Here is an 86,948-nt window from a genome sequence, read left to right on the forward strand (position 1 = left end):
TGTCTTATTCCAATCATGGGCATCATGTGCTTTCTTCATTTGAGCTAAATCTTTAGGCAGAGAATCATTCATCAAAAAAGACAGCATTTCTGCTAAAGAATCTTCACTGCCAGTGGTTTTAATTCCCTCTTCGATATCTAAAGAGGGAAATTCAGTCAGATTAAAAAGACAAGCTTCGTTATCGGGCATATCAGATAAGTAATGCTCTTTATCGCTATCTTTTTTAGGCTGATGATGACCAGGAATAAACCCATCTAGGATGTCGGCACAATTTTGTGCGGTGAGAGGTTTCGTAATGACTGCATTCATGCCAGCATCGATACATCGCTTTTTATTTTCATCACCTGCATGAGCGGTAAGGGCAATAATGGGCGTATGGGTTTTTCGAGTTAACTCTTGAATACGAATTTGGTGTGTGACTTCATAGCCATCGATATCGGGCAATCCGATGTCCATAAAAATGAGATCGTAATGGTTGATTCGCCATAGGTCGACTGCCTTTCTCCCTGTTTCTGCAATATGGGCTTCACAATTTAATTGTTTAAGCAGTGCTTTAGCTACGGTTTGAGCAATGGCGTTATCTTCGACAACAAGAACAAGAAGTTGGCCTTCTTTTGCTTTTTCTTGGACAGGTTTTATATGTTGAGCATAGGTTGTTTCATAAGGCGCTTCAATTTCGGCTTCCATGGCTTCATCAAGTCCTAAATCATTATCAAGAAGAGGCTCTTTAAGAGGAATGATACAAGTAAAGCGCGAACCCTTTCTGGGCTCACTTTCTACATAAATTTCACCACCTAGCTCGTCGATAAACTGCTTAACCACAAAAAGCCCTAAGCCTGCGCCTTTATAAATGCCTTTGTAAGAGGGGGTTAGGCGTTTAAATTGCACATAGATTTCTTGTTGCTTTTCTTTAGGAATGCCAATGCCTGAGTCTTCTACGGTGAGTTGAATAATCACCTCTCGCTGATTGCGTTTTCCAAGCGAAGCGGTAAGTTTAACAAAGCCAAGATCGGTGAAATTAAGCGCATTAGCGACTAATTCTAAGATAATTCGGTGAATCCGAACTTTATCACCAATCACATGCTTTGGTAGGTTGGGATCAAAATCAAGCGAAAGGTCTAATTTTTTCTGAGCGGCTTTTGAACAATTTAGATTAATGATCTGCTCAAGTGCTTTTTGTAAATTAAACTTTCGTTTAAGGTTTGGAATTTCGCCAGAGCTTACACGAATTGCCTCTAACACTTCATCCATCAAGTCAAGAAGAGCGTGGCTTGAAGCGACGAGATTATCAGCGTATTCCTTGATTTGAGGTTTTTCTGCTTCCATTTTAAGAATATCAGCAAACCCTACAATCCCTGTCAGCGGTGTTCTAATGTCGTGGCGCATGTTTTCAAGAAATTCGGTTTTAGCCTGACTTGCTACTTCGGCCTTTTCTTTGGCGTCTGATAAAATGAGTTCATTTTCTTTGATATGAGTAATATCAATATAGATCCCTAAAATACCACTGATTGCGCCTGTTTCATCAAATAAGGGCACTTTACTGATGGAGAGAATTTTTTCTTTTTCATTGGGTATGAGAAGCCTGACTTCTTTGCCTAAAATGGATTCTCCGGTGCGTAAGATGTGTTTATCTTCTTCTTGATATTCCTGAGCAAACGCTTGAGTACCAGGAATGTCATCGTCTGTTTTTCCTATCAGTTGATTAATGTCATCAAAGCCTAAACTCTTTGCAAAGTTCGCATTTGAGCCTCGATAAGTTAAATTTTTATCTTTCCAGAATACATAATTGGGCACTCTTAAGATGATTTGTTGTAAAAGATTTAACGTTGCATTCATATTGCAGTCAGATAGGGTTTTATTAATTTAAATTGTAGAGTAACTTTGCAGATTGAACCAATTTGAGGTATCATCCTCGGTTATGGAAAAAAGAGTCCAACAAAAAAACGGAGGTCTGATATATGCCTTTATTGCCAAATGTTCCCTGTCTTTTTGAATATCAAGTTAATCAATATCCAAATCGATTCGCCTTAAATTTTAATGAAAAACGACTCACTTACAGTGAATTAAATGCCAAAGCGAATCAATTGGCACATTATTTAATTGAAAAAGGGGGTTTAACTTCATTTATTCCCTTGTTTTTAGAAAAATCAATAGAGTCTATGGTATCGCTATTAGCCATTTTAAAAACAGGGCTTGCCTATATTCCGATCTCAACCGACGCCACGGATTCGATGATTGAAGCTATCCTTTTAGATTCTCAGGCGACAAAGGTCATTACTCAATCGAAATTTGGTTCTCGTTTTGCAAAGCAGGGAATTGAAGTCATCAATTTAGATGACATTGAGCAGGAGGTAGGCCAATTTCCGAAAACCAATTTAGTGAAAAAGCCTCTTTCATCGGATTCTGCGTATGTCATTTATACCTCTGGGACAACTGGTCTACCTAAGGGGGTTGAAGTCACTCATGATAATTTAGTGTGGACTTATTATTCTTGGGAAAAGGCTTATGACTTAACGGCGAGTGATGTTCATCTTCAAATGGCTCATCCTTGTTTTGATGTATTTGCGGGTGATTATTTAAGGGCCTTGGGCTCAGGGGCTGAGCTTGTGTTGTGCTCCAAAGAAATTCTTTTGCATCCTCAAGCATTAATCGAATTAATTAAAAAGACTAAAGTAAGCTGTGCTGAATTTATTCCGGCCGTGTTAAGAAATTTGATGTCGTATATGAAATTACATCAAATACCGTTTAATCAGTTTCGTTTACTCGTTTGTGGCTCTGATTTATGGACGATGAGAGAGTTTAGAGCGGCAAAAAATCTATTTGGTTCTTCAGTGCGTCTAGTCAATTCTTATGGGTTAACAGAAGCTACTATTGATAGTACTTTTTTTGAAGACAGTAAAGGGAGCTTTGCTGATACTGACTTAGTGCCTATTGGTAAACCGTTTTCTCATGTGAATGTTTATCTATTGGATGAACAATTAAACCAATTATCAACTAACGAAATCGGTGAAATTTATATAGGCGGTAAAGGCGTTGCTAAAGGCTATCTCGGTCGAGAAGACTTAACTAAGGAGCGGTTTATTACTCGTCCTCAAACAAAAGAAAGGCTTTATCGAACGGGTGATTTTGGAAAATTATTAGAAGATGGCACCATTGAATTTTTAGGGCGGAATCAATCGCATACTAAAATTTATGGGAATCGTGTAGAGTTACCCGCCTTAGAGGCGGTACTGAATCAGCAACCAAAGATTGAATTTGGTATTGCTTATGCGTCAATGCAAAATCATCACCATGAACTTGGCTGCTTTATTTTAGCGAGTGATGAGAGCTTAACGTATGAAGAAGTGATGTCTCCAATTAAAGAGCATTTGCCAAATTACTATTTGCCAAAACGCATCTACCTCATTAAAGAACTAGTCCTTACACAAAATGGAAAGGTTGATAGAGCGTTTGCTTCACAGCAGATTATTGGTGAGCTTAAACCAGTTATACTTGCACCTCGTAATGCGCTGGAAGAACAAATTCTACTTGTTTGGAAAAAACAATTATCCATCAAGGAGATTGGTGTTGACCAAAATTATTATGAATTGGGCGGCTCTTCTTTAGTTCTTGCGACGTTGATGAGTGAGCTAAATCAGGTATTTAAAGTTAATTTAAATTTTTGCAGTGCGGCTTTGACTATTCAAGGGCTTGCTAAGCAAATCAATAGGTTGTGCGACTTATCTTTTAAAGACGAAGTTGGTTATGTCATGGAATAGGGTGAATGATGATAAAAATTGCCATTATAGGTGGTGGGCCTGCTAGCGTTTCATTGTGTATCGAACTAAAAAATCAATTAGCCGATTTGAATATAGGGATTGAAATTTTAGTGTTTGAAAAAAATTCTCACATTGGCCATGGTCTTCCTTATGGAGGGCAAGAAGAAAGCTATCTGTTAAATTTGCCTAAGGAGATAATGGAGCCAGTTTCTGGTGAATCCAATCAGTTTGTTCAATGGCTCATTGAGCATGATTTGAATGATGAAAGCCAGTTTCCTTCTCGTTATTTGTTTGGTCAGTATTTAGAGTACCGCGCAATTCGCGCGCAAATTGAAGCAGAATCCCAAGGGCTAACTATACAATATTTAATTAATCATGAAGTATTGGATGTGAAAGCAACCGATGAGGGTACGTTTCAAGTGATTTCATCACGAGAGGATTATGACGTGCACTATGTCGTATTAAGCCCAGGTCATATGCCTTCGACAGCCTTTGCTGAACTTAATGGACAAAAGGGCTATGTGCATAATCCGATAGAAAGTCAGTATTTTAAAGTGATAGACCAAGATGAGCCGGTGACCATTATCGGTTCTCGTCTCACAGCGATTGATGTGGCGCTTAAATTAAAACGTATGAATCATCGAGGAAAGTTAACGATGATGTCTCGTAGTGGTTTATTGCCGACGGTGCTCGGTAAAACTATTCCGCCCTACTCATTAAAATACATGACGTTAGAGGGGCTGACTAAGAAAGCAAATGGGAGCAGTTTAAATCTTAAAGACTTAAACCAATTATTTTGGCAGGAATTAGAAGAGCTAGGTGATATAGGGCATCTTAAAGCGTTTCCAAAATCAGCTCATGATATTTCTGCTCTTGATTGGATAACTCATGAAATTAATGAGGCAGAGGAGGGTGCTCGTCCTTGGCAGCAATTTTTATTTGCTCTTTATCCTTTAACGCCTCATCTTTGGACTTTACTTAATTGTCGTGATCAGACTTTATTTATGGCGGAGTTTTATAGTCTTTTTATTACTTATCTTGCGGCATTTCCGCTAGAAAATGCTTACAAAATAAAGGAATTACTTCGGCAACAACAACTCACGGTCTTGGGTGGTCTTAAAGAGATTTCCCTTGAGAACAGTCAATTTTTAGCCCATTGCCAAAATGGACAAACGATTAAATCCAATTGGCTTATTAATGCAACCGGGCCCAGTTATGAGGCATCAACCTTGCCGTTGCTTCAAAAAATGCTTGAAAGTGGCCTTATCGCTCAACATCCTTTAGGCGGTATACAAATTGAAAAAGAAACACTTAAAGTAGTGAATAATCAAAGGCAAACGATGAATCATCTCTATGTTGTCGGCGAACTAACGAAAGGTTCTTTTTTTCTTACGACTGATTTAGGCTGTGTTACCGCGCAAACTAGGAAAATTGCATCGCGACTAGCTGATGAACTGAAAGTGTCGATGCCCCAAACGCTTACGGAAAATTAATTGTAATAAGGGTTGTGGTTGTAGTTCTTTCAATAGAACAAAAAGCATCCCTGAAACAGGCTTACTTGAATCTAAATGGCATAAACCTGACTATTTAGAGTGTGAATGGCATGGTTCAGCAATGCACTATAATAAGACGATTATTTTTAATGGCTATGCTTCTACCAGGTGTCGCTTTTGTTTACGCAAATCCCCCTGCTAACTTTACTCAAGCGAAGAAAAAAGCAGAAATCATTTTTAGAACCAATCGCTCAACGCTTTATTGCGATTGCACCTATAACGAGAAAAACCAAATAGATTTATTAAGTTTTCAGATGCAGGAGGCGGCAGTAAAAAGTAGGCGTGCAAGTCGCGTCGAATACGACACATGATGCCGGTCTAGCGGTCTACCGCTAGACCGGTTTGGTCAATCAAGTTCGTTCTAATTATCGCTATGGACAGGTGCCCGATAAAACTCTTTTTTATGGTTGTTTAATTTATTTTGATACGCGCTAATTTGTTTATGGCTGCCCACTACCAAATCGTTTAAGTGCATCGAAAAGTCGATTATTCAAAGCCTAGAATCAACAATTTCCACCTACCACGTGGGAAGAAATAGAGTGGGAAGGGCGGTAGCAAGCCTTGAGGGCTTATCCTAATCCTTATATCGAAGCGCAAGGCAGATTAGACTTTCGGTTTAATAGAGTCTTTTTCTTTATATTTGGCACTATTGACTGCATGAGTGACAGGGTAGGCCATTAAATCGATGGGCTTATCTTGCGCTAATAGTTCTTTAAGGTGGGCTACAGTTAATGTTCTTCTCTTAGTCATTCTTGGGTCTGACGGTGTGAGAGCATCCAGGGCATGCGCTCGGTTTTTCTAAAATGGATTCAGCCTTGGCATTAATGAGTAGGGTGGTTTTTTACCGGTTAAGGCATGAGAATACCAAGGTCTAATGCCCCAGCGCATTAGAACCCCTGTTATTTGGGCTTCATTCCTGACTAAACAAAGTGCCGGCTCTGTCGGTGCGACGTTGTAACTGATAGGCAGATTTTCACAAGTGGCAACTGAAAATTACTTTAAAATGGTTTCAACATCGGTATTAAGGGCAAAACGTTGTTATGAGCATTAAACGCACCAACGGACTTACACTTCCATTAGGTGATAAAAGTTTGTTTTCTTCATCAGTAAGAGGAAGTAACTGTTATTTGCTAGAATGCCAGTAATCAAAAAGCAAACCCTTTTCACCAAAGACAGGGTCTTTTTTAGGTAAGCCAATCTGTTTAACCGTTTCTATTGCTTTTAAATATTCCTCTACCCTTCCCAATTTCATGTCGACGCTGATATTAAAAGGGTAAGCCCCAATACAGCGAAAGTTATCGCTTAGATTTAAGCTTTTGTGGGCAACGCCCGCAGGAATGATGACGACATCGCCTGCGCTAATAGTATGAGTAGAACCTTGCTCACCACCGAATTGAACTTGACCATCCCCTGAAATAATGACTAATACTTCATGCGTCGAACTGTGATAATGATGAAAATCATAAATGCTATCAATCCAAGACTGATCCCAGTTATTGCGCTCCAATCGAGTTTGAATCTCTTTCGGTGTTTCATTCCCAGCCGAAAAGACTTGTTTGTAAATTAACAACGGATAATTGGGATTTCCTGGAAAATAAGCTTCTGGCGAAATCATTTCTTGTATAATGTCTTCAGGCGTTAAATGGCCCATACTGTTCTCATTGATTTTAATTTCATTGCTTTATTTCACATTATTATACTCGAGGTTTGAAGTCCACATCTGATGGGGCCGCTACCCTGATTCATTCTACTTAATATATTCTCAAATATATTATAATTAGTTAGATAGTCGAAAAAACGAGGAATTTATGAAAAGACCACCATCTGGATTTAAAGGTCCATTACAAACAGGGCGAGCACTTACTCCCAAGGATATGGAGGAGTTAGCAAACGTAAATGCAAAACTTATTACCCAGCTAATTCATAGTCATGAAGAATCAGATCCAAAGTTATCTGTCTTAGACAATATTGAGAGTTTACTCACGGGATCTATTAGATTAACAGATGCTGCGCAACGAAAACTGATTTCAGAATTTATATCGAAAAGTGAATTTGTTAAAGAGACGGATGCAAAAGTACAAGCAGTTTTAAAAAGAATTAATAATTTGTTAACTACTACGCCGCTGCCCCCACTACCTAAACCCACTATGCCGCTTAGCGAAATTGAGCAAGAAAAATTAAGAAGATATATTCTAGATAATCCTGGTGATTTTCAAGGAAATAACTCTGAGGGCAAACTATATTGGGTTCCTAGCGATGGAACTGGGGGATTGAGCTTCGAAGCGATTGATCAAGATACTATTAAAGTTTTTGTTCATCCCTATAGGAAGCTTACCTACAAACCAATTGGTGAGTTTTCTTTAGATGTGAAAACTGCGAAGGAATATATTAACAATCCCAAGAAGAAAGTTAGCGAAGAAAAAGCAGTCCCGGAAGAAATTGAGAAGTTTGATGAAAGGGCAAAAACACCACCGAGACAAAGATTAAATCTTTTTTTTGAATCAGTAACTCCGCCACTCATGGTTTCAGAAGAAGAAAGAAGCCTAGCAGCAAAATGTATAGTACGAAATTGGCGTGATTACATAGACAAGGGAGTGAAGAGTGATGGAACATCTAAAGTGTCTATTAAATCGCAACCCCAGAACAATGAATTTTCTCTTATTGTAAGCTATCCAGGTTGGGTTGGTTTGAAAACTCAAGTTTTTAGTATTTCTCCAGCTGATATTAAAAATTTAGCTGCTGAAGAATTACAATACCAACAATCCAAAAAACCCAAGTAATTTTAACCATGGACATTGAAGATTTTCGCAACTTTTAAAGATGTGCACCCAAATGGTTTATCGACAAAGCCTTAGGAGCAATCGATTTTGCCGGTGGTACCGTTGTGCATATTAACGCTGGCTTTGCAGCACTAACCGCTGCAATAGTCTTAGCCCCTCCCTTGCCGGCTCATAAAGATTCTTCCGATTTTCTAAGCGCTGAGGTACTGCAACTAGTCGCCGTCATTGTGACAAGCACAATTGGCACAGCAGTTATTTTGTATTTCTTGAAAAGATTTATGGAAATACGACCTAAGCCTGAAGAAGAGCAATTGGGCATGGACCTAATTGAGCATGCGGAGTCTGCTTATTAATAATATAATTCGGAGTAGCGACCCATTCCTGTCAAAATTTACGTTTCCCTATATTCCATATGTAGAATTGGATAGGGCTTTCCCTGTCCATCAAGTTCTGAACGATTAACAACGTTAAAACCAATTTTTTTATAAAATTCCCTTGCTCGATGATTTTGCTCATTGACATCGACCTTGGTTGCTCCCAGATGTTCAATAGCATATTGGCACAATGCTGAACCAATTCCCTGTCCTTGTACATCTGGTGATATAAAAAGCATTTCTATTTTGTACTCTGCAACACCAATAAACCCAATAATTTTACCCTCTATATTTTTGCTGCATTTAAGAAGAACAGCATTAAAATAATTATTTAGAATTAATGGTTTTAGTTCATCGATTTCTTTATCGGGTAAGAAGTCATGTGTTGCTCGTACAGATTTTTCCCATATCTCTATTAACTGTAAGTAGTCTGGTTTTTCAACATTACAAATAGGTGATTTCATAATTTTTAAGTCCAATTAACATGTACAGTTGCCCACCCTGTTCTTTGTCTTCCATAGCAAATTGATAAATTCGTCGTGACTGATTGAAAACAACTACCAATGGTGCATAACCACTAATTTGCTCAGGGCTCCAATCTTCTAGCAACTTCTCTCTGACAAACTCAGCAAGGCATAATATGGTAGCTTAACCGCTAATAATCACAACTTATTACAACGCAAACGAAACTAAGCTGTCACAAAATGGGCCCCACTTAAACACACAGTTCCATTCCTACCTTAGCCCAGAGTTGTGAAAATTAAAAACCATTAGTAAAAGATGAGGGTGAATTTTCTTGTGCAATTAATTCCTGCAGGTTAATACGATCCAACTCTAGTTCTTCAAATTCCTTTTTAGCGATTGTCTGTAATTCTTTAAAAATGTTTATAGTTTGAGATTTTTTATCGTAGAAAGTAGATGGAGCAAACATCGGTGCAGTGTGAAAATTGTAGCTGTCGCGATCTACCTTTTTAAGGCGTTGTAAAGCATCATTATAAATCTCATTAATATTAGACTCATCAACCATTAAATCCCTTTGATTGCGACCCATTAATATTTCTGCAGGAATGTTATTGTTGGTTAGGATTGCAAGAGAGACACTTAACTTATTGATATAATCTTGTTTTGACGAAATTTTATCCCTTAATACATCTAAGTCAGAGTACATTTGGTGAAGTTTAGATGGTCTAGGTTGTGAATGAAACATAGTTATTTTTCCTTAATTTAAACAATTAATATTTTAATCAGTATATTTTTGTATTTTTTTACAAAAGTTAAAAAAATATTATAATTTATTTTTATTAATAAATTATTATTTATTCTAATTTACGGCTAGCTTTCATGAATATGTCGGCTCGCAATCATGACTTTTTCCTGGCGCAAGCGCGGCCTTGACGTAGGAGAGGCTTAAAAATAAATCATTTTGATAGTTAATACTCCCTTAACTTGTTTATTGTAAAATTAACTTTCACATAGATGAAATATCCCAGTTGTTGTATGCTAAATATTTTTATAATTTGTTCTGATCCTACAGTAGATAATCGCCAAAACACTGAAGTTTGGCGCAATAATTTGCATGTCCTGGATGTAAATCTAATCAACATCAATCGAAAGAAACAACAAATTCCTTCCATACCTTTCAATGATAACAATGATAATTCTAGTGAATCAGTGTTACTTATAACCGGCGAACATGGTGATATAGGTTCTGAAATTTATAATGAGGTTTTTCTATCTACATGGGTCGATTGGGTTGAAAAACAAAATGGTAGTCAATTTGATTTAATTATTGTTGATTTGTGCGATTCATCTTATCTAATTTCCGCTGCGAATTTTAAAAAATTAGTAAAACCAGAGGGTGTAATTATAAGCTGCGTTTCAACTTGTCATGGGATGCGCGATAGTTTGCTACAAGTCAATTTTTCAAGTATTCCTAGCATGCTAAATGCTCTAAAAGAAAACATTGAGAATACAACGGGAATTCTTGGTGGAAGCAATATTTCTTTGACTAAGAAAAAGAATGTTTCTTTCCCCTATGGATTTTTTTACTCTGAAAGTACTCGATTAATATGCGATGCAAAAATCCCCAATAGTCTAGGTCGAGATAATGAAACTGTTAGAAGAAAAGTCGTCTTAGATAATCTTGGTGACGTTGAAGTTAAACAACAAATTGATTTACCTTCTTATTTTAATAGTGAAGAAATCAATAGTGTTTTGAAGCAAGATAAAATTAACTGGTTAAAAGTAGGGTTATTTGCAACAACAGCCTCATTAGGATTAGGGTTGGGGTGTGCAATACTGTATTCAAATTCCAATGGAAACTCTATCTTAAAGTAAAATAATCTTCTCATGTTTTATTTACTCAATCTAGAAACAGCACTACTACCCCAAGCGGGCTGGGCCAAGGAAGCTGGTGCTCATTTTTCCTTAGGTTAAACCTATTTATTTAAATGAAAACACAATATTTAATCAACAATATTATCGGTCATAGAAATTCAACAGGCTGAGCTGAGGTTATTCATGGGGAAAAATTCGCAACGAGGACAGCAGCTAAAAATCATATTTTCGCATACATCGAAATCTATTATAATCGAAAACGACTTCACTCTAAGTTGGCCTTTCAAACTCTAACAGCATTTGAAGTCAAATGGGTCGCTTAGCAACGTGTTCGTTTTTCACCGGCATGATCAAGCATTGGTGTTCAGAAAATTGCCCTAGTTTAGCAGTAACGTTAAGTTGACGATGCCATTTAAGTATTTTGTTGCTATTCTTGCTCTGTTTAGTTAACTTGTTGAATAAAAATAGAGTTTCATGCTTGTAGAAAGGAGTCGTTGATGGGTGGTAAAAAATATCTGGTGTATGGGTTGATCTTGCTTCTATTCGGCCCAGTTTATAGTAGTCAGCTATCTAGCCAAGAAATTAATCATTCTGTACACAGTTCCTCTGGGAAAAACATCTTTTTTCCCTTTATCAAAACGTTAAAGCAGGGACATCTGGTATTCCAGGCGGGTGGCTATTGGAGTTATCAAGGCAAAGATCAACACATTGATATTGCTGGTTTAATTGGTGACCGCTTTACGATTACTAACCACAAAGACTCTAATGCTCTTGTGGGATTGGGTTATTTTATTTCAGATAAAAACTCGATGAACATAAGTTATGGACTTAATGGATTTTACCTGCCCTCAACCTCCGTTTCAGGCGAGGTGATTCAAGAGGATTTATTCACTAATTTATCCTACCGTTATAAGGTGACTCATTTTCCAGTTTATGCTGTTGCCAAATCAACGATTCCTTTGTATTCCAATAAATCATCTTTAGTTCTTAATGTCGGTATTGGCCCTAACTTCATGTACCTGAGTGATTTTAAGGAGCGTTCCATTGACGATGGAGTAACTCTTTCAGATCATGCTTTTTTAAGTCACACAAGGACAACCTTTAGTGCTACAGCAGGAATTGGGTTTAGGTTGAACCAAATTTTTGGGAATATTCCCTTGGAATGCGGTTATCGTTTCTTCTACTTAGGCCAAGGCCGTTTTAGGCCGCGTACCGATCAGTTATTAACTAGTCTTAGTACGGGAAGTACGTATGCGAACGCCGTTTTATGTTCGATCAGTGTATAAAAAATAATAAAGGAATAGTAACAATGCTAAAGACCTTATGGACTCTTATTTTATTGGTTGTTTTAAATAATACAATACATGCTGGTACGGGAAATCTTTTTGTCGTTACAAGCAGTGGTTCGGCGCCAGCAGCAAATATTATCCTCTGTTTGAATGGCCAAGGACCACTCAGCTGCCAAAATTATCAGGTCACCGGACCCTGCTTATCTATTCGTACGACTATTCCGTTTCATATTTATCCGGCAGCAGGAATTAAGGTCAATACACCGGGTATCACACTTACGGGTTGTACGCCTATTTATAATGGCTATTGTTTGTTTTCAGTGAACTCACAAACACCGACCACAGTATGTTTAAATCAGAATGAACCGACACCCACACCTTCAGCTTATACTGTGGGCGGTACAGTAACAGGTTATACGAATAATGGTTTGGTACTACAAAATAATGGAAGCGATAACTTAACTCTTAGTACCAATGGAACATTTACTTTTCCTGTACCACTAGAGACTGGGTCAACTTATAACATCACTGTAGCGGTTCAACCGCCGGGACAAATCTGTAGCGTTCTTAATGGTACAGGGACTATCGGTACGCAAAGTGTCACGAATGTATCGGTGACCTGTTCTGCGATTACCTATAACATAACAGCAAGCAGTGGGGTGAATGGTAGTATTTCACCCAACGGAACGATTGCTGTAAATGCAGGGGGAAGCCAAACATTTACAGCAACCGCTGATTCAGGTTATGAAGTAAATCAATGGTTGCTTGACGGGACTGTAGTCCAGACTGGTGGAAACACTTATCAACTAACTAACACCACAACTAGCCATACAATAGAAGTAACATTTAACAGTATTACTCCTACAACCTATACGGTAGGCGGCACAGTAACGGGTTATACGAGTAGTGGGTTGGTGTTACAAAATAATGGCATGGATAACTTAGTTCCTAGCGGGAACGGGCCGTTTACCTTTTCTACACCTCTAGTTACTGGAGCGACTTATAGCGTCACTGTATTCACCCAGCCTGCGGGACAAATCTGTAGTGTTCTCAATGGTACGGGAACTATCGGTACGTCAAATGTCACCAATGTGTCGGTGACCTGTTCTGCGATTACCTATACGATAACAGCAAGCAGTGGAGCTAATGGTAGCATTTCCCCCAGTGGCGCGGTTATTGTTAATCAGGGAGGCAATCAAACGTTTACAGCAACACCTAATTCTGGTTACGAAGTGAATCAGTGGTTACTTGATGGAGCTCTAGCACAAACAGGTGGAACGACTTATCAGCTGCTCAACGTCACGGCTAACCATACCGTAGATGTATCGTTTAGCATCATTCCTACTCCAACCTATACAGTAGGCGGTACAATAACGGGTTATACGAGTAGTGGGTTGGTGTTACAGAATAATGGCACCGATGACTTAGTTCCTACTGGGGACGGGCCGTTTACCTTTCCTACGCCCTTAGTTACTGGAGCAACTTATAGCGTCACAGTATCCAGCCAGCCTGCGGGAGAAATCTGTAGTGTTCTCAATGATTCAGGGACTATCGGTACGTCAAATGTCACCAATGTGTCGGTGACCTGTTCTGCGATTACCTATACGATAACAGCAACCAGTGGAGCTAATGGTAGCATTTCCCCTAGCGGCGCGGTTATTGTCAATCAGGGAGGCAATCAAACATTTACAGCAACAGCTAACTCTGGTTTTGCAGTGAATCAGTGGTTACTTGATGGAGCTCTAGCACAAACAGGAGGAACGACCTATCAGTTGCTCAACGTCACGGCTAACCATACCGTAGATGTAAGCTTTAGCAGTACTGCAACCACATTAACTGCAACGCCTACATTGGCTCTAAGCGTCACCGGATTAACCACAACCACGGGTAATAACTCAGGTACTGCTAGGCGTATCATTATCACCAACACAGGTTCTAACATAGCCAATAATGTCACCTATTCTCTATCTCCGGCACTTCCCAGTGGCAGTAGTATTTCTCCTGCAAGCTGCGGAAACATTGCGATAGGTGGGACTTGTACACTCACAGTTACTCCAGGTGCCACACCCAGTGCACCCGCAAACAATAGCAACCCAACCCCTGTTACGGTCACTATTTCAGGAACTAATACGAATGTCCCAACGTCTTCAGTTTCGATTCTAACCTATGGCAGTTTTTATCAAGCGGGTTGGCTTTTTTCGATTATTGAGAGGGCCAATACGTTTGCAACCATTGGTGGAACGGTTGCAGGGCAATCCGATGTCGCTGGTCAGTCTACTACGCAATACTCGCCTGGCGGTGCCAATACGACCTCATCCATGTACAGTGGTACGAATGGCTCTACTAATACCTCAGCGATGCGAACGCAATATGGCACCGGCACAAATTATTCCGCTGGGCGCTGTATTTCACCCAATTATACTGCAGGAGGGTTCACAGACTGGTATCTACCTTCTATATGTCAGATGGGATATGCTGTATCTGATACCAATTTTAATTGTACCAACAGTGGCTCAGCAAATTACATTCCTAATATCCAAGTGAATTTGCTGCAACGATATCCTACCCAGCTTTTTAATTTTGTAAATAATGGCTACTATTGGAGCTCAACCGCGAGCCAGGGCAGTGCGCCAGGTAACGCTTGGACTCAGGAGTACATTCTCGGCGGGGCACCGGCTCTATCAAGCAACGATCCAGTAAACTTTATACATGGGATTCGTTGCGCTCGAAATCTTACTTAGTCATTAACCTAATAGTTTAAGTTTTCCTTCAATTTTCAAAGCAAAATTGAAGGGAAACTTAAGGTTGGCGGATGTTACTGAAAAGATAAAACTTTATAAGTCAGTTATAAAAAGCGAGTGTTACACTAACTGCATTTTGTCAAAAAGTATGCTACATTGTTGCCCTTTTTGCCAAGGGGTTGAATACAATGATCGATAAATTAATAAAAGAGCTAAATAACAGTTTCGTTGGTATTCCGTATTTACTAGATGATGGAAGAATTGAGGAAGCTGAAAAAGAGTTAGCTGAAGCGGCAAAAAATCTACAGGAGTTTATGGGTTACACTGTTTTCCTAACAAACTATGAAAAACTAGCTCAGAGCTTTCTGGAAAGGTTTGTGGAAATATCTATGACATTAGCGTTTTTATCCACCTACAGGTGGATTGATGCTTATAATAATGCTGTTGTGAACAACGATCCAGTCCAAGAAGCTGATCTGTTGCAGAAAATAGACCATAAAGTCACGTTTATGCGTGAAGCTTATTTAGAAGCTTTAAACGATGGACGAGGTCAAACTGCTCCATTTATCGATTTTGGCACAGATTTCCCCCGTCTTCTTATGTACTTACAGCAATCTGCAGAAAAGGCTAATTTACATAAGATGTGTAACAATTTTAAAAATGCAATGAATTTTCAAGATCAACTATTTAGTTTTTTCCCCAGCAGTAGGAACTCTTCTCTCGCGTATCCACAACAAATGTTAGGTACAGACTTAGAAAAAGAATCTGAAGCATGCCAATTTTAGCAGCTCATACATACTTACTGCTCTCTTAAAAGGTGTTGAAGTCCAATGGGAACGAAACCGTATTTTTTTTCGGTCGGACTTCAACCTCTGAGGAAAAGTTCTATAATTGAGCTAATTGGACAATATAAAAAAATGCCAATATTCCAATCTCTGTGTGTATTATTTAGGAGAATGTAGTGGAAGTTAAAAGTGAAAAGCTAGGCTCAGATCTGTCAAACATTAAGGCGGCATGTATAAAGTTTAAATCGTATAATGAACTAAATTCTACTCACAGTCTGATCAATTCTATAGATGTTACAAAGTATAAAGTTTATACAATTTGACTCTAGTCGCCGCATGAATAGAGGGAAAATATTAAAGTAAGGATGCTATTATGACTAAAATACCAAAGCCACCATTTCCTCACCAGCCTATCACACCTCCTGGGATCGAAGCCAAAATGAATCCTAAACCTCACTATAAAGCCGAGGCTTATAAGCCTGCCGGAAAATTGAAAAATAAAGTGGCGTTGATAAGTGGAGGTGACTCAGGAATAGGTCGGTCAGTCGCTTTATTATACGCCCGCGAAGGTGCGGATGTTGCCTTAGTTTTTTTACCAGAGGAAAAACAGGATGCAGAAAAAATTAAAAACGAAATTGAAGCCCTAGGAAGAAAAGTTTTACTTATTCCAGGTGATTTGAAGCAACCGGAATTTTGCGAAGAAGTAGTAGCAAAAACCATGGAGCATTTTAAAAAAATAGATATTCTTGTTAATAATGCTGCTTTTCAAAAACATCAACCAAATCTTGATGCATTAAGTATTGAACAATGGGACCATACCTTTACCAGTAATATTTATAATTATTATTACCTCACTAAATTTTCAGTGCCGCATATGAAACCCGGAAGTGTCATTATTAATACGGGTTCAATCACTGGGTTAGAGGGAAGTAAAGAGTTATTGGATTATGCTTCCACAAAAGGAGCCATTCATGCCTTTACTAAATCGCTAGCTAAAAATTTGCTAGATAAAGGTATTCGAGTAAATTGCGTTGCACCTGGACCGGTTTGGACTCCTTTAAATCCCGCAGAAAGGAAAGATAAAGCCATAAAAGATTTTGGTTCAGATACTGCAATAGGTAGACCTGCCCAACCTGAAGAGCTGGCTCCCGCTTATGTATTTCTTGCATCTAATGCGGATTCAGGATACATCAGCGGGTTAATTCTCCCTGTGTTAGGAGGAAATACCATTGCAGGCTAGATATAAGCAATGATGAGGTTGGTAACGATACGTTTTTTTATCCGTTTTAATCCTCTTTATGTTCACGCAATCGGAAAAACTTCATCCTTAATTGTTAAGTGAACTGCGAATAATATAATTTTTACGAGACGAATTATATTGGGTTAGCCACTTCCAAAAATAGTTACTTTTATTTAAAGCCAGGAGTATCTCTCATCGAGAAACCAACGGTTAAATTTTCACAATCTTCACCCAATTTTTTTAAAAGTCTTTCTGGAGAAAGAACCATACGATTTTTAAAGAAAAAACCTTCACCATCAAATTTGAATTTTCTCCGCCAAGGGTCACAAATTATTGCCTCTTTATTCCATTTTTGGGGGGCATTTATTGGTGTGTCAGTATCCCTTCCAAGAACAACAAAATTATGAGTAGGTATCGATACTAGTTCTAGATGCGTTATTCCCTGTTCGCGCAGATAGAGGAAAGCTAAGGCTGCCATTTCTTGGCAGTTTCCAGCTCCAGCTTCCCTAGCGATAAGGGCTAGGAGCTGAACAATTTTAAACTTTGCTTCCTCACTATTTTTCTCTTCAATTGCAGCTAATCTTTGATCTCTATTAGTTTGATTTAAGCGACGAATTGCTTCTTCGCGACCATCAAAAAATTTGCTGTTATCTCTATTTGTAGATCCCCAAGGACATTGCTCGTGGACATGGTCACAGGCCGAGAGGGCTATTTTAGTATATTTCTCTTTCATATTATCATAATTAATAACAAGCTGAACGATATTATACCTCAAAAATGGAAAGAGGGGGGAAGTTGATTTTATTAAAATTAAGTGGTGATTATTCTATTTTTCGGTTATCAAAATTTATCACCATCGAAAGTATCCGTCTCATTTGATCTCAATAACTTACGGATCTATGATCTAATATTCAATTTGATCTAATAGTTCAATCTGTTCATTTAGATTTGTAATTTGGGTTTGCCAATAGACAGGCGTATTAAACCATGGAAAACTCAAAGGGAATGCAGGATCAATCCAGCGTTTTGCGAGCCACCCAGGATAATGCAGCATGCGTAGGGTACGTAATACCTCGATTAAATGACGTTCGCGAGGGTTAAAATCATGAAATTCACAATAACCCTGTAAAATCTTCGTCAGTTGCCTATCCATTTGTTTTGGGTCTCCAGAAAGTAACATCCAAATATCTTGTATCGCTGGGCCCGTGAGGCAATCGTCAAAGTCCACAATATGAGGTCCTGATTCGCTCCATAATACATTTCCTGCATGGCAATCACCATGCAAACGTATTTGATCAATCTGACCTATGAATTTAAATATCTGATTGATTTTTTGTAAGGCTGTTTCGACTGTATTGCAAAAATTAGGTTTTAAATAATCAGGAATAAAGTTGTTTTCAATGAGATATTCGTAGGGATTATGGCCGTAACTTTGGATAGTTAATTGGATGCGATGCTGAAATTTTTTGGGCGCACTAACTCTATGTAAGCGTCCTATAAAGCGGCCCATCCATTCTAGTTGTTCGCTATTATCCAATTCTAGTGCGCGACCGCCGCGTCTAGGAAAGAGTGCGAATCTGAAATCACTATGATGGTGTAAAGTTTTATTGTTTATAATTAGGGGGGCAATAACGGGAATTTCATGTTCCACTAACTCAAGTGTGAACTGATGTTCCTCTAAAATAGCGGCTGTACTCCAGCGATGAGGTCTATAAAATTTAACGATGAGGGGTTCAGCATCTTCGATTCCTATTTGATAAACACGGTTTTCGTAGCTATTGAGTGCGAGTAGGCTGCCTGTGCAAACAAAACCTATACTTTCAATTGCGTCCAAAATAACATTAGGATCAAGTCGCTCATAAGGGGTTTGATTCTCGTGATTCAAATGTGAATCCTGATGGTAGGTATGTAAATGCATTATACAGGTTTTTGCGGTAAGCGTAGGTTAAATATAATGAGTCTGACTTCAATTGAACCTCTCTAGTATCATACCTCAAATAATTCTAGCACTTTAGAGTAAGTTCAAGGCATACTAAAAGTGAAGTGGATTTCTTATCTAATAAAAAAGGAAAAAACATGAAAAAAACATTCTCTTTAGTAGTGGGTGCAGGTTTAATTTTAGCGGCCTCAGCAAGCTTTGCAGCGACCAAAACCAATTTAACTAATAATTGGATTTGTACCACCAATGCTAGCAGCGCTGCGACAGATGTCGACAAAGCCGCTGATGATAAGATGGCCAAAACAGCAGCCTCAGCAGCAAAAGCCTATGCTTATGCAGCGCAAAATTGTCGAGATTGCACCAAGATTACCTGTGAAGCCCAAGCTAATCAATAATTAGAAAGGAGTTTACCTTCCAGAAAGGTAAGCTCCTTTTTATTGTCTTATTCTGCCCTAATCTCTGTTAGCCTTAACACCTTTAATAGATTTGTATTGTTAATTCAATAGAGGTTAAAAAGGCTTAAAGTAGGGAATAAAACTAACTCGAAATCTTTTTTACCATTGACTCATTCTCTTTATTAAATTCTTTTATAAAGTCTATAAACAGCTGTAATTTTTTGGGCAAATTTTTCTATTTGGACCAATAGGTAAAACTAAGATTTAAAATTGATCTATTGCAGGAGGAAATAAATAATTAACCCACCTTGTACAATTTCTTTCTCAATGATAAAATTTGCCCTCATTGACTAAAATATATTCATTTCGGAGTCTGTTTATGGCCTTATCTTTTTTCCGCGCGCTAAACCCCGTATCAGATAAATCTGGTATCCAATATTCTCTAGCACATGGTAATGACTGCCAAGGAAAGGAAATGCTGGATGCAAGTGTCTGGGAGAGTATCCGCAATGCTTTTATGAAGGATTTGGGGTATATAGAGGCTTTGCAAGCCACCTTTGATATTTTGGTGGGTGAGCATTATGATTTGACTTTAAAAGGAAAGGATAATCAAAAAGGTGGCGCAAAAGGTATCTTGGATTTCTTTATTCTTCCCTTGGTTGCGAGAAAATTGATAGCTGATACCCTTTTAAAGGAACGAGATAACTCTGATTTTGTCAACGCTTTAGCCTGGCTAATCGCTATTCCAATAGAGATGGTAAGATTTGGTGCAGGCATAGTGTTAACTTTGCTGTTAGCCCCAGTTGTTGCAATAGTCCATAGCCTGAGGGCTTGTGGAGATGCTTTAATCGAAGCAGGAACTTACAAAGGTTTAGGTGGGTCAGGGTTTAGATACGATGAACTAGAAGGGGCAGAAATAGTGAGATTAAGCTCTTTTTAGCAACTAACTCAATTTTAGTTGACCGTATTATTAGGCAATAGGATTACCCCGCTGTAATCCCACAATAAATCTTACAGGCAATCCGTTAACGGTAAAAATGGTAAAAATGCTCAAAACTACAATCCCTGGGCATTTTTATCTATTTGATAATTTTCATTGGTACTAAGGAGAGACCCCCTGTTGAAGTTCGTTTTATTCAAGCGTGAATGGTTTTTTTTCTGAAAATGATTGGATTAGTTGTTCAAAATCCTCTTGGTCTTCAAATTCAGATTCTAAATCGTCTTTGAATTCTTCTTCAGCAGCTAGGCTTTTCATTCTGGTGCAATCCAAAGCCTCTATTAAACGTTCTGTATTGTCTGGATCAAGAAGTTGATATTCATCAATTTCTGCTATTCGATCTAATAATTTACACTCAAGCAACAAATTACCAATATAAAGTCGCTCATCCAGATTGGATCCATGAATTAATAGTGGTAATACATCAAGTTTCTGGGCGTTGGCGAGTTTTATTATGATTGAAGCCAAATTAGTTGCTTGTTCTGGATATTTAATAATTGCATCTCGTACATCTTTTTCCAGCCACCTGGCGAGCAATCCTTGCTGCTCAAGAGCATTAAGCTGCTTAAAATTATCTTCGATCAAACTTAAATTAGTAAGTATTAATTGTCTAAAATAATCCTGTTCCTCCAAATTTCCAATTTGCCATTTAATAATCGACTTACAAATTCTGGTTGAATGTTCGGGATGAGTTAACACGGCTTTCAGGAAATCATCCTGAAATAAATTGTTAATTTTTAGAGTCATTAATGTGTTTAGTAGTTGCAGAGCTAATTCTGAATGCTCGATTAAAACTTTATTAATCACATCGTTGGATAGAACAGCTTCTCTTTGTAAAAATAGTGTTCTTGATACTAACTCTCGTGAATGAGCAGGATTTTTTATAATGGCTTCACGTAAAAAAGGGACATATAACAATTTATAGTCTTTAAGAAGATAAATACCTTGTAACAATGAACTAAGATATTCAGAACTTTCATTACTGAAATATTCCCCATTAATTTGTGCTAAAGAAATAATTAAATCACTTTTATTATTTTCAAATGCAAAATCGACTAGTTTATTTCCTTTTTCAACATCTAGATTAGCTAATCTTAGAAATGAAGTGAGCTTTGTATTAGGTATAACCTTCAATAAATCAAGAGCATATTCCCAATTATTTTCAAAGGCTTGCCTGAACTCAAGAACCTGAGTTGGAACAATTTCATCTTCCTTTTCAACAACATCCGAGGGAGAGGTTACATTAATACCTTTTAATACCTCAGAAAACTCTGGCTTATCATACATAAGATCACGTGCTGTTTTCTTAATCCCACCTGGATAAATTGCTAATAAATCAGGATTTGCGCCCGCCTCCAATAAAAGGATAGCAGCGGGCACATTACCTCTTGAAACCGCAATATGTAAAGCTGTCTCATGTTTATATGAGTATGGAGTTGTTTTCCTAATTCTCATATTTACATCAGCACCATACTCTATTAATGATTTAAGCCAAGTAGTATCGGGGGATTGCGCTGCTAAAAACAGTTCATGCATCACCCTTCCTTTACCTTGCTTATGAATAAATAAACTTGGGTTGTATAGTTTACGGGATTGGTATTTATGTGTATTACTATAATATTTGATAAGGCCTAACTCTTTCACTTTGATAGAATTGCTTTCTAAGTTTGGAACAACCCAGAGCTCCATTCCACCCTGACGAAAAATTTTCCAAATGGGCATTATTGCTGCTGCTAAATCATAATATATTGCGTCTTCACCATACTCTCTGTGATAGTCTTCAGACTGAAGCCATTTTTTATAAAATTTATCGAGGAGCGCTTTGGATTGGATATTTCCTTTTGCTGGCGAATAAAGCATCCAAAATTCAAGGTCACCTGGATGGACAGGATTATCTGTAAAAGCTGGAGCATGAAAAGTTGAATAACTAGGAAGTTTCACCTTATCTAGCTCTGGCATAATATTGGAATCAAGGGTATAACCCCCTGAGGTATAGAGTAAAAACAAACTAAAAGCTACTTTAACGGTCACTCTGTCACGTATGGAATCTCTTGTTTTATCCAAACAGGTCGACAGTATGTCAATAAGATAATCTGTCTCAGATTGAAACTCAGGAGCCTCAGAGCAATTTTTAATATGAGATTCAATAGCAGCAACTTGTATCGGGTAATCCTTAAATTTATCTTTGTAATGTTCAACATGATCGTATAGACACCAAAAGAAGATGGGATTATTTTTGTTCGCTTTTGCCATTTCTATTGGCCCAGCAATATCATGGCCTGGCACACCCACTCCAGGTATATTAGGCGGCCCAACCCAAATGTAATGCAGTGTAGGACTCTCGTCGTATTTTGATTGCATTATTTTATCCTTTATAAAAAAGGCTATTTTTTTATTTGAGGATCTTTAATGATTATAGCAATTTGTTTGTAGGCCGGAGGGCCGGCTTTGCGAAATCTGAATTTTTTGAGACAATGAATTCGAAGCAAGCCCTATTTATTACGTTATATTTTGTAGTTGAGCGATATTTCAAGAACGTTAGCATGAAATCTCATTCTACCAACCGCATCTGAGGTATTTAATGGACGATCTAAACGTGTGTTGTTAAAGGCGTAAGAATACGCAACTTGTAAAGCGGCAGCGTCTGTGAATTTATAGGTTGTTCCTACAATGAGTGCTACTGCGTCATCGACGGGGAATGCCACTGTTCTACCTTTTAATTTGGGCGCCCCCTCATCATAGATGACAGAACCTAGAAGACCCCATTTCGAATTGACTTGATAATTAGCACCTGCTTGAAATGCCCAGGTATTATGATAGTGGACAGGAATCGGGATAGTTCCTCCACTCGCGACATTTTGCAAATAAACCGATTTTAAGATACCCCATTGGATATAAAATAATTTTAAACCTAAGGTCCATTTATCATTTAGCAGCCTAGTATATTCTGCTTTAGTCGTACCAGGTAGATAGAAGCGTGAAAAGCGAAAATTATCATTAATGATGCCCACTTGAGCAGTACTTATACCGAGATAATTAGTCACTAACCCGGAAAAATAAGCAAGCTTAAAGGAGTTTTTATCATCAAATTTATAAGAAAACCCAAGATCCCAACCATAATTCCAACTTTTAGATTGAGTGGTCACATTGCCAAAGTTTGATACAACAAAATCAAGATCTTCCTGATACACATAATTGGCAACAAAGCCTCCACCTACTGCTAATTTATCTGACAGTTTATAAGTAATATGAGGGTTAATATCCACATCTCGAGTGATAAATTTAGTCACGTCATATCTTATTATGGAATTTTGGGGGTATTGAAAGTTTGTATAATAGGGATTACTTATATTTAAGCCGACAGCCACTTTATCATTGAGTCGTACAGCACCGTAAAAAAAAGGTAACGCATCTGTTTCGGAAGATGATGCGCTCCCAATACCACCTTTAGCTATTCCAGTAAATTTAGCATAGGTATTAATGATAGGAGCACCAAATAAAACCTCGCTGTGTTTAACGGTGTTAGCATCCGTTGGATTGCGATAATTAAAACCAAAGAAATATTGAATAACATTTGCATAACTTAAAGTGGCAAATGTAAATAAAGTAGAAAAAACAACCAATCTTTTTGCTTTTTGCACCCTGAAGCTCCCTCTCAGTGTTTTCTAATCCAAAATGAATCTGATTTTTGATAGATGCAACACAGTATCCTATATTAATCAAATCATGTCTGTCATATGCAGTGATTTGTAGCCAACAAATCTACAAAATCTATGCTTTACTATATAACATTGGATTTAAAAAGGAAAAGGAAAAGGAATGACAATCAAGCATCAAAAGAATTTTATTAAAAGAATTTGCCTTGTTTTGCAAGGCGGAGGAAGTTTAGGTGTTTTCCAAGCAGGTGTTTTTGAAGGGTTAGTAGAATATGGCTTTACACCGAATTGGATTGGAGGTACTTCCATTGGTAGTATTAATGCCGCAATTATTGCAGGCAATAAGCCCCAAGAAAGGCTGCCAAAACTCAAGCAATTTTGGCAAACAATTGCGCAAAAAGATCTTTTTAATATTGAATCAAGTATGCCAGATCCTCTGAGAAAAATTTATAGTCATTGGTATATAAATACAGCACTTTTTTTTGGGATACCCCAGTTTTTTACTCCAGTAGTACCCATGTTTTTCACTCCTTTCATGGCAGAACAGATTGACAGTTTTTATGATTTAACTCCTTTAAGTAATTTGCTGCAGGAACTAATTGATTTTGATTATCTCAATAAAGGGAAAATCCGTGTAAGTCTTGGTGCTACAAACGTAATTACTGGCGAAATAGATTATTTTGACAGTCGATGTGGAAAAATTAGATTAGAGCATGTAATAGCAAGCAGCGCTTTGCCTCCGGCTTTTCCTCCAATAAAAGTGAATGATAGCTATTATTGGGACGGGGGGATTTACTCAAATACGCCCTTAGATGTTGTGCTAGACGATTCCCCCCGAGTAAATACACTCTGTTTTATGGTTGATTTATGGGAGAGAAAGGGATATTTACCAAAGTCGCTGGATGAGGTTGTCTTGCGGCAAGAAGATATTAAATTTGCAAGCCGCTCAGAAGAGCGCAGGAGAAATTATCTTGAAAAACATAATTTACGAAGAATAATTTCGACTTTTTATAAACAATTACCTAAGCATCTACAAGATTTGCCATCCTATAAAGCGATGGCTCTACTGGGTTGCACGACGCATATGGATATTGTGCAGTTAACTTATCGCCCCAAAAAATGGGAAGTGTCAAAGAAAGTTGTAGATTTTTCTGAATCCACAATGCGCGAACGCTGGATTCAAGGTTACCAAGAAGCAGTGAGAGCATGTAAACAAGCTGAGTGGTCAAAAGCCAAGCATCAAGATACTGGCGTTAATCTCTTTATCCTACCTCCCATAACCGACGGACAGGACTCGGGATTGTAGTCTTAACACTGAGCGACCCGCTAAAGGTCAATCGATGATGGTCATTACCAGAGTTAGTAAATTTTTAGTTATTTATTTCTTTTTATCATTCCGCTGATGTGTATTTTTGCTAGATTTATCATCTGGATGCACGAGATTATGTTCGTCACGACGACGTGCATCTTGTGATTCATCCTTGAATTTTTCACTTTTCTTATCATGCGACATGAGAATCTCCTTAATTATCTAAATGCAATCCCTAGCTTAAGATTAGGTTGGGTTTATTTAAAAGGCAAATTTGAGAGAAGTAAGCCCTGTATTGTAATTAAGTAAACACACAATTATAATCATTTAAATTGAGTAATTACTTAAATATAAAATTGGTGGTAAGCATATGAATTATCAAGTAATTATTGTGGGTGGAGGTCCAGTTGGAGTGGCATTGGCAATTGAGTTGGGCATGCTAGGAATAAATGTTGCCGTACTAGAAAAATATGATGAACCCTTATTACTGCCTAGGGCGCAGCTATTAAATCCACGATCGATGGAATTTTTTCAACGCTGGGGCATTAGTCAACAGTTACTAAATAAGCGTTTGCTCCCTCCTGATCATGCCTTAAAAGTTATTTGGTGTTCCGGCTTGGCTGGAAAGATGTATACCCTTGTTGATATTGCGCAAAATTTAGATGCAGATGTGACGCCTGAAAATTATCAAAGCCTAGCCCTTTGGAGAACAGAAGAAGTTTTGCGAGAACGGGTATCGCATTTTAAAAACGTACAGTTAATTAAACAGACTGAAGTCATTGATATTGTTCAAGATGAAAGTAAAGTCACAGTGACTGTAAAAGATAAAGGCGATAATCAATATAATTTAACCGCAAAGTATCTTGTTGGTTGTGATGGTGCCCGCAGTATCACACGAACTAAAATGGGCTTGAAAACACAGAGTTATTTACCAGAGCAACGTGCACTTAGTATTTTATTCCATTCGCAGGACATCAAAGAAAAAATCAGCTTGCCGAGGGCCGCTGTGTATTTTAATTTAGCGACAGAAAAAACAGCTGGCCTAGGTTGCGTGGAGTATGAAAATGGCTTGTGGTATAGCCATGTGTTGCGTCCTAGCAATCAAAATTTAAATGATATCGACGTATCAGCTATCTTGGATCAAATTGCCGGATTTGAATTTAAGAAAGAAATTAAGCAAGCCAATTTTTGGATGATGCGAGCTGAGATTGTGGAAAATTTTCGTCAGGGAAGAATTTTTTTAGCAGGAGATGCTGCGCATACTTTGCCGCCAACGGGGGGGCATGGATTAAATACAGGGTTAGCGGATGCTGTTAATCTTGGTTGGAAACTGGCTGCAGTATTGCGCCATCAAGCCGGAGAAACTATGCTGGCAAGCTATAATATAGAACGAAGATCTATTGCTATTCGCAACATTAAAGCAGCAATAAAAAATGCAGAAGATGCTATTCGCGTGCGTAAAATTTATCCGCCAGAGACACAGGCAGAAGAGTTTGCAAAAGAAAATACTCGTATTGCTAGGCAGCATGCTGTTTCACCAGGTATTGCTCTAGGCTATGCCTATCCCAACTCGCCCCTCATTGTGCAAACAACAGAGCATGATTACCCAGATGATCCCTTTGTTTATTACCCTCAGGCATTGCCTGGATATTTTGCGCCACATTGCCGCGTGGGACAAAATAGAAATCTTTACGATTATTTTTCCTCGGAATACACCTTGTTAATTACTGAGCAAACGAATGAGCACAAGGAGCAGCAACTCATAAAGCAATTTGCACAAAAAAATGTGGCTCTCAAACTACTCACACTCAACGATGATAGGATTAAAAAGCGTTACCCCAAAGTATATTATTTATTGCGTCCAGACTGGCATATAGCCTGGCATGGAGATAATATGCCTCAAGAGGTAGAGAACTTTGTGAATCAAATGATTGGTTTTTAGAGAAGGTGTAATGAGCAAAGAAAAAGTGCAACGAAAGGTCGCTGACAAAACTCGTATTAAGATTTTGAAAGCAGCGAGCAAACTTTTTGCGGAAAAGGGATTTTCCGGCACTAGCACGCAATCCATAGCTAAGGCGGCTAAAGTAAATGAAACATTAATTTTTCATCATTTTGGAACTAAGAGTCAGTTATGGAAAATGGTAAAAGCTCATGTAGTGGAAAGTATTTCTTTGTCGCCTCTAGACTCCGAACCTAAATCCCTGCGCGTATTTTTGGAAATGATATTCAAACAATATCTAGATGCCTTCGCGCAGCAGCCAGATCTAGGACGTTTATTGCAATGGCAATACATGGAAGCTGAGCAAAGCAAACTGATAGCCGGCAATCCATTAGCACCGACAAATTGGTTAGGGCCCATCCAATATTTGCAGCAAATAAATCAAATAAAGGCAGATATGGATGCGTCTTTTATTATAATTTGGTTAACGGCCAGCCTGAATATCATTATTTTTGATCATAGGCATATCTTTCAAAATAAGGCTACACGCGATACTTTTATAGAGAATTTGCTCGCTGGTTTTGAGCGTGCTCTTGGTAATGCTAAGAAGGAATGTGAGCAAACTAAGACGCAAACACCCCAACAGTAAGTTGAAGAGCTGACCATAATTATTAAAGGACGCATCGATGACACACAGACGACTATCAATATTTTTAGGACTTATATCGCTAGCAATTAGTTTGGCTACCTGGTCATTGGATTTAAGTCATTTAGTCATCAATTGTATCTATTGTCGTAATGAACGAACAATTATTGGATTGCTCGGTATTTTATTATTACTGCCTATCTATCCTTATATAACCTCTTATCTTAGTCTTGCTTTCGGATTTTATGGTGCCAGTGTCTGCGCTCAACATATTATGTTAATCATGAAAAATAGTCATTTTACATCTCCTCAATTGCCCTTAGCTATAGCGGCTTTGCTAATTATCATTGGGCAGCTATTCTTTATTTTTAATTACTTATATGGTCGCTCAATATTGAAAGCTATTAACTCAAACCTCTGAGGGAGAGTAATGAAAGGCTACCGACTTAAGGATGAGTTGAGTAACTAGCCTGAAGAGTAGTTTTCTAAGCTGAAACTTCTTGCAGGGGCTAGGGAGTGAATAGACAACTCGATTCATCCTCTCCCGCCCCTGCAAAGAATCTAAATAATTAGATGAATCCTATTTAACGTATTCTTGCTGCATTTAAGTACGACTCTGGTATTTCTGTATCGGAAACAGCTGGTTTGTCAACAGACCAGAAGCGCAAAGTTTGATCGGGACTCGCTGTTGCGAAATTCTTTTTGTTATGCGGATTTTGAGCTGAGAGTAAAACTCTGTCAGTATGCACATTACTGCTGCTGCAGTCCATGGATAATTGTTCACTCGCTCTATTTATAGACCAACAGGAAACTCGATGCTCATTTCCTTCTGTAATAAGGACACTATCTGAGTCAAGCCAATGAATATTACAGATCTGAGTCTTTGGTATAGCCTTAGCAATAATAGCTCCGGTTTTAAAATCCCAGATTTTTAAGGTCATATCGTCTGCACCGCCGCCACTAGCCAGTATATTTCTTTGATAGGGAGAAAACTCTAAAGCTTTTGATGGCGATTTATGATCCGTAAATGTAAAGGTAGGATGGCGTAGATAGGAGGGATCAAAGATTTCTATAGTTGTTCCGTTACTAATTGCGAGGGTACCAGTGACTTTGTCAAAAGCCAATCCGGTTAAGCTTGCATCAAAGAACTGAATGTTGTGTGTTCTTTGTGGAGTCCGTAAATCAAAATGAGTCAGACAACGACCATATTGACTAGCTGCGTAAAAACCATGAGACCCATCTGATATTATTTTTGTATAGGCCTTAGTCTTGTGAGTTAAACGGACTTGAGTATAAACTTCAGAATTTATATATTGTATTCCACCCTTTGAATCTGCTATTACCAAAACCCCAAAATCATAAGCTAAAGCAGTGATGCTGTATCGAGTTGCAATCTCTCTTTCTTGTTGCGTTTTTATATCATAGACCAACACTGATTCCTCTAGCCCAATGCAAACTTGGGTTTTGCTAGTCCAACAAAGTGAGTTAAGATAATAATTTCCTGAGATACCTTCTTCGACATATAAGCCTTCTTCTAAATCTAGAGTATGTAAGGCTTTTTTGATGACTGGTTGGGTCTTATAAGTATCAGGAAGAGTTAAACCTCGTAAAGGACTATTACGCATTTGCTGATGGCTCACATTCCATAACGAGGCACATAAAGCGTCTGAGATCTTATTTTTAGGTTGATCAAAAACCTTTCTGACTTTGGCATACTGTAGATCCGATGTCCTGGAGTCCTGTGAGCGAGAGGGTATATCTCTGTCGCCTTTTACTCTTCGATTTTTAGGTTGCTTAGGAAAAAACTCATATCTTCTATCGTACATAACAACTACTTCCAAAATTATTTGCCGGCATTATACACAAAGATAGCAATATATGATTGTCATTTGTTCATAAAGATGTTTTATTAATTAAATAACGAATAAAAATTTATCAGTTAGTCTGTTTTTTGTCTTTGTGCGTTAAATGAACTTATCAATGAGAGATTAAATACCTCCCATTTAAATCTTAACTATTTTAGTTTAACCTTAGGCCGATCTTTCTTAAAAGTTGTAAGTAGTTATGGAACAAGTCGACGTCATTATTATTGGAGCCGGGGCTGCCGGTTTGATGTGTGCCATTGAAGCAGGCAAACGCCGTCGTAAAGTTCTGATTCTAGATCATGCCAACAAAGTGGGTAAAAAAATTCTTATGTCCGGAGGAGGGCGATGTAATTTTACAAATTATTACATCGAACCCCCTAAGTATTTTTCTCATAATCCTCATTTTTTTAAATCTGCGTTGAGTCGATACACTCAATGGGATTTTATTGAACTGGTAAAAAAACATACTATTCCTTTTCACGAGAAGACCTTAGGACAATTATTTTGTGATAATAAATCAAAAGATATAGTCGATATGCTGTTAGTTGAGTGTGATAAAGCAGGTGTGTTAATTCACTTAAGTACCATGATAGAAAAGATCCAACGACTGGATACAAATCTTTTTAAAATTCATTCCAGTCGAGGTAGCTTTCTCTGCAATTCATTAATCATCGCCACTGGCGGCTTATCTATTCCTACCATGGGCGCGAGTCCCTTTGCTTATAAAATTGCTGAGCAATTTGCTATAAAAGTCTGGCCAACCAGAGCCGGGCTTGTTCCTTTGACCTTAGATGTCATTGACAAAGAAAAATGTTCGACTCTCTCCGGAGTTAGCATTGATAGCCACGTTCAAAACGAACGAAATGAATTTAGAGAGAATATTTTATTTACTCATCGAGGATTAAGCGGCCCAGCTATTTTACAATTATCTTCTTATTGGAACCCTGGAGAGCCCATTTGTATTAACTTTTTACCCGAACAAGATCTTCTTGAGCTTCTAAAAAAAGCTCGTCTTGAAATGCCTCAAAAACAATTAAACTCTATTTTATCGATGGTTTTACCCAAGCGGGTAGTCGAGGTGTTTATTCCCCCAGGTTTTGCAGAAACAAAGCTTTCAGAATTATCCAATCGAGACTTAGCCGCAATCGCAGAGCAAATGCATGCTTGGGTTGTAAAGCCTAATGGCACTGAAGGTTATAGAACTGCAGAAGTCACGATAGGAGGGGTAGATTGCAATGCAATTTCTTCGAAAACCATGGAGGCTAACGACATTCCTGGATTGTATTTTATTGGCGAGGCGTTAGATGTAACAGGCTGGTTGGGCGGGTATAATTTTCAATGGGCTTGGTCTTCCGGTTGGGCAGCTGGTCAGGTTGTATAAAATAATAGGGATAATTTATCCTTCCAGTTTCTGGCAAAAAGACAGTACTCTAGGCAATGAATTTGTTGGGCCAAGCCCAACCTAAAGTTTAAAATTCTGGACTTGACTCTTATGTTAAAAAAAACCATTCAAGATCAACAACTCATCGAGCTGTTGAAAATTCATTATGGAATCGATATCCATAAAGCGCAACTCTTCCAGGGTGGCGCTGATATGAATGCATTTGGATATAAAGCAGATTCAGAATTCAATTCTTATTTCGTCAAACTAAAATATGGCTATTTTGATGAAATCAATTTATCGATTATCCGTCTCTTGCATGATTCCGGAATAAAAGAAATTATTTTTCCTATCCCCACACTGGAAGCAAAATTATTTCAGCAATTGGAGCATTTTAAAGTAATTGTGTATCCATTCATTCATGCGGCAAATGGTTTCACGCAAAATTTAACAGAAAAACAGTGGAAACAGTTGGGGAAAGTATTAAGACAAATTCATACCACAGCGGTTCCCAACTCAATTCAACAACAATTAAGAAAAGAAACCTATTCAACAAAATGGCGTGAAATCCTGAGGTCCTTTTTTAGTAAAATTGAACCGACTAATTCAGATGATAAAATCACAACTGATTTTAAAAATTTTTTTAATCAAAACATCGATTTGATTCGTCAATTAGTTGATTCTTCAGATCGATTATCTAAAAAAATTCAACCTGATCGAGATCACTATGTACTCTGTCATTCTGATATTCATGCGGGCAATGTGTTGCTCGTTAATGAGAAATCGATTTACATTATTGATTGGGATGAGCCGATGTTAGCACCAAAAGAGCGTGATTTGATGTTCATTGGTGCGGGTGTAGGTAATGTATGGAATAAGCCCCATGAAATCCGTCATTTTTATGAAGGGTATGGTGATGCAAAGGTCGATAAAACCTTATTGTCTTATTACCGACATGAACGAATCATCGAAGATATGGCTCTGTACGGACAAGATTTGCTATCGCGCGATCAAAACGAGCTGTCTAGACTTGAAAGTTTTAACTATTTTAAATCGATGTTTGAACCTAACGAAGTGATTGCAGTCGCTTTTGCTTCAAATGATTAAATTGTAGCAACTGTTTTTTCACGGCAGTTGCTAGATTGTGGTGAAATTCGACCATACCACTATAAAAAGCTAAAGAGTTTCAACGTACACTTTCATAGCCGTCTTTTACACCTGACTTAGATAAAACAAGTTGCCAGACTTGGGCTGTTCTTGAACGGAACATACCAGCGCACATCAATAAATAATATCGCCACATCCGGTAAAATCGGAGGTCAAACTGAGATTTTATCGCATCCCAATGCCGTTCGAAGTTTTGATTCCAAGCTAATAGTGTATTGTCGTAATAGGCGCCAAAATTATGCCAATCTTCAACTAGAAAAGTGGTTTCCAAAGCATGTGATAATTGGATCATTGAGGGTAAGCTACCATTAGGAAAAATATATTTATTGATCCATTGATCCGTGGTGGTTACGTTTTCATTATTTCCGATAGTGTGCAATAGAAACAGACCTTCATCATTGAGCTGCTCTTTCATCAATTGAAGGAAAGAGACGTAATTTTTTTGGCCAAAATGCTCGAAAGCGCCAATACTCACCAGTTTAGTAAACTGTTTTTTATCAGGATTATAAATATGACTATGTCGGTAATCTGAGGTATAAAACTGAATAGGAAGATGACGATAACGCTGTTTCGCATAAGAGATTTGGTTGGAAGCAATACTAATACCAACGACTTGGCAACCATAATTCTCGGCAGCATAAGCAGCAAATCCTCCCCAGCCACAACCAATGTCGAGCAGAGTATCTTTTTCAGTCAGATATATTTTTTTACAAATTAAGTCATATTTTGCTTGTTGAGCTGAATCCAGATCGTGAGCATCGCGCCAATAACCACAGCTATAGGCCATGCTTTTGCCTAACATTAATTCAAATAAATGATGATCGAGATTGTAATGTCGTTGTGCAACTTGTTTGGAACGTTGGATAGTTTGGCGATTGATAAGTTTTGTTGAAAGGCTATAAATGAAGTGAACCAAATTAGTCCTCACTTCTTTATGCATTTCTGCTTTGCACAGCTGGTAGGAGAGGGCATCTAAGCCTTCACAGTCCCACCAACCTTCCATGTAAGTTTCTCCTAATCCCAAAGAACCGTCGGTAATGATGCGTTTTAATGCTCGTTCATCGAGAAGTTTAATATCATGAGGTTTGTTGCCGTTGATGGTGATATCTGCTTTTTCCAACGCTTTTTGCACATATTTTTGTACGGTTAAATTTCTCATTAATCCTGACTCCCATAATCCCTTATCTTAGCCCGGCGGTTCTTTAATGAAAGCACCGCTTGTTCTTCTGTGACTTAACCTGTTCCAGAATCTCATTAATTTAGAAGTTAGTAAATAAGCGAGTACTTCAGCATTGGCAAATAAGAAATTATTTAAGAAAACGATTTGAGATATAGTATTTTTTGATTAAGATGACCTAATCATTGAGCAAGAATAATTGAGTTAGAATTAAGAATTATGAAACAGAAAATTGAATCCGTTTTACTTCAAGCGCTAGAAAAACTCTCGATACAAGATCAATTGACGTTCCCCGATATGTTCAATGTGAACATTGAACGTCCGAGAGATCCTAATCATGGTGATTTTTCCACTAATTTGGCGATGATCTTGGCAAAATTAGTAGGTATGCCGCCACGAGTATTAGCAGAACGTTTAATTGCTTCTATTTCGTCTCATGAGGACCTAGAGCGCATTGAAATAGCCGGACCTGGTTTTATCAATTTTACTTTGAGTCAACAAGGACTACAGAATCAACTGAAACTGATTTGGGAATCTGCTGTTTGCGGAGTGGTGTCTGTTGAAGAACCGCATACCGTTGTTGTTGATTATTCTTCTCCTAATTTAGCTAAAGAGATGCATGTAGGCCATCTGCGTTCAACCATCATTGGGGATGCGATAGTCAGAGTCTTAGAGCTAAAAGGACACAAAGTCATTCGCCAAAATCATGTGGGTGATTGGGGTACCCAGTTTGGTATGTTGCTCGCGCATTTGGAAGATGAAGAATCTAGTCATCAAGGCGAGGTGCGGCTCAATGACTTGGAAAGTTTTTATAAAGCTGCGAAAAGTCGATTTGATAATGAACCTAATTTTGCAAGAAGAGCGAGACTTCAAGTTGTCCTGTTGCAATCAGGCGATTCACATTGTTTGGAGTTATGGGCAAAATTTATCAAATTATCCTTGGCGCATTGCGAAGAAATTTATCAGCGGCTAGGTGTTTCTTTGCAGACTAAAGATGTTCAAGCGGAAAGTGCCTACAATGATCTGTTACCAATGATAGTAAACTCATTGCGTGAACAGGGATTATTAGTCGAGCATGACGGCGCTCAATGCGTATTTCTTGATGAGTTTAAAGGAAAAAATAATGAACTTTTGCCTGTCATTGTGCAAAAGAAAGATGGCGGTTTCTTATATTCTTCTACTGATCTCGCAGCCATTTATTACCGAAAGAGCAAGTTAAATGCGGATCGGGCTTTATATGTGGTCGATGCACGACAAGCCTTACATTTTCAGCAAATTTTTGCTTTAGCTTATAAAGCGGGTTTTGCGAATCCTTCTATGCAATTAGAGCATGTGAGCTTTGGAATGGTTTTAGATAAATCGGGTAAACCATTTAAAAGTCGTGAAGGTAGTGTGACCAAATTAGTGGATTTACTCGATGAGGCTGAACGACGCGCAAAACAATTAATTGAGACGAAACAAACCAATACCTATCCCCCTGAAGAGGTGGAAGAAATGGCCAGGGTATTGGGGATCTCCTCAATCAAATATGCGGATCTATCAAAAAACCGCACCAGCGATTACATGTTTGACTGGGATGCTATGTTGAGCTTTGAGGGTAATACCGCGCCTTATCTTTTATATGCCTATACCCGCATCAACAGTTTATTCCAAAAAGCTGACGTCGACTTAGATTCATTTGCAGAGCCTCTCGTTTTGCAGAATGCAAACGATGTTTCATTAGCTAAACAGATTATCTTATTCCCCGAAATCATTGATACGGTAGCACTTAAAGCCTCTCCTCATTTGCTATGTACCTACCTTTATGAGTTAGCTGGATCATTTTCGTCGTTTTATGAGGCATGCCCTATTTTGAATCAGGAAGATCAGTTACTAAAGTTCAGTCGGCTTAAACTGGCTAAATTAACTTCACGAATTTTGAAGTTAGGGTTGTCTTTGCTAGGTTTAAAAACATTAAAACGTATGTAATTTGATAGTAGCAACTGCCTTTCCAGACAGTTGCTAACTTAGTTAGAGTTAATTCCTGAGCAGTCAAATCTCGGTGATTCGCTTTAAAGCGTCTCAATAGTCTTTTTATTCTGCAACAGCTTTTCCTTCGTGAGCTTTGCTTGACTAAGCTTTTCCTGTTCTTTGGTGATAATTTCCGCTGGTGCTTTATCGGTAAATTTAGGATTGTTAAGTTTACCTTCGGCAAGAGCAATGTCTTTATCAAGTTTAGCGATTTCTTTATTAAGGCGAGATACCTCGGCCTCTTTATCGATTAAACCTGCCATAGGAATAAGCAATTCCAGTTCGCCTACCACAGCAGAAGCCGATACAGGCTTAGGCTCTTGCTCACTCATGCAATGGATATGAGTTAATTTACTCAAAGCGATTAAGATATTTTGATATTTATCAATCCGCTCTTTTATCGGTGGGGTGATATTTCTCAACAGCAAAGGAATTAATTTAGCAGGTGAGATAGTCATTTCACTACGAATAGTACGAATCGATTGAATCACTGTTTTTAACCAAGTTAATTCCTCTTCAACCTCAGGGTTGATGAATTCTTCATTCACTTGCGGATAGGCACTCAGCATGATGCTTTCGCCGTTTTGACTGGTTAATTTGTTGGTACGCTGCCAGATTTCTTCCGTGATAAAAGGCATGATTGGATGCAAAAGTTTGAGAATTTGATCCAATACATGAATTAAGGTGCGACGCGTTCCTCTTTTCATCGCGCCCAAAGCCTGAGTGTCATAAAGAACTGGTTTTGATAACTCAAGATACCAATCACAGTATTCATGCCAGACGAATTCGTAAAGCGTATTCGCTAATAAATCGAAACGATAGGTTTCAAAATAATGATGGCATTGAGCGATAGTATGTTGTAAGCGTGAAAAGATCCATTGATCGGCTGGGCTGTATTGAAACGCGCCGTCGCCGAAATCAATCTGTTCCTCATCGGTGTTCAGCAAGACATAACGCGATGCATTCCATAATTTATTACAGAAATTGCGATAGCCTTCTACACGAGCGATATCAAAACGAACATTGCGGCCTGTGGATGCTAAAGAACAGAAGGTAAATCGTAGCGCATCAGTACCAAAAGCGGGAATACCGTCTGGGAATTCCTTGCGAGTTGCTTTGGTTATTCGATCGCGAACCGAAGGAAGCATGAGATTAGCTGTGCGTTTTTCGACTAAATGCTCAATATCAATTCCATCAATAATGTCTATCGGATCAAGGACATTTCCTTTCGATTTTGACATCTTTTGACCTTCACTGTCGCGGATAAGACCGGTGATCATTACCTCTTTGAAGGGGATTTTACCGGTAAATTTGAGGCCCATCATAATCATACGTGCCACCCAGAAGAATATGATGTCAAAACCAGTGACTAAGACTGAAGTAGGGTAAAATTGCTCTAGTTCAGGGGTTCGCTCCGGCCAACCCAAGGTAGAAAAAGGCCAAAGCGCTGAAGAAAACCAAGTGTCGAGTACGTCTTCATCTTGTTTTAAAGTGACTGAATCATCCAGTTTATTTTTAAAGCGAATATCATTTTCGCTGTATCCGACATAGACATGGCCATGATTATCATACCAAGCTGGTATACGATGTCCCCACCATAATTGTCTACTAATGCACCAATCTTCAATATTCTCCATCCACTGAAAATAAGTCTTAGACCAATTCTCGGGGATAAAACGAATCTCACCTTTTTGCACCGCTTCAATAGCAGGTTCAGCAAGAGGTTTTGTTTTGACATACCATTGATCAGTGAGTAAAGGCTCAATAATGACGTTGGATTTTTCACCACGAGGCACTTTCAATTTATGCGGTAGTATTTTGACTAATAAACCGGCTTTTTCTAAATCTTGTACGATTTGTTCTCGCGCAACAAAACGATCCATTCCTTGATAATCCACTGGAGCATTTTTATTAATAGTCCCTTTTTTCGTCAAGATATTAATCAATGGTAAGTCATGACGTTTGCCAACTTCATGATCATTAAAATCATGGGCAGGAGTGATTTTTACGCAACCACTGCCAAATTCTTGGTCAACATAGTCATCCGCAATAATTGGAATGGTTCTATTGCATAATGGAAGTTGGATATATTGTCCAATCAGATGTTGATAGCGCGGATCATCGGGATGAACGGCAACGGCTGTATCACCGAGTAGGGTTTCGGGGCGAGTAGTGGCGATTGTGATTGACTCTTCAGAATCAACGATAGGGTAGCGAATATGCCATAAAAAACCATCTTCTTCTTCGGAAATAACTTCAAGATCGGAGACCGCGGTGCCTAATTTGGGATCCCAATTCACTAGACGCGTGCCACGATAGATTAACCCTTCTTCATAGAGCTGCACGAACACTTTTTGGACCGCGGCTGATAAACCCTCGTCCATGGTAAATCGTTCTCTTGACCAATCCACCGAAGAACCGATGCGGCGCATTTGACTGGTAATGGTATTCCCTGATTCTTCCTTCCATTGCCATACGCGCTCAAGAAATTCTTCACGTGTCATGTTTTTACGAGATAAGCCCTCGTTATCTAATTGACGTTCAACCACAAGCTGGGTTGAAATGCCCGCATGATCGGTTCCAGGTTGCCAAAGGGTTCTGAATCCCTGCATGCGATGATAGCGTGTCAAGGCATCCATAAGTGTATGTTGGAATCCATGACCCATATGCAAACTACCGGTAACATTGGGTGGGGGCAGCATAATACAATAGCTTTTGCCTTCGCCTCGTGGAGCAAAATAATGGTGGCTTTCCCATTTTTCATAACATGCTTGCTCAATATCATGTGGGGAATAAGTCTTATCCATGGGTATAACCTGTGCTAAGGAAAGTCGCGAATTTTAACATAACCTGGTTGTGGGACAAAACATTCAAAATTCCAAGCCATGTTCTGTTTCTAGTTTTTTAACGAAAGACTCGTCTTTGCTGGGCTGGTCTTTGTTTTGCTCATCGTTATCATGATCATGACGATGGTCAGCGGCAAGATAAGTGTACATTGTCGGTACTACGAAAAGAGTAAAGACAGTACCTATTAATAGTCCAGCAGAAATAACCAAACCTATATCGAAGCGACTTACAGCACCTGCGCCGCTAGCGATTAATAGCGGTAATACCCCAAAAACCATCGCTGCAGTGGTCATTAAAATAGGACGTAGGCGAATGGCCGCTGCCTCTTCTACAGCTGCCCGGCGGTCAAGTTTTTTCTCTCGTTGCAATTGGTTGGCAAAGTCCACAATTAAAATACCGTGTTTACTAATTAAGCCGATCAAGGTAATAAGACCGACTTGGGTATAAATATTAATTGAGGCGGCGCCTAAGTTAAGCGGGATAAGCGCACCGCAAATTGACATGGGCACACTAATGAGGACGATCAACGGATCTCTAAAACTTTCATATTGAGCCGCAAGAACTAAGAAAATAACTATGATTGCTAAAAAGAATGCAAAAATAAGGGCATTACCTTCCTGAATAAATTGCCTTGATTGGCCGCCATAATCGGAGCTAAATCCTTTCGGTAGTAGCTTATCTGCTTGCTCTTGTAAGTAGGCCAACCCTTGTCCTAATGTCGTGCCTGGCATCATGACCGCTTGGATGGTCGCTGAATTAAGTTGTTGGAAATGAGACACTGCGTTGGGTTGAATTTTTTCCTTGGGAGTGACTACCGTTGAGATAGGCACCATACTTCCTGAGGCAGTTCGCAAAAAGATTTGCCCCAATTGCTCTGGAGTCAAGCGATAGGGTCTATCCAATTGTGGAATGACCTGATAACTACGCCCTTGTAAGTTGAAGTAGTTGATGTAATTTCCAGATAAAGCACTGGTTAAACTACTACCTAAGGCTTGCATATCCAAACCGAGGTCCGAAGCTTTAGAACGATTAATTTGAAACTCGATTTCGGGCTGATTGAACTTCAAACTGTTATCCATATAAACAAAAAGACCACTTTTTCGCGCTTTATCAATTAATTGATTTGAAAGATCAAATAAGGTTTGAAAGTCATTCGTGGTTTTGATAACAAACTGAACGGGTGTACCACTGCCTCCACCAGGGAGAGGGGGGGGAATCACGGCAAAGGTTTTAAGACCTGCAACTTCATCCAATTTTTGTTGTAGAGGTCCTTTTAATGCGAATTGAGTGCGCTCACGTTTATTCCAGGGTTTTAATACCATACCCGAAATAGGTGAACTCATATTCACGGTAAAGTAATGCTCAGTTTCAGGAAAACTTTTATAAATATCATCAAAGGGTTTGGTGTAGGCTTCGAGATAATTAATTGTGGCATATTGGGGTGCTTGACCGACGACAAAGAAAAATCCTTGATCTTCTTCTGGCGCTGTTTCTTCCGGTGTATGAGAGTATAAATAAGGTAACATCAACAACACTGCGGCAGCGAGCACCAGTATGATTTCACGAGTATTTAACAGACTATGTAAGGCTCGTTGATACTTTATTTTAAGTTTATTGAATTTCTGATCAAGAAACTGGACTAACCCTCCACTGGAAATATCGGCAGAGAGAATTTTCGAACACATCATGGGCGTGAGGGTCAGGGCAATGATGCCGGAGATAATGACTGCACAAGCCAGAGTAAAAGCAAATTCTTTGAATAAAGCACCCGTCAACCCCCCCATAAATCCAATCGGTGCATACACGGCAGCCAAAGTAATTGTCATAGCAATAACAGGGATGGCAATTTCCCGCGCCCCAATGAGCGCTGCTTGTAAGGGCGTAGATCCCTCTTCGATATGCCTATGAACATTCTCAACCACGACAATCGCGTCATCGACAACTAAGCCAATGGCCAAGACAAAGGCGAGGAGGGTTAGCAAATTAATCGAATAACCTAAGAAGAGCATGAGCGAACATACCCCAATTAACGATAAAGGAATGGTTACAACTGGAATAATGACCGAACGGAATGATCCCAAAAATAAGAAGATCACCAAAATAACAATGACTGCAGATTCCACGATGGTGTGGATGACTTCATCAATAGAAGCACGAATAAAATCCGTCGCATCATAAACGATTGTTCCAGTTAATGAAGGCGGAAATTCGTGCTCAATACTCGGCATTACTTTTCGGACGTTGGTAATTACGGTTAAGGGGTTAGCAGTTGGAGTGGGGCTAATAGCAATGAATACCGCCTTTTTGCCATTAAAACGCACAGAATTATTGTAGTCTTGTGAACCTAATTCGACTCGAGCAATATCATGTAAGCGAATGATCGAATTGTTATTGGCTCGCACAATTAACTGACTAAATTCCTCGACATTGTTTAAATCCGTTTTGGCGGTCATGTTGAGAGCAACATATTCACCTTTGGTACTTCCTGCAGCCGTGAGAAAATTGTTGTGGGCTAACACATTGGATACATCGGAGGGGGCAATATTCATTGCGGCCATTTTAATCGGATCGAGAAATATGCGCATGGAGTAGGTCGCGCCGCCGAGAATTTCAGCCTTTGCAACTCCGTCCACGGTTTCAATTTGGGGTTGTACAACACGCGTTGCATAATCCGTAATTTGTTGAGGCGTCATTTCTTGGCTATCAAGACTGATATACATGAGAGGTGTTGACGTATCTGAACTTTTAACAATGACAGGTTGTTGAGATTCTTGGGGTAATTTATTAATGGTTTGCTGAACTTTAGACATCACATCAGTGAAAGCAACTTGCGGATCAAAGTTTAATTTAATCGTCAGAGTAATTGTACTCAGGCCTTGAACACTAGAAGAAGTCATATAATCCACACCTTCAGCACTGGCTACAGCTGCTTCGAGAGGAGTGGTGATGAAACCTGCGATTAGATTAGCGTCGGCGCCAGGGTAACTGGTGGTGATGGTGATTACAGTATTGTCCATGCGAGGGTATTGGCGTATTTGCATGGTTAAAATTGAATTTAAACCGAATAAAAAGATTAGCAAACTGACCACGGTTGCAAGAACAGGACGTTTGATAAATAAATCTGTAAATTTCATGATTATCCTGGTAAAAAAATTAGTAGGTTGGGCCTTGGCCCAACCTTCCATCGAATGCGAACAACAGCTTACTGACTCAAGGTTGCAGGTTTAACCATCTCGTCAAGCTTAACGCTATTATTAATGACGACCCGCGTTCCGTTTTGCAATTTTAATTCACCTGAGCTCACCACTTGCTGACCGTTGCTGATACCTTTTTTAATAATCGTATAGTTGCCTTCCTGTTCACCGGTGTTCACGAAGACACGTTTCACTTTTAAAATATCTTTCTCATCTTTATCCTTACCGCTTTTTTCAATGACAAAAACAGAATTACCATAAAGGCTGTAGGATATCGCTGTGGAGGGTAAAACGACGACATCAGGGATCTGAGGTTGCTCCACCGCGATGGAGGCAAACATGCCTGGAATGACGGCAAATCGAGTTATGTGATTGGCAGAATTTAATTGGCTATCGCAGCTGATGATCTTCTTTTCCCCATCAGGCTGCTTTCTTACCTTGATTAAATTGGATTCGCGCATTGAATTAATGCTGTCAAAAGGGCAATTCGGTAGAGTGGCTTGGACAAGAATATTATGTGTATTGGTATCGACTTTAGCGTTAATTGCTGTGATTTTGCCTTCAAATAAAGTATTGGGAAACTCTTCTACACTAAATTGAATACCTTGATTGATATGAATACGCTTCAATAATTGCTCTGGTAAATGGAATTCAAGGTAGAGCGGATCGAGGGATTGTAGCGTTACAATAGCTGTTTGTCCGGGGGTAACATATTGTCCAAGATTGACTTGGCGAATCCCCAATAGGCCAGAAAAGGGCGCAACGATGTGTTTTTTCTTAATTTCTGCTTCGGTACGCTCAACATTTGCTTGTGATTGCTGAAGACTAGCGGTCGCTTCATCCACAACCGAGCTTGACGTAGCTCCTCGTTTAAACAAATCGGCTTGGCGTTTGTAATTGAGTTGTCTAAGTGACAGTTCGGCTTGGTTAAATTTTAAGGTAGCTTGGTCCACACGATCGTCGATATCAATTAAAGGACTGCCTTCCGCAAGATATTGACCGGATTCAAAATGAATTTTAACGATTTTGCCTGAGGTTTCAGAATTAACATCAACTCCATTGATTGCGACAAAATTACCGACAGCGGATAAATGAGGTTGCCAATTCCTTTGTACTGCCGTAACTGAAGAGACACTTACTGGCGGCGGCTCATAGCTTGCAAAAAAGCGTTTAATCATAAAACTTTTAAAAAGGTTAAAGCCAATAATTCCCCCGAATACGATACCCAAGGCGCTTATCATGATAGTCATGCGTTTTGTCATTTGTTTCCTCAGAAGGGGGGGATAAATTGCGTGACTAAATATACCATATCTTATTGACAGAAGAAGCTATTTATTCGGCACGTCAATGATTATAAAAAAAACCTGTTGACTAAATTAAAGTCTTTGTTAACATTTGGTCTCCACTAAATAGGGGACAATAATAATGAAGTTCAAGTCGTTGATTTTAGCTAGCTGCTTAGGTTTATTCTCTTCAGCTTATGCTGATCATAGCCACAGTTACCCGCAAACTAATAACACTCCATCGGCAAAGTCCGATTTAACAAAAGGGGCTACCTATCCAGGATATTGTGCAATAGAGATTGTAAATAATAGTTTTGATGGTGTATGGGTTTACGGTACTTTTGAAGATGGCACTTCCCTGAAGTCATTCTACATCCCGCGTTATGATACTCCTCATGTGATCCATTTAGACCACTATGATTATCGTTATGGTTATACCTTTTGCCATCACGGTATGGATATTTATATCGAAGACTATAGAGGCCGTGGTATTTATAATGAATACACTACTGATGGAACCACTATCGAAATCCGTCCTTCTTTCAATAATCAGCTAAAGGCTGAAGTTAAAAAGAAATAAGGGATATCTAGGTGATAACCTTGGTTGCAAAGGCACGTTAAACGTGCCTTTCTTTTAGGTTTCGACGATAAGAGGTTTTTATGAAGCGTTTATTTGTACTGTCATTGGTATTATTGCAGCCATTGAGCTCTTGGGCGATTACTAATCATAATTATTCAGTCGCGCAAGTTGTTAGCAACTCGGCTTCTTCTGCTCATCAACATGATCATGGCAAAGAAATTTCTCGGGCTCCCAATAGCCATCATCATGAGCGACAAGCTGTTATGGTACCTGGAGCACCACGCCATCATGGGCACAATTATGTAGCTCCGCACAGCCCTCGTATGCCTGCCTACGTTAAGAAAATTACCCCACGTAAGCATCATCATCGTGCAGAACTTCATACGCATGGTCATGACTAGTTCGTGACACTGTGGTAATCTTAGGTATTTCTTTGCGAAAAAGAAATATCTCAGTCACTGAGCAAGCTAGTGTATTGATGTTATACCTAGCTCTCAATCAGCTGAGCATTCTATAATTGTATAGTTATTTATAGGTTGAGGACTGGTTGCTATGTTTGATCGAAATGACACGATTGCGGGTTTTGATGAAGAACTGTCTCAAGCAATCGAAGCTGAGCGTGTACGCCAAGAAGACCATATTGAGTTAATTGCTTCAGAAAATTATGCGAGTCCACGCGTTTTAGAAGCGCAGGGTTCAGTTCTTACCAATAAATACGCGGAAGGTTATCCAGGTAAACGTTATTACGGCGGTTGTGAGTACGTTGATATTGCGGAGTCACTCGCTATCGAACGCGCAAAAAAATTATTTGCAGCCGACTATGTCAATGTTCAACCCCATTCAGGTTCGCAAGCGAATGCAGCCGTGATGATGGCTCTTCTCGTACCAGGCGATGTGGTTTTAGGTATGGCCTTACCGCATGGTGGTCATCTTACCCACGGATCTAAAGTGAATTTTTCTGGAAAATTATACCGCTCAGTAGAATATGGCGTGGATGTCAATACCGGTTTAATTGATTACGATGTGCTAGAACAACTGGCTGTTACCCACAAGCCTAAAATGATTATTGCTGGCTTTTCCGCTTATTCGCAGGTTCTTGATTGGCCGAGATTCAGGGCAATTGCTGATAAAGTAGGCGCGTATTTAATGGCGGATATTGCCCATGTGGCAGGTTTAGTGGCTGTTGATCTTTATCCCACACCGATTCCTTATGCGGATGTGGTCACAACGACAACCCATAAAACCTTACGTGGCCCAAGAGGCGGTATGATTATGGCTCGCGCCAATGAAGAGATTGAGAAAAAATTAAACTCTTCCGTGTTTCCTGGTATGCAGGGTGGACCTCTGATGCACGTGATTGCAGCGAAAGCAGTGGCTTTTGCTGAAGCCTTACAGCCTGATTTTAAATTTTATCAGCAGCAAGTTTTAAAAAATGCTAAAACCATGGCTGAGGTTTTAATAAGCCGCGGATATCCGATTGTGTCTGGAGGTACAGTAAATCATCTTCTTCTCGTCGATTTAATTGAGAAAAATATTACTGGGAAAGAAGCGGATGCAGCCTTGGGTCGAGCGAATATCACAGTAAATAAAAATACGGTACCTAATGATCCGCGTTCGCCCTTTGTAACGAGCGGATTACGTTTAGGAACTCCAGCCGTGACAACACGTGGATTTAAAGAAAAAGAGATTAGCGAATTAACGGGATGGATTGCGGATGTTCTTGATGATGTGAATAATGAAGCAACCATTAAGCGGGTTAAATCGCAGGTATTGCAATTATGTCGTGAATTTCCGGTTTATCTCTAATCATGCATTGTCCATTTTGTCATGCCGAAGACACAAAAGTTGTCGATTCGCGTTTAGTTGCAGAGGGTGCGCAAGTGCGCAGGAGGCGTCAATGTCTTTTGTGTCATGAGCGTTTTACTACTTTTGAGTCGGCTGAATTAATCATGCCGTCCATCATTAAACGTGATGGACGGCGTGAGCCTTTTAATATTGATAATTTACGTGCTGGAATGCTACGGGCCCTTGAGAAAAGACCCGTGAGCGTTGATGCCCTTGAAGAAGCAATGGTCACGATAATGCAAGAAATTCGACGCAGTGGTGAGCGAGAAATTGACTCTCGACAGGTTGGCGAGTTAGTGATGAAACAGTTGTTTCGCCTTGATCATGTTGCCTATGTGCGATTTGCATCAGTATATAAGCGTTTTAAAGACGTTAGTGATTTCAGACAGACTATCGATCAAATGAAAGACGATAGAACTTCAGAAATTCCTGATGAAAAATAGACCGTTAAATTAGCCTAAAAATAGTATTTTGAAGTATCTTGAGTATATCAATCGCTTCCGACGTTTTGCTCTAAACTTTAGCTAACTATTTTCATTAAAATAATGACAGAACTTCATGAGGTAATTGTGGAAAAACAATCAATTAAGGGGAAAAGGCGTGCTCGCAAGCTTGCTCTGCAAGCGCTTTATCAATGGCTGATGTCAGGGCACGAATTATATGAAATTGAAACACAGTTTCGCGTTGCAAACGATATGAGCAAAGTCGATTCAGAATATTTCTGTCGTTTACTTCATGGTGTACCAGAACAGGTGAATAGCTTGGAGGAAAGTCTAGTTCCTTTGCTCGACCGACCCATTCAAAGCTTAACTCCCATTGAGCTGACTGTATTACGTCTGAGCGCGTTTGAACTATGTTATTGTCCGGAAATTCCTTATCGTGTGGTACTGGATGAAGCGGTTTCTTTAACGAAAGAATTTGGTTCACAAGACGGTCATCGTTATGTTAACGGTGTGTTGAACAATCTGGCTAAAAAAGCCAGAGCAGTCGAAATTAGCCTGAATAATGAATGAGTTTTCATTAATTGATGTTTACTTCAAAAGATCTGCGCTTAACCGTGATGATGTGATCTATGGGATTGGCGATGACGCAGCCTGCTTAGCTCTCCCTGAGGGAATGGAACTACTGATTAGTACTGATACGCTGGTGGCAGAAGTTCATTTTCTTAGCAGTTGGGATGCTTACGATATTGCTTATAAAGCAGTGATGGTCAATGTGAGTGATATTGCCGCGATGGCAGCAAAACCTTGTTGGATAAGTTTGGCGCTCACTTTACCTGAGTTGAATCAATCGTGGTTAGCGCGTTTTTCCCAAGGTTTACATGACGCTTTGGGCCAGTTTGATATCGCTTTAATTGGCGGTGATACAACGCAGGGACCTTTAAGCATGACGCTCACGGTTCATGGTTTAGCTCCTGCAGGAAAAGCGGTACGCCGCAAAGGTGCCAAGCCAGGTGATAAAATTTATGTCAGTGGCGAGTTGGGAGCTGCTGCTTTAGCCGTGAATTTTCTCCAAAAAAATGAGCTTGAAGAAGGGGACAAAAAAGAGTTAATGCAAAAATTACAACGTCCTTGTCCTCGCGTTGACTTAGCAGAAATTTTACAAGAATCTGCCTCAGCCGCTATTGATATCTCAGATGGATTAAGCGCAGATCTAAACCATATTTGTGAAGCCAGCGGCGTGGGCGCCCATCTTTATTTTTCGACAATTCCTATTCATCCTTTGGTTAAAAAATATCAACAAGAGCAGGCGGTTTATTTTGCACTAATGGGTGGGGATGATTATGAGTTATGCTTTACTGTCCCTGCTGCAAAAGAAGCGAAATTTTTGGCGGTGCTTAACGAGGCGGGCTTAAATTGTTATTCGATTGGTGTTATTGAAGAAAAACCGGGATTACGGGTAGAAATGAAGGATGGGAAGGTGAAAAACTTTGTACCAAAAGGGTATAGCCATTTTTAGGTGAATAACTACCTGCTCGGACTTGGAGTGTTAAATTGTTATCCTGTGACAGAGTCATTCCATCGGATGACAATTGTGGAAATGACAATTCGTCGTAGGGATGATAATTCCTCATTTTAGCCTAAGGGCTATGAGGCCTTAGCCTAGCCTAGCTTATATAAGGAATATTTAATGAACTCTATCAATTTATCGAAAAAAGTTTGGCAAGATCCAATTTATTTTGTTGGCTTTGGTTTTGGCAGTGGCTTAATCCCGATTGCTCCCGGAACTTGGGGGAGTTTGGCGGCTCTGCCTTTGTATTTATTACTTGCGGGACTACCCTTAGGAATTTATTTATTCTTTGTCATTGGCGCTTTTTTTCTCGGCATTTGGGTCTGCAATAAGATCACGCGTGATTTGGGTGAAGAGGATTACTGCGGTATAGTCTGGGATGAGGTCGTTGGCTATTTGTTGACTATGACAATGGCACCGGTGGGATTGATTTGGATGATCATTGGTTTTCTCCTATTTCGTCTTTTTGATATTTGGAAGCCACAACCCATCCGTTATATTGATGAGCGAATAAAAGGAGGATTGGGGATCATGTTGGACGATGTTTTTGCTGCAGTACCCGCTTGGTTAATTATGCAATTACTTGTTTGGGGTTTTGTAAAATGAATGAAAACCACAAAGAGCTGCTCAGTATCAGTTTAACTGTCGCTATCGTTGCTCTGGCTGTATTTATCGTTCACCGATTTATTCCATCAATGATTTGGGCGGCTATTATCGTGATAGCAACCTACCCACTTTATAAGTATTGGCGGCAATTATTTGGTCATCGAGACAATCTTGCGGCCTTATTATTTACTACCGTTTTAGGACTAATTATCTTATTGCCTTTAAGCTGGTTAATTTCTATTTTGGTAACAGAAATACAGTTATTTATCAATTACTTACAGACGATTAACAAAGTCGGTGGGCCTGCACCTGAAGTGATTCAAAAATTTCCTATGTTTGGCAACGAGTTAATCAATTATTGGAATACACATATTAGCCACCCTGGTAATATTCGCAATCTACTCACGGATTTACATCTCTCACTAACGCCGGCTAGTTACTATATTAAGCAAGTGGGAATTAACTTAGCTCATCGTGGGTTTCAGCTTGGATTTACCTTATTAACCTTATTTTTCTTTTACCGTGATGGCGATAAATTATTTCAGCAAATCAATAAAATTGGTGAATATTGTTTAGGCGATCGTTGGTTTCGTTATGCCGACCGACTGCCTTCCGCCTTAAGAGGGACAGTGAATGGGACTATCGTTGTCGGTTTAGGCGTTGGTATTTTGATGGGGCTGTGCTATTTGTTAGTGGGTTTTCCAGCACCTACATTGGTGGGTTTTATCACTGCATTTGCGGCGATGATTCCTTTTGTTGTACCCATTATCTTTGTGATAGTTGCTTTAATTTTGCTCGCTAGCGGCTCTATGGTAGGTGCAATTATTGTCATTATTTGGGGAACCATAGTGATGTTTATTGCCGATCATTTTATTAAACCAGTATTAATAGGCGGGGCGATTAAGCTACCATTTCTCGCAGTGCTGTTTGGTATCTTAGGTGGTGTGGAAACGCTTGGTTTGCTTGGATTATTTGTAGGTCCTATTATAATGGTTTTGTTCATTACCCTTTGGCAAGAGTCTCAGGGAATTGGTCATGCCAGGATAATAAGCTGAAAAAATAAACAGTATATTGAAAAAATATGCAAATTATGGCATGATCATGCTTACAACTAGGCCTTGTATTTTTTTTATTTGACCCAATTTATCTGGATGTAACGAATTTTAATTACCCGTAGTCATGAAGTAGGGGGTGTGTATGAATAAAAGTTGGCCCACAAGGGATAAGGATATGAGCACTGCTCAACGTATCATGGAGGAATATGCAACGGAGCAAGAGACTGATTCCTTGGGATTGTTTGAATTAGTGGTCAATCAAGAAGAAAAACGGATGGATTATCGTCTTTCATCTTGGGTAGTCATGCTGGCCGATCATTTTAAAGCTCTCTATGGCGCCACCCGAGGGGATTTCATTACCCGTCAAGTGATTAGCTACTGCATCACCAAAGGCGAAATCCTACATTAAATGAATGTCTGAATAACCCGGTTATTAGCCGGGTCAGCGTTATTTGAACCGGGGATAGCAAAATAACTCTAATCCTTCTAAAATAGATAGATTCGCTTATCCTAAGGACAGGAAATGTTGGAATGGTCTTTTGTTGTTTTAATAACAGCCACTATTGTTGCAGCATATGGTTATACAAGGACTGCATCCACCTCAACTTACATCGCAAAACTAATCTTTTTTGTTTTTTTATTTCTTTTTTTGTTTTTAATTATTTTGAGTTTATTCAGCACAGCGCCACCGCCTCATGAGCAATCTAAGTTGCCACTGTAGAATTCAGAGCTGTCTACCTTTGGCCCATTCTTGAACTATAACTGCTATCCTTATCCTCATCCACTTCGGTGCCCAAATTATGTTTATTTGAAGAATCAAGTTGGGTGTGTAATGTACCATTTTTCGCCTTGTTTATTATTCCACCAATTGTATGTTTATTGATTAAATCAAGATTCTCTTTTAAAAAGTTGTTAAAGGTTTCAAGTTGCTTCACATTTAACTTCATCAACGGTTGACGATTACCGGCTATTGGAATGCTATTGACAGCCATTGTGTCAAAAATAGTTTGTAGTAGGTCAGCCTTATCTTTCAACTGCTCCGCATTATCAACAATATAATCAAAGGTGCGAGAATCGAGCTGATCATGCTCTGCTAAGGTTCCGAGCAGCTTTTCTATTGCAGCTAATTGAGGGTCTTTTAATTTCATCAGACGATTCATTTTATTTTGGCTAAGTGGGATCTCGCTTTTTATCAGCGCTTTCAAGCAATTAGTTAGAGGCACCGGGGCCGTTTTAAGCTTATTAATGTTATTAAGTATTTCTTTAAAATCATCGTTGCTGAGGGAGAGGTCATCCTCTTTTAAATTTTTTAAAATATCGGTGAGAGCTTTTAATTGCGGTACGGCGAGATTCATGACAGGTTGTCGATTACCGGGAAGCTTCATCTGAAGATCACGCATTGCGTCAAACACATTTATTATTGCGTCGACTTTGTCTTTATTGAATTTGCTGGCATTGTCAATAATATAATCAACGGTGCGATTATCTAACTTGTCATCCTTGTTGAACGCTTTAAAAAGCCGTTCAATATCTTCTAAGTTACCTGCTTTTACAAGGCTCTTTAATCTATCTTCGCCAATAGTTTTCCCTAGGCTAACGCCATTTTGAGTGAGGGTCTGGATAATTGAATTTAGAGCGTTGCTATTCACTGGGTTAAATTGAGAGATATTATCAAGTAGCACTTTAAACGAGCTTGGATTTAATTTTAAAGGGGTGGCTTGATTTAATAAATTATCCAAGACAGAGTGTAGATTATGAAGTTGGGTGGGATCGAGCTTCATCACCGGCTGTCTATTACCGGGAGTAGGAATTCCCAGTTGTTGCATAGCTTTAAAGACGTCGACAATAAGGCTCGCTTTTGTTTTATTTGATTCTAAATGGATGGTCGCAAGTGATTTTACATTGTCGACAATATAGTTAAAGGTTTTCTCATCTAATTCGCCTTCTTTGAAAGAACTCAATAGCTCAGCTACATTAACTAAGTCTTTATCGTCAAGTTTTAAGAGCACAGCTAATTTATCTTTTCCTATCATTTGAGTGAGCGGAATATTATTTGCTGTCATAGCGCTGATACATTGACTGAGAGAGGCGGTATTAGCCGCATTAAACTTGCCGAGATTATCTCGTAATACTTTAAAAGAAGCCGGGTCTAATGGACCAGTTAAGTGCCGCAACACGCTGTTTAAGGTGTTAAGTTGGGCTATAGGAAGCTTTATCAGTGCTTGGCTATTGTCTGGAATAGAAATATCGCGATCACGCATCTCGGCGAAAATTATTTCAATAAGTACAGCTTTTGTAATATTTTCGGTACTCGGATCATTTAAGGGACCAGTTTCAGCATCAATTGACATACCTAAGTCTAATGCACCTGCGTTCTTAACAAGATAATCGAAGGTATCTTTATCCAATTCGTTCTCTTTAAAGGCTGCTAAGACTGTGGCTACATTCGCTAAGTCTTTAGTGTCGAGAGTTAAGAGCATCGATAGTTTATTTTTTCCTAGCGTTTGAGTGAGTGGAATGTTATTCCTAGCCATCGCAGCAATGCAATAACTCAGGTTTTCAGTGTTATCGGGGTTAAACTCTTTAAGGTTATTAGGATCGCGCAACACTTTTAAAAAGTCTTTGTCTAAGGGTTTATCCTCTATTTTAGCTAAGACCTCATATAGAGTTTTAAGTTGTGTTGCGGACAAATTGATGATTGGTTTTCGGTGACCGACAGTAGAAATATCGAGTGTTTTCATCTGATCAAAAACGAGCTTTATCAGCTCTGCTTTAGTCACTTCTTTATCGTTAAGTTCTACTTTCACGTCCAATTCTAATTCGTCGGCATTGTCGACAATATAATCAAAGGTGCTTTCATTTAATTCACCTTCGTTAGCCGTTTGGAAATGAGCCAATACCTGAGCAACGTGAGGTAAGTTGACTCCAAGGGCTAAAAGTTTAGCTAATTTATCTCTTCCCAGTGTTTGAGTGAGTGGAATATTATTCTGCGCCATAGCGGCAATACAGGTCGTGAGATGCTCAAGGTTCTTGGTATCGAAATTTTCGACACTGTTAAGTATGGCAGCAAAGCTCTTCTCATCTAACTTATCGGGCGGGAAAACCTTTAATATAGAAACTAAGATTGGCAAATGAGCTTTTTTCTGCAAGAGAGTTTTTAAGGTATCTTTTCCAAAAGTTTGCGTCAGGGGAAAACCCTGCTTGTTCATTAGGTTGATGCATTCACCCAGAGCTTTGGCTTGTTCTTCAGTATAATCCTCAGAAGATATATTTTTTCTTAGTACATCAAAGGCATCTCTATCTAATGGGGGTTTGTTCGGAGTAGCTGTGATTTGATTCAGTACGAGGGCTAAGTTTTTTAAAGCTTTCTCTGCGTTTGGATCGGTTGCGGCTTGAATGCCCATACTCATCACAGGTTGTCTATTTTTTATAATAGGAATACCCACATTACCCATCGCTTTAAACACATCGGCAACTAGGCCAGCTTTGGCTTCCAGATTTCCGGCATTTTTAGTGACGTAATCAAAGGTTCTGGCATCTAAATAGCCCTCTTCATTTTTGTCAGCCTCGGATAGACTGCTTAAAATATCCTTGACGCCTTGTAACTGCTCATCGGTTAATTGTAAAAGCTGTAGAAATCTAGCTTCATCATCTTTAATAAAGGAAATACCATTATGTTGCATGATTTCCATGCAGTCACTCAGCAACCCAACTTGAGACTCTTTTATGTAATCGGCATATTCACTGAGAAGTTTGAATGAGTCCTGATTAAGTTTAAAGCCTTTGTTCTTGAGAGCGGAGAAAAGCTGATTAACTCCTTTAAAGTTAGCGTCTATGTTCATGATAAATTGTCGATTACCTTTTATTGGGACACCGAAATTCTCCATGTGCTCGAAAATCTTGACAATCTCTTCTACATTGCGGGATAGATATTTTGCATTTTTCTTATCCATGATGTAATCAAAGGTGCGGGAGTCTAAGGCATCATGAGTGGCTAACGCATCTAATAGTGTTTGAGCACCTTTCCAATATTGCTTGTCTAAGTCCAAAAAGCGCTGAATATTTTGTTTGAAGAGTCTAGAAGCGAGAGGAACATTGCTAGAAAGAGGAATATTGCTGTTTAGCATGGTGTTGATGGTGTTGCTAAGATGTGTCTGCTGTTCGTCCGATAAGTTGGCAGTTGCTGGTGATTTGATAATTAAATCAAAAGCATTTTGAGTAAGAGTTTTATCATCTGGAAGATTGTCAAAGATTTTAAATGAAGTTTGCAATTGATTGAGATTCATCGTTAAAAAGGATTTGCGAGAAATCCCTGCAAAATTCTTCTTTTTAGGTCCTTGCATTAGCTCGTATAATTTCTCTAACTGCTTTAATTTTGCCATTCCATCCACGTGCTGGGGATTGGTCTTTGTTAAAATACCAATTAAGCTGTCTTGATTTAATTCTTTTGAATCATCATAAAGTTGAAGTGCTTTATTCACTAGAGATAGGTTTGCTTTTATATCATTGAGGTCAGTTTGTATTACTCTCGTGCCTTTTAGCTTTAAATTTTCAATGTATGTTTTTAGCTGTTTTTCTTCTTCGTTATTGTCATTTAAATCCTCTAGCAATGTTTTTATGGTAACAGGCATAAACTTTTCTCCTACTTTGCTCGATTCCATTCATTTAGGCATAGGGGTTAGAGTGGATTTTTCGGTCAAAATGGGTTTACTTTGTACTTTTAAATATATATAGAGTTTAGCAGGCTTTGTAATTAATGGGGCAGTTTGGTTTGAAAAAATTCAAAATGAGTGAGGGATTTCTAAAAATATTGGCTCACCAAGAAAATAAAATACCTAAAAAGGAGTATTCCTCAGCAAGCCAATGAATAATAAAATTTATTTAGAGTTTTCTTCGATAAATTTCATCATCTCTTCGTTGCATTTTTTCCACTCGTCATAAAATAAGCCATGTCCACTTTTTTCAAAGCGAATAATCTTCGAGCCTTTAATGCCTTTGTGCATGGCTTCAGCTAAACCAAAGGGGCAAACTTTATCATGAGGAGAGTGGAAAATTGCGGTAGGGACTTTTACTTTTTCTAAGTTCTTGCGTTGATCGGTATCCCGAAGCGCTATGATATGTTCAGAAGTGGCATAGCCAGAGGCGTCCATACCCATATTTTGCATCCATTCCGCAAACTTAGGACTGACTGCATCTTCTGAGTGGAAGAAAATCTTACCAAAATTTTCCAACAGTTGTGGTCTATCGGTATAACACAATTCAAGAAGCTCATTGCATTGATCGACAGTAAAGCCATGTGGAAAATCAGGACGTTGTGTCCAGATAGGAGCGGCTGCACCCATAAGTACCATTCTTGAAACACGCTCATTGTGATGACGTGCACAGTAGTTGATACAGATTGCGCCACCCATGGAATGACCTGCGATAGTGACATCATCTAGGTCTAGATGACGAATAACTTTTAAAATATCATCCGCCATCACGTCATAAGAATAAGAACCCCAAGGCTTATCTGATTTTCCATAGCCTCTCATATCAATCCCGATACAGCGATAACCTTCTTTAGGTAACTGATTGAATTGGTATTCATAACAGCGGTGATCGAAGGGCCAGCCAGAGATAAATACGATTGGCTTACCAGAACCCCAATCCTGTACGAAAACTCGAGTACAGGCATCAACTTGTACATATCCCATTTGTATCTCCTTGTTGAATAATGCGTTGATTCTTAGCTCAATACAGCAGATAACTACTTCTAACTATAGAATTATTTTAATGAAAAGGGTGAGAAATTTAAGAAAATATTTATGGCGGCTTATGCGAGGGAGTATATAAATTAGACAGGACTGGTGTTGCCATGCTATGGAGACTAGCAATCCAGTCATAATCATTGATTAACTTAAGAAGCTTAGATAGGCTAAATCAATCGCCTTTTATTTGAATATCCCATGCAACAGCAGCTTGAGGTTCCAATCCTTTTACAATCGAGGATAGCTATTTACCAGAAACAATTTGCCGAATTAGAGCATCCTTTGGCGATGTCTCTACAAGTTTTACTATTGGTCAGTGACTATGCGTGTCGTCATATAGAGATCCTAAAACAATTATTGGCTGAAGATGATTGTTTGTCTCCTTTAAATTATTGGGATTACGGTAAGTTGCTGAAGCAACTTTCTAATGCTTCCACACATTTCAGTCGCGATCTTCGGCGTTTTCGCCACCGCCATTTTTTGCGTTTAATGCTTCGCGAATTGGGTGGATTTGCGGATACTGAAGAAACAATGACTGCTTGGTCAGCTTGTGCGGATGAGATTATTTTAAGCGCACTTGAGTTTTGTCAGCGAGAATTGATGAACCGTTATGGGCAGCCCTGTGATGAGACGGGGAAGCCAGCCAAACTTTATACGCTTGCGATGGGAAAACTGGGGGGAAAAGAACTTAATTTTTCCTCTGATATCGATTTAATTTTTGCTTTTTCTGCTGCGGGTTATACCAATGGCCAAGAATCAATAAGTAACCAAGAATATTACAGCAAGGTGGCGCAGACGTTCATACAACTCTTGCAACAGGTCACTGAGGAGGGTTTTGTTTTCCGCGTTGATTTACGGTTGCGTCCTAACGGAGATAGTGGTGCTTTAGTATGCACTTTAGCGACCATGGAAACTTATTATCAAGAACAGGGTCGCGATTGGGAGCGCTATGCGATGGTCAAAGCGCGCCTGATTGGTGAAAATGTCTCGGCTCAAACCCATTGGTTTCACCGATTGATTAGACCTTTTGTCTACAGGCGATATGTTGATTTCAGTGTGATTGAATCCTTGCGTAGCATGAAAGCCATGATTGAGCGTGAAGTGCAACTCAATCCAATGCTCGATGATATCAAACGAGGGCTTGGTGGCATTCGCGAAATCGAATTTATTATTCAAAATATCCAATTGATTCGGGGGGGCCGATTACCTCATTTAAGACAACAAAATGCAATGGTCGCTCTGGATGCAATGAAAGAAGGGCGATTGTTAAGACGGACTTCTGCTTTGAAACAAGCCTATCTCTTTTTGAGAAAACTAGAAAATGCTCTGCAAAGCCAAAGTGATCAGCAGACCCATTCTTTGCCCAAAGAAGAAGTGAAACAAGCGCAGATTGCATTGGCCATGAGCTATGACAATTGGGATAAATTATTGGCGAGATTACAGCAATATCAGCGTATCGTGAGCGTCCTTTTTCGCTCTGTTTTACGAAAAGTGGATTTCTACGAAGATGAAAATCGTCTTATCGCAAACCAATTATCTAGCTTATGGCAGGGGCATGTTGAAACTACCATGGCAATTAATTTGTTGGCGAGTCTGGGGTTTCATCATGCTGAACGTTGCTACCAAATGCTTCATACTTTTCGTCATGCGCCGCGGTGCAGGCGATTGTCGCAGGCAGCGCGTATGAGGCTTGATCGCTTTATGGTGCTTTTGCTAAGTGAATTAACTCAAGTGGCGGAAACAGATACAGTCTTATCCCAAGTCTTGCATTTATTAGAAAATATAGTTGGGCGCAGCGCCTATTTAGCCTTGCTTACTGAGAATCCTCAAGTACTAAAGGAGTTATTGCATTGGTTTGTGCATAGTCCTTTTATTACTTCTTTATTGGTGACTCAGCCATTTTTGTTAGAAATTTTGTTGGATCAGGAAGAAAATTGGCGGCTTCCTTCGCGTCAGCAACTTGAACAAACTTTAAGAACTCAACTGGCTCATTGCGACGAGAGTGAAATGCAAAATGAAACTTTGCGCCAATTTAAATTGAACAATTGGCTCTCGGTTGCTCGAGCCGAGATGCATGGTCAATATGATGCGGTGCGCATAGGTCGTTTTTTAGCCGACGTTGCTGAAGTGATTGTGGGAGAAGTTTTAGACCTGGCTTGCCAGCAATTGGCGAATCGCTATCCCCAGATTATGCAAATTAAATCACATTTTGCGATCATTGCTTACGGCAAGTTAGGTAGTAGAGAAATGAACTATAATTCCGATCTTGATCTGGTTTTTGTTCATGCGGCACTTCAGGAAGAAGAGGGATTGATCACACGATTGACGCAAAAAATTCTCCACATGTTAACTACTCGCTCACAAGCTGGGATTTTATATTCCGTGGATACCCGCTTGCGGCCTTCCGGTGCGGCGGGTTTGTTAGTGAGTCATATTGATGCATTTACTGAATATCAGCGTGCTCAAGCTTGGACTTGGGAACATCAAGCCTTACTGCGTGCGAGGCTGATCTCAGTGAATAAACGCATTAATCAGCGCTTTAAACAATTGAAGTCGGATGTCTTATTTTTGCCGAGAGATAAAGCGACTCTTCGCGACGAAGTGTTAGCAATGAGGGCAAGGATCACTCAGCATAGAGATGCAGAGCAAGTGAAATATGCACCTGGAGGTCTTTTGGATTTGGAGTTTCTAGTACAGTTTTTGGTGCTCGCTAACCCCAAACAGAGCTTTCTCCGTTATACCAACACGCTGAGTTTATTGCAGAAATTGTACAGTGAACAAATTCTTAGCCAAGATCAATTTATTAAACTTAAACAGCCTTATAAGTATTATCATTATTTGTTGCACCAAAATTTATTGCAGCCGGCGACCTATGATTATCGTTCTCAGCAATTGGCTGTGATGTCCGTGAGGGATGACTTTTGGGGCTAAGTTGGGTCTAGATCTGAGGTATCGTCACTTTTTTTTGAATAATAATTCGAGCCAAATCCAGTGTTTTACTGAACCGCTCAGCCCGAACGGATCGAGCTACTAATTGGAGCAACACCAGGAGCAACAACTTGATCAAGCCGCAGGGATTCGCAAACTGGGGTTTGCTGTACAGAAATTAGCTTGTTATGATAATTCATTTTTCGGGATGCTATTGGAATGGAATTATCAGCCTTTGAACTTGATTTTTTTCTTACCAACGGCTACCTCGTTATCAATGAATTTTTTAGCCCATCGGTTTGCGAAACCTTGATGAGCCGCATTGATTTCATTATTAAAAATCATCAACAAGACATTCCCATCACCATTTTTTCAACGAAATCCAATGAGCATGCGCAGAATGCTTATTTTCTAAATTCCGGCGATAAAATTCACTTTTTTTTTGAGCCGAATGCCTTTGATGATCAGGGGAAGATGACTCGGCCTCTTGAAAAATCACTGAATAAAATAGGGCACGCCTTGCATGAACTTGATCCGATATTTAGGCAGTATTCAAGAGATGCGCGAATTAAAATAATATGCCAACAACTCGGTTTTCAAAAACCAAGTTTACTGCAGTCAATGTATATTTTTAAACAACCTAACATTGGTGCAGAAGTCAATTGCCATCAAGATAGTACTTATCTACACGCTCAAAATGATGAGGTGCTTGGGTTTTGGTTTGCGCTAGAAGATGCGACGGTCGATAATGGTTGTCTGCAAGTGATTCCTAGTCCAAATTCCACGCCTTTAGAGAAGCGGATGATTCGTGAAGCGGATCGTATTTTTTTTGAAGAGTATCAGCAACTCAATTGGCAAGAGGAGCAATGCATTCCGCTTGAGGTTAAACAAGGGTCGATGATCGTTTTGCATGGTAGGTTGCCGCATAAAAGCAATGCGAATTGTTCTAATCACTCTCGTCATGCTTATACTTTGCATGCAGTTGATGCGGTTTATCCATATCCTACAACTAATTGGCTACGTTGGCCGAATGGTTTGCCTGAGTGGTAGCTGTTCGGAGAAATGCGAGCAGCCTCTGATACAGATTGAGAAAGGTTTCTGCATTAGAATCTTTAAGTATTTCGCGAAGATTTTCTTTGGTGGTAATAGGAAAGCCAAGAAGTACCGACCATGTTTTATTGCCAATCGCATGGTGGCTGACCGCTATCAAATTCGTTCTTAAGTTCATCGCAACGTCAATTATTCCAAGCCTGGAATCAACAATTTCTACCGACAACCTGGAAGAGAGAGTGGGGAAGGGCGGTAGCAAGCCTTGAAGGCTATCCTAATCCTTATATCGAAGCGCAAGGCTAGATTAGACTTTCGGTTTAATAGAATCTTTTTCTTTATATTTGGCACTATTGACTGATTGGGTGACTGGATAGGCCTTAGTCGCCAGGTTATATTCAGATTAATCTTTATTCATTATATTGAGCATTGAGCAAGCTATTTTTCTAATTCTCCAGGAATGATTATGATGAAAAGAAAACATGAACAAAAGAACCGTCTCCAAAAACAGTCACTCTTCGAAAGATTTCCTAATGCAGAAGATAGAGAAGAATATCTTTCTGGTGCAGCGGCAGGAAGAATGGCTGCTAAACATGAATTCAAAAAAACAAAGGGCTTCTGTCTCAAATCCCCACCTTACCAATTGGGATATCAAGAAACCTATGATCGTGTTAAAGCTAACCAGGAAGTTAATAACCCAGTCAGTCTAGATCAAAAGCCTAAACATAAACGAGGAAAAAAAGGAGCTAAGTGGTCCTTGGTTAGTGTGTCTCCACGATCAGAACAAGAAAAATCTCTTGAATCATCTATCCCACTTATTGATTGCAAGCCTTGTTTTGCAGCGCAAGAAGAGTTGCAGAGTAGGTTTGTACACTCGCAAAGTTTATCTTCTATGAGCTCCGATAATAGTGTTGGATTTTTTACTACAAAAGATTATCAAGGAAAAAACGACTTAGAAATTAATGCAGTCAATAACTTTGAAGAGGAAACAGAATTATTAAATATACTAGAAGAGTTAGATTTTCAAATGAGAGCACCAACGGATTCAAGTGAGCTAAAATCTCTGACTTCCGATAATAGTATTGAATTTTTTAATGCTGAAGATTATCCAGAAAAAAACGACTTAGAAACCAATACAGGCAATTTCGAAGAGCAAGAAGGCTTATCAGAAACACTAGGGGAGCATGATTCTCAAAATAGGTCACAAGCGAATTCATCAAACCTGACCTTTTCTGAAATGAAAAGTCCTTTATCAAGTAAGCTGCCAACGAGCTCATTGTCCAGTAAATGGGATCAATCGATACTCCTTGCACCACGTAGTCACAGTTTATTTTCTTCATCAATACCTGAGAGTTCAAGCATTGAGGAAAAGCGACTAACCGACAGCGAGGAATATTCTTTTTGAAAAAAAGCTACTATTAAGCCCCAATATGAAGCGTTTAATAAGAAAGAATGATATGAATTCTGCAAAAAAATATTTCTATAATTTTCATTATGTTACAAAGAATTTAATATCAAATAAAAATCGATTTATTGGCTACAGCCTAGACTAGCAAAGGGTTGTATTCCTGCAAAGAACCCCTTTATTGACTTGGCTGTTCCATTACTCCCCAAGGGCCGATATTGTAGTAATGTTTCAGAGATTCTGTAGCTTGGTTTCAGATAACCAAGCTACTCTAAGATCAACGTTCTTATCTTTCTCTGATGGCGCTCTCGCTCCATCCAGCTACCTTTATTTTTTAATTGCCGGTAAGCGAATTTTTAGAAGCAATAATTTCATCTTCGACAGCCATAACTGACTTTGCTTTATTAAGTCCTAATCTTCCCAAAAAGGTTACCCGAGCAAGTCGAGCCATTTTCATCAGAAGGCTTACTTGATTGCGTATCAAAGGGCTTTTTATAATTAAACATTAGTCAGTTACTCGATTTTTTGAATAAATAGAACATCAAGAAAGAGCATTTTATTGGAGTTAAAAGAAGAAAAATGGAATTATTTGTTAATCATTGTTACGACTTAAGGGCCTAGAGTATCTATTCGGGGTTCTTTGCGGGAAGGTACGGAATTTCCCAGCACACTCCTGCAACCCTTTGCTAGTCTAGGCTGTAGCCAAAAAATCGATTTTTTTATTAGCTATCAATAACCTCATGTAAAATACGGTATTCTTTGTTGTTATAAAATTCATATTCCACTCTCTTTCCCTAATTGATTCTATATGTCATTTATGGTCGGTGATTCTATAAATTTTATTTGCTTTTTTTGGGCATTAACTTCAACCATAGACCCGATTGGAACAGTATAAATGTCTTCCTGATGACCTATCATTGCCCCACTAAATGCCGGAATATGAAGAGGTTTGATATAGCGTTCAATTACTTCATTTAAAGAAAAACCTCCACGGGCGTCTGATTTACATTTTTGACAGGTTCCAAATACAAATCCTGATATCTGATTTAACACACCTGCATTTTTTAATTGTCCAAGCATTCTATCAACTTTATAGATATCTTCATTTACATCCTCTAAAAACAATATTTTTCCTTGCCAATCTTTTGGAAAATAGGGTGTGCCTAGTAAAGAAACCAATACAGATAGATTCCCACCAATGAACTGTCCCCTTACTGTACCGCTTGTAATTGTATAAGCAGAATATTCAGAGGATTTGTCATTTTTGTCCTCTGGATTAAACATCTGATTGCTTAATATGGTTTCTATTTGTTCTTGAAATAAAACATTTTTTTCATACTCTAAGCTCAGTTTAGATTGCTTCGAGGAGGCCGATGGTCCATAGAAAGAAACCAAGTTTGATTTAGTGTAAATGGCAATAAGCAAAGCCGTCAAATCGCTACGACCTATAATTATTTTGGGATGATGCATTAAGTATTTATAGTCAATTTTATCTAGTAAGGTTGCATTTCCATATCCCCCTTTTAAAGAAAAAATTGCCTTCACCTTATCATTTCTTATTGCTTTATTGATAGATGTGGCTCGCTCTTCTTCTGTGCCAGCAAAATATCCATATTGATGAAATATCGTGTCATCATATATAGGGTTGAGACCAAATGATTGCAAGCGTTCTATTGCTTCATATAATTGTTCTTTCTCAAATTTAAAAGATGGAGCTACAATTGCTACGGTATCTCCTTTTTTTAACGCTAATGGCTTAACGATAATCGTATGAGCAAAGCAATTGGTAACTGTTAATATTATACCTATAAATATGGCTTTATTCATAAACTCCCCAAAGCAGAGATAATGTAAAATGTTAAAAGAGTCTTCATGTTTTATAAAATTTACTAACATGCCGTAAGATCATAACCTTAGAGGGCCTGTCGTACTGTTTAATATCCAAATTTTGTTTAATGGCGATCACGCGCACCTATTTTTTATTAATTCATTAACCAGACCAATAACCTCAGCGGTGCTTCTGGCTAAACGGCTTAGTTCGGTAACGATTAACGTGTCGGCATCCTCTAAAGTCAGGAGCATTTCATCAATGCGGCGCTCCTTACTCGTTTTTCATAGAATCTCCTCTGCTTAGATTACAAGAAAATTCTACTTTTGGATTCAGTTATTTTTCGAGAGGATTACCAGAGTATTTTCCATAGTATTCCACTAGCCTTGAGTCGGTTGGTCGTTACGTTCTCTCATAAGCTTACAATGTGTATTTATAATGATCTAGAAGATTGATATTGGAACTTCAATAGTGTTTAATGATCCACATTTTTTTAACGCAGAGGATCACTAATGTATTCAGGACACGAAACTACTTTAAGACAAATCGGTGGCGTATATGCCAATTCAGTTCTTGAATTATTTGAAAAAATTCTACAAGAAATGATCGAGAAATTCCCTAATGATCTAACTCTGGCTTTTGCTAATGCAAAAGCAAATGTTATAGCCAATTTTGAAAAAGATAACATACTGAAAGGCATTAATGATCAATTACAAGCAGCAAATGAGCAGGGGTTATTAAATGAGGAATATCGTAAATTTCAAGACTTTCTTGAATTAATTGGTTTCAATCCACAAAATAAAGAGGATAAAAAAATACTTGATTTTCTTTCGGAGATGAATACTAATGTTAGTAGTCCAGAATCAGCATTAATATCAAGACGTTCAACCATGGATCGAATTTTGACTGATGGGCTTAACGCTTTGTTACACCCTGATTTTATTATGGCAGACGGAGAGAAGAGCAGTTATCATCTGAAGAAAACTATACCTACTGATAACAGTAAAAATCTCGCTGTAAAATTACTTGTTTCTTGTAAAGGCCAAACATCTGTGGCTCCTGAAAAGACAGTCAACTTAAGTCAGTTCCATGAAGATCTTAATTGGACAAGCACTTGGATAGAAATAGCTAATCAGTTAATTAATGATGTTAATTATGTGGAAACAACGGAAAAATTTTGCAAACAATATTTAGACACTGAACATTATCAAATACACAAAGAGTTACTTATACTATTGAGAGACTATATCGCAGCCTATTTTCTATCACAGGCTACAGAATTAAATAAATTGACCCTATCGTTACTTAGCCATCCCCTAAGCACAGAGTTGGACATGATGGACTTATTCAATCATCTTACTGAGGCTTTGGAAAAAACAAATCATCAATCCTTTTTTATTGCTTCTCAACCTGATGTTATTTTATCTTCTTCTCCAAAAAGGGATGAAAATAATTATTCTTATTCAGCAACTGTACCGTTTTTTTCTGGGGATAAATCAGGTAAAAAACGAACTTCTGAGAAAGTAGACACTAAAAGTGAGGATAACAAAGAGATTCAAACGGGGAGGCCTTCGAAGCGAGCTAGAAATAGCTTAACCTTTTTGCATAATCCTGAAAATGGTTCTCCTTCGCAAGAATCTCATCAGGAACATCATAATGAAGAGCAATTGTCGGATAACAGTTCTAGTTCTACACCCCACTAGGATTTGTGTGTAGGTCTAAGTGATTTTCGGACAGGATTAGTTCCATTTGATGAAAATGGAATTAATTAGTCTTTTTGTTAAAAATTGCTCGCTCATTATTTTTTCTAACATGGGGTAGTGACCCATTCGTGTCAAAATTTACGGTTTTATATACTAAGATATTTTGAATGTAAGAATAGAGCATCTTAAATAAGACTATGACCACCGCATATCCAGCCCAACTGGCAATGAGATTTACTGAGTTATTCTTTTAATCAATTTTTTAAGAATATCAATATCATCCAAGTTGGAGATAGTCTCATCAAAAAGTGATAAGGTTTCGGGATCGTGTATTTCCAGATACTGAAATGCTTTTTTAGGTCCCTGATAGCGTAATTCTCTAAAGACAAAATAATCTTCAAGTATTGTGTAGATTGCCCATATTTGACGGTACTTTCCTTCCAGATCTCTGGTAGATGCTCTGGCCAACATTTTTTGATACCAGACTTTACGTACTGTAATTTCCTCAGGAGTGATGGATTCAGGCAGTTTTATGGCGGCATAGAGTTTTTTTAAAAGTTCTGTACCAAAATTTTTATTCTCTATAATAACGATACCATCAGACATGCATAAATGTTCATCGGAAATCGTATCAAAAGCACTTTCCGGATAAACAAAAAGGTCATGATACACGCCATATTTTTCGTCTAAACGCGCAAAGCGTTTTTTTTCCCCCGTTTTTGTAATCCCTGCGACATCATAATCGCTGCTTGCTGTAAAATCTCCACGTGCACGTGAACCATATAATATAATAGTATGACAGTGGTACAAGGAGGTTAGTTCTTCAATAATTGCCTGAAGTACAGGATCATTAGTAATGGTATTTACTTTCATGCGGGTACCTTCTTAAAGATCTTTTGGTGTAGGATAATCGTTGATGCTAAAGTGTATGACGTAACTAACCTCAGAGCGATTCACGATACATATTGTGAAAAACTTACTGATTACCAATGTATCATTTGAGTCGGTATTTAATCAACTTAAGCTACGAATAGAACAGGAGTTGTTGTCATGACTACTTGCAGCACTCGTCGCCTTTCATTTTTAGATAGATATTTAACCTTATGGATTTTCATGACGATGGCAGCAGGTGTCGTTATCGGCTCACTCTTTACCAGCGCACCGCAATTTTTAAACTCCCTATCTATTGGATCTACGAATATCCCTATTGCAATTGGTCTAATTTTAATGATGTACCCCCCATTAGCTAGGGTAAAATATGAAGAATTACCACTGATATCCAAAGACTGGCGAATTCTCTTGTTGTCATCGGTTCAAAACTGGCTTATTGGACCATTTCTCATGTTTGGTCTCGCCGTTTTGTTTTTACATGGGTATCCCGAATACATGACTGGTCTTATTCTTATTGGGCTAGCACGCTGTATTGCCATGGTGATTGTCTGGAATCAGCTGGCTGGAGGTGATAATCAGTATGTTGCAGCCTTAGTGGCATTTAACAGTATTTTTCAACTGCTTTTCTTTAGTGTTTATGCCTGGTTTTTTCTAACAGTCTTGCCACCTCTGGTTGGCATGAGTGGGCAAATAGTCCACATCAATTTTATGACGATTGCCGAAAGCGTTTTTATTTATCTGGGCATACCCTTTTTCGCAGGATTTCTGACTCGTTATGCATTAATAAAACGAAAAGGATTAACCTGGTATGAAACCAAATTTTTACCAAAAATTTCTCCCATTACCTTGATTGCCCTACTTTTTACGATTCTTGCGATGTTTTCTTTAAAAGGCGCTATGGTGTTGCAACTTCCACTAGATGTCATTCGTATTGCCATTCCATTGGCCATTTATTTTGTGGTGATGTTTTTTGTCAGTTTTGCGATGGGAAAGCTTATCGGCGCTAACTATGAAAAGACAACGGCAGCATCCTTTACCGCAGCCAGTAATAATTTTGAATTGGCTATTGCTGTTGCAATTGCCACCTTTGGACTTAATTCTGCCATTGCCTTTACAACGGTCATTGGGCCACTTGTTGAAGTACCAGTTCTCATATTACTTGTAAATGTTGCATTTTTGTTACGAAAGCGCTGGTTTTTAGGAGCAACTATTAAGTAGGCAACGTCCCTAAAGTTTTTTGTAATCTTCTCAACTATAATCAGAACACAGATTTTTTCAGTTTAGGGGGTTGTGGAAGAACCCCCAAAAGTGGGCGTTCTGAATTTATGAGCAATTTCGTAAAAACAATTAAATTTGATCTCAATCTGCTTTTGTAAGATCGCCCGTACAAATCACCTTTTAACTTGGAAATTGGAGTTTCGGGCAGCAAATTACCATTTTAGCCGGTGGTATATTATGCGAATAATTGATGCTGTGCATTTGATCTGCAAAAATATGTAGCTTATAAGGTGATAGAGATTATGACTGCAAATGCGATGGATGAACCACTCCATTTAAAAAAGACAACAAACGTGAACAGAAGGTAAAATACAGAGAGGTTTTAGAAACCCTCTTTATTGAGGTGTTGGTAACTCTTGCAAATGATAATGAATTAGCAGAAAAACACTCGACCATGCTCTTGCTATTAACTGAAGTGACCATCGCGACTGCCAAATTAAGCCTGATTTAATTCTTGTCTAGAGAAAACCAGATATAAATACATTGCAACTGGTTCGACTTGATTTGTATAGGGAACTTGATCTTTAATCTAAAAACCACTTCTATGAAAAATGGCTATAACTCTTAGGTATTAAGGGCCATAGACCGTTTTGAAAATGAAAATTTTTACATTTGAATACGTATTATGACTTACTCCGTTGCTAGACGAAGGGCCAAATTAGGCACCTGACTTACTAAAAGGGCAGCACTATGAATCAATTTCTAAGCGGTAAACCCGGAAAAGATCCCAACATAGGCCAAACCGAATCTTGGCATGCCCTCGAAATTAGTGCGACTGAGCAGCGCCTGAACGTCAATCTCTCTACCGGGCTTACTTTGCAAGAGGCAGCAGCGAGATTGAGCTCAGTGGGCATCAATCGACTCGCAGCCCACCCGCCGCGATCACCATGGCTGTTTTTTCTTACCCAGTTTAAGAGCATCCTAATCCTCATTCTGATCGGAGCCGCTGCATTGGCCGTACTGATTGGAAACGTCAAAGATGCCTGCGTGATCCTTGCGATAGTAGTAATTAATGCCTTCGTCGGTTTCTATCAAGAGTACCAGGCAGAACAGAGTCTGGCTGCACTACGGAAGATGCTTCCTCTGCGGACCCATGTTCGACGTGGCGGTAAGAAACTCGTTATCGATGCCGAAACCGTGGTACCTGGTGATGTGGTGTTGGTGGAGGCCGGTGACCGAATCCCTGCAGACGGTAGACTGGTGGTTGCAGCCAATCTCGATGTAGATGAATCAACTTTGACTGGTGAGTCGCAGCCAGTCAGCAAACAGGTGGGCGCCTTGTCTAGAAACGACCTGCCTGTGGCTGACCGGCTGAACATGGTTTATATGAATACAATGGTCACCCGCGGGAGGGCAGAACTCCTGGTTACGGCCACCGGGATGCGAACTGAGATGGGAAGATTGTCGCAACAGTTGGCATCGACACCCGATAGATCCAGCCCGCTACAAGTTCAATTAGACCGGCTGGGTAATCGCCTGGGTACGGTAGCATTAACGCTGATTAGTCTTCTGTTCGTGTTTCAATTATTTCGTGGCGTGCCTCTCACGCATGCGATTATCGATGCCATTGCGCTGGCCGTAGCTGCGATGCCGGAGGGATTACCCGTAGTTGTCACAGTAAGTCTGGCTCTAGGCATGCATCAGATGGCGAGGCATCGTGCGATCGTCAAACGGCTAACGAGCGTTGAGACTCTGGGTTGCACGACGGTCATTTGTTCCGACAAGACCGGCACACTCACACTCAACCAGATGACCGCGCGCGAATTATTCTACATTGGCCGGCGATTCAACGTTACTGGTGAGGGCTACGGCCATGCGGGTACGGTGAGTCCCGAAATAGATGATACATCGCTGCCAGACATGCGACCGCTGTTGATCCCCCTAGTCGCTTGCAATGAGAGCCGTGTTGAGGATGGGCAGGCCATTGGAGATCCAACCGAAGCTGCATTGTTGACGCTCGCAGCAAAGGCGGGGCTTCATCGCGAGGCCGCACTGACCGAGTACCCTCGCATTGCTGAGATTCCTTTTGATTCAGCCTACAAGTTCATGGCCACGTTTCACCGTGAGGGAGAAAGGATTCGAGTTTTTGTGAAGGGCGCACCTGATGTTCTTCTGGCTCGTTGTGGCCATTTTATTGGCGCAGACTACAACGGTCTGCTGGACAGCAACCGCAAGGAGGAAATCGAAGAGCAGTACCGTAATATGGCATCGCGCGGACTTCGGTGTTTGCTGATAGCTTCACGTACACTGGATGCCAAAGAGTTTTCGGCATCAGAAAATCTATTGGCCTGGGTTGGCGATCTTACGTTCTTGGGCCTAATCGGTCTGCAGGACCCTCCACGACCTGAGGCTAAGCAAGCTATTGCGCAGTGCAACGCGGCCGGCATCGCGGTCAAAATGATCACGGGTGATCATAGAGACACGGGTGTGGCCATTGCTCATGAACTCGGTCTGCACGGTGAGGTCATGTCCGGCATAGAACTCGATCGATTGGACACTACACAACTTGCTGATGTAATCGATGGTATTGCGGTGTTTGCGCGAGTGTCTCCAGATCATAAAGTGAAGATCGTACAGGCGCTACAGAGCAAAGGACATGTAGTGGCGATGACCGGTGATGGAGTCAATGATGCTCCTGCACTGAAAACTGCAGACATCGGCGTGGCGATGGGCATCGCGGGTACAGCAGTCGCAAAAGAAGCGGCAAGTATGGTACTCACGGACGACAACTTCGCCACAATTGTCGGCGCGGTCCAACAGGGCCGAGTGCTCTATGACAACATCATCAAGTTCGTCCGTTTCCAGCTATCCACCACTGTGGGCGCCATCATGACGGTATTTTTCGCGCCTATCTTCGGACTACCGGAGCCTTTCAATCCAATCCAGATTTTGTGGGTCGCGATGATCATGGACGGCCCACCTGCAGTGTCGCTGGCACTAGATGCGGCGCGGTCGGGGATCATGAACGATGCGCCACGTCATCAATCGGATCCGGTGTTGCCATGGGCGCGCCTAAGCCGCGTCATCGGGTTCGGTTTGACGATGATGGTGGGTACGCTCGCCGTGTTGTACTTCGCAATGAACAGCGGCAATGAGCAGTGTGCACTGACTCTCGCTTTCACGACATTTGTACTGTTCCAGCTTTTCAACGTTTTCAATGCTCGCGTTGAGAAAGGCTCGTCCTTCATCAAAGGGTTCTTCAAAAACAGTATGCTGTGGTGGTCACTCACCGCTGTCGTCGTTCTCCAGATCCTGGCAGTGCACTGGGCACCCGCACAGTTTATTTTTGGAACGACCGACCTGACCTCTGCCCAGTGGGCGGTAGCAATCAGTGTCGCTTCATCTATATTAATACTAGAGGAAGGGCGTAAAGCCTTAGGCCGATGGTTTTCACGAGAAGCGCACTCTTGAAGTTAGCCCTAAGGGAGCAATGGAACGGCCAACTGACTTAAGGAATACCTAAAATAATGTTCAATAAAAAAAGTCCAACTGCAAATGCGGGATTAAAGGCATGGCATAACAATAACATCGAGGCAGTTGCTCGTGATTTCATTGTTACACCTTTAAATAATTGTTTAAAAGCAATGCAGGGCGGGTTTAGATGAAGCAAATATTGATAATGAATTAAAGCAAAAGGCTAATCTTCTAATCTCTCTAGCGCTTAGGAACTCCTCTGCAGCAGATGTACAAGAACTTACCCAAGTAGCTTACGAGTTACTTAAACTCAACACCAATATTAGTTTCAAAGAAGGTACTAACGATGCATTCAAAGCATTCGAACCCATTAATCAAATGTTAGCAAGGCAAGAGAAAATCACCGGCGAACGAATCACCGAAAACAAACTCACTTTTGTTCATCTTGTCGATCCCATTGGATCGGTTATAGAGGCTTATAAAGCACTCAAACCGGGTGGAATATTAGTCATTGATCGATTACCGGTGCCTGGATGTCGTGGATCAGGAGCTGCTCTATCCTGGAAATTATGTGGGTGGTATAGTAATTAACAGTCTAGAAAATGCCATAGATAAAGAGTGTGAGCACAGAGAAGAGGATGAAACTATAAAACACAGTAGAATAAGGTTCTCAAAATCTTCTCGATTAAAAATTTAATGGCTAAAGATCCAGTTGTTAATGGATTGTTCAGTTTCATTCGCAACACGAATTAACTGCAGATAGAGTTTATCGAGTAATTGACTATAGCCCGCTTTTCGATAACGCTCTAAGTACTGACAAGCAAATTTAAGCCTCACGGTACCGCAATATAAGGCACCACTTTTTAATTTATGTGCCAGCTTTTCAATCTTATCCCAATCAAGGTTGTCATGAGCAAGTTGTATTTTGTGCAATTCTAGGGGCAATTCTTGCTTAACCATCATATTGAGCAGTTCCTGCAACATAGACTTATCACCGCAATTGTTAATTCCTGTATTGATATCCAACAATGGATAGTTATTTAGAAGAAAAAGCTCTTCCTCGCTGTTAGGTAAATCAATACCAAGTGGTTTTTTTTCTGTCGCATCAGAAGTGTTTCTATTATCGGTGGAAGCTGGCCCAGTTTTTTCCATTTTTCTCCCAATCATTAGCTTACATCACGTTAATTCGAATTATATATGAATTCTTCTTTTAGGGATTGTTTGTGAATAATAAAAAATGCTATGTGCTTATAAATAATTCAAAAAATATCAGCAGAGTAGGCATTTATTCTACAGGAGGTACGAGGCGCATTTTAAATTTCTCTATGCTAGAATCGCTTTTTTCACTCTTATAAGAGAAAGCGATGGACGCCAAAAATACTTTTTGTTGGATAGATATTCCTGTTGTTGAATTGGATAGAGCAATCGATTTTTACACAGCCATTTTAGATGAGCCCGTACAAAAGATTTCTGAACACGGATTTGTGTTCGGATTACTGCCTCATACACAAGACAATGTTTCCGGGTGCTTGGTTGTCATGAGCGATAGGAAACCCTCTAAAAATGGTCCACTTGTTTATCTCAATGTAGAAGCAAAATTGGATCAGGCCATTGAAGAAGCAAAAAAACTAGGTGGCACAATACTCAAGGAAAAAGAACAAATAGGACCTTATGGGCACAGAGCTGTTATTTTAGATACAGAAGGGAATGCGGTAGCTTTATACTCGAAAACGGCTTAGTAGCCTCGGCTTCAACCAGCGTGGATTGGGCATTCTAAGGCCCAACGCGCTGATCTTCCGCTTTCGCGGAGTGAGATCTACCTAAAAAAGCATTTTACTTAAATACTCACGCGCTTTTCGAGCGTATTCTAAAGGCGGTGCTTTAGCGGGGTCTTGTTCTGCCTCCACGATCATCCATCCTTGATAATTCATTTGCTCTAATCCTTTAAGGATTGAGATAAAATCAATATCGCCATCGCCAGGTACTGTAAAAATGCCAGCACGGACGGCGTCCATGAAATTAATTTGTTGGGGTAAAACGGTCTCGAATATGGAATGACGAATATCTTTCAGATGGACATAGCGAATACGATGACCATATTTTTTTATTAAATTGAGAGAATCAATTCCAGCTAATGCCGCATGCCCAGTGTCCAATAACAAAGAGATAAGTTCTGGACTTGTATTTTGCATTAGATAATCAATTTCTGATTCGTTAAATACACCGGTCCCTGCATGATAATGATAAACCAGTTTCACCTGAAAATCGTGGGCAATTCTTCCCAAGGTATGAAGGCCTTGGATTAAATCATCCCACTGTTGACTGCTAAAAACAGGTTTAGAGTTGCCCAGGATGGGCAGGGTAGTGCCTTGAATAGCGTGGCCACATTCACAAACATTTAAAAAGCTTGCTCCCGAAGCGCGAATAAAGCTTAATTGATCCAAAAATCGCGATAAAGTTTCTTCGTATTTATTCGTTTCGGTGAAGTAGGTACTGAACCAAGAGCTTGCCAATTCAAGTCCCTGTTGGGCTAGAGATTGTTTTAAAATGGGTGCATTGCGTGGGTATTTGTTTCCTAATTCAGTGCCAACATAGCCGGATTCTGCCATTTCTCTGATGCATTGCTCAAAACTAATGTGCTCGCCGAGGCGCGGATCGTCATCATTGCACCAATTAATGGGAGCGATGCCAAGTTTAATAGTCATTTTTCTATCCTTAATCCTTCAATTTTTTTTATCAATACTCTTTCACTGTTTCAAGTTGAGCCCGCATTTTTTGATGCGCAAGCTCCACTTCTTTTGATTGAGAGATTGCTGCCACATCAACGCGCCACCAAGTTTCATAGCCATTCGACATTGTTTTAGGCAAAACAGGTAGAACAATGACACAGCTAGTAGTTTCTTTTCTTGCAGCAACCAGCGCAGTAGAAAAATCGGCATAGGATTTTGCGTAAAAGGTTTTGGCCCCCAAAGAAGCTGCATACTGACAAAAATCAATCGCTAGATACTCTCCTCGCAATTGGTTGCTAGGTTGATGGCGATAACGAAACTCATTACCAAAGCCTTGACTACCATTTGCTTCTTGTAAGTTACGAATGCATTGATAGCCGTGATTATCAAAAACAATGAGGGTTATTTTCTTGTGTTCTTGGATACTGGTTAATAATTCAGAGTGCAGCATAATGAAACTTCCATCGCCGACTAGAGCATAGACTTCTCCAGGACTGGTATCTTTAGCTAAACGGACTCCTAAGGCTGCCGCAATTTCATAACCCATACAAGAATAGGCATATTCCAAATGATAATCTTTAGGGGCTTTTGAGCGCCACAAGCGATGTAAATCGCCAGGTAAGCTACCCGCGGCGCCTATAATCACATCATCTTTTGTAGTCGTTTGATTTAAAATTCCTAAAATGGTGGTTTGGTGCAAACCTTGTTGCTCAGCGGCAGGGGGGGCATACACCCGATCCACTTCATGATGCCAAGCCTGGGAATATTCTTTAATCAACTGCTGATAATGGGTCGAGGTTTTATAGTCCCCGAGTTTTGTTGATAATTGTTCAAGTCCTGATTTCGCATCGCCTTTTAGACTAAGACTATTCATTTTAATAGCATCGAAGCGACTAATGTTGAGGTTAATCAGTTGGCAATTTTCATGTTTAAAACCCCATTTTGATGACGTGGTAAAGTCTTGCAAACGAGAGCCTACGACTAAAATTACATCGGCCTGAGCGGCAATTTTATTGGAGGCTTCTGAGCCTGTAACCCCAATGCCACCCACGTTCAAAGGATGATTTGCAGCTAGAGCGCTTTTCCCCGCTTGAGTTTCGGAAACGGGAATACCATGCTTTTTTGCAAAGGCAGCTAAAGTGGTTGTTGCTTGAGAGTAGTGAACCCCACCACCAGCAATGATGAGAGGCGATTTTGCCTTTTTTAACAGCAGTACGGCTCGTTCAAGGGCCTGTTCATTGACAGTTTCGCGTTCAATAATCCATACCCGCTTGGCAAAAAATTCGCTGGGATAATCATAACCTTCAGTTTGCACATCCTGAGGTAGACACAAAGTGACAGCGCCGGTTTCTGCAGGATCAGTCAATACGCGCATGGCATTCATGCAGGCTGTCATTAATTGTTCGGGACGGGAAATACGATCCCAATATTTACTGACCGGCTTAAAGCAATCGTTCACTGAAATGGTATAGTCATGAGGTACTTCCAGTTGCTGTAATACCGGGTCGGGTTGACGGCAGCTAAAAATATCGCCTGGGAGTAATAATAAGGGAAGACGATTCGTGGTTGCCGTTGCTGCAGCAGTCACCATGTTGGTCGCGCCGGGGCCGATGGATGAGGTGCAGGCAAAGATAGCTAATCTATTTTTTTGTTTAGCGAAAGCGGTTGCTGCGTGAGCCATGCCTTGTTCGTTATGGCCTTGATAAAAAATGAGGTCCTGAGAATCATACTCCAAGGCTTCGCCTATCCCCGTCACATTACCGTGACCAAAGATACCAAATACACCTTGCACGAAACGCTGTTCTTCCTGGTCTAGACTAACATATTGATTAGCTAAAAAACGTAATAAGGCTTGGGCCATTGTCAAACGCATTTTTTTCATTTTCCTTGCTCCTCACAATTTTCTCTTAATTGCCAGACACGCTTATTGGCAGACAATTCACGTGTCCATTCATGCTGGGACTCGAAGGTTGGGGTTCGATAAGGATTATTCGTATGACGAATAAACCACAAAGTATAGAGCGCATAGCCGGGTGCAGTGCAATGAGCGTGAGTTTGCCCCTCGGTGATTTGATAAGTGTCATTATGTTCTATACGCAATACCTCCTGTCCGTTCTCGCCAAAGGCATAACCTTGGGGTTCTGAAAAGCGATAATGATAGATTTCAGGTTGTGCATGATAATGGGAAGGATAACTAGACCAATGGCCTTGCAAACTAATTATTTCTCCCACCACCAGATTAGATTCGGGACGATTTCGTTGATCAAATACGGTACGTACTATGCGATAAGAGGTATTTTCGAGGAGGCCTTTGCCGCGATGATCCAGTTCTACGCTATTGTGCTGATCAAAAAACAGAGGTAGGAAATAGCGTTCATTTTTTGTTTCAATCAACAAAACCTCACAATCCGTTAATGCCTCCACACTGGCCTCTATCCCGCTGGGACAATGTAAAACGTAGGGGGCTTGCGAAAAATAATCACAACGCTCAGCGCGAACTGTCTTTTCTTCATAATGAAAAAGAACCCGCCCAGTCATTAAAAGAGCTGCAAATTCAAATTGCTTGTTAAAGGAATAACGCTCTCCATGGCGTAATTTGAGGGAATAGAAATTCATTAAAGAATTAGGCTGAGCATCATCCATCTTCACAATTGCATTGATTCCATCTTGAAAACCCAAATGATTTTTGATGAGTCTTTGATTGGAAGCGCTAGTATTTTGCTGGTGAAGTTGGGCAAGGTATTCCGTTTTCCAAACCAGCGGATTGTATTCGTACTCTTGCATAAAATAGCTCAACTCATTCCAATAGGGAATTGCTGGAGAACAGCCATGGCGGGTGACGACTAACGCGCCGCAGGCATTGGCATAACGGGTTGCGGTTTCCCAATCTGTTCCTGACAATAATCCTCGCAGCAAACCAGCCATAAAACCATCCCCTGCACCTAGAATATTGAGCAGATCAACAGGAAAAGGCTTGGACCGGAAAGGGCGGGCTTCATTTTGAAAATGCACTTGGCAACCTCGCTCACCCAATTTGACGACAACGGGGGCCTTGCTGTGAGAATGAATAATCTTCAGCGCCTGGGTTTGGTCTTCAACGCCGCTTGCAATAGAAATTTCTTCTTCAGTCCCCACAATGAGATCGCAATAAGGCAAAATTTGCTGGTAAATTTCACTCACATGGGTGCTCGGTAAATACCGCGTTTCACCGTTGCCAATGGTCGTTAATCCCCATAAAACAGGACGAAAATCCAAATCAAAGATGACCTTAGTTTCTAATTTTTTAGCAAGCTCTACAACATGCAAGGTTGTGGCAAGCATGGCTTCTGTTGACAGACCTGTGCCCGTAATGAGAATGGTTTTTGCTTGTTTGATGATTGCCGAATTAGCTTGCTCTGGTTTTAACTGCATATCGGCACAATTATTTCGGTAAAACATCAGTGGGAAATCTTTCGGCGGTTTAATTCCTAGGAGAACGAGACCTGTTAAATGCTGATCGCTTTCGTAGAGTAAATCGACCTTCACTTTTTCTTGGACTAGCGTTTTCTTGATGAAACTGCCCATTTCATCCTTGCCCACGCAAGAAAACATCACCGCTTGCAAGCCCAGTCGCGCAGCACCTACTGCAATATTGCCCGCACAGCCGCCTAAGTATTTACGAAAACTGGTGGCCTCGGATAATTCACTGCCAATTTGCTCGGCATAAAGATCGACTGCAACTCGCCCCATGCAAATTAAATCAATGGGGCGATCGCTGGCATAGAGGAAAGCGTTTTCATTCATGATTAACCCTTTAAAGACACAGGCAAGTTGGTTTCTAAAGATTGTTTTGCCGCTTTGGCGATTAAATGCGCTTGTAAGCCATCAAAACCTGAGACAACGCTTGACGCCTTGTTTGTCCAGGATTCATAAAATGCAGTTAATTCTGCAATAAAGGCTTGTTCATAGCGTTCTAGGAAAAAGTAGAGCGGATTAGCAAAATTGGATTGCTGAGCTGAATAGGTTTTCACCGAATTATTGAGTTGATTTTCAGCGAGTAACATTCCTTGACTACCAAAGGCCTCTATACGTTGATCATAACCATAAACCGCCTGACGACTGTTATCGATAACGCCCAAGGCGCCATTAGCGAAGCGCAATTGAATAATGGCTGTATCGATATCATTGTAAGCCTCGAAATCAGGATTAATTAAAATCGCTCCCATGGCATACACTTCCACTACTTCGGAAGCCGTTAAAAAGCGTGCCATATCGAAATCATGGATCGTCATGTCCATCAACATACCCCCTGAAGTAGCGCAATATTCTTTGCTGGGACAAACAGGATCTCTTGAGGTGATGCGGATTAATTGGGAGTTGCCGATAGCGCCTGATTTTAGTTTCTTTTGTAAGCTTGCAAAACTGGGATCAAAGCGGCGATTAAAGCCGAGTTGTAATAGCGTTTTATTTCCTTCGACTACTTCGAGAGCAGAGCGAATTTCTTCTTCCGATAGACCTATCGGTTTTTCACAGAAAATCGCTTTGCCCGCATTAGAGGCCGCTTTGATTTGCGCACAATGAAGATTGGAGGGTGAAGCCAATAAAAGCGCGTCAAGGTCTTTATTAAAAATGAGTTCGTCAGCGCAGGAACCGATGATAGAAATATCAAGCGATTTTGCCCAGTTTTCATCTAAATTAGGATCGGCAATGGCGGCAACTTCAAATTGGGGTAGTCGATATTTAATATTTGTCGCGTGCAATTTGCCGATTCGTCCGGCACCAATAATTCCAATTTTGCATTTTTTATTCATTTTAAAAATCCTTATTCGTTTTAATCGAAGTGAGTTGCTGAATGATTAGACCAGCGGCCAAATTGAAAGTTGAATAATTTTCGCTTAGGAATGACTTGACCAATATCACGAATTTTATTTCCGGCAGCTAAATTTTTCTCAATTCGTTCCAAGGGAATGCCGCTTGTTTCTGGGACAAAATAATAAGTAAACAAAAAGGCAAGTAAGCAAATCAAAGCAAAAAGAGAAAAGGTCAGTGTTTCTCCATAATTTTGATAAATTTGCAGAAAAGAAATAGAGACTAAAAAGTTTGCTCCCCATTGCACAACGGTCGCAATACTCATGGCCATACCACGAATTTGTAAGGGAAAAATTTCAGAGATTAATACCCAAAACAAAGAACCCACACTGACGCAATAACCAATAATAAAAAAGGACAAGCCAATGAGAATCCCAAAGCGCTGAAAAGGCAGATGCAATTGAAATAATAGACTAACAACAAATAAACTCAGTGCCGCCAACAGTGTTCCGCCTAACAAAAGTGCTCGGCGTCCAAGTTTATCAACGCAGATAAAGGTAACGGCAGTGAATAAGAAATTAAGTAAGCCGATCCAAAAAGTAGCAAGAATGGCGCTGCGAATAGGGAAAAATCCGGCAGATTCAAAGATAACCGGGCCGTAATATAAAATGGCATTAATGCCTGAAAATTGTTGAAAAATTCCTAGGCCAATTCCTACTAGCAAAACGGAAAGGATCATGGGTTTTAGCAACAGTTTTTTATTGGTGAAAGGATTATGCTGAGTACTGGCTAGAAGTTCATTCAATTCATTATGAATATCCGCGTCTTGCGAGCGAATTCTTTTTAAGGTTTTTAAGGTTTTTTCCTCGCCATAGCGTTTGATTAACCAACCTGGCGCATGAGGTACAAAAAACATCCCGATAAATAATGCAAGGGCAGGGAATATGCCCATTCCTACAATTAAGCGCCAACTCGAAGGGGAAATATCGTGAAAAAAATAACCTACCAAATAAGCAACCGCTTGGCCAAAGGTAATTGCTAAGCCATTAATAAGTATTAATGCGCCGCGCTTTTGAGGCGGAGCAATTTCAGCAATAAACAAGGGAGCTATATAAGAACCGACGCCGATACACACTCCGATAAGAAATCGGCCGCAGAGTAAGCTTGTTAAATCGTTGGCTTGGACACAAAGAGCAGTGCCTAAAATAAAGCCGATAGCTACTAATTTTAATAAGGAGCGTCTACTCAAGCGATCCGCTATAAAGCCACTTAAGGGAATGCCTAAAATCGCTCCGAGTAAACTAAAGCTCACGACTTTAGACCATTGCCAAGTGGTCAAAGAAAGTTGCTGCATGACTTGATCTTGAATATTGGCAACCACGCTGGAATCAAAACCAAAAAGAAAGCCACCAAATCCGGCTATAGTGGCGATAAGCAATACGATCTTATTAATACCTTTATCCATAATTTATACCATCCCTGAATCTAAAATTCGTATTCCCTGCCGATAGTATCACTGTCTGTTTTATTTCGTCACTATATTGAATCTATTTTTGTAAGGGTTTAAAAATATGAACTAAAATTACTAAAAGACCTCAAGCAATAAGAAAGCGTAACCTAGGACAATGAATAATATGAAATGCTGGTTATTAAGTGTAATTTTGCTTTGGCCGTTATGTTCTGCCTCTACCTATGCCACGATAAAAATAGGCACGCCTGCTTTTAATCCTCCTTTTGAAATAAGTGATACCGAAGGTTTCGATATGGACCTAATGCAAATCCTTTGTCAACGAATTAGCGAAGAGTGCAAATTTTACCCAATGGAAAAACATACACTCTATGATGCCCTAAATCAACGACAAGTCGATTTGGTTATAGGCGGATTTACCATTTCTGATGCACGCAGTATCAATTATATTTTCAGTCTTCCTTACATCGTAAGTAATGGCACCTTTATCGTTTTAAAAAGTCAATTTTTTAGATCAGTTAAGGATTTAGCAGGCAAGAAAATTGGCGTTATTGAAGGTTCGGATTATGAGCAATTTTTAGTGGATCAGTTTGGTTCACAGTGTCAAGTGATTACTTATCAAGGGCCAATTCATTTAATGGCGGGGTTAAAAAACGGCGAAATTTCTGCCGCTTTTCTAGACACCTTTTCACGAGATTATTGGGTGTCTTACAGCTCAGGCGAATTCACAAGTTTAGGAGATACTGTACCTGTGGGCTCTGGCATGGCAATCATGGCTCTACCAGAGCAAGCCCCTTTGCTTGATCGAATTAATCAACAAATTAAGCTTATGGAATCCGACGGAACTTATATCAATCTTTATAATAATTATTTTAGCAATTGAACATTTGGTGTTTCCGAGCAAGAAATAATAAAGAGAAAATTGCCAATAAGGAAACGATAACTAAATAAAGTGCTGGCGTTGTTATCCAACCGGTATAGTAAATTAATGATAATGATACAAAAGGTGTCAAGCCGCCAAAGATTGCGAAACCTAAGTTATAACTGATTGCAATGCCGCTATAACGAATTTTTGTAGGGAATAATTCGCTGAGTAGGCGTGGAATTATACCTGCGGAAAGCCCCAGTAAAATTGAACTCGCAATAAAAGCTAGGTAGTAGAGGTCTGTGAAATACACATAGATAGCAAAGATAGGGTAAGCCAGGATCGCGGTCAAACAGGTCAGCAGGGTGGCGAGTTTCTTTAAATTATATTGATCGCTCATATAACCAAAAAAAATACTCAAGCATGCGCCAAAGGCAATTGCCGCTGTGCGCTGCCAAATGTAGGCATTAGACGGTAGATGTAAAACCTTGGTGAAATAAGCAGGAGTGAATAAGAAAAGCCCAGTTACAATGGCTGCACAAAGAGCCACTATAAATCCTCCAGCAATAACGGAACTACCTTGCTGTTTAAAGACTGCAATAATAGGAAACTTTTCAATAGAATTTTCGATAGCTAAGAATTGAGCCGATTCATGCAATTCTTTGCGCACAAGATAGCTGAGTAGACCAAAAATTCCACCTAGGATAAAAGGAATTCTCCAACCATAAGATTGCATTTGCTCTTCAGTAAGCACAGTAGACATCGCTGCATAAACGAGCGAACCTAGAACAATGCCAAAAAGTAGAGCACAAAAAATGATCCCACAAGCTAAGCCTTTGTGTTGAGTCAGTGATTCCGTAACGTAGGTGATTGCCCCAGGTATTTCCCCGCCAATCGAAATGCCTTGTAGCACCCGCAAAGAGATCACAATGAGAGGCGCCATGATACCAATTGTCGAGTAGGTGGGAGTCAGACCTATACCTAGCGTAGCGAGTGCCATCAAGAGGATTGAAATAGTGAAGGTCGTTTTGCGACCAATTTTGTCTCCAAAATGTCCAAAAATAATACCACCTAAAGGCCTTACTAAATAACCAATAGCAAAAGTTGCAAAAGTTATGAGTAAGCTGACAATTTCATTAGTTGCTGGAAAAAAGGCGTTAGAAATATAACTGGCAAATAAAGCAAAGATAATAAAATCGTAAAACTCTAAAATGCCGCCTAAGCTTGAAAGAATTAATAATCTTTGTTGATCTTTTTGCACAATTCGTCCCTAAATTAAGATCAGTGGGATGACAATTTAACCTTAAATCCGCTAAAGGGCAACTGGAGTTCGATAGGAACTTTGGGCTTCTTTGACAGCCAAGGCTCAACCTACAATTTAATGGCAGTGACCATCTATGGGAGTTATAACTTAATCCGGCAAAATAGCAACAGCGCGTGTCCATCCTGCTGAGGCTGCTCTAATTTTAACTGGGAAACAACAGACCGTGAAACCATAATCCGGCAAACTTTCCAAATTATGTAGTTTTTCTAAATGACAGTAACTGATTTCACGGCTTGCTTTGTGACCTTCCCAAATTAAAGAGGCATCCTGAGAGGATAAATATTTTTCACGCGTATGAAAAAAAGGTGCATCCCAACTCCACCCATCTGTCCCTGTGATTTTGACGCCTTGCTCAAGCAAATAAAGAGTGGCTTCACGTCCCATGCCGCAACCTGCGTTAACGTAATCATCAGAGCCATAGCGTGAGCCAGCGCGTGTATTAACCAAGACGATGTCTAAAGGATTTAACTTGTATCGCATACGCTCAAGTTCAGCCTGTACCTCTTTTTTAGTAACGACATAGCCATCAGGCAAGTGGCGAAAATCCAATTTTACTCCTGCTTGAAAACACCATTCTAATGGAACTTCATCGATAGTGATTGCCCGTTTGTCTTTATCCATCAACGTCGAAAAATGATAGGGTGCATCTAAATGAGTGCCGTTGTGAGTAATCAAATTAATTCGTTCATAAGCCCAGGCTTCGCTATCAGGTAAATCATCAGGCTTTAATCCAGGGAAGAAATGCATTAGCTCGCCTAAGGTTTGTTGGTGAGTTAGGTATTGAACTTCAGGTTCATAACCTGGTGGATCTGACTTCACCTCGTTTTCTATATAAATAGAGAGATCAATAATTTTTTTTGTCATGTCCATTCCTTAGGCTTTGGCCCAACATTTCCTAATTAAAGCTTCTGCTCTACCAATTTATTTTTAAGCTGCACATAGATAGGCAAGCCATCTTTATATGGTGGATAAGCTTCACCTTGAATCAATGGTGACAAATAGCGTCGGCAAGCGTCCGTAATACCCATCCCATCAGCGCTAATAAACTCTTTAGGCATCGCCTTTTCTTGATTGGCTACATCCGCTAGAGGAACATGATCGATAGACCAACGATAAGGGGAATCTTGTTCGCGTTTCACAATTGGCATAATCGCGTTATGACCACTAAGGGCTAATTCAACTGCAGCTTTACCTAAGGCATAAGCCTGCTCAACATCGACTTGCGAGGCAATATGGCGAGCGGCGCGTTGAAGATAATCAGCGACAGCCCAGTGATATTTATAGCCTAACTCAGCTTTTACTAATTGAGCTAAAACAGGTGCTACTCCACCAAGTTGTGCATGACCAAAAGCATCACGTAAGCCTGCATCACTGAGGAAATTTCCTTCTTCATTGCGGATACCTTCAGAAACAACAACTACGCAATAGCCATAGTCTTTCACACTAGCTTTGACTTTATCGAGAAAGCGCTGTTGTTCGAACGGTACTTCAGGAAACAAAATAATATGCGGTGGTTGTTCTTTATTTTGACCTGCTAAGCCGCTTGCAGCAGCAATCCAGCCTGCATGACGCCCCATGACTTCAAGAATAAATACTTTGGTCGAAGAGGCTGCCATTGACGCGACGTCAAAACCTGCTTCTAAAGTTGAGATTGCAACGTATTTAGCGACCGAACCAAAACCAGGACAGGTGTCGGTAAAAGGAAGATCGTTATCGACTGTTTTTGGAATGCCTATACAGGTGATGGGATAACCCATGTGGCTGCCTAATTTGGAAATTTTGTGAGCAGTATCTTGCGAATCACCGCCGCCATTATAAAAGAAATATCCAATGTTATGTGCTTTGAACACTTGAATTAAACGCTCGTACTCCACTCCATCATCTTTTAGTTTGTAGCGACAGGAGCCAAAAGCGCCAGAAGGGGTGTGCATGAGTTTAGCAATATCCTCATCGGACTCCAGGGAAGTATCAATCAATAGCTCATTGAGAGCACCAATGATACCATTTTGGGCTGCGTAAACTTTTCCGATTTTTTCCGGATGCTGGCGAGCTGTTTGAATCACTCCACATGCAGAGGCATTAATAACAGCAGTAACGCCACCGGATTGAGCATAGATTGCATTTTTAATTGACATAAGATCTCCGTGAACTATCCAAGTCATCTTGGATTTTAGGTAAGCAAATTTTGCCAGAGCATGTAAGAGACTTCAATCTGGGGAGCTAACTTGATAGAGATTATTAAATTCATCAATGACCTCATCAATGCTTTGAATAAGCTCGGCGAAGGTAGATTTTAATTCTTCTATTGATTTGACATGCTTAGCTTGTTTCTCTAGGTGAACAACATGGCTCTGTAAGTGAGGTACGCCGCAAAAACAGCAGGCACCATGTAATTTGTGGGCGGCGGTTTCTAAACCTTTAATATCTTTATTCTGTAATAACTGCAAAAACTCTTCACGATTTTTATGTAATTCGTCGACGAAGCGCGCAAGAAATTCCTCGGCGAGCGCCTGATTTCCTGATACTTTTTGTACACAAAGTTGCCAATCAATCGCTGCTGGTTTCGATTTATTTAGAAAAGTTAACAAATGATTAAGTAATTGCTTTTCATCAATTGGCTTTTGTAAGCAAAGGTCCACGCCTGATTTTTGCAAACGCTCCTTATTTAAATCCGTGCTGTTTGCACTAATGACGACAATTGGTGTTTGCTTATTTAACATGGATTCTTGACGAATCATGCGTGCTGCATCGAGGCCATTAAGTTTAGGCATTTGCAGATCCAGTAAAATCACATTAAAACGCTTAGATTGACAGGCTTTTACGGCTTCTTCGCCATTATCAACCGCTTCAATACTAGTATGTTCATTCAATAATGAATTTAACAGCATGCGATTGACTGGATTATCTTCTGCGATTAATAGCTCAGGATAAGCTAAGCGAAGTTGAGAGCGAAGCTTATCCAGCTCATGATCAGAGGAAAGGGTTTGTGTCGCTTGATTGAGTAAAATTTCAATCGTTTCATGTAATTTTTGAATACTAATCGGTTTGAATAAAAAAGCACGAGCTCCTAAGGTTTGTGGATCATGGATGGGCCATTTAGAAACGAGCACATTGGAAATGGTTTGCTTGCGTAAAACTTGCGCAACTTGTTTTTCACAGCCTTCATTCACATTGATAAAAGCGAGCGTGCAGTCAGTATGTTCGGCAAAGGCGGCCTCAAGCTGATTAAATGCGTTGATAGGAACGGTTTCAATACCCCAAAAACCTAGGCCATTACACATTGCCTCTAGATATAAAGGATTATCATCATAGCAAAGTACTTTAAGATTATCGAAGCGCTGGCTTTGGTGTTTTTCAACTTCATAGGCGGCTAATTTTTCTAATTTGAGACGTACTGCAAAGGTTGATCCCTTATTCACTTCACTGGTTAGCGTGATTTTTCCTTGCATGGCTTCAGCTAATTTTTTACCAATCACCAGACCTAAACCAGAACCACCGAAGCGCCGTGTAATGGTGGTATCAGCCTGATTAAAAGCATTAAATAATCTGGTTTGATCTTCAGGGGAAATGCCAATCCCGGTATCGGTAACCGAGATGCACAGTGTGTAATCTTTTTCGCTTTCCTGCTCAATATTGGTGCGAATTAGAACGTAGCCATGGTCGGTAAATTTAACAGCGTTGCTAATCAAATTAGTGATAACTTGTTTTATTCGTAGCGGATCACCGAGTACTGTTTTGGGAACATTGATTGCAGTAGAAGGAATGAGGTCTATTCCTTTTTTGTGAACATTCGGGGTTATCAACGCTAATACTTCATCAATGCAGGCTCGGATATCTAAAGGAATACAATCCAAATGTAATTTCCCAGCATCCATCTTAGAGTAATCAAGAATATCGTTAATTATGGTAAGTAAATCTTGAGCAGATGATTTAATTGTTTTGACATAGTCTAGCTGTAAACTATCTAATTTGGATTCGAGCAGGACGTTAGTAAATCCGATTACTCCATTCATTGGCGTGCGAATTTCATGGCTCATATTGGCGATAAATTCTGATTTTTGTCGACTCTTCTCTTCTGTTTTTTTCTTTTCCAAGGAGAGTTCGATATTTTTCTCCTCCAACAATTCTAAGCTTTGTTGTAAGTCTCCAGTAGCAACCTCTATGTGATGATTTAAATCGTTTACGGTACTGAGGTATTGTTTCTGCAGATGCGCACAGCCTCGCTCAATGATTCCTAGCTCGCCCGGACTGTTCACGTTAATATGTGTTTCGAATTCATTACTCAAAATTTGCTTCATACTTCGGCGCAGGCGTGAAATAGGTAGATAAATTCGTTTGGATAAAAAGTAGTGAATCGTTAGACTCATTAACAAGCCAAGTAAAGTAATAAAAATGGTGATGATATACATTCGATATTGCTTAATCAGCATTGATTGAGTATCGATATCAATAGAAAGCCAACCCAAAATATCATCTGCCTGCAAGGCAATGGGGTTTGTGAGCGTTTTAAAAGGTGTTGTTGAATAAAGATTGAATTTAGGAATGGTTATGGGGGCTATGAAATTAATAGTGTAAGGTTTGATTTGTTTGCTCTCGATATAATCACCAGTAAATTCCGGCGGTTTAAAGGGCTGATGAATGGAATGTTTGCCGCCACGATAAGCGAGCAGTTGCCCTTGCGCATTATAAAAAGCGAGTGCTTTGACTTCAGGGTTAACGGTGGAGGCATTAATTAAACCCTGCAAGGTTCGACTATCATTACGCAGCATGGCAAATTGCGCTGCGGGTAATAATTGACGAATATAAGCCTCACCTAATCGAGACATATGTTGTTTCAAATTTTTATTAAATTCACCATTGTAAAAGAGAGCAAAAAGTAGAGCGACCAAAAAAACTGGTATAAGCGTAGTGATGCGCAGCTGATATTTGATGCCGAGTCTTTTCATGGTGGTTGCGGTTTCTCGTTATGAATCACCTAGACTAGCACATTTATTATTGAAGAATGCAAGCTGTTGGAGGTGCATTGTTTTATTTTGAGTTGCTTAGAAAGTCAGCTATTATAGCGCGATTATTTCATTGCTTTCAACGGAGCCTCCCATGGTGGTTAGAACGCGGTTTGCCCCAAGCCCTACTGGTTTTTTACATGTTGGTGGTGTGCGCACTGCTTTATTTTCTTGGTTGTATGCGAGACATCATAAAGGGCAATTTGTATTACGTATTGAAGATACCGACCAGGAGCGTTCTACGAAAGAATCGGTACAAGCAATTCTTGATGGTATGGAATGGTTGGGTCTTGATTATGACGATGGACCTTATTTTCAAACGAAACGCTATGACCAATATCAAAAAATTGCTCAGCAGTTACTCGACGACGGTCAAGCTTATCGTTGCGTCTGCAGCAAAGAGCGCTTAGAAGCCTTGCGTGAATCACAGCTCGCTGCAAAAGAAAAACCACGTTACGATGGTCATTGCCGTGATAAAAATTTACCTGTGGGCAATGAGCCCTATGTTGTGCGTTTTAAAAATCCTCAAACAGGCGTAGTTTCTTTTACAGATATCGTTTATGGCAATATTAATGTCGATAATTCTGAGTTAGATGATTTAATCCTAATCCGTTCTGATGGCCATCCCACTTACAACTTCGCTGTTGTAATTGATGATTGGGATATGGAAATTACCCATGTGATTCGCGGGGATGATCATATTAACAATACCCCTCGACAAATTAATTTATTCAATGCCTTAAATGCCCCCATACCTGTTTTTGCTCATTTGCCTATGATTCTTGGTGATGACGGTAAACGATTATCCAAGCGGCATGGTGCGGTCAGTGTGTTGCAATTTAAAGAGTTGGGTGTGTTGCCCCATGCCTTATTAAATTATTTGGTACGTTTGGGCTGGTCTAATGGGGATCAAGAAATCTTCAGCCTTGATGAAATGATTGAATGCTTTGATTTAAAAAATGTGAGCCGCGGAGTATCTAGCTTTAACTACGACAAACTGTATTGGTTAAATCAGCATTATCAGAAAAACGATCCTCCTGAAAAAGTTGCCGAGGCACTGCGTTGGCATTTTCATCATCAAGGCATTAATGTGGGGAATGGTCCACAACTCAAAGAATTAGTGGCTATTCAAGCGGAGCGTTACAAGTCTTTAGTCGAAATATGCGAAGGAAGCCGTTATTTTTATGAGGATTCCATTCAGTATGATGACGATGCGGTTAAGAAACATTTAAGACCAGTGGTGCTAGAGCCTCTCGATGCTTTATATAAGGCGCTACAGCAGCTTAATCATTGGGAAAGTGAAGAATTGCAGCAATGCATTAACAATGTGAGCGCGGAATTTGATATCAATATGGGCAAAATCGCGCAGCCACTTCGAGTAGCGGTCACAGGAAACAGCATGTCTCCTGCAATTGCAATGACGCTGGAGTTATTAGGTAAGCAACGAACGCTAGGCCGTTTGGAGTTTGCTTTGCAGTATATTCGTGAGCGGGCTGAGAAAAGTCAGGGTTAGTCGGTAATAGAGGGGTTTTGGCCTGAGGTATCGTCACTTTTTTTGAACAAAAATAGGTGTTGCTCCAATCAGTAGCTCGATCCGTTCGGGCTGAGGAAGCGCGAAGCGCTGTCTCGAAGCCTTGGTGCAAAGCCCCCCTTCGCGTGCCTCAAGACAGGCCCTTCGAGAGCCTCAGGACAGGCCCTTCGAGAGCCTCAGGACAGGCCTTCGAGACGTCGCTGGCGCTCCTCCTCAGGCTGAACGGTTCAGTAAAACA

General features: G+C 39.8%; 72 protein-coding genes. 40 read left to right on the forward strand and 32 right to left on the reverse strand.

All coding sequences use genetic code 11. From position 1 onward, the window contains the following. A partial coding sequence (locus tag Ldro_RS06560) for a response regulator (protein ID WP_193786635.1) occupies positions 1 to 1,836 on the reverse strand: 1,836 nt, incomplete at its 3' end. A gap of 122 nt (positions 1,837 to 1,958) precedes the next feature. Between Ldro_RS06560 and Ldro_RS06565 the strand changes: the two genes are divergently transcribed. The 3 genes from Ldro_RS06565 to Ldro_RS06575 all read left to right on the forward strand — a co-directional run bounded on the left by Ldro_RS06565 (position 1,959) and on the right by Ldro_RS06575 (position 5,622). Next, positions 1,959 to 3,758 carry a non-ribosomal peptide synthetase gene (locus Ldro_RS06565; protein WP_058495599.1) on the forward strand — a complete coding sequence of 600 codons (1,800 nt, stop codon included), beginning with the start codon at positions 1,959 to 1,961 and terminating at the stop codon, positions 3,756 to 3,758. Positions 3,759 to 3,763: 5 nt separating this feature from the next. Next, the gene (locus tag Ldro_RS06570; protein WP_058495600.1) at positions 3,764 to 5,251 is read left to right on the forward strand and encodes an FAD/NAD(P)-binding protein; all 1,488 of its coding nucleotides are present in this window, start codon (positions 3,764 to 3,766) and stop codon (positions 5,249 to 5,251) included. Between the two features lie 110 nt (positions 5,252 to 5,361). Beyond that, a complete protein-coding gene (locus tag Ldro_RS06575; protein WP_131764222.1) occupies positions 5,362 to 5,622 on the forward strand; it encodes an HNH endonuclease family protein in 261 nt (86 codons plus the stop codon). 292 nt (positions 5,623 to 5,914) lie between these two features. Here the strand turns inward: Ldro_RS06575 and Ldro_RS16285 are convergent, their stop codons facing one another. Continuing rightward, complete coding sequence (locus Ldro_RS16285; RefSeq protein ID WP_157066465.1) at positions 5,915 to 6,061, reverse strand: hypothetical protein; 147 nt, start codon at positions 6,059 to 6,061, stop codon at positions 5,915 to 5,917. 373 nt (positions 6,062 to 6,434) lie between these two features. Then, positions 6,435 to 6,962 (reverse strand): cupin domain-containing protein, encoded by a 528-nt coding sequence (locus Ldro_RS06580; RefSeq protein ID WP_058495602.1) that lies wholly within the window; start codon positions 6,960 to 6,962, stop codon positions 6,435 to 6,437. Between the two features lie 157 nt (positions 6,963 to 7,119). Between Ldro_RS06580 and Ldro_RS06585 the strand changes: the two genes are divergently transcribed. Together Ldro_RS06585 and Ldro_RS16650 are read left to right on the forward strand one after the other, a co-directional pair. Continuing rightward, positions 7,120 to 8,091, forward strand: a complete 972-nt coding sequence (locus Ldro_RS06585; RefSeq protein WP_058495603.1) for a hypothetical protein — start codon at positions 7,120 to 7,122, stop codon at positions 8,089 to 8,091. Positions 8,092 to 8,171: 80 nt separating this feature from the next. Beyond that, positions 8,172 to 8,444, forward strand: coding sequence for a hypothetical protein (locus Ldro_RS16650; RefSeq protein ID WP_274519113.1), 273 nt, complete (start codon positions 8,172 to 8,174; stop codon positions 8,442 to 8,444). A gap of 38 nt (positions 8,445 to 8,482) precedes the next feature. Here Ldro_RS16650 and Ldro_RS06595 read toward each other — a convergent pair whose 3' ends face one another. The 3 genes from Ldro_RS06595 to Ldro_RS06600 all read right to left on the reverse strand — a co-directional run bounded on the left by Ldro_RS06595 (position 8,483) and on the right by Ldro_RS06600 (position 9,672). After that, positions 8,483 to 8,929, reverse strand: a complete 447-nt coding sequence (locus tag Ldro_RS06595) for a GNAT family N-acetyltransferase (RefSeq protein ID WP_058495605.1) — start codon at positions 8,927 to 8,929, stop codon at positions 8,483 to 8,485. Next, positions 8,910 to 9,074, reverse strand: coding sequence for a hypothetical protein (locus Ldro_RS16295; RefSeq protein WP_157066466.1), 165 nt, complete (start codon positions 9,072 to 9,074; stop codon positions 8,910 to 8,912). The genes Ldro_RS06595 and Ldro_RS16295 overlap by 20 nt, the downstream gene beginning before the upstream one ends. 151 nt (positions 9,075 to 9,225) lie before the next feature. Further along, on the reverse strand, positions 9,226 to 9,672 hold the full coding sequence (locus Ldro_RS06600; RefSeq protein ID WP_058495606.1) for a hypothetical protein: 447 nt from the start codon (positions 9,670 to 9,672) through the stop codon (positions 9,226 to 9,228). A gap of 290 nt (positions 9,673 to 9,962) precedes the next feature. On the opposite strand from Ldro_RS06600, the gene Ldro_RS06605 reads away from it, so the two are divergent. From Ldro_RS06605 to Ldro_RS06625, 6 genes are all read left to right on the forward strand, one after another. Beyond that, positions 9,963 to 10,802, forward strand: a complete 840-nt coding sequence (locus Ldro_RS06605; RefSeq protein ID WP_058495607.1) for a hypothetical protein — start codon at positions 9,963 to 9,965, stop codon at positions 10,800 to 10,802. Between the two features lie 179 nt (positions 10,803 to 10,981). Next, entirely contained in the window at positions 10,982 to 11,125 is a 144-nt protein-coding gene (locus tag Ldro_RS16985; RefSeq protein ID WP_083497936.1) for an IS3 family transposase, read from the forward strand. A 174-nt stretch (positions 11,126 to 11,299) separates the two neighbouring features. After that, complete coding sequence (locus Ldro_RS06610; protein ID WP_058495608.1) at positions 11,300 to 12,088, forward strand: hypothetical protein; 789 nt, start codon at positions 11,300 to 11,302, stop codon at positions 12,086 to 12,088. Between the two features lie 23 nt (positions 12,089 to 12,111). Next, the gene (locus tag Ldro_RS06615) at positions 12,112 to 14,832 is read left to right on the forward strand and encodes a beta strand repeat-containing protein (RefSeq protein ID WP_058495609.1); all 2,721 of its coding nucleotides are present in this window, start codon (positions 12,112 to 12,114) and stop codon (positions 14,830 to 14,832) included. A 188-nt stretch (positions 14,833 to 15,020) separates the two neighbouring features. Beyond that, entirely contained in the window at positions 15,021 to 15,617 is a 597-nt protein-coding gene (locus Ldro_RS06620) for a hypothetical protein (protein WP_058495610.1), read from the forward strand. A gap of 373 nt (positions 15,618 to 15,990) precedes the next feature. Further along, positions 15,991 to 16,857: an SDR family oxidoreductase gene (locus tag Ldro_RS06625; RefSeq protein ID WP_058495611.1), complete on the forward strand. Its 867-nt coding sequence runs from the start codon at positions 15,991 to 15,993 to the stop codon at positions 16,855 to 16,857. Between the two features lie 169 nt (positions 16,858 to 17,026). On the opposite strand, the gene Ldro_RS06630 is transcribed toward Ldro_RS06625, so the two are convergent. Both Ldro_RS06630 and Ldro_RS06635 read right to left on the reverse strand, forming a co-directional pair. After that, complete coding sequence (locus Ldro_RS06630; protein ID WP_058495612.1) at positions 17,027 to 17,590, reverse strand: hypothetical protein; 564 nt, start codon at positions 17,588 to 17,590, stop codon at positions 17,027 to 17,029. A 171-nt stretch (positions 17,591 to 17,761) separates the two neighbouring features. Next, entirely contained in the window at positions 17,762 to 18,742 is a 981-nt protein-coding gene (locus tag Ldro_RS06635; protein WP_058495613.1) for a serine/threonine protein kinase, read from the reverse strand. A 191-nt stretch (positions 18,743 to 18,933) separates the two neighbouring features. On the opposite strand from Ldro_RS06635, the gene Ldro_RS06640 reads away from it, so the two are divergent. Together Ldro_RS06640 and Ldro_RS06645 are read left to right on the forward strand one after the other, a co-directional pair. Continuing rightward, positions 18,934 to 19,191 (forward strand): hypothetical protein, encoded by a 258-nt coding sequence (locus tag Ldro_RS06640; protein WP_058495614.1) that lies wholly within the window; start codon positions 18,934 to 18,936, stop codon positions 19,189 to 19,191. 379 nt (positions 19,192 to 19,570) lie between these two features. Beyond that, complete coding sequence (locus Ldro_RS06645) at positions 19,571 to 20,131, forward strand: hypothetical protein (RefSeq protein ID WP_058495615.1); 561 nt, start codon at positions 19,571 to 19,573, stop codon at positions 20,129 to 20,131. 192 nt (positions 20,132 to 20,323) lie between these two features. On the opposite strand, the gene Ldro_RS06650 is transcribed toward Ldro_RS06645, so the two are convergent. Together Ldro_RS06650 and Ldro_RS06655 are read right to left on the reverse strand one after the other, a co-directional pair. Continuing rightward, a complete protein-coding gene (locus Ldro_RS06650; RefSeq protein ID WP_058495616.1) occupies positions 20,324 to 22,549 on the reverse strand; it encodes an ankyrin repeat domain-containing protein in 2,226 nt (741 codons plus the stop codon). A 143-nt stretch (positions 22,550 to 22,692) separates the two neighbouring features. Further along, on the reverse strand, positions 22,693 to 23,829 hold the full coding sequence (locus Ldro_RS06655) for an OmpP1/FadL family transporter (protein ID WP_058495617.1): 1,137 nt from the start codon (positions 23,827 to 23,829) through the stop codon (positions 22,693 to 22,695). A 178-nt stretch (positions 23,830 to 24,007) separates the two neighbouring features. On the opposite strand from Ldro_RS06655, the gene Ldro_RS06660 reads away from it, so the two are divergent. Then, positions 24,008 to 25,150, forward strand: coding sequence for a patatin-like phospholipase family protein (locus Ldro_RS06660; protein ID WP_058495618.1), 1,143 nt, complete (start codon positions 24,008 to 24,010; stop codon positions 25,148 to 25,150). A gap of 72 nt (positions 25,151 to 25,222) precedes the next feature. On the opposite strand, the gene Ldro_RS16885 is transcribed toward Ldro_RS06660, so the two are convergent. After that, complete coding sequence (locus Ldro_RS16885; RefSeq protein ID WP_274519111.1) at positions 25,223 to 25,357, reverse strand: hypothetical protein; 135 nt, start codon at positions 25,355 to 25,357, stop codon at positions 25,223 to 25,225. Positions 25,358 to 25,523: 166 nt separating this feature from the next. Between Ldro_RS16885 and Ldro_RS06665 the strand changes: the two genes are divergently transcribed. The 3 genes from Ldro_RS06665 to Ldro_RS06675 are packed head-to-tail and all read left to right on the forward strand — an operon-like array spanning position 25,524 to position 28,159. Continuing rightward, positions 25,524 to 27,095 (forward strand): FAD-dependent monooxygenase, encoded by a 1,572-nt coding sequence (locus Ldro_RS06665; RefSeq protein WP_058495619.1) that lies wholly within the window; start codon positions 25,524 to 25,526, stop codon positions 27,093 to 27,095. 10 nt (positions 27,096 to 27,105) lie between these two features. Next, a complete protein-coding gene (locus Ldro_RS06670; protein WP_058495620.1) occupies positions 27,106 to 27,741 on the forward strand; it encodes a TetR/AcrR family transcriptional regulator in 636 nt (211 codons plus the stop codon). A 37-nt stretch (positions 27,742 to 27,778) separates the two neighbouring features. Beyond that, entirely contained in the window at positions 27,779 to 28,159 is a 381-nt protein-coding gene (locus Ldro_RS06675) for a hypothetical protein (RefSeq protein ID WP_058495621.1), read from the forward strand. A gap of 163 nt (positions 28,160 to 28,322) precedes the next feature. On the opposite strand, the gene Ldro_RS06680 is transcribed toward Ldro_RS06675, so the two are convergent. Beyond that, on the reverse strand, positions 28,323 to 29,564 hold the full coding sequence (locus tag Ldro_RS06680; protein WP_058495622.1) for a WD40 repeat domain-containing protein: 1,242 nt from the start codon (positions 29,562 to 29,564) through the stop codon (positions 28,323 to 28,325). Positions 29,565 to 29,802: 238 nt separating this feature from the next. Here Ldro_RS06680 and Ldro_RS06685 point away from each other — a divergent pair, with 238 nt between their 5' ends. Further along, a complete protein-coding gene (locus Ldro_RS06685; RefSeq protein ID WP_058495623.1) occupies positions 29,803 to 30,984 on the forward strand; it encodes a BaiN/RdsA family NAD(P)/FAD-dependent oxidoreductase in 1,182 nt (393 codons plus the stop codon). 111 nt (positions 30,985 to 31,095) lie between these two features. Further along, on the forward strand, positions 31,096 to 32,091 hold the full coding sequence (locus Ldro_RS06690; RefSeq protein ID WP_058495624.1) for a phosphotransferase: 996 nt from the start codon (positions 31,096 to 31,098) through the stop codon (positions 32,089 to 32,091). A gap of 79 nt (positions 32,092 to 32,170) precedes the next feature. Here the strand turns inward: Ldro_RS06690 and cfa are convergent, their stop codons facing one another. Continuing rightward, a complete protein-coding gene (cfa, locus tag Ldro_RS06695) occupies positions 32,171 to 33,310 on the reverse strand; it encodes a cyclopropane fatty acyl phospholipid synthase (protein WP_058495625.1) in 1,140 nt (379 codons plus the stop codon). A gap of 237 nt (positions 33,311 to 33,547) precedes the next feature. Between cfa and argS the strand changes: the two genes are divergently transcribed. After that, complete coding sequence (gene argS, locus Ldro_RS06700; protein WP_058495626.1) at positions 33,548 to 35,296, forward strand: arginine--tRNA ligase; 1,749 nt, start codon at positions 33,548 to 33,550, stop codon at positions 35,294 to 35,296. A gap of 83 nt (positions 35,297 to 35,379) precedes the next feature. Here argS and Ldro_RS06705 read toward each other — a convergent pair whose 3' ends face one another. From Ldro_RS06705 to Ldro_RS06715, 3 genes are all read right to left on the reverse strand, one after another. Then, entirely contained in the window at positions 35,380 to 38,145 is a 2,766-nt protein-coding gene (locus Ldro_RS06705; RefSeq protein WP_058495627.1) for a valine--tRNA ligase, read from the reverse strand. Positions 38,146 to 38,208: 63 nt separating this feature from the next. Continuing rightward, entirely contained in the window at positions 38,209 to 41,319 is a 3,111-nt protein-coding gene (locus tag Ldro_RS06710) for an efflux RND transporter permease subunit (RefSeq protein WP_058495628.1), read from the reverse strand. 68 nt (positions 41,320 to 41,387) lie between these two features. After that, on the reverse strand, positions 41,388 to 42,641 hold the full coding sequence (locus tag Ldro_RS06715) for an efflux RND transporter periplasmic adaptor subunit (protein WP_058495629.1): 1,254 nt from the start codon (positions 42,639 to 42,641) through the stop codon (positions 41,388 to 41,390). A 163-nt stretch (positions 42,642 to 42,804) separates the two neighbouring features. On the opposite strand from Ldro_RS06715, the gene Ldro_RS06720 reads away from it, so the two are divergent. The 10 genes from Ldro_RS06720 to Ldro_RS16990 all read left to right on the forward strand — a co-directional run bounded on the left by Ldro_RS06720 (position 42,805) and on the right by Ldro_RS16990 (position 49,479). Continuing rightward, positions 42,805 to 43,242, forward strand: a complete 438-nt coding sequence (locus tag Ldro_RS06720) for a hypothetical protein (protein ID WP_058495630.1) — start codon at positions 42,805 to 42,807, stop codon at positions 43,240 to 43,242. An 80-nt stretch (positions 43,243 to 43,322) separates the two neighbouring features. Next, on the forward strand, positions 43,323 to 43,643 hold the full coding sequence (locus Ldro_RS06725) for a hypothetical protein (protein ID WP_058495631.1): 321 nt from the start codon (positions 43,323 to 43,325) through the stop codon (positions 43,641 to 43,643). 151 nt (positions 43,644 to 43,794) lie between these two features. Then, entirely contained in the window at positions 43,795 to 45,048 is a 1,254-nt protein-coding gene (gene glyA / locus Ldro_RS06730) for a serine hydroxymethyltransferase (protein WP_058495632.1), read from the forward strand. Positions 45,049 to 45,050: 2 nt separating this feature from the next. Then, positions 45,051 to 45,530 (forward strand): transcriptional regulator NrdR, encoded by a 480-nt coding sequence (gene nrdR / locus Ldro_RS06735; RefSeq protein WP_058495633.1) that lies wholly within the window; start codon positions 45,051 to 45,053, stop codon positions 45,528 to 45,530. A 126-nt stretch (positions 45,531 to 45,656) separates the two neighbouring features. Continuing rightward, a complete protein-coding gene (nusB, locus tag Ldro_RS06740; protein ID WP_058495634.1) occupies positions 45,657 to 46,100 on the forward strand; it encodes a transcription antitermination factor NusB in 444 nt (147 codons plus the stop codon). Next, positions 46,093 to 47,046: a thiamine-phosphate kinase gene (gene thiL / locus Ldro_RS06745; protein ID WP_058495635.1), complete on the forward strand. Its 954-nt coding sequence runs from the start codon at positions 46,093 to 46,095 to the stop codon at positions 47,044 to 47,046. Before nusB ends, thiL begins: the two co-directional genes overlap by 8 nt. Positions 47,047 to 47,217: 171 nt before the next feature. Beyond that, entirely contained in the window at positions 47,218 to 47,703 is a 486-nt protein-coding gene (locus tag Ldro_RS06750) for a phosphatidylglycerophosphatase A family protein (protein WP_058495636.1), read from the forward strand. After that, the gene (locus Ldro_RS06755; RefSeq protein WP_058495637.1) at positions 47,700 to 48,758 is read left to right on the forward strand and encodes an AI-2E family transporter; all 1,059 of its coding nucleotides are present in this window, start codon (positions 47,700 to 47,702) and stop codon (positions 48,756 to 48,758) included. The genes Ldro_RS06750 and Ldro_RS06755 overlap by 4 nt, the downstream gene beginning before the upstream one ends. 142 nt (positions 48,759 to 48,900) lie before the next feature. Beyond that, the gene (locus Ldro_RS06760) at positions 48,901 to 49,167 is read left to right on the forward strand and encodes a hypothetical protein (protein ID WP_058495638.1); all 267 of its coding nucleotides are present in this window, start codon (positions 48,901 to 48,903) and stop codon (positions 49,165 to 49,167) included. A gap of 114 nt (positions 49,168 to 49,281) precedes the next feature. Further along, positions 49,282 to 49,479: a DUF1328 family protein gene (locus Ldro_RS16990; protein ID WP_058495639.1), complete on the forward strand. Its 198-nt coding sequence runs from the start codon at positions 49,282 to 49,284 to the stop codon at positions 49,477 to 49,479. 13 nt (positions 49,480 to 49,492) lie between these two features. On the opposite strand, the gene Ldro_RS06770 is transcribed toward Ldro_RS16990, so the two are convergent. Then, positions 49,493 to 53,389: a hypothetical protein gene (locus tag Ldro_RS06770; protein ID WP_058495640.1), complete on the reverse strand. Its 3,897-nt coding sequence runs from the start codon at positions 53,387 to 53,389 to the stop codon at positions 49,493 to 49,495. A gap of 246 nt (positions 53,390 to 53,635) precedes the next feature. Then, positions 53,636 to 54,454, reverse strand: a complete 819-nt coding sequence (locus Ldro_RS06775; RefSeq protein ID WP_058495641.1) for an alpha/beta fold hydrolase — start codon at positions 54,452 to 54,454, stop codon at positions 53,636 to 53,638. A gap of 252 nt (positions 54,455 to 54,706) precedes the next feature. Between Ldro_RS06775 and glnE the strand changes: the two genes are divergently transcribed. The 3 genes from glnE (at position 54,707) to Ldro_RS06790 (ending at position 59,888) form a co-directional block, all read left to right on the forward strand. Continuing rightward, positions 54,707 to 57,439, forward strand: a complete 2,733-nt coding sequence (glnE, locus tag Ldro_RS06780) for a bifunctional [glutamate--ammonia ligase]-adenylyl-L-tyrosine phosphorylase/[glutamate--ammonia-ligase] adenylyltransferase (protein WP_058495642.1) — start codon at positions 54,707 to 54,709, stop codon at positions 57,437 to 57,439. A gap of 216 nt (positions 57,440 to 57,655) precedes the next feature. Next, positions 57,656 to 58,486, forward strand: a complete 831-nt coding sequence (locus Ldro_RS06785) for a phytanoyl-CoA dioxygenase family protein (RefSeq protein WP_058495643.1) — start codon at positions 57,656 to 57,658, stop codon at positions 58,484 to 58,486. Between the two features lie 463 nt (positions 58,487 to 58,949). Beyond that, positions 58,950 to 59,888: a hypothetical protein gene (locus Ldro_RS06790; protein ID WP_058495644.1), complete on the forward strand. Its 939-nt coding sequence runs from the start codon at positions 58,950 to 58,952 to the stop codon at positions 59,886 to 59,888. Positions 59,889 to 60,222: 334 nt separating this feature from the next. Here Ldro_RS06790 and Ldro_RS16890 read toward each other — a convergent pair whose 3' ends face one another. The 3 genes from Ldro_RS16890 to Ldro_RS16775 all read right to left on the reverse strand — a co-directional run bounded on the left by Ldro_RS16890 (position 60,223) and on the right by Ldro_RS16775 (position 61,970). Continuing rightward, complete coding sequence (locus Ldro_RS16890) at positions 60,223 to 60,345, reverse strand: hypothetical protein (protein WP_274519112.1); 123 nt, start codon at positions 60,343 to 60,345, stop codon at positions 60,223 to 60,225. A gap of 347 nt (positions 60,346 to 60,692) precedes the next feature. Continuing rightward, positions 60,693 to 61,715 carry a S66 peptidase family protein gene (locus tag Ldro_RS06795; RefSeq protein WP_162263971.1) on the reverse strand — a complete coding sequence of 341 codons (1,023 nt, stop codon included), beginning with the start codon at positions 61,713 to 61,715 and terminating at the stop codon, positions 60,693 to 60,695. Between the two features lie 135 nt (positions 61,716 to 61,850). After that, entirely contained in the window at positions 61,851 to 61,970 is a 120-nt protein-coding gene (locus Ldro_RS16775; RefSeq protein ID WP_238583984.1) for a recombinase family protein, read from the reverse strand. 258 nt (positions 61,971 to 62,228) lie between these two features. Here Ldro_RS16775 and Ldro_RS06800 point away from each other — a divergent pair, with 258 nt between their 5' ends. After that, a complete protein-coding gene (locus Ldro_RS06800) occupies positions 62,229 to 63,419 on the forward strand; it encodes a hypothetical protein (RefSeq protein WP_058495646.1) in 1,191 nt (396 codons plus the stop codon). A 234-nt stretch (positions 63,420 to 63,653) separates the two neighbouring features. Here the strand turns inward: Ldro_RS06800 and Ldro_RS06805 are convergent, their stop codons facing one another. Beyond that, positions 63,654 to 64,292: a nucleotidyltransferase domain-containing protein gene (locus Ldro_RS06805; protein ID WP_058495647.1), complete on the reverse strand. Its 639-nt coding sequence runs from the start codon at positions 64,290 to 64,292 to the stop codon at positions 63,654 to 63,656. Positions 64,293 to 64,469: 177 nt separating this feature from the next. Here Ldro_RS06805 and arsB point away from each other — a divergent pair, with 177 nt between their 5' ends. The 3 genes from arsB to Ldro_RS06820 all read left to right on the forward strand — a co-directional run bounded on the left by arsB (position 64,470) and on the right by Ldro_RS06820 (position 69,593). Further along, complete coding sequence (arsB, locus tag Ldro_RS06810; protein WP_058495648.1) at positions 64,470 to 65,528, forward strand: ACR3 family arsenite efflux transporter; 1,059 nt, start codon at positions 64,470 to 64,472, stop codon at positions 65,526 to 65,528. Between the two features lie 750 nt (positions 65,529 to 66,278). Then, positions 66,279 to 68,999, forward strand: a complete 2,721-nt coding sequence (locus tag Ldro_RS06815; RefSeq protein WP_058495649.1) for a cation-translocating P-type ATPase — start codon at positions 66,279 to 66,281, stop codon at positions 68,997 to 68,999. Positions 69,000 to 69,380: 381 nt separating this feature from the next. Then, a complete protein-coding gene (locus Ldro_RS06820; RefSeq protein WP_058495650.1) occupies positions 69,381 to 69,593 on the forward strand; it encodes a class I SAM-dependent methyltransferase in 213 nt (70 codons plus the stop codon). Positions 69,594 to 69,695: 102 nt separating this feature from the next. Here the strand turns inward: Ldro_RS06820 and Ldro_RS06825 are convergent, their stop codons facing one another. Then, positions 69,696 to 70,154 (reverse strand): Hpt domain-containing protein, encoded by a 459-nt coding sequence (locus Ldro_RS06825; RefSeq protein WP_058495651.1) that lies wholly within the window; start codon positions 70,152 to 70,154, stop codon positions 69,696 to 69,698. 212 nt (positions 70,155 to 70,366) lie between these two features. On the opposite strand from Ldro_RS06825, the gene Ldro_RS06830 reads away from it, so the two are divergent. Next, positions 70,367 to 70,741, forward strand: a complete 375-nt coding sequence (locus tag Ldro_RS06830; protein WP_058495652.1) for a VOC family protein — start codon at positions 70,367 to 70,369, stop codon at positions 70,739 to 70,741. 81 nt (positions 70,742 to 70,822) lie between these two features. Here Ldro_RS06830 and iolE read toward each other — a convergent pair whose 3' ends face one another. From iolE to Ldro_RS06855, 5 genes are read right to left on the reverse strand one after another with little or no spacing between them, the layout of a single operon-like run. Further along, complete coding sequence (iolE, locus tag Ldro_RS06835; protein WP_058495653.1) at positions 70,823 to 71,707, reverse strand: myo-inosose-2 dehydratase; 885 nt, start codon at positions 71,705 to 71,707, stop codon at positions 70,823 to 70,825. A gap of 31 nt (positions 71,708 to 71,738) precedes the next feature. Further along, complete coding sequence (iolD, locus tag Ldro_RS06840) at positions 71,739 to 73,613, reverse strand: 3D-(3,5/4)-trihydroxycyclohexane-1,2-dione acylhydrolase (decyclizing) (RefSeq protein WP_058495654.1); 1,875 nt, start codon at positions 73,611 to 73,613, stop codon at positions 71,739 to 71,741. Then, positions 73,610 to 75,514 (reverse strand): 5-dehydro-2-deoxygluconokinase, encoded by a 1,905-nt coding sequence (gene iolC / locus Ldro_RS06845; protein ID WP_058495655.1) that lies wholly within the window; start codon positions 75,512 to 75,514, stop codon positions 73,610 to 73,612. The genes iolD and iolC overlap by 4 nt, the downstream gene beginning before the upstream one ends. 2 nt (positions 75,515 to 75,516) lie before the next feature. Then, a complete protein-coding gene (iolG, locus tag Ldro_RS06850) occupies positions 75,517 to 76,521 on the reverse strand; it encodes an inositol 2-dehydrogenase (RefSeq protein ID WP_058495656.1) in 1,005 nt (334 codons plus the stop codon). 20 nt (positions 76,522 to 76,541) lie between these two features. Next, on the reverse strand, positions 76,542 to 77,984 hold the full coding sequence (locus tag Ldro_RS06855; protein ID WP_058495657.1) for a sugar porter family MFS transporter: 1,443 nt from the start codon (positions 77,982 to 77,984) through the stop codon (positions 76,542 to 76,544). 169 nt (positions 77,985 to 78,153) lie between these two features. Here Ldro_RS06855 and Ldro_RS06860 point away from each other — a divergent pair, with 169 nt between their 5' ends. Then, the gene (locus Ldro_RS06860; protein WP_058495658.1) at positions 78,154 to 78,870 is read left to right on the forward strand and encodes a transporter substrate-binding domain-containing protein; all 717 of its coding nucleotides are present in this window, start codon (positions 78,154 to 78,156) and stop codon (positions 78,868 to 78,870) included. Here the strand turns inward: Ldro_RS06860 and Ldro_RS06865 are convergent. The 4 genes from Ldro_RS06865 to letS form a co-directional block, all read right to left on the reverse strand. Next, positions 78,860 to 80,113, reverse strand: coding sequence for an MFS transporter (locus Ldro_RS06865; protein ID WP_058495659.1), 1,254 nt, complete (start codon positions 80,111 to 80,113; stop codon positions 78,860 to 78,862). The two genes, Ldro_RS06860 and Ldro_RS06865, sit on opposite strands and share 11 nt — an antisense overlap. A gap of 150 nt (positions 80,114 to 80,263) precedes the next feature. Continuing rightward, positions 80,264 to 81,040 (reverse strand): cyclase family protein, encoded by a 777-nt coding sequence (locus Ldro_RS06870; RefSeq protein WP_058495660.1) that lies wholly within the window; start codon positions 81,038 to 81,040, stop codon positions 80,264 to 80,266. A 35-nt stretch (positions 81,041 to 81,075) separates the two neighbouring features. Next, positions 81,076 to 82,311 (reverse strand): 6-phosphofructokinase, encoded by a 1,236-nt coding sequence (locus Ldro_RS06875; RefSeq protein ID WP_058495661.1) that lies wholly within the window; start codon positions 82,309 to 82,311, stop codon positions 81,076 to 81,078. A gap of 72 nt (positions 82,312 to 82,383) precedes the next feature. Further along, positions 82,384 to 85,122 carry a two-component system sensor histidine kinase LetS gene (letS, locus tag Ldro_RS06880; RefSeq protein WP_058495662.1) on the reverse strand — a complete coding sequence of 913 codons (2,739 nt, stop codon included), beginning with the start codon at positions 85,120 to 85,122 and terminating at the stop codon, positions 82,384 to 82,386. A gap of 151 nt (positions 85,123 to 85,273) precedes the next feature. On the opposite strand from letS, the gene gltX reads away from it, so the two are divergent. After that, on the forward strand, positions 85,274 to 86,692 hold the full coding sequence (gltX, locus tag Ldro_RS06885) for a glutamate--tRNA ligase (protein WP_058495663.1): 1,419 nt from the start codon (positions 85,274 to 85,276) through the stop codon (positions 86,690 to 86,692). The last annotated feature ends 256 nt before the right edge of the window (positions 86,693 to 86,948 follow it).

Origin of the sequence: Legionella drozanskii LLAP-1 (assembly GCF_001467585.1) — a bacterium.
GTDB classification, from domain to species: Bacteria; Pseudomonadota; Gammaproteobacteria; order Legionellales; family Legionellaceae; genus Tatlockia; species Tatlockia drozanskii.

What these genes read in the sequence shown, in the direction of transcription:
- Ldro_RS06565 (WP_058495599.1), top strand. Translation starts at nt 1,959, where the DNA reads ATGCCTTTATTGCCAAATGTTCCCTGTCTTTTTGAATATCAAGTTAAT.
- Ldro_RS06570 (WP_058495600.1), top strand. Translation starts at nt 3,764, where the DNA reads ATGATGATAAAAATTGCCATTATAGGTGGTGGGCCTGCTAGCGTTTCA.
- Ldro_RS06575 (WP_131764222.1), top strand. Translation starts at nt 5,362, where the DNA reads ATGGTTCAGCAATGCACTATAATAAGACGATTATTTTTAATGGCTATG.
- Ldro_RS16285 (WP_157066465.1), bottom strand. Translation starts at nt 6,061, where the DNA reads ATGACTAAGAGAAGAACATTAACTGTAGCCCACCTTAAAGAACTATTA.
- Ldro_RS06580 (WP_058495602.1), bottom strand. Translation starts at nt 6,962, where the DNA reads ATGGGCCATTTAACGCCTGAAGACATTATACAAGAAATGATTTCGCCA.
- Ldro_RS06585 (WP_058495603.1), top strand. Translation starts at nt 7,120, where the DNA reads ATGAAAAGACCACCATCTGGATTTAAAGGTCCATTACAAACAGGGCGA.
- Ldro_RS06595 (WP_058495605.1), bottom strand. Translation starts at nt 8,929, where the DNA reads ATGAAATCACCTATTTGTAATGTTGAAAAACCAGACTACTTACAGTTA.
- Ldro_RS06600 (WP_058495606.1), bottom strand. Translation starts at nt 9,672, where the DNA reads ATGTTTCATTCACAACCTAGACCATCTAAACTTCACCAAATGTACTCT.
- Ldro_RS06605 (WP_058495607.1), top strand. Translation starts at nt 9,963, where the DNA reads ATGCTAAATATTTTTATAATTTGTTCTGATCCTACAGTAGATAATCGC.
- Ldro_RS06610 (WP_058495608.1), top strand. Translation starts at nt 11,300, where the DNA reads ATGGGTGGTAAAAAATATCTGGTGTATGGGTTGATCTTGCTTCTATTC.
- Ldro_RS06615 (WP_058495609.1), top strand. Translation starts at nt 12,112, where the DNA reads ATGCTAAAGACCTTATGGACTCTTATTTTATTGGTTGTTTTAAATAAT.
- Ldro_RS06620 (WP_058495610.1), top strand. Translation starts at nt 15,021, where the DNA reads ATGATCGATAAATTAATAAAAGAGCTAAATAACAGTTTCGTTGGTATT.
- Ldro_RS06625 (WP_058495611.1), top strand. Translation starts at nt 15,991, where the DNA reads ATGACTAAAATACCAAAGCCACCATTTCCTCACCAGCCTATCACACCT.
- Ldro_RS06630 (WP_058495612.1), bottom strand. Translation starts at nt 17,590, where the DNA reads ATGAAAGAGAAATATACTAAAATAGCCCTCTCGGCCTGTGACCATGTC.
- Ldro_RS06640 (WP_058495614.1), top strand. Translation starts at nt 18,934, where the DNA reads ATGAAAAAAACATTCTCTTTAGTAGTGGGTGCAGGTTTAATTTTAGCG.
- Ldro_RS06645 (WP_058495615.1), top strand. Translation starts at nt 19,571, where the DNA reads ATGGCCTTATCTTTTTTCCGCGCGCTAAACCCCGTATCAGATAAATCT.
- Ldro_RS06650 (WP_058495616.1), bottom strand. Translation starts at nt 22,549, where the DNA reads ATGCAATCAAAATACGACGAGAGTCCTACACTGCATTACATTTGGGTT.
- Ldro_RS06660 (WP_058495618.1), top strand. Translation starts at nt 24,008, where the DNA reads ATGACAATCAAGCATCAAAAGAATTTTATTAAAAGAATTTGCCTTGTT.
- Ldro_RS16885 (WP_274519111.1), bottom strand. Translation starts at nt 25,357, where the DNA reads ATGTCGCATGATAAGAAAAGTGAAAAATTCAAGGATGAATCACAAGAT.
- Ldro_RS06665 (WP_058495619.1), top strand. Translation starts at nt 25,524, where the DNA reads ATGAATTATCAAGTAATTATTGTGGGTGGAGGTCCAGTTGGAGTGGCA.
- Ldro_RS06670 (WP_058495620.1), top strand. Translation starts at nt 27,106, where the DNA reads ATGAGCAAAGAAAAAGTGCAACGAAAGGTCGCTGACAAAACTCGTATT.
- Ldro_RS06675 (WP_058495621.1), top strand. Translation starts at nt 27,779, where the DNA reads ATGACACACAGACGACTATCAATATTTTTAGGACTTATATCGCTAGCA.
- Ldro_RS06680 (WP_058495622.1), bottom strand. Translation starts at nt 29,564, where the DNA reads ATGTACGATAGAAGATATGAGTTTTTTCCTAAGCAACCTAAAAATCGA.
- Ldro_RS06685 (WP_058495623.1), top strand. Translation starts at nt 29,803, where the DNA reads ATGGAACAAGTCGACGTCATTATTATTGGAGCCGGGGCTGCCGGTTTG.
- Ldro_RS06690 (WP_058495624.1), top strand. Translation starts at nt 31,096, where the DNA reads ATGTTAAAAAAAACCATTCAAGATCAACAACTCATCGAGCTGTTGAAA.
- cfa (WP_058495625.1), bottom strand. Translation starts at nt 33,310, where the DNA reads ATGAGAAATTTAACCGTACAAAAATATGTGCAAAAAGCGTTGGAAAAA.
- argS (WP_058495626.1), top strand. Translation starts at nt 33,548, where the DNA reads ATGAAACAGAAAATTGAATCCGTTTTACTTCAAGCGCTAGAAAAACTC.
- Ldro_RS06705 (WP_058495627.1), bottom strand. Translation starts at nt 38,145, where the DNA reads ATGGATAAGACTTATTCCCCACATGATATTGAGCAAGCATGTTATGAA.
- Ldro_RS06710 (WP_058495628.1), bottom strand. Translation starts at nt 41,319, where the DNA reads ATGAAATTTACAGATTTATTTATCAAACGTCCTGTTCTTGCAACCGTG.
- Ldro_RS06715 (WP_058495629.1), bottom strand. Translation starts at nt 42,641, where the DNA reads ATGACAAAACGCATGACTATCATGATAAGCGCCTTGGGTATCGTATTC.
- Ldro_RS06720 (WP_058495630.1), top strand. Translation starts at nt 42,805, where the DNA reads ATGAAGTTCAAGTCGTTGATTTTAGCTAGCTGCTTAGGTTTATTCTCT.
- Ldro_RS06725 (WP_058495631.1), top strand. Translation starts at nt 43,323, where the DNA reads ATGAAGCGTTTATTTGTACTGTCATTGGTATTATTGCAGCCATTGAGC.
- glyA (WP_058495632.1), top strand. Translation starts at nt 43,795, where the DNA reads ATGTTTGATCGAAATGACACGATTGCGGGTTTTGATGAAGAACTGTCT.
- nrdR (WP_058495633.1), top strand. Translation starts at nt 45,051, where the DNA reads ATGCATTGTCCATTTTGTCATGCCGAAGACACAAAAGTTGTCGATTCG.
- thiL (WP_058495635.1), top strand. Translation starts at nt 46,093, where the DNA reads ATGAATGAGTTTTCATTAATTGATGTTTACTTCAAAAGATCTGCGCTT.
- Ldro_RS06750 (WP_058495636.1), top strand. Translation starts at nt 47,218, where the DNA reads ATGAACTCTATCAATTTATCGAAAAAAGTTTGGCAAGATCCAATTTAT.
- Ldro_RS06755 (WP_058495637.1), top strand. Translation starts at nt 47,700, where the DNA reads ATGAATGAAAACCACAAAGAGCTGCTCAGTATCAGTTTAACTGTCGCT.
- Ldro_RS06760 (WP_058495638.1), top strand. Translation starts at nt 48,901, where the DNA reads ATGAATAAAAGTTGGCCCACAAGGGATAAGGATATGAGCACTGCTCAA.
- Ldro_RS16990 (WP_058495639.1), top strand. Translation starts at nt 49,282, where the DNA reads ATGTTGGAATGGTCTTTTGTTGTTTTAATAACAGCCACTATTGTTGCA.
- Ldro_RS06770 (WP_058495640.1), bottom strand. Translation starts at nt 53,389, where the DNA reads ATGCCTGTTACCATAAAAACATTGCTAGAGGATTTAAATGACAATAAC.
- Ldro_RS06775 (WP_058495641.1), bottom strand. Translation starts at nt 54,454, where the DNA reads ATGGGATATGTACAAGTTGATGCCTGTACTCGAGTTTTCGTACAGGAT.
- glnE (WP_058495642.1), top strand. Translation starts at nt 54,707, where the DNA reads ATGCAACAGCAGCTTGAGGTTCCAATCCTTTTACAATCGAGGATAGCT.
- Ldro_RS06785 (WP_058495643.1), top strand. Translation starts at nt 57,656, where the DNA reads ATGGAATTATCAGCCTTTGAACTTGATTTTTTTCTTACCAACGGCTAC.
- Ldro_RS06790 (WP_058495644.1), top strand. Translation starts at nt 58,950, where the DNA reads ATGATGAAAAGAAAACATGAACAAAAGAACCGTCTCCAAAAACAGTCA.
- Ldro_RS16890 (WP_274519112.1), bottom strand. Translation starts at nt 60,345, where the DNA reads ATGAAAATGGCTCGACTTGCTCGGGTAACCTTTTTGGGAAGATTAGGA.
- Ldro_RS06795 (WP_162263971.1), bottom strand. Translation starts at nt 61,715, where the DNA reads ATGAATAAAGCCATATTTATAGGTATAATATTAACAGTTACCAATTGC.
- Ldro_RS16775 (WP_238583984.1), bottom strand. Translation starts at nt 61,970, where the DNA reads ATGCTCCTGACTTTAGAGGATGCCGACACGTTAATCGTTACCGAACTA.
- Ldro_RS06800 (WP_058495646.1), top strand. Translation starts at nt 62,229, where the DNA reads ATGTATTCAGGACACGAAACTACTTTAAGACAAATCGGTGGCGTATAT.
- Ldro_RS06805 (WP_058495647.1), bottom strand. Translation starts at nt 64,292, where the DNA reads ATGAAAGTAAATACCATTACTAATGATCCTGTACTTCAGGCAATTATT.
- arsB (WP_058495648.1), top strand. Translation starts at nt 64,470, where the DNA reads ATGACTACTTGCAGCACTCGTCGCCTTTCATTTTTAGATAGATATTTA.
- Ldro_RS06815 (WP_058495649.1), top strand. Translation starts at nt 66,279, where the DNA reads ATGAATCAATTTCTAAGCGGTAAACCCGGAAAAGATCCCAACATAGGC.
- Ldro_RS06820 (WP_058495650.1), top strand. Translation starts at nt 69,381, where the DNA reads ATGTTAGCAAGGCAAGAGAAAATCACCGGCGAACGAATCACCGAAAAC.
- Ldro_RS06825 (WP_058495651.1), bottom strand. Translation starts at nt 70,154, where the DNA reads ATGGAAAAAACTGGGCCAGCTTCCACCGATAATAGAAACACTTCTGAT.
- Ldro_RS06830 (WP_058495652.1), top strand. Translation starts at nt 70,367, where the DNA reads ATGGACGCCAAAAATACTTTTTGTTGGATAGATATTCCTGTTGTTGAA.
- iolE (WP_058495653.1), bottom strand. Translation starts at nt 71,707, where the DNA reads ATGACTATTAAACTTGGCATCGCTCCCATTAATTGGTGCAATGATGAC.
- iolD (WP_058495654.1), bottom strand. Translation starts at nt 73,613, where the DNA reads ATGAAAAAAATGCGTTTGACAATGGCCCAAGCCTTATTACGTTTTTTA.
- iolC (WP_058495655.1), bottom strand. Translation starts at nt 75,514, where the DNA reads ATGAATGAAAACGCTTTCCTCTATGCCAGCGATCGCCCCATTGATTTA.
- iolG (WP_058495656.1), bottom strand. Translation starts at nt 76,521, where the DNA reads ATGAATAAAAAATGCAAAATTGGAATTATTGGTGCCGGACGAATCGGC.
- Ldro_RS06855 (WP_058495657.1), bottom strand. Translation starts at nt 77,984, where the DNA reads ATGGATAAAGGTATTAATAAGATCGTATTGCTTATCGCCACTATAGCC.
- Ldro_RS06860 (WP_058495658.1), top strand. Translation starts at nt 78,154, where the DNA reads ATGAAATGCTGGTTATTAAGTGTAATTTTGCTTTGGCCGTTATGTTCT.
- Ldro_RS06870 (WP_058495660.1), bottom strand. Translation starts at nt 81,040, where the DNA reads ATGACAAAAAAAATTATTGATCTCTCTATTTATATAGAAAACGAGGTG.
- Ldro_RS06875 (WP_058495661.1), bottom strand. Translation starts at nt 82,311, where the DNA reads ATGTCAATTAAAAATGCAATCTATGCTCAATCCGGTGGCGTTACTGCT.
- letS (WP_058495662.1), bottom strand. Translation starts at nt 85,122, where the DNA reads ATGAAAAGACTCGGCATCAAATATCAGCTGCGCATCACTACGCTTATA.
- gltX (WP_058495663.1), top strand. Translation starts at nt 85,274, where the DNA reads ATGGTGGTTAGAACGCGGTTTGCCCCAAGCCCTACTGGTTTTTTACAT.